The sequence below is a fragment of the Neolewinella aquimaris genome, assembly GCF_014197245.1.
In the GTDB taxonomy this organism is placed as follows: domain Bacteria; phylum Bacteroidota; class Bacteroidia; order Chitinophagales; family Saprospiraceae; genus Neolewinella; species Neolewinella aquimaris.
Window position 1 is genome coordinate 67,548 of the sequence record NZ_JACIFF010000004.1, and the last position, 115,343, is coordinate 182,890.

General features: G+C 59.1%; 80 protein-coding genes, 1 tRNA gene and 1 other RNA gene (1 of these 82 only partly in view). 38 read left to right on the top strand and 44 right to left on the bottom strand.

Annotated features, from left to right (window positions below):
* Window positions 1–403 precede the first annotated feature (403 nt).
* From GGR28_RS08975 to GGR28_RS08985, 3 genes are all read left to right on the top strand, one after another.
* Complete coding sequence (locus GGR28_RS08975; protein ID WP_183495449.1) at window positions 404–1,549, top strand: Gfo/Idh/MocA family protein; 1,146 nt, start codon at window positions 404–406, stop codon at window positions 1,547–1,549.
* Window positions 1,550–1,552: 3 nt separating this feature from the next.
* Window positions 1,553–2,179, top strand: a complete 627-nt coding sequence (locus tag GGR28_RS08980) for a metallophosphoesterase family protein (RefSeq protein ID WP_183495450.1) — start codon at window positions 1,553–1,555, stop codon at window positions 2,177–2,179.
* Between the two features lie 88 nt (window positions 2,180–2,267).
* Window positions 2,268–2,846 carry a Uma2 family endonuclease gene (locus tag GGR28_RS08985; RefSeq protein ID WP_183495451.1) on the top strand — a complete coding sequence of 193 codons (579 nt, stop codon included), beginning with the start codon at window positions 2,268–2,270 and terminating at the stop codon, window positions 2,844–2,846.
* A gap of 6 nt (window positions 2,847–2,852) precedes the next feature.
* Here the strand turns inward: GGR28_RS08985 and GGR28_RS08990 are convergent, their stop codons facing one another.
* Together GGR28_RS08990 and GGR28_RS08995 are read right to left on the bottom strand one after the other, a co-directional pair.
* The gene (locus GGR28_RS08990; protein ID WP_183495452.1) at window positions 2,853–4,211 is read right to left on the bottom strand and encodes a pyridoxal-phosphate dependent enzyme; all 1,359 of its coding nucleotides are present in this window, start codon (window positions 4,209–4,211) and stop codon (window positions 2,853–2,855) included.
* 66 nt (window positions 4,212–4,277) lie between these two features.
* The gene (locus GGR28_RS08995; protein ID WP_183495453.1) at window positions 4,278–5,780 is read right to left on the bottom strand and encodes a hypothetical protein; all 1,503 of its coding nucleotides are present in this window, start codon (window positions 5,778–5,780) and stop codon (window positions 4,278–4,280) included.
* 54 nt (window positions 5,781–5,834) lie between these two features.
* On the opposite strand from GGR28_RS08995, the gene folP reads away from it, so the two are divergent.
* The 3 genes from folP (at window position 5,835) to GGR28_RS09010 (ending at window position 9,533) form a co-directional block, all read left to right on the top strand.
* Window positions 5,835–6,701, top strand: a complete 867-nt coding sequence (gene folP / locus GGR28_RS09000; RefSeq protein WP_246416586.1) for a dihydropteroate synthase — start codon at window positions 5,835–5,837, stop codon at window positions 6,699–6,701.
* A gap of 117 nt (window positions 6,702–6,818) precedes the next feature.
* On the top strand, window positions 6,819–8,000 hold the full coding sequence (locus tag GGR28_RS09005) for a DUF4230 domain-containing protein (RefSeq protein WP_183495454.1): 1,182 nt from the start codon (window positions 6,819–6,821) through the stop codon (window positions 7,998–8,000).
* 789 nt (window positions 8,001–8,789) lie between these two features.
* A complete protein-coding gene (locus GGR28_RS09010) occupies window positions 8,790–9,533 on the top strand; it encodes a phenylalanine 4-monooxygenase (RefSeq protein ID WP_183495455.1) in 744 nt (247 codons plus the stop codon).
* Between the two features lie 92 nt (window positions 9,534–9,625).
* Here the strand turns inward: GGR28_RS09010 and GGR28_RS09015 are convergent.
* Window positions 9,626–9,699, bottom strand: a tRNA-Arg gene (locus tag GGR28_RS09015).
* Between the two features lie 175 nt (window positions 9,700–9,874).
* On the opposite strand from GGR28_RS09015, the gene GGR28_RS09020 reads away from it, so the two are divergent.
* A complete protein-coding gene (locus GGR28_RS09020; RefSeq protein ID WP_183495456.1) occupies window positions 9,875–10,753 on the top strand; it encodes an alpha/beta fold hydrolase in 879 nt (292 codons plus the stop codon).
* On the opposite strand, the gene GGR28_RS09025 is transcribed toward GGR28_RS09020, so the two are convergent.
* Window positions 10,750–12,021 (bottom strand): replication-associated recombination protein A, encoded by a 1,272-nt coding sequence (locus tag GGR28_RS09025; RefSeq protein WP_183495457.1) that lies wholly within the window; start codon window positions 12,019–12,021, stop codon window positions 10,750–10,752. The two genes, GGR28_RS09020 and GGR28_RS09025, sit on opposite strands and share 4 nt — an antisense overlap.
* A gap of 25 nt (window positions 12,022–12,046) precedes the next feature.
* Window positions 12,047–12,526 (bottom strand): GNAT family N-acetyltransferase, encoded by a 480-nt coding sequence (locus tag GGR28_RS09030; protein ID WP_183495458.1) that lies wholly within the window; start codon window positions 12,524–12,526, stop codon window positions 12,047–12,049.
* 132 nt (window positions 12,527–12,658) lie between these two features.
* On the opposite strand from GGR28_RS09030, the gene lpxB reads away from it, so the two are divergent.
* The gene (gene lpxB / locus GGR28_RS09035) at window positions 12,659–13,747 is read left to right on the top strand and encodes a lipid-A-disaccharide synthase (RefSeq protein ID WP_183495459.1); all 1,089 of its coding nucleotides are present in this window, start codon (window positions 12,659–12,661) and stop codon (window positions 13,745–13,747) included.
* On the opposite strand, the gene GGR28_RS19080 is transcribed toward lpxB, so the two are convergent.
* Window positions 13,744–14,160, bottom strand: a complete 417-nt coding sequence (locus GGR28_RS19080) for a YqaE/Pmp3 family membrane protein (RefSeq protein WP_246416588.1) — start codon at window positions 14,158–14,160, stop codon at window positions 13,744–13,746. The genes lpxB and GGR28_RS19080 overlap by 4 nt on opposite strands.
* Window positions 14,161–14,256: 96 nt before the next feature.
* Complete coding sequence (locus tag GGR28_RS09045) at window positions 14,257–15,114, bottom strand: DUF6089 family protein (RefSeq protein WP_183495460.1); 858 nt, start codon at window positions 15,112–15,114, stop codon at window positions 14,257–14,259.
* A 259-nt stretch (window positions 15,115–15,373) separates the two neighbouring features.
* Between GGR28_RS09045 and GGR28_RS09050 the strand changes: the two genes are divergently transcribed.
* The 3 genes from GGR28_RS09050 (at window position 15,374) to GGR28_RS09060 (ending at window position 19,491) form a co-directional block, all read left to right on the top strand.
* Window positions 15,374–17,200, top strand: coding sequence for an ABC transporter ATP-binding protein (locus tag GGR28_RS09050; RefSeq protein ID WP_183495461.1), 1,827 nt, complete (start codon window positions 15,374–15,376; stop codon window positions 17,198–17,200).
* Window positions 17,197–18,213, top strand: a complete 1,017-nt coding sequence (gene murB / locus GGR28_RS09055; protein ID WP_183495462.1) for a UDP-N-acetylmuramate dehydrogenase — start codon at window positions 17,197–17,199, stop codon at window positions 18,211–18,213. Before GGR28_RS09050 ends, murB begins: the two co-directional genes overlap by 4 nt.
* Before the next feature lie 72 nt (window positions 18,214–18,285).
* Complete coding sequence (locus GGR28_RS09060; protein ID WP_183495463.1) at window positions 18,286–19,491, top strand: glycosyltransferase; 1,206 nt, start codon at window positions 18,286–18,288, stop codon at window positions 19,489–19,491.
* Here GGR28_RS09060 and GGR28_RS09065 read toward each other — a convergent pair.
* The 3 genes from GGR28_RS09065 to GGR28_RS09075 all read right to left on the bottom strand — a co-directional run bounded on the left by GGR28_RS09065 (window position 19,391) and on the right by GGR28_RS09075 (window position 22,563).
* Entirely contained in the window at window positions 19,391–20,761 is a 1,371-nt protein-coding gene (locus GGR28_RS09065; RefSeq protein ID WP_183495464.1) for a bifunctional PIG-L family deacetylase/class I SAM-dependent methyltransferase, read from the bottom strand. The two genes, GGR28_RS09060 and GGR28_RS09065, sit on opposite strands and share 101 nt — an antisense overlap.
* Window positions 20,742–21,869 (bottom strand): acyl-CoA dehydrogenase family protein, encoded by a 1,128-nt coding sequence (locus GGR28_RS09070; RefSeq protein WP_183495465.1) that lies wholly within the window; start codon window positions 21,867–21,869, stop codon window positions 20,742–20,744. The genes GGR28_RS09065 and GGR28_RS09070 overlap by 20 nt, the downstream gene beginning before the upstream one ends.
* Before the next feature lie 67 nt (window positions 21,870–21,936).
* Window positions 21,937–22,563 carry a LysE family transporter gene (locus GGR28_RS09075; protein ID WP_183495466.1) on the bottom strand — a complete coding sequence of 209 codons (627 nt, stop codon included), beginning with the start codon at window positions 22,561–22,563 and terminating at the stop codon, window positions 21,937–21,939.
* Between the two features lie 112 nt (window positions 22,564–22,675).
* Here GGR28_RS09075 and GGR28_RS09080 point away from each other — a divergent pair, with 112 nt between their 5' ends.
* The 4 genes from GGR28_RS09080 to GGR28_RS09095 all read left to right on the top strand — a co-directional run bounded on the left by GGR28_RS09080 (window position 22,676) and on the right by GGR28_RS09095 (window position 26,659).
* Window positions 22,676–24,085, top strand: coding sequence for a phosphohexomutase domain-containing protein (locus tag GGR28_RS09080; RefSeq protein ID WP_183495467.1), 1,410 nt, complete (start codon window positions 22,676–22,678; stop codon window positions 24,083–24,085).
* 3 nt (window positions 24,086–24,088) lie between these two features.
* A complete protein-coding gene (locus GGR28_RS09085) occupies window positions 24,089–25,543 on the top strand; it encodes a pyridoxal phosphate-dependent decarboxylase family protein (protein ID WP_183495468.1) in 1,455 nt (484 codons plus the stop codon).
* A gap of 118 nt (window positions 25,544–25,661) precedes the next feature.
* Window positions 25,662–26,312: a phosphatidylserine decarboxylase family protein gene (locus GGR28_RS09090; RefSeq protein ID WP_183495469.1), complete on the top strand. Its 651-nt coding sequence runs from the start codon at window positions 25,662–25,664 to the stop codon at window positions 26,310–26,312.
* 8 nt (window positions 26,313–26,320) lie between these two features.
* Window positions 26,321–26,659, top strand: a complete 339-nt coding sequence (locus tag GGR28_RS09095; RefSeq protein ID WP_183495470.1) for a 2TM domain-containing protein — start codon at window positions 26,321–26,323, stop codon at window positions 26,657–26,659.
* On the opposite strand, the gene GGR28_RS09100 is transcribed toward GGR28_RS09095, so the two are convergent.
* Entirely contained in the window at window positions 26,635–27,843 is a 1,209-nt protein-coding gene (locus GGR28_RS09100; RefSeq protein WP_183495471.1) for a C40 family peptidase, read from the bottom strand. The two genes, GGR28_RS09095 and GGR28_RS09100, sit on opposite strands and share 25 nt — an antisense overlap.
* Before the next feature lie 174 nt (window positions 27,844–28,017).
* Here GGR28_RS09100 and GGR28_RS09105 point away from each other — a divergent pair, with 174 nt between their 5' ends.
* Both GGR28_RS09105 and GGR28_RS09110 read left to right on the top strand, forming a co-directional pair.
* The gene (locus GGR28_RS09105) at window positions 28,018–28,674 is read left to right on the top strand and encodes an RNA recognition motif domain-containing protein (RefSeq protein WP_183495472.1); all 657 of its coding nucleotides are present in this window, start codon (window positions 28,018–28,020) and stop codon (window positions 28,672–28,674) included.
* Between the two features lie 171 nt (window positions 28,675–28,845).
* On the top strand, window positions 28,846–31,950 hold the full coding sequence (locus tag GGR28_RS09110; protein WP_183495473.1) for an alpha-amylase family glycosyl hydrolase: 3,105 nt from the start codon (window positions 28,846–28,848) through the stop codon (window positions 31,948–31,950).
* A gap of 46 nt (window positions 31,951–31,996) precedes the next feature.
* Here the strand turns inward: GGR28_RS09110 and ssrA are convergent.
* The 4 genes from ssrA to hpf all read right to left on the bottom strand — a co-directional run bounded on the left by ssrA (window position 31,997) and on the right by hpf (window position 34,650).
* Window positions 31,997–32,369, bottom strand: a transfer-messenger RNA (tmRNA) gene (gene ssrA / locus GGR28_RS09115).
* Between the two features lie 186 nt (window positions 32,370–32,555).
* A complete protein-coding gene (locus GGR28_RS09120) occupies window positions 32,556–33,182 on the bottom strand; it encodes a fumarylacetoacetate hydrolase family protein (protein WP_183495474.1) in 627 nt (208 codons plus the stop codon).
* A gap of 91 nt (window positions 33,183–33,273) precedes the next feature.
* The gene (locus GGR28_RS09125) at window positions 33,274–34,221 is read right to left on the bottom strand and encodes a phosphoribosylaminoimidazolesuccinocarboxamide synthase (RefSeq protein ID WP_183495475.1); all 948 of its coding nucleotides are present in this window, start codon (window positions 34,219–34,221) and stop codon (window positions 33,274–33,276) included.
* A gap of 132 nt (window positions 34,222–34,353) precedes the next feature.
* Window positions 34,354–34,650: a ribosome hibernation-promoting factor, HPF/YfiA family gene (gene hpf / locus GGR28_RS09130; RefSeq protein ID WP_183495476.1), complete on the bottom strand. Its 297-nt coding sequence runs from the start codon at window positions 34,648–34,650 to the stop codon at window positions 34,354–34,356.
* Between the two features lie 123 nt (window positions 34,651–34,773).
* Here hpf and GGR28_RS09135 point away from each other — a divergent pair, with 123 nt between their 5' ends.
* Window positions 34,774–35,658, top strand: coding sequence for an alpha/beta fold hydrolase (locus GGR28_RS09135; RefSeq protein WP_183495477.1), 885 nt, complete (start codon window positions 34,774–34,776; stop codon window positions 35,656–35,658).
* On the opposite strand, the gene GGR28_RS09140 is transcribed toward GGR28_RS09135, so the two are convergent.
* From GGR28_RS09140 to recQ, 4 genes are read right to left on the bottom strand one after another with little or no spacing between them, the layout of a single operon-like run.
* Window positions 35,633–38,743 (bottom strand): AAA family ATPase, encoded by a 3,111-nt coding sequence (locus GGR28_RS09140; protein ID WP_183495478.1) that lies wholly within the window; start codon window positions 38,741–38,743, stop codon window positions 35,633–35,635. The genes GGR28_RS09135 and GGR28_RS09140 overlap by 26 nt on opposite strands.
* Window positions 38,740–39,996, bottom strand: coding sequence for an exonuclease SbcCD subunit D C-terminal domain-containing protein (locus GGR28_RS09145; protein ID WP_183495479.1), 1,257 nt, complete (start codon window positions 39,994–39,996; stop codon window positions 38,740–38,742). The genes GGR28_RS09140 and GGR28_RS09145 overlap by 4 nt, the downstream gene beginning before the upstream one ends.
* On the bottom strand, window positions 39,996–40,433 hold the full coding sequence (locus tag GGR28_RS09150) for a gamma-glutamylcyclotransferase family protein (RefSeq protein ID WP_183495480.1): 438 nt from the start codon (window positions 40,431–40,433) through the stop codon (window positions 39,996–39,998). The genes GGR28_RS09145 and GGR28_RS09150 overlap by 1 nt, the downstream gene beginning before the upstream one ends.
* Window positions 40,430–42,604: a DNA helicase RecQ gene (gene recQ, locus GGR28_RS09155; RefSeq protein WP_183495481.1), complete on the bottom strand. Its 2,175-nt coding sequence runs from the start codon at window positions 42,602–42,604 to the stop codon at window positions 40,430–40,432. Before recQ ends, GGR28_RS09150 begins: the two co-directional genes overlap by 4 nt.
* Before the next feature lie 182 nt (window positions 42,605–42,786).
* Here recQ and GGR28_RS09160 point away from each other — a divergent pair, with 182 nt between their 5' ends.
* The 3 genes from GGR28_RS09160 to GGR28_RS09170 all read left to right on the top strand — a co-directional run bounded on the left by GGR28_RS09160 (window position 42,787) and on the right by GGR28_RS09170 (window position 46,771).
* Window positions 42,787–43,197, top strand: coding sequence for a hypothetical protein (locus GGR28_RS09160; protein WP_183495482.1), 411 nt, complete (start codon window positions 42,787–42,789; stop codon window positions 43,195–43,197).
* Between the two features lie 71 nt (window positions 43,198–43,268).
* A complete protein-coding gene (locus GGR28_RS09165; RefSeq protein WP_183495483.1) occupies window positions 43,269–44,603 on the top strand; it encodes a M16 family metallopeptidase in 1,335 nt (444 codons plus the stop codon).
* 20 nt (window positions 44,604–44,623) lie between these two features.
* A complete protein-coding gene (locus GGR28_RS09170; protein WP_183495484.1) occupies window positions 44,624–46,771 on the top strand; it encodes a M16 family metallopeptidase in 2,148 nt (715 codons plus the stop codon).
* Window positions 46,772–46,857: 86 nt separating this feature from the next.
* Here GGR28_RS09170 and GGR28_RS09175 read toward each other — a convergent pair whose 3' ends face one another.
* On the bottom strand, window positions 46,858–47,574 hold the full coding sequence (locus tag GGR28_RS09175) for a glycosyltransferase family 2 protein (protein ID WP_183495485.1): 717 nt from the start codon (window positions 47,572–47,574) through the stop codon (window positions 46,858–46,860).
* A gap of 380 nt (window positions 47,575–47,954) precedes the next feature.
* Between GGR28_RS09175 and GGR28_RS09180 the strand changes: the two genes are divergently transcribed.
* From GGR28_RS09180 to GGR28_RS09205, 6 genes are all read left to right on the top strand, one after another.
* Complete coding sequence (locus tag GGR28_RS09180) at window positions 47,955–48,548, top strand: CopD family protein (protein WP_183495486.1); 594 nt, start codon at window positions 47,955–47,957, stop codon at window positions 48,546–48,548.
* A 7-nt stretch (window positions 48,549–48,555) separates the two neighbouring features.
* Entirely contained in the window at window positions 48,556–49,197 is a 642-nt protein-coding gene (locus GGR28_RS09185; RefSeq protein WP_183495487.1) for a response regulator transcription factor, read from the top strand.
* A 16-nt stretch (window positions 49,198–49,213) separates the two neighbouring features.
* Complete coding sequence (locus GGR28_RS09190; RefSeq protein WP_183495488.1) at window positions 49,214–50,218, top strand: sugar phosphate nucleotidyltransferase; 1,005 nt, start codon at window positions 49,214–49,216, stop codon at window positions 50,216–50,218.
* A gap of 9 nt (window positions 50,219–50,227) precedes the next feature.
* Window positions 50,228–51,493 carry a hemolysin family protein gene (locus tag GGR28_RS09195; protein WP_183495489.1) on the top strand — a complete coding sequence of 422 codons (1,266 nt, stop codon included), beginning with the start codon at window positions 50,228–50,230 and terminating at the stop codon, window positions 51,491–51,493.
* 56 nt (window positions 51,494–51,549) lie between these two features.
* Complete coding sequence (locus GGR28_RS09200) at window positions 51,550–52,698, top strand: mechanosensitive ion channel family protein (protein WP_183495490.1); 1,149 nt, start codon at window positions 51,550–51,552, stop codon at window positions 52,696–52,698.
* Between the two features lie 221 nt (window positions 52,699–52,919).
* Window positions 52,920–54,416, top strand: coding sequence for a DASH family cryptochrome (locus GGR28_RS09205; RefSeq protein WP_183495491.1), 1,497 nt, complete (start codon window positions 52,920–52,922; stop codon window positions 54,414–54,416).
* Here the strand turns inward: GGR28_RS09205 and GGR28_RS09210 are convergent.
* The 12 genes from GGR28_RS09210 to GGR28_RS09265 all read right to left on the bottom strand — a co-directional run bounded on the left by GGR28_RS09210 (window position 54,413) and on the right by GGR28_RS09265 (window position 81,210).
* A complete protein-coding gene (locus GGR28_RS09210) occupies window positions 54,413–56,431 on the bottom strand; it encodes a heparinase II/III domain-containing protein (RefSeq protein ID WP_183495492.1) in 2,019 nt (672 codons plus the stop codon). The two genes, GGR28_RS09205 and GGR28_RS09210, sit on opposite strands and share 4 nt — an antisense overlap.
* 28 nt (window positions 56,432–56,459) lie before the next feature.
* Window positions 56,460–57,698, bottom strand: coding sequence for an alginate lyase family protein (locus GGR28_RS09215; RefSeq protein WP_183495493.1), 1,239 nt, complete (start codon window positions 57,696–57,698; stop codon window positions 56,460–56,462).
* Complete coding sequence (locus tag GGR28_RS09220) at window positions 57,698–58,813, bottom strand: glycoside hydrolase family 88/105 protein (protein WP_183495494.1); 1,116 nt, start codon at window positions 58,811–58,813, stop codon at window positions 57,698–57,700. Before GGR28_RS09220 ends, GGR28_RS09215 begins: the two co-directional genes overlap by 1 nt.
* 5 nt (window positions 58,814–58,818) lie before the next feature.
* Window positions 58,819–61,392, bottom strand: coding sequence for a heparinase II/III domain-containing protein (locus GGR28_RS09225; RefSeq protein WP_183495495.1), 2,574 nt, complete (start codon window positions 61,390–61,392; stop codon window positions 58,819–58,821).
* The gene (locus tag GGR28_RS09230) at window positions 61,389–63,638 is read right to left on the bottom strand and encodes a glycoside hydrolase family 3 N-terminal domain-containing protein (protein WP_183495496.1); all 2,250 of its coding nucleotides are present in this window, start codon (window positions 63,636–63,638) and stop codon (window positions 61,389–61,391) included. The genes GGR28_RS09225 and GGR28_RS09230 overlap by 4 nt, the downstream gene beginning before the upstream one ends.
* Window positions 63,635–67,024 carry a glycosyl hydrolase gene (locus GGR28_RS09235; protein ID WP_183495497.1) on the bottom strand — a complete coding sequence of 1,130 codons (3,390 nt, stop codon included), beginning with the start codon at window positions 67,022–67,024 and terminating at the stop codon, window positions 63,635–63,637. The genes GGR28_RS09230 and GGR28_RS09235 overlap by 4 nt, the downstream gene beginning before the upstream one ends.
* 23 nt (window positions 67,025–67,047) lie before the next feature.
* Window positions 67,048–70,605 (bottom strand): sulfatase-like hydrolase/transferase, encoded by a 3,558-nt coding sequence (locus GGR28_RS09240; RefSeq protein WP_183495498.1) that lies wholly within the window; start codon window positions 70,603–70,605, stop codon window positions 67,048–67,050.
* Window positions 70,602–72,227 (bottom strand): sulfatase family protein, encoded by a 1,626-nt coding sequence (locus GGR28_RS09245; RefSeq protein ID WP_183495499.1) that lies wholly within the window; start codon window positions 72,225–72,227, stop codon window positions 70,602–70,604. The genes GGR28_RS09240 and GGR28_RS09245 overlap by 4 nt, the downstream gene beginning before the upstream one ends.
* A 69-nt stretch (window positions 72,228–72,296) precedes the next feature.
* Complete coding sequence (locus tag GGR28_RS09250; protein ID WP_183495500.1) at window positions 72,297–75,830, bottom strand: glycosyl hydrolase; 3,534 nt, start codon at window positions 75,828–75,830, stop codon at window positions 72,297–72,299.
* A 147-nt stretch (window positions 75,831–75,977) separates the two neighbouring features.
* The gene (locus GGR28_RS09255; protein WP_183495501.1) at window positions 75,978–76,619 is read right to left on the bottom strand and encodes a hypothetical protein; all 642 of its coding nucleotides are present in this window, start codon (window positions 76,617–76,619) and stop codon (window positions 75,978–75,980) included.
* 15 nt (window positions 76,620–76,634) lie between these two features.
* Window positions 76,635–78,113, bottom strand: coding sequence for a RagB/SusD family nutrient uptake outer membrane protein (locus tag GGR28_RS09260; protein WP_183495502.1), 1,479 nt, complete (start codon window positions 78,111–78,113; stop codon window positions 76,635–76,637).
* 43 nt (window positions 78,114–78,156) lie between these two features.
* Window positions 78,157–81,210 carry a SusC/RagA family TonB-linked outer membrane protein gene (locus GGR28_RS09265; protein WP_183495503.1) on the bottom strand — a complete coding sequence of 1,018 codons (3,054 nt, stop codon included), beginning with the start codon at window positions 81,208–81,210 and terminating at the stop codon, window positions 78,157–78,159.
* Between the two features lie 494 nt (window positions 81,211–81,704).
* Here GGR28_RS09265 and GGR28_RS09270 point away from each other — a divergent pair, with 494 nt between their 5' ends.
* The 4 genes from GGR28_RS09270 (at window position 81,705) to GGR28_RS09285 (ending at window position 89,976) form a co-directional block, all read left to right on the top strand.
* On the top strand, window positions 81,705–84,194 hold the full coding sequence (locus GGR28_RS09270) for an FtsK/SpoIIIE family DNA translocase (protein WP_183495504.1): 2,490 nt from the start codon (window positions 81,705–81,707) through the stop codon (window positions 84,192–84,194).
* Between the two features lie 429 nt (window positions 84,195–84,623).
* Window positions 84,624–86,843, top strand: a complete 2,220-nt coding sequence (locus tag GGR28_RS09275) for a T9SS type A sorting domain-containing protein (protein WP_183495505.1) — start codon at window positions 84,624–84,626, stop codon at window positions 86,841–86,843.
* A 157-nt stretch (window positions 86,844–87,000) separates the two neighbouring features.
* Window positions 87,001–88,155: a hypothetical protein gene (locus GGR28_RS09280; protein ID WP_183495506.1), complete on the top strand. Its 1,155-nt coding sequence runs from the start codon at window positions 87,001–87,003 to the stop codon at window positions 88,153–88,155.
* A gap of 84 nt (window positions 88,156–88,239) precedes the next feature.
* A complete protein-coding gene (locus GGR28_RS09285; protein WP_183495507.1) occupies window positions 88,240–89,976 on the top strand; it encodes a sulfatase family protein in 1,737 nt (578 codons plus the stop codon).
* A gap of 4 nt (window positions 89,977–89,980) precedes the next feature.
* On the opposite strand, the gene GGR28_RS09290 is transcribed toward GGR28_RS09285, so the two are convergent.
* Window positions 89,981–91,168 carry a M16 family metallopeptidase gene (locus tag GGR28_RS09290; RefSeq protein ID WP_319936719.1) on the bottom strand — a complete coding sequence of 396 codons (1,188 nt, stop codon included), beginning with the start codon at window positions 91,166–91,168 and terminating at the stop codon, window positions 89,981–89,983.
* 227 nt (window positions 91,169–91,395) lie between these two features.
* On the opposite strand from GGR28_RS09290, the gene GGR28_RS09295 reads away from it, so the two are divergent.
* Window positions 91,396–94,680, top strand: a complete 3,285-nt coding sequence (locus GGR28_RS09295) for a S41 family peptidase (protein WP_183495509.1) — start codon at window positions 91,396–91,398, stop codon at window positions 94,678–94,680.
* A 9-nt stretch (window positions 94,681–94,689) separates the two neighbouring features.
* Here GGR28_RS09295 and dnaN read toward each other — a convergent pair whose 3' ends face one another.
* Both dnaN and GGR28_RS09305 read right to left on the bottom strand, forming a co-directional pair.
* On the bottom strand, window positions 94,690–95,808 hold the full coding sequence (gene dnaN / locus GGR28_RS09300; RefSeq protein ID WP_183495510.1) for a DNA polymerase III subunit beta: 1,119 nt from the start codon (window positions 95,806–95,808) through the stop codon (window positions 94,690–94,692).
* Window positions 95,809–96,013: 205 nt separating this feature from the next.
* Window positions 96,014–98,623, bottom strand: coding sequence for a TonB-dependent receptor (locus tag GGR28_RS09305; RefSeq protein ID WP_183495511.1), 2,610 nt, complete (start codon window positions 98,621–98,623; stop codon window positions 96,014–96,016).
* A 75-nt stretch (window positions 98,624–98,698) separates the two neighbouring features.
* Here GGR28_RS09305 and GGR28_RS09310 point away from each other — a divergent pair, with 75 nt between their 5' ends.
* Together GGR28_RS09310 and GGR28_RS09315 are read left to right on the top strand one after the other, a co-directional pair.
* Window positions 98,699–99,643, top strand: a complete 945-nt coding sequence (locus GGR28_RS09310) for a D-2-hydroxyacid dehydrogenase (protein WP_183495512.1) — start codon at window positions 98,699–98,701, stop codon at window positions 99,641–99,643.
* Between the two features lie 55 nt (window positions 99,644–99,698).
* A complete protein-coding gene (locus GGR28_RS09315) occupies window positions 99,699–101,747 on the top strand; it encodes a ComEA family DNA-binding protein (protein WP_183495513.1) in 2,049 nt (682 codons plus the stop codon).
* Between the two features lie 438 nt (window positions 101,748–102,185).
* On the opposite strand, the gene GGR28_RS09320 is transcribed toward GGR28_RS09315, so the two are convergent.
* Window positions 102,186–103,091, bottom strand: a complete 906-nt coding sequence (locus GGR28_RS09320) for a diacylglycerol/lipid kinase family protein (protein ID WP_183495514.1) — start codon at window positions 103,089–103,091, stop codon at window positions 102,186–102,188.
* Window positions 103,092–103,192: 101 nt separating this feature from the next.
* Here GGR28_RS09320 and GGR28_RS09325 point away from each other — a divergent pair, with 101 nt between their 5' ends.
* Both GGR28_RS09325 and GGR28_RS09330 read left to right on the top strand, forming a co-directional pair.
* Window positions 103,193–104,137, top strand: a complete 945-nt coding sequence (locus tag GGR28_RS09325; RefSeq protein ID WP_183495515.1) for an ABC transporter ATP-binding protein — start codon at window positions 103,193–103,195, stop codon at window positions 104,135–104,137.
* A 92-nt stretch (window positions 104,138–104,229) separates the two neighbouring features.
* A complete protein-coding gene (locus GGR28_RS09330) occupies window positions 104,230–105,552 on the top strand; it encodes an ABC transporter permease (protein ID WP_183495516.1) in 1,323 nt (440 codons plus the stop codon).
* On the opposite strand, the gene GGR28_RS09335 is transcribed toward GGR28_RS09330, so the two are convergent.
* From GGR28_RS09335 to rpe, 8 genes are all read right to left on the bottom strand, one after another.
* Window positions 105,536–105,799 (bottom strand): YkoF family thiamine/hydroxymethylpyrimidine-binding protein, encoded by a 264-nt coding sequence (locus GGR28_RS09335; RefSeq protein WP_183495517.1) that lies wholly within the window; start codon window positions 105,797–105,799, stop codon window positions 105,536–105,538. The genes GGR28_RS09330 and GGR28_RS09335 overlap by 17 nt on opposite strands.
* Before the next feature lie 23 nt (window positions 105,800–105,822).
* Window positions 105,823–108,228: a TonB-dependent receptor gene (locus tag GGR28_RS09340; RefSeq protein ID WP_183495518.1), complete on the bottom strand. Its 2,406-nt coding sequence runs from the start codon at window positions 108,226–108,228 to the stop codon at window positions 105,823–105,825.
* A gap of 11 nt (window positions 108,229–108,239) precedes the next feature.
* Complete coding sequence (locus GGR28_RS09345) at window positions 108,240–109,358, bottom strand: DUF4249 family protein (protein WP_183495519.1); 1,119 nt, start codon at window positions 109,356–109,358, stop codon at window positions 108,240–108,242.
* A gap of 15 nt (window positions 109,359–109,373) precedes the next feature.
* Window positions 109,374–110,189: a hypothetical protein gene (locus GGR28_RS09350; protein WP_183495520.1), complete on the bottom strand. Its 816-nt coding sequence runs from the start codon at window positions 110,187–110,189 to the stop codon at window positions 109,374–109,376.
* A gap of 8 nt (window positions 110,190–110,197) precedes the next feature.
* The gene (cysN, locus tag GGR28_RS09355) at window positions 110,198–111,460 is read right to left on the bottom strand and encodes a sulfate adenylyltransferase subunit CysN (RefSeq protein ID WP_183495521.1); all 1,263 of its coding nucleotides are present in this window, start codon (window positions 111,458–111,460) and stop codon (window positions 110,198–110,200) included.
* A 124-nt stretch (window positions 111,461–111,584) separates the two neighbouring features.
* Complete coding sequence (cysD, locus tag GGR28_RS09360; protein ID WP_183495522.1) at window positions 111,585–112,493, bottom strand: sulfate adenylyltransferase subunit CysD; 909 nt, start codon at window positions 112,491–112,493, stop codon at window positions 111,585–111,587.
* Complete coding sequence (gene cysC, locus GGR28_RS09365; protein ID WP_183495523.1) at window positions 112,490–113,074, bottom strand: adenylyl-sulfate kinase; 585 nt, start codon at window positions 113,072–113,074, stop codon at window positions 112,490–112,492. Before cysC ends, cysD begins: the two co-directional genes overlap by 4 nt.
* Window positions 113,075–113,165: 91 nt before the next feature.
* Window positions 113,166–113,843, bottom strand: a complete 678-nt coding sequence (gene rpe / locus GGR28_RS09370; RefSeq protein WP_183495524.1) for a ribulose-phosphate 3-epimerase — start codon at window positions 113,841–113,843, stop codon at window positions 113,166–113,168.
* Between the two features lie 65 nt (window positions 113,844–113,908).
* On the opposite strand from rpe, the gene GGR28_RS09375 reads away from it, so the two are divergent.
* Together GGR28_RS09375 and GGR28_RS09380 are read left to right on the top strand one after the other, a co-directional pair.
* Window positions 113,909–114,934: a DUF2279 domain-containing protein gene (locus tag GGR28_RS09375; RefSeq protein WP_183495525.1), complete on the top strand. Its 1,026-nt coding sequence runs from the start codon at window positions 113,909–113,911 to the stop codon at window positions 114,932–114,934.
* A gap of 49 nt (window positions 114,935–114,983) precedes the next feature.
* On the top strand, window positions 114,984–115,343 hold the beginning of the coding sequence (locus GGR28_RS09380; protein WP_183495526.1) for a DNA/RNA non-specific endonuclease. Its footprint extends 540 nt past the window's final position; only the first 360 of its 900 coding nucleotides appear in the window; the start codon lies at window positions 114,984–114,986; its stop codon lies beyond the right edge, outside the window.

Consider the following 115,343-nt stretch of genomic DNA (forward strand, 5'->3'; position numbering starts at 1 on the left):
TTTTGCCTTCCATCCGTGAAGGAATCCGTGCAAATTCGTGTAATCCGTGGTTGACCCGGTTCGTGGCATCTTGCCGCGGTTGCGATCACAGTACCTCCCCCTTTTGCCTTCCATCCGTGAAGGAATCCGTGCAAATTCGTGTAATCCGTGGTTGACCCGGTTCGTGGCATCTTGCCGCGGTTGCGATCACAGTACCTCGACCTTTTGCCTTCCATCCGTGAAGGAATCCGTGCAAATTCGTGTAATCCGTGGTGGACCTTTTCCGTTGCGCAGCAACCCCTACCGTTTCGGACCAGAGCCCGCTCCCCCTATGCTCCCATACCAAAATACTTCGCACCCGCGCCCCGCCGCCCCCATTTACTATATTGCGGGCCTTTACACACACGACCAACTCACAGCAAGCATGTATAACTCCATTACCGTTGCCGTCGCCGGCGCTGGATTCATCGGACCCGTCCACGTAGAAGGCCTCCGCCGCCTCGGTATTCGCGTAAAGGGCCTCCTGGGTAAGGACCTGGCCGAATCTACCTCCGCCTGCAAGCAACTCAACCTGGAGCACCCCTACGCCACCTTCGAAGACCTGCTGGCCGACGAGGACATTGACGCCGTCCACCTTGCCGTCCCCAACGTGCTGCACTACCCCATGGTGAAGCAGGCCCTGGCCGCCGGCAAGCACGTAATGTGCGAAAAACCCCTGGCCATGACCTCCGAACAGGGCGCCGAGCTGGTCGAACTGGCCCGCAACAGCAACCTCAAGACCGCAGTGAATTACAACCTGCGCTTCTATCCCATTAACCTGGAAGTCCGCGACCGGCTGAAGGACGACAACAACCGCATCTTCGCCGTGACGGGCAGCTACCAGCAGGACTGGCTCCTCTACGATACCGATTACAACTGGCGCGTACTGGCCGATCAGGGCGGGGCACTGCGTGCCGTTTCCGACATTGGAACCCACTGGCTCGACCTGGTCCACTTCCTTACCGGCCTGGAAGCCGAAGCGGTACTGGCCGACCTGACCACCGTGCACCCCCAGCGCAAACGCCCCCTGGGAGAAGTATCCAGCTTCACGAAAGATTCGGAAAAGGAGCAGGCGACGGAATCGATCGACGTGACCACCGACGATTGCGCCAGCATCCTATTCAAATTTAAGGGCGGCGCGCGCGGACAACTGTTTGTCTCCCAGGTCAGTGCCGGCCACAAGAACCAGCTGAAGTACGACATTGCTACTCAGGATGCCGCCTACGAGTGGAACAGCGAACGCCCCAACGAACTCAGCATCGGTAAGCGCGGGGAATGCAATCAGGTACTGATGAAGGACCCCGGACTAATGACCGGCACCGCGGCGCCCTACATCAACTACCCCGGCGGACACAACGAGGGCTTCCCCGACACCTTCAAGCAGTGCTTCCGGTCTTTCTACGATGCCGTACTCGGCGACACCGCTGCCGGCGAAGAACTCTACGCCACCTTCACCGACGGCCACCAGGAACTCATCCTCTGTGATGCCATTCTGAAGAGCAACGAGGAGCAGGGCTGGGTTTACCTCTAGCCTATGCCCCGTTACGCCATCTCCGACATTCACGGCTGTGCACAGACTTTCGGTAGATTGCTGGAACGCATCCAGCTGCAAAAGACCGACGAACTCTTCCTGCTCGGCGACTACATCGATCGGGGGCCCGACAGCGACGGGGTGCTGCGGATGATCTGGAAGTTGGTGCACGAGAAGTATTCCGTCGTCTGCCTGCGCGGCAACCACGAGCAGATGCTGCTCGATGCGCTGCTGTCGGCCAAAACTCCCTGGGATTACCGGCCCCGCCGCCGCGACCGGGAGGACGTGGAGCAGTGGATGTCTGCCCTCCCCTACTACTACGAAACCCCGGGTTACCTGCTCGTGCACGCCGGACTGAACTTCGGCGCACCCGACCCGCTGGCCGACACTGAGGCGATGCTTTGGGCCCGCCACTGGGAGGAAGAAGTCGATGAAGCCTGGCTCGGGGATCGCATCCTGCTATACGGTCACACTCCCGCGACGATGGCGGCGGTAGCCGACAACGTCGCCCACATGCAAGAAACCAAGTACGCCTGTATTGATTCCGGTTGCGCGATGAACGTTCCTGGTATGGGCTACCTCACGGCGGTGAATCTGGATACGGGGGAGGCCGTTTTCGAGGCGCGGTAAGGAGCAAAATACACCTCAGTGAATGCTGCCACTTGGTGCTTATCTAGTAGAGGGCCAGTTCATTAAGGAAATTTGTAAATTACCATACATGAACGCGGAACAACTAAGCTCACGCCAGTATACCCTGGAAGAATACTATCAGTTATTGGCGAAGTCACCCGTCAAGTATGAGTACGCTGACGGTACCATACGCATGATGGCTGGAGCAAAAGCAAGCCACAATCGGATCGTGAAGAACTGTTTTCGTGCATTCGACGGCGCATCATCCGATTGCGAGTTCTTCCTAAGCGATACAGCGGTATCAATTTCTTCCAACAAGATCTATTTTCCCGATTTGAGCGCAGTCTGTGAGGAAACCGTAGAAGCTGAGGAAGGGGGCATCGAGCGAATTACCAATCCAAGCCTCATCATAGAGGTGTTGTCGCAGAACACCGCTCATGTAGATCGTGGGGAAAAATTTCAGTCTTACTGGCAACTCCCGAGCATGCAGGAATACGTTCTTATCGATAGCCAGAGCTACCTGGTTGAAACATACTTTCGCGAAACCTCCGACTTCTGGCGGATTGGCAGCTCCTATAAGTTGGAACAGGACGTAACCGTGCGGACACTTGGCATAACCCTCCCGCTGGCAAATCTGTATGAGGGAGTTTCTCTTGAAATGGAATGATCAGCCCTATATCGCCTGCAGAATATCGTACTGTGCGATCAGGTGCTTGCGCCCGCTGCGATCGGTAGCTACGACTGCCGGATTTTCCTTGGTGATGTGACGGCCCAGCTCGGACAGGGTCAGGTCGGTGCTTACCTCCGGGAATGGGTTGCGCATGATCTCCCGAACGGGACGCTCGGCGTGCTCCATGGGATTGGCCAGCAGGTAATTGAGTACGTCGGTTTCGATGATGGAACCGACCACTTCCTCCCCGTTCATGACGGGCATCTGGCTAAATTCGTGCTCCTTCATGATCCGTAGTGCCTCGCGGACGCTGTCGTCGCGATTCACCCCGGTCAAGGCACCGTTCTTTTTGTTGGTGATCAGGTCTCGGACCCGGAGCTCGCTGTCGAGGAATCCGCGGTCGCGCATCCAGTCGTCGTTGTAGATCTTGCCGATGTAGCGGCTGCCGTGATCGTGAATGACAACGACAACCAGGTCGTCGTGCTTGAGCTTGTCCTTTAGCTGGACCAATCCGGCTACGGCACTGCCGGCGGAATAGCCCAATAGCAAACCTTCTTCACGGGCCAGTCGACGGGCCATCACGGCACCATCTTTGTCGCTTACTTTCTCGAAGAGGTCGATCACCTCGAAGTCGACGTTCTTCGGCAGGATGTCCTCGCCGATGCCCTCGGTGATGTAGGGGTAGATCTCCTTTTCGTCAAACTCGCCGGTCTCGTGGTACTTTTTAAAGACGGATCCGTAGGTATCGATGCCCCACATTTGCACATCGGGGTTCTGCTCCTTCAGATACCTGCCGACGCCGCTGATGGTGCCGCCGGTACCGACGCCGATCACGACATGGGTGACCCGCCCGTCCGTCTGCCGCCAGATCTCCGGGCCGGTGCTCTCGTAGTGGGCCAGGCGGTTGCTGAGGTTGTCGTACTGATTAAACCAGAAGCTATTGGGGATTTCCTGGCTGAGGCGTTCGGCTACGGAATAGTAGCTGCGGGGGTCCTCAGCGGAGACATTAGTCGGGCACACGATCACTTCGGCCCCCATGGCGCGGAGGATGTCGAGTTTTTCCTTGCTCTGCTTGTCGCTGGTGGTGAAGATGCAGCGGTAGCCCCTTACGCAAGCGGCCAGGGCGAGCCCCATGCCGGTGTTGCCGCTGGTGCATTCGATGATGGTGCCGCCGGGCTTCAGGCGGCCGTCGGCTTCCGCATCCTCGACCATCTTAAGGGCCATCCGATCCTTGATCGAGTGGCCGGGATTGAAGGTCTCGACCTTCATGATCACCCGGCAGGGGAGCTCCCTGACGACCTTGTGCAGTTGGACCATGGGGGTATTTCCGATGGTTTCGAGGATATTATTTTTTATTTCCATTATTTTTTATTACAGCCGTCCAACGGGTACACCCCGTCCAACCGGTACACCCCGTCCAACGGGTATTCACCTAATCTCCAATATCTCCACCTCCAACCCCGATTCCCGAATGAAAGTGCGCGCCAAAAAGTTTGCCGCACCCTCGTCCGTCGTCGGCGCATCGATGTACAGTAGGTAGCCCTCCGCAGACAGTTCTACGCAGTCGCCCACCGCTACCGTAACCGCCGATTGGTACAGGCGGTTGAGCTCCAACGCCCATTCCCGCGCCGCGCCGAAGGTATCGTACCGGCCAAAGAGCAAAATGAATACGGGATCGGTAAGCTGGTGCAGCGGCACGCAGTCGTAATCTACCGTCACCTCCCCGTTCGCACCGATGCGGTAGCGCTGCACGCGGCCGATGTCCGTCACTTCGGAGGTGCTCACCAGGGCCTCCTCAGGCACGTTCACGTCGGCATCTCCCGGAGTAGCTGTGCTGTCGGTGGTGCGGCGGTACTCCCCCTCCTCGATTTCTAACGGGGGCGCGGGATCGGCGGGAGATTCCAGAAAATCAAGGTCGGGCTCCGCGTATTTTCTGCCGTCCATCGCCAGGGGGGTGTACCGCGATTGTTGGTACAGGCCGGCAACGAGCAGAAAAAAGGACGGCACCCCCACCGCAAACACCCACCACCCCAGCTTATAGTAGCCGGGCCGCCGCCGCAGTCCACTGGGGAAAAACTTGCGGTACGCCCGCCGCACTCGGGCACGCAGCAGCAGTATTCTCCGTCGGGGTTGGGTGCGGAGTTTCGGTCGTCCGGGACTTGCCGGCACCAGTCCCATCACGGGCTCGTCCGGGGCCAGGGGGTCGAGCACTTCCGGTCCCAGGGCGGGCTGGGTTTCTTCGGCCCGTGCGAGCCACTTCGGTAAGCGCAGACGGTGACCGGCAAACTGATCGATCTGGCTCGGTGCAATGACCGCGCGCACCACCCGATCCGCCTCCACGGCCAGGAGTCCGAAGCCGTACTTCACGCACTGCCGCTCCAGCTCCCGGTAGCGCCGGCGGGTCCGGAATCCCTTTCCGGCAAAGATTTCCACATCGTACGCCACCCACTGCGCATCGGCGTAAAAGTGCTTAAATTGGTCTACGGCGTAGATGTAGCGATACGTCTGCTGCCTCCGCAACACGGCACTTACCGTTGCAAAAATGGCGGCCAGGGTTGCCAAGATCACCAGATAAGCCTGTGGAGATCCGTACCGCTCCCAGACGTTATATCCCGGCACCTGCGCCCCCGCCCAGGCAAGGATGGCGCCGAAGAACAGCGTCAGCGCGAAGCTGTGCGCGCCGATGCGCCAGTAGTTGGTCTGGTAGAGGATCTCGTCCCGGCTGTCGACGCTGGTGGCTTCCACGGTGGCCGTGAAGAAGCTGCGATCGGGTTTTTGGTAGGCGAGCCGGGCATCGATGAGTACGCCCTGGTAGTAGTGCGGTTTGTCCACGATACGGGTGCCGCCGCCGGCGTAGCGGGGACGTAATTTGTAGTGGAAGCGCAGAAAATTGATGGCCAGGCCGCGGATCTGCTGTTCGGTATAGGGCATCGGTTAGCAAAAGTCGCACATATTGCGGTAATTCGCGCATAACTTGCTCCCACTTTGCCCTTCCAACCCTTTTCCCTCAACTGTAATGGTTGCCTGCTTACGGTCGAAAAACCGCTGGTGATGGGCATTCTGAATGCGACCCCCGATAGCTTCTACGCCGGCAGCCGTACCGATGCGCAACAGGTGGGCGGGGCCGCGGGTGCAATGTGGGAAGCGGGAGCAAAGGTTATTGACATCGGCGGCATGTCTTCCCGCCCGGGCGCCGAGCTGATCGGGGTACAGGAAGAGATCGACCGCGTCATTCCCGTCATCCAGGCGGCCCACGAGGCCGCACCGGATGCCGTGATCAGTTGCGATACCATCTACGCGGCCACGGCCCGCGCCGCCGTTGCCGCCGGAGCCGGCATGATCAACGACATCAGCGCCGGCCGCTTCGATCGGGACTTGTTGCCCACGGTGGCCACGCTGAACGTCCCGTACGTACTCATGCACATGCCCACGGACGCAACTCCCGCTACCATGCAGGAGCACACCAAGGAATATGGCGACAAGGTCGTCACCCACGTCTGGGATTTTCTGGCCGAGCGCGTAATTGCGATCCGCCGAATGGGGGTAAACGACATCATCGTTGATCCGGGCTTCGGCTTCGGCAAATCCTTGAAGCAGAACTACGAACTGCTCAGGAACCTCCACGCCTTCCGCCACATCGGGGTGCCCGTGCTGGCCGGCATCAGCCGCAAGGGGATGATCTACAAACCCCTTAAATCGAGTGCGGAGGAAAGTCTGCCCGCCACGACGGCCTTGCACCTCTACGCGTTGCAGCAGGGGGCATCCGTCCTGCGCGCGCATGACGTAAAGGAAGCCGTGCATGCCGTCAAACTATGGCAGTTGCTGGAAGAGGCGCGGGTGCTGGGCGATTAAATGTCGTCGGCCGACCGAGGCACGAGGCTCGTCCGCCGACTACCCGGGGAATGCTGCCCGACCAACAATGCGTCCAACCCCCGTGTTTCCACAAGACTCACCCAGTTCCCCCCCCTCATGGCCCAACCCAACTATCCCGAGAAAAAAGGCATCGGTACCGCGCAAATAATCATCGTGGTAGCCATCCTGGGCATTCTGGGCGTACTGGGGTACAAGGCATTACGGAATACTCCCGGAAGCTTCCTGGCCGGACCGGCGGAGTATGAATTGCAGTACCGCCCGGCGGATTTCAACTACAACATCGATACCGAAACCGCTCTAGCCATTCTCCAAAATCCACGGCGTTACCGTCGCGAATTCGATCAGATGGTCTACGACATCAATACCGACATCCTGCAACACGTCGGCAATCGCATGGGTCTCAACGACAGCCTTCAGCGAGCCGTGATCCAGGAATACGACCGCCAACACCCACAGCTCACCGAGCTGTATTACAACGACTTCATGCGCCTCCGCGACACCAGCGCCGCGGTGTACGAGACCTGGTACGACGAGGGCGGACAAAAAGTGACCGAAATTTTTGAGGAGGTAGCCAGTAATTATACCTGCTTCATGCTCAACAAGGTGCTGGCCGCCGTCATCCGCACCCGCAACGGCAACATCCTGGCGAAGGGGGCCGACGTCCAGAACCCCTGTACCATCGCCATGGGCGAAGCCCTTCGTCCGCTGGTCGCACGCATGCGGGAGCGCGCCGCCATTGATGATTTCAGCCGCAGCAAGGGCCTGTTCCAGGAAAAGGTCGAAACCGTTATTGGAGAACTCGCAACGATCGAGATCCGCGATAAGAAAGGAATCAACAAAAACCTCCAGACCACCATCTGGGGCATGAACGTTTCGGAGACGGACGTAGAGATCACCGCCCTCTCCATCCTCAAAGTAGGCTTCCGCCTCACCGACTACTTCGACCTGCGCCTCGACGAGCAAACCAAAACGATTAACATTACCCTCCCGGAGCCCGTCATTCTCAGCCACGAGGTCCTCCCCAAAGTCGAAAAGCTCGACATCGGTTGGCTGCGGGAAGTCAAGGGCGCCAACATCAACGAAGGCGTGAACGCCCTCCGCGAAAGCTTCCGCGAAGACGCCCTGGAAAGCGATGTCATGTCCCGCGCCAAAACTCAGGCCGTGGACCTCATGAACACCATGTTCGGACCACTCGTCGGCAACATCGGGCCCCAGTACAAGCTGGTCGTCACATTCCGCGAATCTCCAAGCCGGGTCACCCAGGGCACGCTGGGGTGATCGACTCCTCGTCGGCCGACCATAGGTCGTCCGCCGAGTAATGCATGAAAACCCCTGCAATCCGTAGTACCTCCTCTCAGACCAAAGGCCCCTCCACCCACGCAAACCTATACTCGTAGGCCGCGATCATCCGTGAAAATCCGCGTGATCCGTGGTATACATCTCCCACATTGCGCAACAACCAATCTAAATCTCCGACAAAATCCGCGTCTTCCGCGTAATCCGCGGTGCCCCCCCGTTGCACAGCAACCGCCCCCCCTAGCCGTGCAACACCTCTCCCGTTGCGCAGCAACCAATCCTAATCTGCGACATGAATCCGCGCTTAATCTGCGTAATCCGCGGTGCACCCCCTCTCCGTTGCGCAGCAACCACTCCAATCTCGGACTAAAAGCCGCTCGACCTCACCTCTCTCGACGTGCAACGGCCCGACCTTGATCCGTGAAAATCCGCGCAATCCGTGGTGACTCTCCCGCGTTGCGCAGCAACCACTCCCATCTCGGACTAGAAGCCACTCGCCCCCGACTCTCTCGACGTGCAACGCCCCGACCTTGATCCGTGAAAATCCGCGCAATCTGCGGTGCCCCTCCCTCGTTGCGCAGCAACCACCCCCATCTCGAACCGGAGGCTGCTCTACCTCTAATCTGCAAAGAAATCTGCGCCATCTGCGTAATCCGCGGTGACCACTACCCCCTTGCGCAGCAATCAAAAAACACCCCCACCCCATTCAAAACCTTTCCCCTATCTTTACAGTTGCACAGACAACCATTGCCTTAACAAATCGCGCCGATCATGCCCACCACAACGTCCGATTCCCCCGTTCAAAAGTACGACGCTTACACCTCCTCCGATTACCGCATCTGGCGAATGCTCACCCAGCGCCAAATGGAGGCCCTCAAGCCCCGCGCGTGTGCCGAATACCTGCACTGCCTGCGGGAACTTTACCCCATCCTCTCACCGGATCATCCCCCCCGCTTCAGTGATTTAAATCGAGCCCTGCGGGACGCCCACGGTTGGTCGATCGAAGTAGTAAAAGGATTTCTGCCGGTCGATGAGTTTTTCTCCCTGCTCTCCCGCCGCCGCTTCTGCTCCAGTACCTGGTTGCGCCGGGAAGACCAACTCGACTACCTGGAAGAGCCGGACATGTTCCACGACATCTTCGGTCATATTCCGCTATACCTGAACCAAGATTACGCCGACTTCGCCCAAAAACTCGGTGCACTCGGTGTCAAATTCGCCGGCGACGAAGAAAAGATCACCCAGCTGCAGCGCCTCTACTGGTTCACCATCGAATTCGGCGTGATCCGTCAAAACGGTGACCTCAAAGTATACGGTGCCGGCATCTGTAGCAGTCCCCAGGAAACCAAGCACATCTACACCGATAACGCCGTAGTTGTCAAGGATTTCAACCTGGATGAAGTGACGCAACAAACCTTCGTGATCGACAAGGTCCAGATGCTCTACTTTGCCATCGACGACTTCGCCCAACTGTATACCGCAGTGGATGAGTTGGAAGAAAGGTGGGAAGTTCGTTAGTCCTTTGGTCAGTTAGTATTTTAGTGCGTTAGTCGGTATGCCCCTACCGTACTAAAGTACTACCCGACTACAGTACTAATTAACTACCCAAGTGCCCCGTAAAGGATTCGAACCTTTGACCTGAAATTTAGAAGATTCCTGCTCTATCCAACTGAGCTAACGGAGCTTGACGCCGCGAAATTAGGTTAATCCTGCGAAACGGCCAAGCTACGCTACTTCGAAGGACAAAATCATAAAATTGTCTTAAACCTCCCCTATTCCCAATATTATACCGTCACCCGGGACCTCGCACACAACTTGCTGGTAGTATATAGCGTATTCTTAGTACACCCCAACCAATAATGTTACTGAGAAAAAAGAGGTCCTACCTCCTGCTTGCCTTCCTCCTGTTCGTCGCCTACGCCGTTTATCGGCTGGAGCCTTACGTGACGATCCAGATGAACGACGACCAGCTCAGTGCCACCATGAAAAGCGCCCGGCTGGATGCCGAAATCGGCTATCAGGAAGGGACCACCCGCCGACTACGGTACCTCCAGATCGGCCAGGATACTTCCAAACCTCTGCTGGTGTTCATCCACGGTGCACCCTCTTCTAGCGCATGGTGGTTGAGTATGATGCGCGACAGCTCCCTGCGTAGCGAAGCCAACCTACTGGCCATCGACCGCCCCGGTTACGGAGGTAGCGGCCTGGGCATGCCGATGACCTCGGTGCAGGAACAGGCCGAGAACGTAGCCGCCGTGATCCGTTCGCGTCGCCATCCCAATCAGAAGATTGTAGTGCACGGCAGCAGTTACGGTGGTACGGTAAGTGCGCGCCTCGCCATGGATTTTCCGAATTTAGTCGACGGATTGTTGCTGCAGTCGGCAAGCATGGCCCCTACTGAGGAATATACCTTCTGGATCACCCACCCCACCAGTCACTGGGCCCTATCCTGGCTGTTGCCCAGCGGCATCAATACGGCCAACCACGAAAAACTGGCGCACGAAGCGGAATTGCACGATATGGCCAACGAATGGCACAACATCGATGCCAATACCGTTATCCTTCACGGTACCGACGACTGGTTGATCTATCCGCGAAATGCCTACTACGCCTGCGATCGGATCATCAACGCACCGACGCTGGTCCACCACATGGTCAAGGGCAAACAACACGATCTGCTTTACACCGCGCCGAAGCTACTCAAGCACTACCTCCATTTCCTGCTGGCCGAAGCCTAGTACTTATCCCCCCACTGCTTTTTCATCCGCTCACCGATGTTCTTTTCGGTGGGGTTGTTGCTCTGTGGCTTGAAGAAAGCGGTTCCGGAAAGCGCGTCGGGCAGGTATTCCTGGCGGGCGAAGTTGCCGGGATTGTCGTGACTGTAATTGTAGTTTTTGCCGTAATCCAGTTGCTTCATCAGCTTGGTGGGCGCATTGCGCAGGTGCAGTGGAACGGGCAAGGTGCCGGAGTTTCTCACTGCCTGCTGTGCCGCACCGATCGCCTGGTAGCTGCTGTTCGACTTCGGACTCGTGGCCAGGTAAATGGTGGCCTGACTCAGAATGATACGGGCTTCCGGATACCCGACCATCTGGGCAGCCTGGGCGGCGGTAGTCGCCATGAGCAGGGCATTCGGATTGGCCAGTCCAATATCTTCCGAAGCAGCGATCACCAGCCTACGTGCGATAAATTTCAGGTCCTCCCCACCCTCGATCATACGGGCCAGCCAGTACACGGCGCCGTTCGGGTCACTCCCCCGTATACTCTTAATGAGGGCCGACGCAATGTCGTAGTGTTGCTCGCCGGTTTTATCGTAGCGGGTCAGGTTTTCCTGCACGCGGGCGGTAATGTACTCCGTGTCAAGGGTCACCCGCTGACCGTCGGCGGCTTCGTGGGTCACCAGTTCCAGCACGTTGTAGAGCCGACGGCCGTCACCACCGGAATACCGAATCAGGGTATCGTAGTCGTCTACCACTACGTCCATCTTGCTCAGGTACTCGTCCTCGGCCAGCGCCCGGTCTACCATACCGGTTAAGTCGTCGCGCCCGAGCGGTTCCAGCACGTACACCTGGCACCGGGAGAGCAGGGCCGGGATAACTTCGAAGCTGGGGTTTTCGGTCGTGGCGCCAATAAGCGTCACGGTACCCGCCTCTACGGCCCCGAGTAGGCTGTCTTGTTGCGACTTACTGAAGCGGTGGATCTCGTCAATGAACAGGATTGGTGAGGCGGAGGCGAAAAATTTCCCGCGCTTGGCCTTATCGATCGTCTCCCGCACGTCCTTTACGCCACTATTGATGGCCGAAAGCATGTAGAACGGTACTTCCAACTGCGCGGCTACGATACGGGCCAGGGTCGTCTTACCTACACCCGGCGGCCCCCACAGGATAAAGCTCGGCAGCCGGCCCGTTTCGATGGCGCGCCGCAGGACTGCTCCCTTACCGACCAGGTGGGTCTGACCGACGTAGTTATCGAGGGACGTAGGGCGCATTCGTTCGGCTAGGGGCTGCATAGGATCGGGGGCGTTGGGGAACGGATTACAGGTGAAAAATAGAAGCGTGGTAGGCCGGATCGTACAGCATCGCCCGGTGTGGGATGCCGTCTTCATCGTACACATCACCTATGCCTACATACCCCAGGCTTGCGTAAAAGTTCTGCAGGTGCGCCTGAGCGCTGATCTTAATCTCCCGCTCGCCAAAGGCCCGCACCAGCACCTGCCGGGAGTACTCCATCAGCGGCCGGCCCAACCCCGCCCCCCGGGCAAAAGGCGCCGTAAGCACCCGACCGATGCTGGCATAGTCAGCGTACGACACCCCACGATCCAGCACCCGCGTATAGGCCGCCACTCTCCCGTCGACGGTACCAACCACGTGCCAAGCCTCCTGGTCCTTCCCATCCGCATCCAGGTAATAGCAGGTTTGCTCCACCACGAACACCTCCTGCCGCACCGCCAGAATCTCGTACAGAAGGTCATTGCTCAACTCCTCAAACCGGTAAGCATTCCACTCAGGCTGCATATCAAAAAATTTTCCGTGAAGTAACGACGCCCCCAGCCAAACCCACCTCGCTATCTTCGCACTTTACCCTGCACCCGCGACCCCGCCCCCCCTCACTCCCTCAATCCCTCCCCCCCTTTAACCCCTCCCCCCTTGCGCTACTACCTCATCGCCGGCGAAGCCTCCGGAGACCTGCACGGCTCCAAGTTGGTGGAAGCCCTCCGACAACGTGATCCCGACGCCGTAATCCGGGCCTGGGGCGGTGACCTGATGCGTGCCGCCGGAGCCGAAGTGGTCAAACACTACCGTGAGCTGGCCTTTATGGGATTTGTGGAAGTGGTGATGAATTTACGCACCATCCTGGGCAACATCAAGCGGTGTCAGGAGGATATTGAGGCCTTTAATCCCGACCGGCTCGTGCTCATCGACTACCCGGGCTTCAACCTGCGCATCGCGAAGTGGGCCCGCCCCCGCGGCCTGGACGTGACCTACTACATCAGCCCGCAGATCTGGGCGTGGCACACCAGCCGGGTCTACCAGGTGAAGGCAAACGTGGACCGCATGCTGGTGATCCTTCCCTTCGAGCGCGACTTCTACGCCAAATACGGAGTGGAAGCCACCTTCGTCGGCCACCCGTTGCTGGACGTCGTGGCCGAGATAGAGCCGACCGGTGAACGCAAGCACGTTGCCATATTGCCCGGATCACGCCGCCAGGAAATTTCGCGAAGCCTGCCGGTTATGCTCGCCGCGGCAGCTCGGTTGCCGGAACACACCTACGTAGTCGCCGGAGCGCCGGGGCAGGACCGGGAAGTTTACGATGCCCTGATCGCAGCTGCGCCGTGCCCCCCCAAGCTTAAATTCGTAAGCAGCGACACCTACGGCGTGCTCTCCGGTGCGCATTCGGCCATGGTCACCAGCGGCACCGCTACCTTGGAAACGGCCCTGTTTGGTGTGCCGCAGGTGGTTTGCTACCGGGGCAACCCACTGAACTACTGGCTGGCACGCCGACTCGTCGCGAAGCGCATCAAGTACATTTCTTTGGTAAACCTGGTGATGGATGCTCCCGTCGTGCCGGAGCTAATCCAGGCGGACTTCAACGAGACGCTGCTGACCGAAACCCTACAAAAAACAATTGCCGGCCCCGAACGGGACCGGCAACTGAAGGATCTGGAGCGACTGCGGGTCAGACTGGGCGAGGGAGGTGCGGCCAGTCGTGCAGCCACTGCAATCATTGAAAATTAAGCATTGCCGAAGATCACCAGCAGGGCGTAGATCAGTCCCGGCAGGTAGAACAACAGGGTAAGCAGCAGGGCAATCCAGAATTTGGAAGTCAGTTCACCCTCGTAGAGGAGTACTCCGAGGGGTGGCAACAGAATAGTTACCAGTACGAGGAGCAGGGTATTGGTATCTGCGTCGCGGTAATCTTCGAGGGCGTTTTTGACGGCCTTGCGCTGTTCGCGCTTGAGCTGGCGGCGTTCCTTGCCGGACATTTCCTTCAGCGATTCGCGGTATTCGTTGACGGCGTCGAGGGCAGCTGCCTCTGCGGCCGTTTCTGCAGCGGGGGTGGCCGGGGTAGGTACGACGATTGCCGCGTGGGTGCTACCGAACACCATAAAGACCAGCAAGAAAGACAGGGTAAATGTACGTAGGCTCATGCGGGGAGAGTTTTGAAGAAAGTAGGCGAAATTGCCACCTGACCTAACCCGGATTTGCCCCCGAGGTTTATTACCAAGCCTCCCTGATTTTCTTTCCTAGAAGGAGTAACAACCGTTGCCTCCACTACCCCAACCGCCCAGGCGGATACCCAGGGTCAGGTTGATCATGAAGTAGAAATCGTCGGAGTCGCCGCCGCGCCGGTATTCCAGTCCCTCGGGAGCTTCCCCGGGGTCGACCGCCGGGTTGGAGAAGAAGGCTCCCCGGGTGGTGGTATTGTCCAGAACGTCTTGGTAGACCAACCGCCGCCCGGTAACGTCGTCCAGGTAGTCGGTGTTGGTGATCCGTCCACTCACCTCACCTCCGACCACGAACCGGTCGCCGAGTTTGGCACGCACGCCACCGCCCAGGTGGAGGGTGGTGATGGACAGCTCGTAGGGAGCGGGGTCGTACTGCCCGGTCATGATTCCCTGTCCTTCGGTGCGAAGCGGCTGAAGTTCGTAGTAGATGCCGTCGACCTGGGATTCCGGATTGAAGGAAGTACGTCCGATGCCAGCCATGACGTAAGGCGCCACGAAGCGGTCGTCGGGATCACCGAGGTAGAACAGGTCGAACTCGACGGCTACGCTGTACTCCTGAATCTTGGAGCGGAAATTCCGGGTGATCGAGGTACTCGTGCCGTTACCTAAACTGACGTTTGTACTGTTCTCCGCTTCAATGGTACCGAACGCACCGTTGAAGCGCAACCCGATGCGGTTGACCGGCCGGTAGCGCAGGTACACTCCCCCGAAGGTGTTCCAATCGTTGAGGAACTTAATCCCGGGGTCGCTCAGATCGCCGTTGTAGGGCATATCACCGGCCATGGCGCCTATCTCGAAGTAGCTCTGTGCGGTTGCGCTCGTGGAGAAAAGCGTGATAAAGGCCAAAATGAAGCAGGGTAGGGTCAGTCCTTTCATGACATCTGGTTAGGGTTGTTCAAATTAAAAAAGCGACACTCAGCATAAAACTTCTATTTGACGCTAAAATTGTCAACCGTTGCACTCCCGTTTGCCCCGACGGGGAATATTTGTGTGGAAAGACGAAAGAAGAGCAGGCGGCGGACTGGTAGGTAGCTGTTGCCGTGAATCCGATGTTATTACCTCCATTAATCACAGTAAGTTCAAAAAAAGCTCGCAACACGATCTTTTGCTGCTTAAAGCGTTTCCTTTGTCAGTCATGGCAACAAGTACACTTAACCCCGAGGAAGCCAAACCGCGCATCACCAAGGACCGCCTGCGGCGTTCGATGCGCATCTTCGATTACGTCTGGCGGTACCGCTGGCTGTTCTTGTTGAGCTTCGTCATTCTCAGCGTCAGCTCGCTGGTCTTCCTCGTCGTCCTGCAGCTGCCGGGAGAGGCGCTGAACGTCTACAACGGCGACGGCAAGTACGGCCTTACCGTCAACCAGATCTTTCTGCTCCTCACCGTATTGCTCGTCCTCCAGGCCCCACTCAGTTTCTTCCGGGTGCGCATACAGGCTATCGTGAGCGAGCGGGCAATGGCGGCGCTGCGCAAGGACCTGTTCGCCAAAATCCTGCACCTCAGCATCCCCTTCTTCGAACGCAGCCGGGTAGGAGAACTGACGAGCCGCATCACCAACGACATCACGCAAATCCAGGGGGTATTCAGCTTAACGCTGACGGAGTTTGCCCGCCAGATCATCATCCTGCTGGGTGCAACGGTATTTATCCTCTTCACCATGTTCCGGCTGGCGTTGGTGAGCCTGATTATTTTTCCCGTGGTGGTCATCGCGGCGATGTTCTTCGGGCGTTACGTGCGTAAAATGACCAAGGCCCGGCAGGAAAAACTGGCCCAGTCTAACGTGATCGTAGAGGAAACCCTGCAGAGTATTTCCACGGTCAAGGCCTACACGAACGAGGAGTTTGAGCTCGCGCGCTACGCTAAGAGCATCGATGAGTCGGTCGATATTTCCATCCGAACGGCCAATGCGCGCGGCCTGTTTTCCGCCTTCATCGTCACCGTCATGTTCGGAGCCCTTTTCTTCATCATCTACCGAGCCATCCTGCTGGTGCAGGCCGGAGATTTGCCGGTGGGAGACCTTTTTTCCTTCATCGTTTTCACCGCCATTATCGGAGGATCGGTTGCGAGCCTGGGTAATTTTTACAGCGAGATCGTAGCCGCACTGGGTGCGTCCGACCGCGTCATCGATATCCTGGAGAGCGAGGAAAGCGAAGGAACTGGGGCGGGACCGCAGGTGCAGGGCCAAGCCGGTAAAAAAGCAAACGTTCCGGGCACCTTCGCCGGTGCGATCAGCTACGATAACGTAACCTTCTCCTACCCTACCCGATCGGACGTGACCGTACTGAAGGGCATCGACCTCAACGTCGCGCCGGGAGAAAAAGTAGCCCTGGTCGGTGCCAGCGGTAGCGGAAAATCGACGATCGTCAAACTGCTGCTGCGCTTCTATCCCGTCGACGGCGGACGCATCACCATCGACGGCCAGGACATTGAGTCGTTCGACCTGGAAAGCTACCGCGATCAACTGGCGCTCGTGCCCCAGGAAGTCCTGCTGTTCGGCGGCTCCATACGCGAAAACATCACCTACGGCAAGCTGAACGCTACCGACGCCCAGGTACGGGAAGCCGCCCGCCAGGCGAATGCGCTCGACTTTATCGACGCCTTCCCCGAAGGACTGGAGACGGTGGTTGGAGACCGGGGCATCCAGCTCAGCGGCGGACAACGGCAGCGGGTCGCCATCGCCCGGGCCATCCTCAAGGACCCTAAGGTGCTATTGCTTGACGAAGCGACCAGTAGTCTCGATGCCGAGAGCGAACGGGTCGTGCAGGAAGCCCTCGACAACCTGATGCGCGGCCGGACCAGCATCATCATCGCCCACCGCCTGGCAACCATCCGTGATGTAGATCGGATTTACGTCATCGAAAACGGGGCCATCGTAGAATCGGGGACCCACGCCGAATTGAGCACTCGTCCGCACGGGGCCTACTCCGCCCTCGCCCGCCTACAATTCGATCTCGCGGAATGATCAGAAACAACGTACGGCTGGACCGTTTCAACACTTTCGGCCTGCCCGCTACCGCCGAACGCTACCTGCCCCTCCTCCACCCGGATCAACTGACGGGGCCGGAATTTCAACGAGCCCCCGATCTCGTACTCGGCGGCGGCAGCAACCTGCTGCTGATGGAAAAAGTGCCGGGACTTACCGTACACGTACTGATGAGCGGCATCGAATGGTCGGACGGGAAGGGTCGGTTCCGGGTTGCGGCCGGCACGGACTGGAACCAGTTTGTCCGCTATACCCTGGAAATCGGCTTTCCGGGCCTGGAGAACCTGATCCTGATCCCCGGCACCATCGGCGCCTCACCGGTACAAAACATCGGTGCCTACGGTGCGGAAGTGAGCGAATTCATCACGGCGGTGCATGCCTGGGAATACGGAAGCGGGCCGGTGGTACTTTCCCCGGATGACTGCCGGTTCGGTTACCGCGACAGCCGCTTCAAGCACGAACCCGATCGCTTTCTGATCACCGCCGTCGACTTCGATCTGAGCGAGCGACGCCCCCTGAAAATGGAGTACGGTGCGATCACCGGAGAACTAGCGCGGCAGGGCATCACGGATCCCACTCCCGCCGATGTCGCCAATGCGGTCACTAACATCCGACGCAGCAAACTGCCCGACTGGTTTTTTCTGGGCAACAGCGGCAGTTTCTTCAAGAATCCGGTCGTCGACCGCGGTGTGTACGACCGCTTACTGGATGAATTCCCCGATTTGCCGAGCTACCCCATCGACGACCAATCGGTGAAGTTGCCCGCGGGCTGGCTGATCGACCGGGCGGGCTTGCGGGGCAGCGGCACGTCACGGGTAGGCTCCTACGAAAAGCAGGCGCTCGTCCTGGTCAACCGCGGTGGGGCCCGCGGCAGCGACGTACTGTCGTTCAGCCGGAACGTTCAGCGTACCGTTCGCGAGAAATTCGGGGTGGAGCTCGAGCCGGAGGTAAGACAGGTTCCCGCCCAGGTGGCAGCTCAGCTAAGCCTCTAGGCTATATTCCGGGCAGGGGTTTTAAACATTTGGGGCGTTTTCCCGGATTTGAGAAGTAACACTTCCTAAACCGTGCTTGACCCCCTTTCCCCCGTACTCCCTCCCCTGAAGCTGCCGCCGATCCACCCGGCGTGCCGCCTCTCCGTCACCGTGCCGGCCAAGGATGAGGCCGATTTCATTCTGCCGACCCTCCGGGCGCTCCGCTGGCAAGTAGATGAATGCGGTGCCCCCCTCGACCCAGCGTGTTACGAAGTTATCCTGCTCGCTAACAATTGTCGCGATGCGACCGCCAACCTGGCACGTGCGTTCGCCCGCGCGCATCCGGACTTTCGACTGCACGTAGTCGAGCGCCATTTCCGACCGGAAGTCGCCTGCGTCGGCACCGCCCGGCGCATGATGATGGAAGCAGCCGCCGAAAGACTTCCTCCCCACGGCATCATCAGCACCACCGATTCGGATACCCTGGTCGACCGGCACTGGGTAGCCGCCACCCTTCGCGCTTTCGACCGGGGAGCGTATGCGGTCGGCGGCCGCATCACCACACCCCGTTGCCACCGCGGTGCATACCGGAAAATTTACCTCCAGGACGTGACCTATCGCCTGCTCCAGGCACGACTGGAACACATGATCGATCCGCAACCGGACGATCCCGCCCCCCGTCACTTTCAGCAGTACGGACCCAGTATGGCGGTTCGGGTAGATGCGTACCGCGCCTGTGGCGGCATGCCCCCGCTAAAGGCGATCGAAGATGTTGCCCTGGGTTGGGCCCTCGAACGGATCGACGTAAGCTTCGTACACGACCCGGCCGTACGCGTCACTACTTCCGACCGCGCGAGCAGTCGGGTAGACGGAGTGGCCTTCAGTCATGCACTGGACGAATGGGGCAGGATGATTGCGGAGAACCGTAAGCCCGTCGTGCCCGGCTTACAAAACTGCCTCCGCTTATATAAGTGGAAAGTGGCCCTACGCAGGGCATTTTTCGAGCGCCGCTTGGGTGGTTCCCCTGCCCTGTTCTCCCTGGCGAGCTACCTAGATCTATCTCCGGCGAGCCTGGAGGAACGGGTCGCAGCAGCCCCCACATTCGGTGCCCTGTATCAGGATATCAGACAACAACTGGAAGCTACCCACGCCTTTTCGGATACGACCTTCGAGGTGGCCATTCAGGACTTGCGCAAGTTTACCCGTTCGGCGTGCCTTTCCCCCGTCGCCAAACATCGAGTCGGTAGCGTTCCGCCCGGGTACCGTGTACGTGGTGAAAGCCGACAAGGCGCTGCTTGAATGCTTCGTGCACCTCGTCGCCCGTCAGCGGATAATCCGGAACGTAGGGGGTGTAGTGGACGAGGATCAGGTCGCCACCCCGGTTGATCCCCTGCTGGATAAGGTCAATGGAACGGTACAGGTCCTCGTAGCCCCAGTAGTATCCGACTTCGGAGAGGACAACTAGGTCGAAAGAAGCAGTAGGATATTCTTCCGGAATAATCATCTGCCGAAACTCCACCTCCGGCCGGCCGGCCAGGCGGGCACGCGCACGTGCCAGGGGCGCTTCGCTGGTATCTACCGACAGCAGCTTATCGCAGCGGTCGGCCAGCAGCTCGGTGAGCACTCCGATGGAGCAACCGATCTCGAAGCCGGATGGGTAACGATCCCGGGGCAGGGCCGCTATGGTCGCCGCATATTTTCCGTGCTCGTACGCACTGGTCTCAAAGTTCCAGGGGTCGTCGCGGTCGTCGTACACCCGGTCGAAGTATCCGGCACCCAGGCTACGGTGACGCTTGGCGGCCGGCTCGAAGTACACTTCGCTTGTCCCGCGGAAGTGGTCCAGCATATGGTCCTGCAGGACAAATCCGGTTGGATCATCGTCGATGACCTGCCCCAGTTGGGAGGCGTGGGCAAGGACGGCGGCTTCTTTGCGATCCTGCTGTGCGGTCACGTCGAGTCGCCAGGCGATCATCTCCTCGGCCCGGGGCAGGTCGACTACGTTGGTTGCTTCCCACATCCAGATCGGGTATTCGATCCAGCGGGGTTCGGTAGGCAGCTTATCGGCCGCGGCCCGGCAGATGTCCCAGGTGGTGCGGTGATCGGGATGCAGGTCACGCCGCCAGGGCACCACTACGGTGTCGGCCCTCCACTCCGTAAGCCAGTTGGCTACCGTGTTCACCGCAGCGGAAAATCCCTCGTCGTGGCGACCCGGAATGGCCCCGTCGGGAAGTCCCATGAAGTGTACCCGGTCAGCCGGCACTCCCAATTCGTTACACGCGGCGAGGGCTTCTGTTTGCCGGATAGCCGCTCTGCGCTCGCGGGGGAAATTGACGGAATTGGGGTGGGACATGGAGCCGTCGCTGACGAATACCACCCGCACGGCCTGCCCCCGGTCGGCCAGTGTGGCAATCAGCCCTCCGCAACCCAGCGACTCGTCGTCGGGATGGGGCGAGAAAACGACGGTTGAGCTCCACGCCTCAAGGTCCCCGACGGGGTGCACCGGGGTGTTTTCCCGCAAATCGCGTTTTCTTTTCTCGACCAGGGCGGGGTCAGTCGGTAGTGTAGTCATCCAGAATTTGTTGGCCGATCGCCTCCAGGACTGCATCGGGGGCGGGCTGCCGCAGGTACATGTTGAGGTCGGCGTGGAGGCGGGCGAAGGGGTGCGGGTGCAACATTCCCGCGGCTCCCAGGCTTTTCTCGGCGAGTTTCAGGCTTTCGTCGCAGTAGCCGGCAATGGCGGTGCGGGTCATATTGGCGGTGTGCACGATTTGGCCGGGATCGGAAGCGGGATCGTCCGCTACCTGCCCCGCGTGCTTGAGCCACAGCTTGCCGCTTTCCACCGCGATGGCCAGTTGGCCGATGCGGGTGCGCTGGTATCCGTTGCCAGTTCTCCCGGCCGAACGGAGGTGGTCGCGGCACGCATCCAGGATCGCCTCCGCGCCACCGAGCTGGACTGCGGCGAACCGGATGGCTCCTCCGCTGAAGGAGGGTTGGCGGGAGTAATCGTCGGGATCGCCGAGCAGATCGTCGGCAGCGAGGTCGATACCGGTAAATTCGATTTTATGACTCACGCTGTTGCGCATTCCGGTGGGCTTCCAGAATTTTTCGTCTACCGGGGGGCAGTGGTCGTCGAGCGGCACAATGGCCATTTGCCAGCCCCTGTCGTCGCCCGCAGTGGTGTGTAAATTTCCCGTAATCAGGGCGCGGGTGACGTGCACCGAACCGCTGCAGAAGCTCTTCGCTCCGCCGATGGTAATGTGGCCTTCTTTTCCTGGGTAGAGTCGTATTCCGTCGTGCATTTGGGTATTCCACACGCCGAAGAGGTGGCCGTTACGTGCGTCGCGGAACCAGCGCTCCTGTTGGTGGGGGGTAGCGTACAGGCCGATTAGGTGGAGTGCGTTTACGTGTCCTTCGTAGATTCTGCCGACCGACAGGTTACCCTTCCCGATACGCTGCAAGAGCTGAAGTAGCGTGGCGGTGTGGCGGGCGCGCAGGTCCAATGGCTGTCCGGGAAGCGTTACGTACAGGAGGCCGGCGTTGCGCAGTGCGGCGATTTCCCGGTGGGGAAAACCACCGTCGGCGTAGGTGTCAGCGGCCCATTCGGCGAATTGCTCAGTGAGGCGGTCAACCCGCCCAAAGTCGAACGATACGGAGGGGGCGGCGGCGCTGCGGGTCATAATTTATGAAAGCCAAAAGTGCCGCCGGGTGTTTGCTGTACTTTGCGAATATTTCGGCAATTTCCCCTCAGAGCAGGCTCCGCATCCCCTGAATCACGGCCAGGACGACCAACAAGGCTCCGAGGACGAAGTTGATGTTGCGGGTCAGGAAACGGGCCCTCCGGTGCATCCAGTTTGCAAGGCGGGCGTAAGCCCCGAAAATAAGCATGGCACCCGCGCCCGCGCCCGTTGTAAAGCCCGTACGTGCGGCAGCATCCCCGGCCAGGTGACCGTCGGTAAGCAACCACCCGCCGATGGCAAAAAAATAGGGAATGGTGAGGAAGTTCATCAGCGCGAGCACCGCTCCGCGGGCGAAGGGACTCCCCCGGTACGGACGCGATTCGGCAGCCTCCTCGGCCACCTTTGCGCGGTAGCCCTTAAAGAGGAAGAAGGCGGCCAGGACCAGGAAGACGAAGGCCGACCACTGCTTCATGACTACCAGGATGCCGGGATGCGACGTGAAGTAGTTGGCGAAGAAAATGGCCAGTCCGGCCTGCAGCGTAAAGGCCACCGCCATACCGGCCGCGAACTGGTAACCGGCCCGGCGCCCGGCACGCAGGCTTACGCTCACACTGGTCATGTTCAGCATTCCGGGAAATAAGGTTGCCCCGGCGGCAGCGGCGAGGCCGAGCAGAACGGCGGTGAGATAATCCACGCCGCAAAGGTAGGTTCATCGGTAGATTTTGGGGATAATTCACCGTGGCCATTATTGAATGCAAGGTAAATTTGCCACCTTCGCGAGTAACCCATTAAAAACTTCCTCCCTTATGGATCCCATCAAGATCAAATTCGGCACCGACGGCTGGCGCGCAATCATCGCTCAGGAATACACCGTCGATAACGTCAAACGCGTAGCCGAAGGCACCGCCCTGTGGCTCAAGCAGCAGGGAGGAACGCGGGTGGTCATCGGCTACGACTGCCGCTTCGCCGGCGAGCTGTTCACCGAGTCCACCGCCCGGGTACTGGGCAAACACGGCATTACCAGCCTGCTGGCCCCCACCTTCATCTCGACCCCCATGGTAAGCCTGGGCGTAGTGAAGACCGGTGCCGACCTCGGCGTGGTGATCACCGCCAGCCACAATCCACCCTCCTACAACGGCTTTAAACTAAAGTCGAAACTGGGCGGACCGAGCATCCCGGACGACGTCACTGCCGTCGAGAACCTCATCCCCGACGAAGTACCCACCGACCTGCCGACCATAGAAGAACTGCGGGAGCAAGGACTCATCGAGGACCACGACTTCGAGCAGATCTACCTCGATCACGTGTACGCCAACTTCGACATGGACCTGATCCGCAACGCTGACTTCGGTATCGCCTACGATGCCATGTACGGTTCCGGACAGTCGGCCATGATCAAGTTGCTGCCCGAGGCCCGTCACTTGCACTGCGAGTACAACCCCAGCTTCATGGGCCAGGCCCCGGAACCCATCGGCCGTAACCTAACACAGCTCAGCGATGTCATCAAAAAAGACCCCAAGCTGTCCCTCGGTATTGCCAACGACGGCGACGCCGATCGCATCGGGCTGTTCGACGAGAACGGCGACTTCGTAGACAGCCACCACATCCTGCTCCTGCTGCTGATGTACCAGTACGAGTACAAGGGCATCAAGGACGGCGAGGTAATCCTGACCTTCTCCGTTACCGACAAACTCAAGCAGCTGGCCGAGCAGTACGGACTGAAGTACGAAGTGACCAAAATCGGCTTCAAGTACATCGCTGAGATCATGGCCGAACGCGAAGTCATCGTGGGTGGAGAAGAATCCGGCGGACTGGCCGTCAGCGGGCACATCCCCGAGCGCGACGGCATCTGGATCGGACTGATGATCGCCGAATACATGGCCAAAACCGGAAAGTCACTCAACGACCTGATTCAGGACGTGTACGACAAGGTCGGCAGTTTCAATTGCGACCGCGATGACGTCCACGTCGAGAACGACCGCAAGTGGGAGATCGTCAAGCAGGCGGAAGAAAACCCCTTCAAGAAGATCGGCTCCTACACGGTCACCGACGTAAAGCACCTCGATGGCACCAAGTTTTTCCTCGACGGCGACGATCGCTGGCTGATGGTTCGCCCCAGTGGCACCGAGCCCGTGCTGCGGGTGTACGCCCAGGGTGCCGATGCCGCGGAAACCCGCAAGATCATCGATGCCGGTCGTGCAGAAATGAGCATCTAGGCCGTGACCGACTTGCTCGCCCGCGCCTACGATCCGGAGGAGTTTCGGAAACAGGGACACGCCCTCATCGACCGACTGGCCGACTATCTCGGCACGGTAGAATCCTATCCAGCAAACCCTTACGAGACTCCCGATGCGTCGCTTGCGGCCTTCCGCAAGCTGCTCGGGGAACGGGCGGGTGCGGACGAGATATTCGCGGGCGTGATCGACCACAGCGTTCACCTGCATAACCCCCGGTACATGGGGCATCAGGTGGTGCCGCCCGCGCCGCTGGCCGCCCTCGGAGACGTCGCCGCCAGTTTGCTCAATACCGGGATGGCCATCTTCGAGATGGGCCGTGCCGGCACGGCGATGGAGCGGATCGTAATTGAAGAGTTTGCCCGGATGCTCCGGTTGGCCCCTGAGGCAGGCGGATTCCTCACCAGCGGCGGTTCCCTGGCCAACCTTACGGCCCTGCTTGCCGCCCGCTCCCGGCAGTGGCCGGAGGGTGACGTGTGGCAAATGGGGAGTCACGCCATCCGACCCTGCTTGCTGGTCAACGAGCAGGCGCACTACTGTATCGACCGGGCGGTGCGCATCATGGGCTGGGGCGCGGAGGGCATCATTCACGTACCCACCGACCGTGAACTACGGATGCGTACGGAGCTGATCGACGAACTGGTCGTCGACGCGCGTAAGCGGGGGCTTACCCCCATCGCGATTGTGGGCAGTGCCTGCACGACCAGCACGGGAACCTTCGACCATATCGATGCCCTGGCCGATGCCGCCGCCCGCAACAAGCTGTGGTTGCACATCGACGGAGCCCACGGAGCCGCCGTGCGACTCGATCCCGACCGCCAGCACCTCACGGCGGGTCTGGAGCGGGCCGATAGCGTTGCGGTTGACTTTCATAAGATGCTGCTGTCACCGGCCATCACGACCGGCCTGTTCTTCCGGGACGGCACGGATGCCTACCGCACCTTTCAACAGCGAGCGGAATACCTCCTCACGGCGGAAAGCAGCGAAGAAGACTGGTCCAACATCGCCCGGCGCAGCTTCGAGTGCACCAAACGAATGCTCGGTCTACGGACCTTTACACTGCTCAGTGTCTACGGCCCGGAGCTATTCCGCGACTACGTGGTGCGCGTGGGCGAACTGGGTAGGGAACTCGGCCGACAGGTGCGCCGTCACCCGGAGCTGGAACTCTTCATGGAGCCCGACGTGAACATTGTTTGCTTCCGCTTCGGTCACCCTACCCTCTCGGCCACCGCACGGGATGGCCTGAATCAGCTCATCCGTACCACGCTTACCGAGAGTGGGCAGATCTACCTCGTACAGACCCGCATAGATGGAGAAGTGTACCTGCGCTGTACCCTCACCAATGCGTTCACTACGTCCGCTGACCTGAGTGACATGCTTGCCCGCGTGGCCTCGGTCGGGCACGAGCTGCTGCAGTTGCGCGGGAACCTGCGCGAATAAAAGCTGCGGGAACCATCGTGTATAAGAACGAAATAGCGCCGCTTCACGTTACTCCATCACGTTCCATACCAAAGATCGATCTTTACCGATTCTAAACCTCCCCGTCTTGCGCAAACCCATGAAAATACACCCGGAAGGTCGCCGGGTGTTGGCACTGTTGTTCGTCGGTCTCGGCCTCGTCGTAGCACTCGTCTACTGGAAAGCACCGGCCCAGCTCCCCGTAGTGGCCGTGGCCGCCGGACTGTTTTTCCTGACCATCCTGCAGTTTTTCCGCAACCCCACCCGCATGGTGCCCGAGGAAGCCGATCACCTGGTTTACGCCCCGGCGGACGGAAAGGTGGTCGTGATTGAAGAGGCCTACGAACCGGAGTATTTTAAGGCCAAACGGCTGCAAGTAAGTATCTTTATGTCTCCGGTAAATGTACACGTGAACCGAAATCCGGTCAGCGGACTGGTCAAGTATAACAAGTACCATCCCGGAAAATACCTCGTCGCCTGGCACCCCAAGAGCAGCACCGAGAACGAACGGACGACCGTAGTCATCGACACCGGAGAGACCGAAATCCTCATGCGACAGATCGCCGGAGCCCTGGCAAAGCGTATCAAGAACTACCTTGAAGTAGGCCAACAGGTGGTGCAGGGGGAAGACTTCGGCTTCATCAAGTTCGGCAGCCGGGTCGATGTGTTCCTACCCCTCGGGACGCGCCTCAACGTAGAAATCGGCCAGAAAGTGAAGGGCAACAAAACCGTAATCGCCACCCTCGAATGACCTAAACCATGAGCCGCCGCAAACAACGTCAGTACGACCAGAAAAGCCTGCGCGAAAAGAAGATCGATTTTCGCCGTCACTTGCGGACGTACCTGGTCATGTGCGGATTTTTCGTGCTGCTCAACGTCATCACCTACGTCGGAGCCTTCTGGGCCATCTGGCCGATCCTGGGCTGGGGCATTGGCATCACCATGCAAGCCATGAGTTTGTACGGCCCCCTGGCCGATCCCGAGGACGTCCACCCCCGCGAAGAAAATAAGGGCACGCCCCTGGCAGATCCGGATGAACGGATGGAACTGCGGGAACTGGAAACCCGTCGCCCCTACCGGGACGAAGATTTGGTATAAAGTGAGCGAAACGCCTGGTCCACCGGCACCACCCCAGCGGTGTTTTCCGTAAGCCTGCGGGCCCGCAACAGACTGGTACGCCGGTGCTCCGCGTAGTCCGGGTCGCCCTCTCTAAGCGAGTTCTCCGTGATGTAGTCGTTGTCGGCCCCGGCGTGCAGAAACCGCCCATTCTGGAGGTAAAACCCCACGTGAGTAATTCGTTCGCTCCCGTCGGCCCGGTGATTTCCGAAGAAAAGTAAATCTCCCCGTTGCAACTGAGAGAAATTATCGTCCAGGGGCACCTCAATACCCGCGTGAACTTGCTGGCTCGCGTCACGGGGGATCACGTAGCCGTTCAGGTAGTAGGCGGTCTTGGTGAAGCCGCTGCAATCCATGGCCTTCGTGCTCGTTCCGCCCCACAGGTAGGGCTTTCCGACCTGTGCAAAGGCGGTTTCCAGTATGGCGTCGGTAGCTACTTTCACCGGTTTGGAGAGACTTTCGTAGGGTGCCAGGTCCGCAGTGGCCACCCAGCCGTGCCGTCCGTCGGGCAGGTAAACCTCGGTGAACCTACCCCGCTCTTCCCCCGTACGCCGGAGGATGTTCCCAGCCACGATTTCGGAGACGATGCGCCCGCCATCTGGCTCACTCATCACGGCACTCTGGGCGGGTACGCAGGTGCTGAGATCACCGTCAAACCAGGCGGAAATGGCATCCCGATCGAGACGGGTGAGGGCACCTTTTTCCAACCAGGCCAGGTAGCGATCGGGGGTGCGGATGAAGAACCAGCCATCCTGCTGGTCGAGAACCTGCACGGGCGTGCCCATCAGGGCCTGAGAAGTTAGCTCCTGAGAATGACCGGGTTCGGTGCGGATGTTGGCGACCGAAACTCGGACCAGACCGTAAGCATCGTTGGTTTGTCCTGGCGTTAGGAGGGTAATGCTATCGACTACCCCCCGGTCTTCCCGAATGCGGTCGCTCAATAGTCTGTACACTTCGGGTACCGTGGTGTAGCCCCTTAGGATGAGTGAATTGTTGCGGGTGACTGCCTCAATCGCTACTCGATCGGTGCGGCGATCGGGAGCGTAGGTGGTGCGGGTCTCCTCGAGCAGGCGGGTGTATTCCACCTCCTTTGCTGCGTACTCATCACCCGATTTACAGGAAACACATATCAGGAGGATAAAAACAAAGATTTTTGGGTATTGCATTGATTTAGGGGCTATTTTTGCTCGGGTGTACAACATTTGTGCACAGCGTTGTTGTTAATGACGTAGCTTTTCACGGTTCTGGAGTTGGCTTCCGTTTTTAAGATTGGACTTGCATTCTAGCCTTTAGCCTTGCCTTCAACATTACCATTTGTTTTAATCCTTTTCTATTTCATTATGAATTTATTTGTTGCCCGGCTAAGCTGGGATACCGACGAAGATACCCTTCGTAACACCTTCAGCGCCTACGGCGAAGTTGAGTCGGTAAAAATCATCCTTGACCGGGAGACCGGTCGTTCCCGTGGCTTTGGTTTCGTTGAGATGCCTAGCGACGATGAAGCGCAGGCTGCCATAGAAGCGCTTGACCAAACTGACCTTGACGGTCGCACTATCGTTGTCAAAGAAAACGACCGCAAAGGCGGTGGTGGTGGCGGCGGCGGAGGCGGCTATGGCGGCGGAGGCGGCGGCGGTTACCGCGGTGGCGGTGGCGGCGGCGGTTACCGTGGCGGCGGAGGCAGCGGCGGTGGCGGTGGCTACCGTGGCGGCGGAGGCGGCAGCGGCGGAGGCGGCGGCTATGACCGTGGCGGACGCGGCGGCGGCGGAGGCGGCGGCTATGACCGTGGCGGACGCGGCGGCGGCGGAGGCGGCGGTTACGACCGTGGCGGACGCGGCGGCGGCGGAGGCGGCTACGACCGTGGCGGCTACAGTGGCGGCGGCGGAGGCGGCGGCTACGAGCGCAGCGGCTACGATCGCAGCAGCGACGGCGGATCACGCTACGACCGGGGCAACCGGGGCGGCGGATACGACCGCGGCGGTGACCGTGACTTTGAATAGCACTAGTCAGCAAGATTAGCGGATGGGAGCATTCCCTCCACCGATCTTGCCGTTACAGAACTTAGCGACGTAAGATTGATTCCCAGTCTCCGTCGTTAAACCGATAAAGCCTTCCGATCACCCGATCGGAGGGCTTTTCTTATTCTATCTTCGACCGACTAAAATTAGATCATGCCAAGAATTTTACTCTGTACTCTACTCTTTTCTTTTTCCGTGCTCCAGGCCCAGATCGTCACCACCGACCCTGCGGTACCGGTGGCCGGGCAAGCCTTAACCATAACGTACGACGCTACCCAGGGCACGGCCGGACTACGGGATTGCAACTGTGATATATACTTGCACACCGGCGTCATCACGCCGGCCAGCACCCATTCCGGAGACTGGAAATTTGTGAAGACGGAGTGGGGAAAGGCCGAGCCCGACTGGAAACTCACCCCCGTCGCCGGCGAAGCAAACAAGTATACGTACACCTTCACGCCCACGGTGCGTCAGTACTACGGGGTGCCGGAGGAAACTGAAATTCAAAAAATCGCGCTGGTCTTCCGCGATGCTACGGGCGATCGGGAAGGAAAGGCAGCGGGAGGAACCGACATATTTATCGACGTGAGTAGCGGTAGCGCCCTGGACCTAAACTTACTCGGCGACCCCGGCACCGATACCTACGCCCTCGGCAAGCCCCTGCCCATCACCGTCGGCACCACCGCAGATGCTACCATCAGTCTGTTCGACAACGACAGCCTCGTGGCTACGGCCACCGGAACCCAGCTGACGCATGACCTGCGTTTGCTCTCTCCCGGACAGCACACCGTTCGCGTCGAAGCGAAAAGTGGAGACCAGGTGGTAGCGGATTCCTTCAGCGTTGAGGCCGTGCTTGTCCTGGAAATTACCAGTCCGGTCAATTCGCCCGTATCCGCTACGGTAGGCGATCGGTTCACTATTGCAGCCAATTCTTTCATCACCTCCGAGCTGCGAATTACCACGGGCGGGGAGGTCGTCAGCCAGGTCAACGCCTCCGAAATTTCCACCGAAGTGGTTCTTCCGGATGCCGCGGTAACTACCTATACCGTCACAGCTACTTACCAGGGGGAAACCACCCGGGCTGCGGTGACCTTCGTTACCGGACCGCCTGCCATCGCCGCTGTCCCGGAAGGTTTGAGCCCGGGAGCTACCCTGCTGGAGGATGGCGGCGTCAGTTTCCTGTTGCGGGCGCCGGGCAAGACGGACGTATTCATCGTCGGCAACTTCAACAACTGGTCGCCAACCGCCGGCAGCCGCATGAACCGCAGTCCGGATGGCACCTCTTTTTGGTTGACCATCCCGGAAGAAGACCTGCCGTGCCAACCGCTCCTTTGCGACTCCGATCTGCTGTACCAGTACGCCATAGACGATCAGGGGCGTTTTGCCGACCCGTACAGCACCTTAGTGCTCGATCCGCAGAATGATCCCTTCATCACCGATGTGACTTTCGCCGACATTCCGAGCTACCCTACCGATGAGACGGAGGGGATCGTCAGTTGGGTCCGCCTGTTCCCGCCAGATTACGACTGGCAGGTGGATGAGTTCGAGCGGCCCGATCCGGAAAAGATGGTCGTGTACGAACTCCTTGTCCGCGATTTTCTGGCAAGCCACAGTTACCGGGAGCTGACCGATACCCTCGATTACCTCGACCGCCTCGGCATCAACACCATCGAGCTGATGCCCGTAAGCGAGTTCGAAGGAAACATCAGCTGGGGCTACAACGTGAGTTTTCATATGGCCCTGGATAAATACTACGGTACCCCGGAGGATCTCAAGGCTTTCGTAGACGCGGCCCACGCTCGGGGGATCGCCGTGGTGCTCGATGTCGTCTACAACCACGCCTTCGGTCAGAGCCCCCTGATCCGGATGTGGCCCGGTACTCAGCCCTACGAGCCGGGCGCGGACAATCCGTACGCCAACGTCACGGCCCGCCACCCCTTTAATGTCGGCTACGACCTGAACCACGAAAGTACCCTGACCCGGGAATACGTGAAAACCACCCTGGCTTACTGGTTGGAGGAATTCCGGATCGACGGGTTCCGTTTCGACCTTAGCAAGGGTTTCACCCAAAATTTCAGTAACGACGTAGATGTCTGGAACGAGTACGACGCTTCCCGCATCGCGATTCTGAAGGAATACGCCGATCTCGTCTGGTCCGTTAACGACGAAGCCTACGTCATCATGGAGCACCTCGGTGAGAGCCGCGAGGAGAACGAACTGGCCCAGTACGGCAACGGTATGTACTTCTGGTCGGGTTACCAGCCCCACGATGCCTACCTCGAAGCCTCCATGGGGTACAACGAAGGATCGAAGTCAAACTTCAGTGACGTACTAGCAGTCAATCGTGGGTTCGATCAGCGTAGCCTGGTCGCCTACATGGAGAGCCACGACGAGGAACGCATGGTATACAAGAACCGGGAGTTCGGCAACAGCAGCGGAAACTATAGCGTGAAGGATTTGCCGACTGCGCTGGAGCGGGCAGAACTGGCCAGCGCCTTCTTCTATACCCTCCCCGGCCCGAAGATGCTCTGGCAGTTTGGCGAGCTGGGCTACGACTACCCCATCAACTACTGTGCGGACGGCCGGGTAGACAACAGCTGCCGTACCGACCCCAAACCGATCGTCTGGGAGTACCGCGACAATGCTGACCGCCAGGAGGTCTACCACACCATTGCCGATCTGCTCTACCTGCGCAATAACTACGACTACTTTCACGGCAACGTGACCGCCTCCAACTTCAACGGCGCGGTGAAGTACGTCCACCTCGACAGCGACGACGGCCGGGCCGCTATCATCGGCAACTTCGGCGTTACCGGCGCGCAAGTCACCAATGCCGTTCCCACGACCGGTACCTGGTACGATTACTTCAACGGAGAATCCGTCACCTTTTCCGATCTGTCCGCCGGCATCGATCTCGGTCCGGGTGAGTATCGGGTATACCTCTCCCAGGAAGTGGAGCGCAAGGGCGGCCGACTGAGCACGGCCACGAACGACGCCGCCGTTGCCCGCCTGTTCTTCAGCGTCTTCCCCAATCCGACCAGCGGTACCCTGCACACCACCTTCACCCTGGAACGCAGCTCCGAGGTAAACGTGGTCCTAATGGATCTGCTGGGTCGTCCGGTCCATCAACTGTTCAGTGGCGCCCTTTCGGCGGGTGATCACCGGCTCGATACGACGCTGAGCGTCCCTGCGGGCAGTTATTTTCTCCGGATCACCGACGGCAGCACTTCCGCCGTTCGCCCATTGGTTGTCCGGTAAACAAGAATGCCCCGGCTTCCTACTGGAAGTCGGGGCATCTTATACGGGGTGGAGGCGGCGAGAGTCGAACTCGCGTCCAGCGAAAGCGCAAGGCAGCTTTCTACATGCTTATTTACCAATCGAATTTTCGAGCACCGGGTAAGTATGGTAACCCACTCATTCGGTGCCTTAGATCCTTAATCTCGCTCACGACTCAGATCAGGGTCGCGGGCCAGCCCGAGGGGGTGATGATATGCGGCGCGGTGTGTATCAGGCGTCAACCACACGGCACATTTAGACAGCTAAACTGAGTTTAGGCTGCCATAGCATAGCTGGGAGTGCCAACTAAAGAGTCAATCGTTATTTTTTACGGAGTAACCAATCATGCTCCGGCATGCTTACTACAAAGCTTACTTCCCTGTCGATTCCGGTACGCCCCCGTTGGAGCTCAGCGATGGGTATATGCTGACCTTCTCGACGTAAACGCGGAGAGGTATGGGTAAGTTCTCGGTAGAGTGAATTATTGAAATGGTGAATTAGTGAGTTGTTGAATTGGTGAGTTGTCGCACTGACCAAACGCACTAATTCAACAACTCAACAATTCAACAACTCACCAACTCACCCCTTCACTTCACCCTCGTCCGCAGCATTTCCCGTTTTCCTTCCTTCGTCCACAGGTAGCCGACCAACTCATCCTCTACGGCTAGCGAGCCAACGCCTTCGGGAGTGCCGGTGAAGATCAGATCGCCCTTCTGCAGGCGGAAAAATTTGCTCACGTAGCAGATGAGTTCCGTGATCGAAAAGATCATGTTCCGGCTGTGACCGTGTTGGACTTCCTCCCCATTCTTCTCGAGGGAGAATTCGATGTCGTCGGTATCGGGCAGGGCAGCGGGAGCAATGAATTCGGCGGAGAGCGGAGCGGAGTGGTCAAAGGCCTTGGCGATCTCCCAGGGTTGGCCCTTTTCCTTGCATTTTTGCTGGAGGTCACGGGCGGTCAGGTCGAGCCCCAGTCCGATGGAATCGACGTAGTCCAGTGCAAATTGCGGTTGTACGTGCCGTCCGTTCTTGGCAATCTTTACCACCACCTCGACCTCGTAGTGGATGTCTTTGCTAAACTCCGGATAGTAAAACGGCTTACCGTTGGCCAGCACGGCGGAGCCAGGCTTCATGAACACGATGGGCTCGTCGGGGCGGGCGTTGCCGAGCTCGGCGGCGTGGGCGGCGTAGTTGCGGCCGATGCAGATGATTTTCAAGGGGGGAGGGGATTGAGGGATTGAAGGGGTGAAGGGTTGAGGGAAAGAAGGATTGAAGGGGGGAAGGAATGAGGGATTGAGGGGTCGAGGGTTAGGCCGGTTTCCAGCTGGTGGTGGCGAGGTTGTTGGCGATACGGGCTTCGATGTTGGTGGTGTCGGCGGGTGCGAAGGGTTTGCCGGTGATGAGCTCGTAGAGTTCGGTGTAGCGCTGGGTGACGCTGTGGACGAAATCGTCGGGCATGTCGGGCATGGTTTGTCCTTCAAGGCCGCGGAAGTCGTGGGCCATGAGCCATTCGCGGACAAACTCTTTGCTCAGCTGCTTTTGGTGTTCACCGCGCTGCTGCCGTTCGGCGTATCCGTCGGCGTAGAAGTAGCGGCTGGAATCGGGGGTGTGGATCTCGTCGATGAGGTAGACTTCGCCGTCGAGGAGGCCGAACTCGTACTTGGTGTCGACCAGGATGAGGCCCCGCTCGGCGGCCATGGCGGTCCCGCGGGAAAAGAGTCGACGGGTGTACTCTTCTAATTTGGCATATACCTCTGGCGAGACAATGCCCCGCGACAGGATGTCTTCCCGACTGATGTCTTCATCGTGGCCCTCCTCCGCCTTCGTGGCCGGCGTGATGATGGGTTCCGGGAAGGCGTCGGCTTCCTTCATTCCTTCCGGCATGGGTACCCCGCAGAGGGTTCGACGGCCGGCAGCGTATTCGCGCCATCCGTGGCCTACCAGGTAGCCCCGAATTACCATTTCCACGGGGATGGGAGTACAGGCCTTACCGACGGCGACGTTGGGATCGGGATTGCTCTCCAGCCAGTTCGGGCAGATGTCGCGGGTGGCGTGGAGAAAGTGTGCGGCGATCTGATTGAGGATTTGCCCCTTATGCGGGATGGCCCGCGGCAGCACGTGATCGAAGGAGCTGATGCGGTCGCTGGCGACCATCAGCAGCCGATCGCCGCGGCGGTACACGTCGCGCACCTTTCCCCGGTAGAGGTCCGCAGGTGGGTCGAAGGTAAAGTTGGTTTCGCGGAGGGCATCGGACATGGGGAACGGTCTTTGCGGCAATATTACAGGTTTTGGCGGATTGCGTTGCTCCTGCGTTCCCGCCCAACGTAACGAGGGGCTCCGCCGCAAGCGACGGAACCCCTCGGGTGGCTTCGGATAAGGAAGCTATGCTTAGTGGGAGGTTACCTTCTCCTTGTGTTTTTTGATCTGCCGGCGCAGGGCTTCGGTGACTTCGGCGGTGGCGCGTTCGATGCTCTCGTCGGTGTGGGTGGCGAACAAGTCATTGCCGGGGATGGCCAGGCGAATTTCGACGGTGTAGCCGTTGGTGGCACTGCCGTCGTCCTCCTTCACGAACACTTCCGCCCGCTCGATGCGGTCGTAGTACGTTTCGAGTTTGTTCACCTTCTCGTTGATGACGTTTTTGGTCGTCTCGGAAAGCTCGGAGGATTTGTTGATGATAACCTGCATGGATGCTTGGTTTTGGTGATACAAAAGAAGGTAAGCCGGCATTGACCTACCTTGCGGCGGCTTATTACAAGCCCGCCGTGCAGGTCTAACCACCCGGCCGGCAGTTTCGTTCGCCAAATGGCCATGTCAGCACCAAGCCTTTCGTTTACTTCCTACGCCCACCACCGGATCGCCAGCCTCGCTTACCGCAACAGCGCGGCGGATCGCCTGCCCGTGGTGTGGATACACGGACTCACGGCAAGCCTTAATTTCTGGGAAAGCGCGATGTACGACGAGGTCCGCAACCACCGCGAATGGTTCTCCCTCAGCCTGCCGCTTCACCACCCTAGCACCTACGCCGGAAAATTTTCCGCCGACAGCCTGGACGAAACTATTTTTGCCGAACTCGTCGCCCGCCCGATCGCCGAACTTATCCCCAGCAGTAAATTTCACCTCGTAGGCTACTCCCTGGGAGGTTTCGCCTGCCTGAATTACGCGGCCAAGTATCCCGACCGCGTCGCCTCGGTGATCAGCATTGGCGGATTCATGACCGGCCGGGCCCGCGGACTCGAGGGCGTGCTGCAATTTTTTGCGCAGGGACACCTACTCCGCAAGGCGCTTTTCCACACGAGTTGGTGGGTGATGCAACGTCACGTGATCTTCCTGAAGATGGCGACCATGTTTTACGCTCGTAAGTGGAAACAGTTGTTGAGCTACCCGCCGCTCGATCCGACCCTGCGTGATATTTTCCCCGACGTGCGGCGACATTCCATCTCCGGTCAACGGGCCCTGTTTCGCTACCTGCTCGAGATGAATTTGATGGATGAGATCGACGACATTCACCTTCCCGTGCTCGTTGTTGCCGGTGACCGGGATCCGATCATACCGTATGCTCACCAGCGGGAGTACGCCAAACGGCTCGGAAACGCCACCTTCCTTTCCCTGCCGGGGGTTGGCCACGTAGCCTTCGCCGAAGCGCCCCGGGAGTTTGAGGAGGCGATTCTTAATTGGCTAGCTCGATACGACTAAAGCCATCCCCGACCGGCTCCAGCCGGATCTGGCACTGGATACGCTCGCGCAATTGCTGCACGTGACTGATGATGCCGATGGTCTTTCCCTGTGCCTGTAACTGCTCTAGGGTCACCATGGCCTGGTCGAGGGTCTTACTGTCGAGGGTGCCAAAACCTTCGTCGATGAAGAGCGACTGGATGAGTTGCTTCCCCCTTGCCAGGTCCGACAGCCCGAGGGCAAGGGCCAGGCTAATGAGGAAGGTTTCTCCCCCGCTCAGGGTCTCCATCGTGCGCCGGTTGTCGTTCATGTAGTTGTCGACGATCTCCAAATCCAGGTTCTCCTTGCCGCCCGGGGGTGGCGGTGCGTAGATCATTTGGTAGCGGGGGTTGATGGTCTCCAGGTGTCGGTTGCCGACCGCAACCAGGCGTTGCAGGGTAATGCTCTGGGCAAAACTCTGGAATTTTTTTCCGTCCGCCGAGCCGATCAGATCGTTCATCCTGGCCCAGCGGTCGCGTTCCCCCTCCAGGCTTTGCAGTTCGTGCCGGCGGAGGGCAAGTTCCTCGATACGCCGGTCGTCTTCCTTTTGCCGTTGTTCGAGCGCCCCGATGTCCCGCTCCCTTCGGGTCAGCTCCTCCGTCAATCGCTGCCCCTCCTGACGAATACTTTCTTCCGCAGGAAGATCGACCAAGCCCGCTGCGGCAATGCGGTACTCCTCCTCCGCCTGCTCGGCCAGGGCACGCGCCGTTATTCGCTCCTGGTCCGCATGCTGTAGTTGCTGCCGTAGGGCGCTGACTTCGTCGCTGTTCAGTAGCTGCTCCCGTGCCTGTTCCATCGTCAATCCCAGGGGTTTCAGTGCAGCCCCGATGCGGGCGGTCACCTCGCTAAGTTCCTGCCGGCGAGCGATGAGTTGCTCCTCCAGAGCGGCCGTCCGTTCCTGTACTTTGACGGACCGGGTAGTGAGAAGCTGCAGTTCCTCCGTCAGCTGCGTACAGTCGTGTTGCAGGCGGTTGGACCGGTCCTGGTGGTGACGGCGGTACGTACCACTGCTCTCGTGGGGATGCAGGAGGTCGGCAAGCGCCTTCCTTTGAGCTGCGGCATCGGCTTGAATCTGCTGCAACGTAGCCTCTATTTCGGCGATTTGTAGCTGCAATGCACCGTGAGCCTTTTCCTGAGCGGCCAGCTCCGCCCGCTTGATTTGCAACTGCGGCAGCGGGGGGCGTAACCGCCGCAATCTCTGCTGCCGGTCTTTCCCCGATCGCAGTGCCTCCCGGTATTCTTGCTGGCGAAGGGTCAGCGTTTCCCGGCTCATTTCCGGGGCCCGTCCGAGTGCAGCCAACTGCGTTTGCCGCTCGGCCAGTACCCGCGTGCTTCCGTTCCACTCAACGTTGAGGGCGTTTGCTTTTCGGCTGACCGCTAGCAGTTCGTTATCCACCGACAGCCGCTCGTTTTCCAGGCGGGTAATCTTCCGCTGTAGTGCATCGGGACTTTCTTCCGGGCTATCCGCCGCGTGCAGAAACGGGTGGTGTTCAGCGCCGCAGAGCGGACAGGGATCTCCCTCGCGCAATCGCCTGCGGTGCTCCTCAAAACTAGCCTTGAGCTGCGCGTTTTGTTGCTCCTTCTGGGCCAGGTCGACCGCCTGTTCCGCGATTTTAAGCTGCAATTCCAGCGTGGCCTCCCGGGTGCGTACCTGGTCTAGCTGCTCCTGCAACTTGCTTTGCTCCTGCGTTACCGCCGCAATACTTTTTTGCACTTCCAGGTACTTTAGCTGGGTATCCAGCGTGCTCAGTTGCCGGTCGAGCTCGGGCAACTCCTGTTCGAGCGCTTCGAGGGCGGCCGTAACGTTTTCCTCCGACAGTCCGTCGAGCTGCTGTTCCAGCGTACCGATCTCGCTCCGTAACGCTTTTTGCTCCGCTACCATCAGTTGGCGGGAACGCAGGTGCCGCGTAAGTTCGGAAGAGCCGGCTTCTTCCCGTTCCCGTAGGGTGTGCAGGGTGGTTTCCACTGCCTCGGCTTCGATCAATCGTTGCTCCCGTTGCGGCCCTTCGGCCCGAAATTCTTCCAGTTGCCGGTGAGCCTGGTCGCGGCGGGAAGAAGCATTGGTGAGCGCGGCCGCTGCGGTAGTGGCTTCCTGAATAAGTTCCACCCGCCTGGCCGTTAACTCGTTGATTGCCTTGGTGAGTTTCTCTTCCTGGTCGAGGTCCGACCGCAGGGGAGATAAGCGGTCGCTGAGCTCCAATCGGTGGCGTTTGCCAGACAGGGCTGCGTACGCCGCTTCACTCCGCTGACGGTGTAAGGCGGCGGCATCCCGTTGGGCGGCTAATTTATTGGCCGTCTGAAAAGCGTTGAGTTGGACGGTGATGAGGGTCTGCTTATCGCGGACCTGGGTAGCGAGAGACTGCTCCTCACCGAGTTGCACCTCTAGTTCCTGGCGCAACTCCTCCGACAGGGGCATGGTGTGAGCGATTGCTTCGGTCGCCCGATCGAAGGCCTCCCGGGCCAGTTTATGCTTGCGAAAGGCTGCCTCACTGAGTTGGCGGTAGACTTCCGTACCGGTGATTTGCTCCAGAATGGCCGCTTTTTCACCGGTATCCGACTTTAGGAAGCGATCAAAATCTCCCTGAGTGAGCATGACGGACCGGACAAAGCGGTTGTAGGTAAGGCCCGTGAATTCTTCGGTGAGTTGGTCGACCTCCCGCTTCTTCGTGGCCAGTATGTCGTAGACTTGGGTCGTAGCGTTCCACCGACTTAGTTCCCGCTCGCTGGCCTGTAGATCCTTACTGGCCTTCTTGTGCGCACGTCTTCGGCGCCAAACGCTTCTGAATCTTCCGGCGCTGGTTTCGTATTCGACCTCCGCGCGGCACTGACCGGTACCGTGGGTCATGACCGTAGCCACTTCTTTCTTCGCATCCGTGAGCGATTTGGTCCGCTCCGTCTGGCCGTACAGGGCCAGCGTGATGGCGTCGAGGATGGTCGTCTTGCCCGCCCCGGTGGGTCCTACGATGGCGTAGAGGGGGTGGTCGACCAGGGGAGGCTGGGTAAAATCGATCTCATGTTTTCCCTTGAGCGAGTTCAGGTTGAGGATGCTAATACGTAATATTTTCATCGTCCTGATTCGTCGTTCACCCAGTTGCTCAGTTCCAGAAAGTCGCGCCGGAGTGCCGCATCTACCGCGGCTCCGTGGTTTTGCCGACCGCACAATTGCACGAAGACATCCGCAGGATCCAGCTCGTCCAACTGCCGTTGCTCGTCCTGCCTCCGATCTTCCGCGGCATGGGGCGTTAATCGTTCCCGGCTAATGCGGATGAGTTCGATGCACGGATCGGCGCCGGGGTCGGCTTGTGCTTCCTTGATCACCGCCATCAATTTTTCCCGGAGGTTGGGAATAGGCTCATCGGTCAGCACGCGCACTTCGGCCCAGGGGGTGAATAAGGTGGGGTCATAATTGTGTACGGCTTCCCGCAGGCGTCGCTTTACTTCATCGAATTCGTACCGGAGGCGCAGCAGGGGGCGCGTGCTCGGTGCCTGTAGTTTACGGCTGACGACGGGTTCGCCCGCCCGACCGACTTCGACGAGGCGTACGCTGCGGGCGGCCTGGCCCTCTACGAAGGTCAGCGGTACCAGGCTGCCGGCGTAGCGAATGTGCTTTTGTCCTCCGACGCTTTGTGCCCGGTGGATGTGGCCGAGGGCGACGTAGTCGAAGCAGTCTGGAAAGTGACCGGCATCGATGTTGTTTTCGTTGGCCTGGTAGATGTAGCTCTTCTTTTCCTCATCGTCGGCAGCGCCGGCCGCGAAGAGGTGACCGGTAGCCAGTATGGGTACTTCCTTCCCGGAGCGCAAGTCGAGCGCCGCGGCGGCAATCTCCTCGAAGTGGCCGCGAATGCCGTCGCGAAGCGCCTGTTCCCGATCTTCCAAACTTTCCCCGAAGCGAGCGGTACGCAGGTCGCGTTCACGGAGGTAGGGGACCGCGGCAACGATCAGTTCTTCCTCTTTGCACCTGATTCGTACGACCCGCTCCGCGGCGGTAGTATCCGCGGCTCCTACTACGTGTAATTGCAGGGCCCGCATCAGTCCGCGGGGGGCATTGAGCAGGGAGGGGGAGTCGTGGTTGCCCCCGACCACGACGGCGGAGGTACAGCAGGTTTGCTTGAGCCGGGCCAGAAAGTCGTAGTACAGCTCCTTGGCGAGGTTGGAAGGATTGGTAATGTCGAAGATGTCTCCGGCGACAATCAACAGGTCGACCCGTTCCCGCTCGATCGTTTGCAGCAGCCATTCGAGCGCGGCGCGGTGTTCCGCCGTACGGTCGCGGTTGTACAGTCGGTGCCCCAGGTGCCAGTCAGCCGTATGCAGGATACGCATCAGTCGTTGCCGGTAAATTTCTGGTGTTTTGAATTGCCACGGTAGTACGGAAGGTAATCGCCGTTGGGTATTTCGGGCTTACCACCTACTGATTTTCGGTACGCGTAGGTCTGTGCGCGGAACTTCCCTCCGGCGGCCACCCGCACGTCAATTTCCGTGCGTTGGTATTCTTCTCCGGCCCCACCGGAGACTCCTTCGTAGGCATCGAGCAGTTCCCAGGTCTCTTCCGCCCGTTCGGGGCTGATCCGGTAGAGTTCACCCCGGGCGGTACCGGAACCGGTTACGAACGCGGGGTAATCCCCGAGGTCGACCAATTTCCCCCCGGTGGTTGCCTTTCCTACGAGGGCGGCACGACGACGGAGGAACTTGCTCATACTCGATGGGATGTCGCTGCGCAGGGTTCCGTAGACGAACAGGTATTCGGGATGGTCGCTCATGAGGCGGTACTTAGGGGGTGGCGGGTACGGTAGGCTTCGACCAGTTCGAGGTGATAATTTTTTACCACACCGTCCCGGTGGTGCTCGGCAATGTACGCCAGGATGGCCTTTGACCCCGCTTTCCCGGATACGGCGCGGTTGGCTTCGTCGACCCAGTCGATCGTCTGCCCCGGCAGCAGGTCTTCGATCTCCAGGTCGTGCCCCTCCTGGTAAGCCCTGGCCAGGTGGCCGTAGGTGGTCGAAAGCTTTAGCCCCCGTTCCCGGGCAATGTCGCGTACGGTCGCCCCCTTGATGTACTGCCGGTAAGTAAGGAGGTGGGCGGGCAGATCGGACTTCGGTTGCTGGTCTGCCGCCGGCGTCGACTCCGTTTCTTCCTCGCTAAAGGCCTTAATCGCCTGGATGAAGTGGGCGCCGAAGCGGGCCAGCTTTACCTCCCCTACCCCACCGATGCGGGACATTGCCAAATCGTTCGTCGGCGCGGCGGCGGCCATCTCTTCGAGCGTCTTGTCGGAAAAAATGAGGTACGGAGGGATGGCGGCTTCCCGGGCCAGTTGCCGGCGCACCTCGCGCAGGGCCTCGAAGAGGGAACCGCGACTGCGGGGAGCGGAGGCCCTCTTGGCAGTCTTGTCCTGCTCCAGCTTCTTACGGTCCCGGATGATCTCGAATTTCACCAGCTCCACCGTTTCGCCTTCGTAAAGTACCCGGCGGGCGGCGGGAGCAAGCCGAAGCTTGTTGTAGTCTTCGTGCGCGACGTAGAGGTATCCCAGGCTGATGAGCTGGCCGAAGTACTGCGTCCAATCGTAGGTGGACATATCGCGGCCGGCACCGTAGGTCTTTACCCGATCGTACCCGTTCTTGATAATGTCCTGGCGGGATGACCCCCTGAGTACATCGATGGCCGTCGTGACGCCTACCGATTGCCGCAGGCGGGCCACGGCGCTGAGTGCCTTCTGGGCGATCACCGTGCCGTCGAACCGCTTGGGCGGATTGGCGCAGACGTCGCAGTTCCCACAGTCGTCGCTGTGGTCCTCGCTGAAGTAGTTGAGCAGGATGCGGCGGCGACAGGCCAGGCTTTCGGCGTACTCCTTCATCCGGTCCAGTTTAGCCAGCTGGATCTCGGCGTTGCCGCTGCCGGAAATCATGTCCTTTAGCGTGGTGTAATCGTTGTAGGAATAGAACAGCAGGGTATCCGACTTGGTACCGTCCCGGCCCGCACGTCCGATCTCCTGGTAGTAGTTTTCCAGGTTCTTCGGCATGGTGTAGTGAATGACCCAGCGCACGTTGCTCTTATCGATGCCCATGCCGAAGGCGATCGTAGCGCAGACGATCAAGGTCTTGTCGTTGATGAAGTCCGACTGCACCTTCCCCCGGCGGTCGGCGCTCAGGCCGGCGTGGTAGGCTTCGGCGTTGTATCCGCTTTCCCGCAGCTTTTCGGCCAGCTGCTCGGTTTGCTTGCGGCTCAGGCAGTAAACGATCCCGGCCTGTGCGGGGCGGTCGCGAATGAAGCGGATGATCTGCTCCCGGCGCTTTTGTCCGGGGCGTACTTCCAGGCTTAGGTTCGGCCGGTTGAAGGAGGCAATGAACTGCTTCGCTTCCGGGATGCCCAGTTGCTCGCCCATGTCCTTCCGGGTGAGGCGGTCGGCCGTGGCGGTGAGGGCCAGTACCGGCACCTCCGGGAAGGCGGTTTTGAGCTGCCGCAGCATGGTGTATTCCGGACGAAAGTCATGCCCCCAGGCCGAAATGCAGTGGGCCTCGTCGATGGCGAACAGGCACACGCGCCGGCGCTTAAGGAAGGCAAAGAAGCCGGGCGAGAGCAGCTTTTCCGGGCTAACGTACAGCAGGTGTAGCTCCCCGCCTTCGTACGCTTGTTCCACTTTATGGCTTTCCCCTCCCCGCTGGCTGCTGTTGAGGTAAGCCGCCCGGATGCCTACGGCGCGAAGGCCGTCGACCTGGTCCTTCATGAGGGAGATCAGCGGACTGACGACCACTACCGTCCCCGGCATCGTGACGGCGGGAATCTGGAAACACATCGACTTGCCGCCACCGGTGGGCATGAGAACGATCCCGTCGCGCCCGGCATAAACGTGTTCGACAATGTCCAGCTGTTGCGGACGGAAGTCGTCGTAGCCAAAGTATTTTTTAAGGGCCGAGCGAGCCAGTTCTGCAGTCATTTTCCTCTAATTCACGTGGCGGAGTACCCGCAAATATTACAAATTGTTTTAGCAAAACCAAGCTTGTTTGATCTTTCGCACCTCCGGACCTACCTGCCGCGAGCAGGAAAAGGCAACTGCGTTCGACAAAATCCCCTCTTTCCTTTGTCGCCTCGTCCGGACACTATAATTTTAGGGCTGACATGGCCAACCGCTTCTGGAACCGACAAATCAACCGCCTGGAACGAGCGGGCAACGATGATTTTCTTCTCATTCTGACGGGGGGAGCGGGCGCGTATGCCACCCACGAGCTGCACCATCTGCTGCGGCGTCTGCGCATCGAATCCATGCGGCTACGTGAATTGCGCCGCACCATCTTCCGCCTGGGCGTATGCATCCCGGCTATGCTCTTTGCGGCCTGTGCGGCCGGTCTACTGGGTTGGTATCCACTGGTGTACGGCACGCTCGCGGCCCTGGCCTTTCTGGCGGTGGTCCTCATTTGTGCAACTCTTTACGTAAGCGGTCGCTTCAGTTGTCACGACCGGGGCAAGCGGCTCCGGTGCATCATCCAGCAAGAGCTGGAACGTCGTCGGAAGGACGTAGGCGCGTTGTAGGAATCCGCAAAATCCTAGGTTACAGCAAACGATGTTTTGTTTTTATCGTTTACCGAAAAAAACAACACCCTATGCACTCACTGAAACGGCGGTTCTTGTTCCCGCTATTACTGATTGGCTTTTCGGTTGTCGCTACGGCTCAGTCGGCGTCCATCGAATTCGAAAAGTACACCCTCGACAATGGCTTGAAGGTTATCCTGCACCAGGATAATACCACTCCCATCGTTGCCGTATCCATCATGTATGAGGTGGGTGGCAAGGACAGTTTCGAGGGGCGTACCGGTTTTGCGCACTTCTTCGAGCACCTCCTCTTCGAGGGCAGCGAAAACATCAAGCGGGGGGAGATCGATGATTACGTCCAGTCCGCGGGCGGGGCACTCAACGCCAACACCAGCAACGACCGCACTTACTACTACGAGATCCTGCCCAGCAACCAACTGGCCCTGGGCCTGTGGATCGAGAGCGAACGGCTGCTGCACGCCAAGGTGCAATCCGTAGGCGTCGAAACGCAGCGGGAGGTCGTCAAGGAAGAGCGCCGCCAGCGGTACGACAACCAGCCCTACGGCACCATCACCCTTGAGCTCTACCAGCGTGCCTTTAAGGAGCACCCCTACAAGGATCCAAATATTGGCTATATGGAGGACCTTAATAATGCCGAGGAAGCCGACTTCCAGCGGTTTTACAAGACGTACTACGTGCCCAATAATGCTATCCTGAGCATTGCCGGCGATATCGACATCGAGGAGACCAAGGAGCTGATCGATAAGTACTTTTCCGGCATCCCCCGCGGCCCCGAACCACCCCGGGTGGATATCGTAGAGAAACCCCTCGGCGGTGAAGTGCGGGATACGGTGTACGACCAGGTGCCCCTCGCCGCGCTGATCATCGGGTACCGCACCGTAGCGCGCTCGCATCCTGATTATTATGCCATCAGCATGATGAACCAGGTACTAAGTCAGGGACAGAGCAGTCGCCTCAACAAGGTGTTGGTAGACGAGAAGGAGCTGGCCGTACAGGCGGGAAGCTTCCCCGCCTCGAGTCAGGATCCCGGGTTGGCTATCGCCTTTGCCATTACCCGACCGGGCACGACCGACCTTCGGCCGGTGGAAAACGCCTTCAATGAGGAGGTCGGTAAGCTGCAGAACGAACTGATCAGCGACCGTGAATTCCAGAAACTGCGCAACCAGATCGAAGCGGACGCCATCGCCGGCTACGGCAGCGTTGCCGGAATCGCCGAGAGTCTGGCCGACAACGAAATGTTTCTCGATGATGCCAACCTGATCAACACCGAGACCCAGCGATTTATGGACGTAACCAAGGAGGATATTCGCCGCGTAGCCCGGGAGTACTATACCCCCCAGAACCGCATCGTACTGTACTGGCTTCCCGAACCTAGCAGCAAATAGAACCCCCTAAAAAAACAACCATGCAACGTATATCAACCACGCTCGCGGCGCTGCTGCTTGCCCTGTTTTTCACGGGTTACAGCCACACCGCCCTTGCTTTTTCCGGCAATTTCCAGGCACCCGCGGCCCCGCCCCCTGCCGCCGATACAATTAAGCCGCAGGACGCCTTTCGGGCCAAAGCACCGGAACCCGGTCCGGCCCCGGAGATTCGTCTCGGTGACTTTGACGATTTCACTCTCGACAACGGACTACAGGTGGTCGTGGTGGAAAACCATAAACTGCCCCGCGTGAGTTACCAGCTGTACGTGGACGTGCCCCCACACCTGGAGGGCGATCACGCCGGTGCCCAACAGGTACTGGGAGACATGCTGCGCCGGGCCACCGCGGACAAGACCAAGGAGGAGATCGATGAATCCATCGACTTCATCGGTGCCTCACTCAGTACAAGCGGCTCGGGTGCGTATGCCTCCACCATAAGTAAGTACAAAGAGGAAGTGATCGGATTGCTCGCCGAAGTGGTGCTGAAGGCGCGCTTCCCCGAAGAAGAATTCAAGAAAGTAAAGGAGGAAACCAAGGCGGCGCTGGCGCAGCAACTGACCACTCCCGACGCCATCGCCGGGCGGGTCACCCAGGCCGTGACCTACGGACTCAATCACCCCTACGGCGAGCAAATGACCGAGGAGTCGCTGGCGAATATCGACCTCGAAGTGGTGAAGTCGGTGTACGATACTTACTTCGTTCCGAACCGCAGCTACCTGGTGATGGTGGGCGACATCACGCCCGACGAGGCGCGGGAACTGGCCAGTACGCACTTCAGCGACTGGGAGCGGAAGGAAGTGGCCGTCCCCAAATTTCCGACACCCCAGCGCCCGGAGGGGGTAAAGGTGAGCTTTGTTCCCCGCGCCGGAGCCGTGCAATCGAACGTTATCATCTCCCAGCCCATTGAGCTCGAACCAGGGACCAAGGAGGCCATTCGTGCCAACCTGCTGAATATCGTACTGGGTAGTGGATTTAACGGACGCTTATTTGCCAATCTACGTGAGGATAAAGGATATACGTACGGCGCTTATTCCAGCACCAGCGACGATCGCATCGTGGGCAACTTCCGGGCTTACGCGAACGTACGCAACGAGGTGACCGATTCGGCCGTAACCCAATTTTTGTACGAACTGGAGCAAATCGCCACGAAGCCCATGACGGAGAAGGAACTGGCGGACGCCAAAATGCAAATTGCCGGCTCCTTCGGGCGTGCCCTGGAAAGTCCCCAGCGCATTGCGTCCTTCGCCCTCAACACCGCACGCTACAAGCTGGACCGCGATTTTTACCCCAACTACCTTAAAGTGGTAGAGAACTCCAGCGTCAACGACATCAGCGAAGTGGCCCGCGACATCATCGACCCAAACCGAACCCACATCATCGTAGTCGGTGACAAGGCGATTGCGGACAAGCTCGCCCAGTTTGCCACCAGCGGAAAAGTAGATTACTACGATGTGAACGGGGTGCCGGTAGATATGGAAGAGATGGATACGCCTAGCGACCTAAGCCCGGAGGACGTGATCAACGGTTATTTCGAAGCCATCGGCGGCAAAGAGGCCGCCATGGGCCTCCGCAACGTAAGCATAACGATGGCGGGAGACGTGCAGGGACAGACCATCAACCAGTCCGTCATCACCACCAACGACAAACGGATGAGTACGCAAATGAGCATGATGGGAATGACCATGGCCGAAGAGCGATACAACCAGGGCAAAGCCATGATGATGCAGCAGGGACAGAAAATGCCCCTCCCTGATGAGGCGGTCACCGCGATGGGCCAACAGGCCGTTATCTTCCAGGAAAGCGAATACCTGAACGCCCTGGATAAAGTATCCATCGAAGGAAGCGAGATGGTAGACGGCAACAAGGCCATTGTACTCGCCATTGAGACACCCGCCGGTACGGTACGGGAGTACTACGACGCCGAGACCATGCTGAAGGTACAGACCGTCCGCCAGCAGGGCCCGCAAACCGTGACCCAGAAGTACGGCGACTACCAGGCTACCGAAGGGGTGATGTTCCCCCATAGCTTCACGCTCGAAGGCATGGCCCCCTTCCCCATCGAGCTGCAGGTAACGGAGCTGACGGTGAATACGGAACTCGATCCGGCCCTGTTCGAGATAGAGGAGTAAGTGAAGGAGTGAAGGAGTGAAGGATTGAATGGGTGGATAGTACCGGTCCCCCCTTCAATCCTTCATCCCTTCACTCCTTCACCAACCTACACCCCATACTTCACAATACACCAGATGGCCCTCACTCCATCGCGCCAGCCAATCTTTTTACCCTCTTCGTAGGTGCGGCCGTAGTAGCTGATGCCGACTTCGTAGATGCGGACGTTGGGGATGCGACTGATTTTGGCGGTCACTTCGGGCTCGAAGCCGAACCGTTGTTCCTGGAGGGAGAGGGACTGGACCATGTCAGTACGGAACAGCTTATAGCAGGTTTCCATATCCGTTAGGTTCAGGTTATTGAAGGCATTGCTGAGGGTGGTGAGGAAGCGGTTACCGATCGTGTGCCAGAAGAACAGGATGCGGTGGGGCTTGCTCCCCTGGAAGCGGCTGCCGTAGACCACATCCGCAAAACCGTCGAGGACGGGTTGTAGCAATTCATTGTATTCCCTGGGGTCGTATTCCAGATCGGCGTCCTGTATGATGAGGTACTCGCCGGTGGCCCGTGCGATTCCGGTGTGCAGGGCGGCACCCTTTCCGCGGTTTACGGGATGGGCGTAGTACTGGATATCGAAACCGCGATGCTGCTCACGATAGCGCTGGATGGCGCCTTCGGTGTCGTCGGTAGAACAATCGTTGACAACGATGACCTCCTTGTTGATGCCACCGGACAGATCGACCTTCCTGACGCGGTCAAGGATAAGGTGAATGGTCCGTGCCTCATTGTAAGCGGGAATTACAATGGACAGCTTAGCAAAACGTGTCATCGAGTGTGGTTTACCGCCGGCTAAGGTAACCTGTCACCGGCAAAACCATCTTTTAGGAATACAGCAGCGCTATGAGCAACAGAATAACAAATAGCCTACCGCAAATCTGATCGAATTTCATATCAATGGGTGTATACGAGAATGCATCTCACGAGTGTGTCGCGCAAAATTAGCGCATTTCGGCCCAGCACAGCCCCATTTCCCTTTAATCTTAGATTAATTCGGTGTCAAGTTCGCGATATTCACCATTACTGGGGAGGGCGGGAACGCAGGTGCCGGGTGAATGGCAACAGCAGTAGCCATTGGTTTCCTGGCCAATACAACCGGGGGCCGTACGACATGTTGAGTGGTAGTTCTACTCAACCGACCGTCTACTTTCTATGAACATTATTCTCTTCGCTAAGGCACTGCACGTGGTGGGCTTCATCAGTTGGTTCGCGGGGCTGTTCTTTCTCGGCCGGTTGCTCGTAAACCACGCCGAAACGGATCGGGTAGCCGCGGCCGGCTTGCCCGATAGTGCGCTACGGGCGCAGATCCTACGGGAGGAATATACCGGAATGGAGAACCGGGTGTACCGCATTATTGCCAATCCGGCCATGATGATAACGTGGACGGGCGGCCTGCTCATGGTCGTGCTTAACCCGGCGTACTTCGTCAGTGGCACTACCGGCTGGCTCACCGTGAAGCTATCGTTAGTCGTTTTGCTGGTGGTCTACCACGTGTACACAAAGGCTAAGATCATGCTGCCGATGCAGGCAGGTGAACGCCCGCTCTCCGCCTGGAAACTGAGGCTGTGGAACGAGGTACCCACCTTCTTTTTAGTGAGCATTGTATTCACCGTTACTTTCGGCAAGGTGGGTGAATTAAGTTATCTTTATCTTGGGATTGGTGTATTACTGTTCTGCCTGTTAGTCTACCGGGGGGCGGTGGCCTATCGCGACCGCCAGCGGGGGGCGGAGCTACTCGAAAAATAAACTTTTTATGATCCATTTGGGAATTATTGAGGATGAGCCCATCATGCTGGCCAGCATCGAAGAGTGCTTTGAAGGAAACCGCGACGTGGCCATCGTACACGCGGCAACCAGCGTAGAGGACTTCTTAAGCCGGGTACCCTCCAGCAGCCCCCTCAACACGCTGCTGCTCGATATTATGCTTCCGGGCATGAACGGTATTGCCGGCATTCCTCGCTTACTGGAGCGGTGGCCCGAGATGGACATCATCATGCTCACCAACAGCGACGAAAGCGACAACATCTTCCGGGCGCTTCAGGCGGGTGCCGTCGGTTACATTTCCAAGCGCAGGGTCAATCCTACCATCATCCGCGACGCCGTGCATACGGTCAACCGCGGTGGCAGTTACATGAGTCCGAGCATCGCGCGCCAGGTCGTGGCCTTTCACAACCAGCAGCGCAAGAAGAGCAGTGTCTCCGCGGCCGATCAACTGACCACTCGCCAGCTGGATATCGTCCAGGGTCTGGTGGACAACCTCAGTTACCGTGAAATCGGTGAACGCCTCGACATCAGCATTGAAACCGTCCGTGACCACATCAAGAACATTTACCGGAAGCTACAGGTCAATTCGAAGATGGAAGTGGTGCATAAAAAGCTGAAGGGAGAGATATAGATACTACCTTGCCTCCATGAAAGCCATCATCCCCGTTGCCGGGGCGGGCATGCGTCTGCGACCCCTGACCTACACCCAGCCAAAGCCGCTCATTCCGGTGGCCGGCAAACCCATTCTCAGCTTCATCGTCGATCAGTTGATCGAGTTGGGCGTAACGGACTTCGTTTTCATCATCGGCTACCTTGGCGAGAAAATTCGGGAATACGTCGAACGGGTTTACCCCCAGTTGAACACGGTGTTCGTCAACCAGGAGGAGCGGATGGGTTCGGCCCACGCCATCTGGCTGGCCCGCGACCACTACGCCGATGCGGGCGAGATCATCATCTTTTTTGGCGACGCCATCATCGATGCCGACCTGAGCGAGTTCATCGAATCGGACGTGTCCTGCCTGGGCGTGAAAACGGTGGAGGACCCGCGGCAATTCGGGGTAGTGGAACAGGATCGGGAGGGCAACATTCGGGGCCTGGTCGAAAAACCGGTAATCCCTAAGTCGAACCTGGCGATGGTCGGTTGCTATAAGATCCGCGAAGTACACCTCTTCATCGAGGCCTGTGCACACAACCTGGACCACAAAATCCGCAGCATCGGCGAATACCCCCTCACCGACGCGCTGGCCAGGATGCTGGAATGGGGAGTGGAACTACGGGCCATACGAGTCGATAATTGGTTTGACTGCGGCCGCCGGGAGGTGCTCCTGCAAACCAATGCGATATTCCTCGACCGCCCGGGCTTTGCCACCGACGATCCCCCACCCTACGACAACGCGATCATCATTCACCCGGTCCACATCGGCAACGACTGCGACATCAGCAACTCTATCGTAGGGCCCCACGTTACGATTGGGGCGAACACGAAAATGGTGAATGCCATCGTTTCCGACTCCATTATCGGCGATTACGCCCGCATTTATGACATCGTCCTGCGCAAATCGGTAGTGGGCAACGATGCAAGCATCGGCGGCATGCGCCACAGCCTGAACATCGGCGACAACACGGAGATTGACTTCGGTGGAGAACCGTAAATTAACCCCATGAGCCTGGCGTTTGCCATCATTACCTGTCTCCTGCTGTCCGCCCTCTTTAGTGGTTCGGAGATCGCCTACGTATCGGCCAACAAGCTGCGGGTCGAGCTTAAGAAGAAGCGCAACAACACCCGGAGCCGCATCCTCACGCGGTGGTTCGAGCGGCCGGCCCAGTTTCTGAGCACCATGCTGGTGGGCAACAACATCGCCCTGGTTGCCTTCACCTCGCTCATGACCGTCCCCCTGACCCTGCTGGTCAATACCTACCTCGGCATCGATACGGAGATCGTGGTCCTACTCCTCAACACCCTGGTGATCACCATCATCGTACTGATCTTCGGAGAGTACGTTCCCAAAACGGTATTCCGGATGTATTCCGACAACGCCCTCTACTTTTGGGCCCTGCCCCTGCGGTTTTTGCAGGCCCTGCTGTGGCTACCCAGCGTAGTGATGACCACCACCAGCGACTGGCTCCTGCGCCTGTTCTTCAAACGGCCCAGCGAGGAGCTCGATACCGTGCTCACCCGCCTGGACCTCGAAAATTTCATTAACCGCAGCCAGACTTCCGAAGAGCAGGAAGCGGCCATCGACACCAAACTCTTCGGCAACGCCCTGAACCTGGGCGACGTGCGCCTACGCGACTGTATGGTGCCGCGTACCGAGATCGAAAGCATCGACGTCTCCGCCACGGTCGACGAGCTGGAGCAAAAGTTCATCGATACCCACCTGAGCCGCCTCATCATTGTCGACGGTGATATGGACAATGTGCTCGGCTACGTCCACCACCAACAACTGCTGGAGTTCCCCGAGACCATCCGTCAGTGCATCCTCGAACTCACCTTCATTCCGGAGGTAGCTCGCGTGGCGGACATTCTCGACCGGGCCGTAAAGGACCAGCTCAGCATCGCGTGCGTCGTTGACGAGTTCGGCGGCATTGCGGGAGTCGTGACCATGGAGGACTTACTGGAAGAGATTTTCGGTGAGATCGAGGACGAATACGACGAAGACGATTACGTAGAGGTAGACGAAGGCAACGGCTACTACAAGTTTAGCGGTCGCCTGGAAATCAGCTACCTGAACGAAAAGTACGCGCTGGGCCTACCCGAGGGGGAGTACCAGACGCTGTCCGGCTTCATCGTCACCACCGCCGAGCGGGTGCCCGAACAGGATGAGAGCCTGGAACTGGAGGGCTTCAACTTCCGGATGCTGGAGGTAAGCAACACCAGAATCGAGGTCGTCCACCTCCACGTCCTCCCAAAAGAGGAAACGGACTAAGCGAACCCACCGGGCCCTTACCCGTTACCCGATTTTGATGTAGCCTCTATTCGCGTATGAACCAATTTACGGACTTAATCGCCGGCACCCCACTGTACGTCCAGATGGCGGCCCTCTTCGGTGCCTCCCTCCTTATCTCCGCCGTCATTACGCTCATCCTGTTCGGAATCATCCGCCGGGCGGCGCGCCGGACCGAGAGCTATACCCTGGAAGCGATCTGCAAGACCGGCCGGAATGATTTCTACTGGGTCCTGTCCTTTATCCTGATCGTACTTTCCTGGACCGGTCTGCAACAGATGACCTCCGACGGAGTAGCCGAAAACCCCTGGTACCTGATGCCCGGGATCCGGATCGCCCGCACCATCCTGTATATTTTTGGCGCCATCCTGCTGGTCCGGGTGGTCAACGTAGCCGCCGATACGGTACGGCACCGGTACAGTATCGACAACAGCAACAACCTGCAGGAGCGCAAGATCCTTACCCAGCTTCAGTACATTCAGCGGATCGTAGGGATCGTAATTTTTATCGTCACGGTAGCCTTTATTTTACTGCAATTCGAAGCGGTGCGCAGCATCGGCACCGGTTTGCTTACCTCGGCCGGCGTCGGTGGTATCATCATCGGTTTCGCGGCGCAAAAATCAATCGCCAACCTGCTGGCGGGCTTCCAGATCGCCTTCACCCAGCCCATTCGTATCGACGATGCCCTGATCGTAGACGGAGAGTTCGGACGGGTGGAAGAGATCACCCTCACCTACGTCACCCTGAAGCTGTGGGACCAGCGCCGGCTGATCGTGCCCCTCAATAACTTCATCGATAACTCCTTCCAGAACTGGACCAGGAGCACCACCCAGTTGATCGGCAGCGTATTCATGTACGTCGACTACACCTTCCCGGTAGCCAAACTGCGGGAGGAAGCCCAACGCTTCGTCGAAACCCAGGAGCTGTGGGATAAGCAGGTCTTCGGAGTCGCCGTCACCGATAACAACGCTGACGTGATGACCATCCGCATTCTCGCCAGCGCGGCGGATTCGGGGCAGACCTTCAACCTCCGCTGCGCGATCCGCGAACACCTCATCGGCTGGATTCAGCAGACCTATCCCGAGCACCTGCCGAAGACCCGTCTGGAAATGAGCCCCGCGGAGCCGACCCACGAATCCACGCCCTCCGCGGAGGAGCTGCCCGTGCAGGAAGGCGAACGGAGTTAATCCGGCTACCCTCGCACGAAATCCAACGTGACGTACCTCGTTTGGGCGGGCACGCGGGTGCAGACCGCCTGACGGGTCCGCTTTTTCCGGATCTACCCGGCTCCTGCGCACCCGCCCCCCGGCAATTATCAGCTGCTTGTAAAGCCGGCAAATGAGCCCTCTGGTTCCGCAACCATCCCCACCCCCTGGGGTTAGTTTAACAGCAATAAATACGACGGAAAATGAGTAAGCGAGCGGCGATTGTATGGTTCAGAAGAGACCTGCGGCTCCACGACAACGAAGCCCTGACGGACGCCATGAAGCACGGCGACGAGGTGTTGCCGGTGTACATCATCGACCCCCGCGACTGGCAGGGTACCCTGCCGCTGACCGGCCTGTCTAAGATCGGTCCCCACCGCGCCCGCTTCATTCTGGAAAGCATGGCCAACCTGCGCCAGAACCTGCGTGCACGGGGCAGTGACCTGATCGTTCGCGTCGGCCACCCGGAGGACATCCTGCCGGAGCTTTCCAAACAGTGCCAGGGAAGTTGGGTATTCTGCAATCGCGAGCGGACCTCCGAAGAACTGCGCGTGCAGAACGCCGTGGAGCAAAACCTATGGGCGATCGGCCGGGAAGTCTACTACTCGCGGGGTAAGCTGCTCTACTACACCTCTGATCTCCCCTTCCCCATTACCCAGACCCCGGATGGTTTTACCCAATTCCGCAAGGAGACCGAGCGGCTGACGCCCGTGCGTGACCCCCTGCCGACGCCCGGCACCATCCCGATGGTGAGGGGAGCCGGCATTGAGGCGGGCGAGATTCCCGAACTGGCGGACTTGGGCATCATGCCGCCGCCCAGCGACGAACGTGCGGCCATCACGTGGCACGGTGGGGAAGACGCCGGTTTTGATCGCCTGGCGTACTATCTCTTCGACAGTCACGCGATCGCTACCTATAAGGAAACCCGCAATGGGCTGATCGGCAGCGACTTCAGCACCAAGTTCTCCGCCTGGCTGGCCCAGGGTTGCCTCAGTCCGAAACGGATCTACGCCGAGATCAGGGCCTACGAGGCCAAGAACGGCGCGAACGAAAGCACCTACTGGGTGATCTACGAATTGCTGTGGCGCGATTTCTTCCGTCTGATGGGCAAGAAGCACGGCGACCGCATCTTCCACAAACACGGCTTTTCGGAGAACACCGATCATCCGGAGTGGAAAAAGGATACCGCCCTGCTGCAACGCTGGATCGACGGACAGACGGGCACCCCCTTCATCGACGCCAATATGCGCGAGATCGCCCGCACCGGTTTCATGAGCAACCGCGGACGACAAAACGTAGCCAGCTACCTCGTCAAGGATCTCAACATCGACTGGCGAATGGGCGCCGAATACTTCGAGCACATCCTGATCGACTACGACGTCACCAGCAACTGGTGCAACTGGAACTACGTCGCCGGCGTAGGTACCGATCCGCGGGAGAACCGCTACTTCAACATTCTGAGCCAGGCCGAGCGCTACGATCCGGAGGGAGCCTACGTCAAACTATGGTGTCCCGAACTGGAAGGCCTGCCCCCGGAGTCCGTACATCAGCCGGATACACTGGGTGACGCGGAGCAGTCGGACTTCGGTCTGCGCATCGGCGTCAATTACCCCAAGGCCCTCGTGCCGAGCGAACGGTGGAAGGCCAGGTCCGAATCCAGCGGACGGCGCGGTCGGGGCCGACGGTCCGCGCACACCTAGCGGGACGTGGTCCGCGTAAGCCGTACGTTTTCCGGAGTGACCACCAGGGTATCTTGCCGTCCGTTGCTGAACGAAAGGCGGACCTCCAGGCGGTCGGCGTTCCCTGCAGTAGCGACTCGGGGCGGCGTGGTGCCGTTTTCACGTGCGGTGAGCAGGGTGACGAAGTGAGGATTTACCGCCGAGGTTTTGATGCTTAGTTCCCTAAAGTGCTTAGCTAGCCGACGGTCGCTATCGCTAATGTTTTTTACCCCGGGCAGGTAGGCGTCGCTTAAGTCGCTTTCCCGGACGGTCCCCTGAGTTTTCGGCCACAGTACGTCGACGTCACACAGGGCTCCACGCCTTGCTCCGACGATTCGGGCGCCGGGTTTTTCCGGCAGTATCTCTAGTGTATTACTGGTATCCGTGTGCAGTAGCCAGGTGTATTCATTTACTGACTTATCCTCCGTTTGGAGGTCATCCACAATCAACAGATACGGCTGTTCGCCAGGTACGTAGAGCAGTTGCCGCTGCGCTTGACTGAGGACGAACGAGCTTGAATCGCGCTCGAAAGCCTCCCGTGCGTCACCCTTCACGTACACGGCGCTATCGCGTTCCTCGTACTCGAGGATTCGCCCCCTGCCGTACCCACGGATCTGGCCGATCCCGTTCACCAGAACGGTGTTGTGGGAACGGGTATTCCAGGGAAAGCGTCCCGGGTCGATGGCGAACTCCTCCCCCAGTGCACTGAAGGTGAAGGCGTTCTCGTCGGAGTGATTGTGGGCGTGGTGGTAATCAACGCCGGAGGTAAAGGACACCTGCGTGCCGAGGGAATCGCCCCAGCCGTCACGCATGAACACCCGCCCGCTGGAAAAATGGTGCGACCGGGCGTTGGGCATACGGGGCTCCAAACCGGCATCGCCCCACAGCAGAACGAAGGGAAGCGACAGGCCATCCCCGATGGAGGGACGGTTGTCTCCGCGGTGGCTCGGTCGTCCGCCGCCGTAAAAACCACCCCCGGCCTCTCCCTCGATCTGCAACCACGCCCACAGGGCTTCCCGCAGCCGGTACCGGCTAATGAGGTACATCAGGCCCGCGGAACTGCCCAGCGTCGTAGGGTTATCGTTCATGGCAATGACTTCCTTCCCCCAGGGCAGCATCTTCCACACCATCTGGTCGGGGATCAGGGGCATCGCGGGCTGTTCGCCCACCAAGTCCTCTCCGGTAGCCCGTTGTAAGGCGACGGCGTAGGGTACCACGCCCAGTAATCCGTAGTTAGTGTAGTCCACCCCCTCGGTGCCGTACCCCGTGCTGTCGACGAAGCGGTTTACGTAGGCGCGGATGCGGTCCGTCGCCTTTTCCTGCCACTGCGGTTTGTCGCCCACCGCCAGGGCGCAGAGTCCCAGGGCACCGTAGTGGACGGCGGTATGATTCTGAGACTCGACCGCCGGATCGGCCCGCGACCAGACGCCACGGTAATCGTAGAGGAGGGTCGCTACTTTTTCTAACTCCTCTCGCACGATATTTCGCTCTCGCTCGTCCATGTGGGGGTACAACAGGTCGTAGCCGATGGCGTACCCGCGGGCCGCGTCGCCGTGCTGCAGGTGACTGAACCATTCCTCCGGCTCACTGGCTTCCGCGGCGGCGACCATGACCTCAATGGCCTTGTCAAAATAGCGGTGGTCGCCACTCAGGTAGCCCGCTACGCCAAGGGTGCCTACCCGTTTCTCCAAAATCCTACCCAAGATGCCCGACTTTTTCCAGTCGCCACCCCCACCGAAGGCGTAGCCCGGAAAATCATCGGCCCGGTAGGCGTATGGCTCGGGCGGGTACGCCAGTTGTTCGTCGGCCTGCGCGATAAGGATTTCGTAGGCCTCCCGCATCCATTCGCTGCTGGCAATGTTTTCCTTAATGGCGGGAAGCTCAGCGACGGTAAAGAACAGCGACGGGTGCTCCTGGGCGCTGAGCTGCGTTCCGAGCAGGAGGAACACTATGGCGGTGAGCCGGCGATCTAAACGTAGTGAACTAAGGGGTTTCATATTTCTGGTGGGGTAGTTCAAATTGGGATTATCGGGGGGCAGTTTCGCAGGCGTAGATCAGCCGGTCAAGGTCGGGAGCCGGGGACGACGGGCGGGGCACCGCACAGAACTCTTTGTCTCCGAACAGGCTACCCGCCTCCGCGAACAACTCCCGGGTGCCGTATAAAGCTGTTGCCAGATCGCCTAACTGTGGCTGCGTCCACTCCACTTCCCCCCTCGCGTAGGGCTCGAGGTAAGCATAGGCTTTCGGTATGCTTCCGCCGCGCGGGGAAGAGTAGTTCCACAGGTCGACGCCCACGGTGCCCGCTAGGTAAGCCAGCGTGGTGAAGGCCCGTAGGTTCATCGTGCTGTACGATAGGGATTTGGTACGGGCCAGTTCGTGGGGCTGGGCACCGTCGGGCTCGATCTGGGTGTCGATGCGGCGCTTTACCGTCTCCGCCACCCGTCCGGCTTCCTTCGTCTGACCAAGGTGGATGAGCATGGAAAGGACCTGCGCGTCGTACCAAGTACCGTGATTGTTCTCCCTTTCCTTCTCCTCGACACCTAGTTTGCTGGTTTGTAGCCAGTGGAGATAGGCGGCCAACCATTCGTCCGTGCCGGCCTTTACTTCCGGGTCGAGTCCGGCCAGATCCAGCACTTCCAGACTGGTCACCATTCCGACCACGTCGGTCAGCTCGATGATGCCGAAGCAGCGACCGCTGTTTCTGCCGGGGATGCCCTGGGCGTACTCGAGGTGGGGGTTCATCTTCGTTTTCGGATCGATGAGGAAAGCCCGGATCAGGGTTTCAGCCCGCCGGCGGTAGACGTCCTTATCGGTAAAGTAAGCGGCGTAGGCCAGGGCCGAGACGCCCCGCGCAAAGGCATTCTGCTGACTTTTGTCGGAGCGTTCGCCCTGCGTGAGGGGATTGACCTCCCCGTCCCGGCGGATCCACGGCAGTCCGTCGGGCTGGTCCGGATCGGGCCACCAGTACGGTCCCAAACTGATGTAGTCGTTGGGGTTCCCGCTGGGCGGCAAGACTTCCTTGTGCACGATGGTGTAGATCTCTCCGTTCAGCTCTTCATCGGCCCGACGGAGGGTCGCTTCCAACGCGGCGGTAGTGACCGGCTCCCCCTTCCGGTATGCCTCCTTGATCGCTACCAATCGGTCACCCGGATAGTTGGTCAGCGTAACTTCCGTTTTTACTACAGCAGACGTTCGGGGCGGCGGAGCGCAGGAGCAGGCCAATACCGAAGCGAGCAATAGCGGCAGGTATGCAGTTTTCCACATCACTGCTTTAACTTGAGCACTTCGCTGCCGGCCAGGAGAAAAGCTCCGGTTCCGAAGTTTTGCCAGCTGTCGGCGCTTGCCGGTTGGGGGTCGGCGCCAATGTCCTGTACCCAGCCGACCTTGCCGCTGGCCTGTTGAGCTTCGGTAAGCCCCTTCCAGGCCTTCGTTACTACCGGTAGGTACTCCCCGCGGTCGAGGATGCCGTTGTTGATGCCCCAGGCCAGGGCGAAGGTGTAAAACCCACTGCCGCTCACCTCGCCGTGATCGAAGGACTCGGGCGAGAGCAGGCTGGTGCGCCACAGTCCGTCCTCCGGTTGGATCGCCTTGACCTTTGCGGCCATTTCGCGGTACAGGTCGAGAAAGAAGGGACGGTGTTCGTAATCCGCGGGCAGCTCATCGAGGATGAGGGCCAGTCCGCCCATCACCCAACCGTTGCCGCGCGACCAGAATATCTTCTTCCCGTTGGCCTCCTTGCGGTCATCGGTAGATCCCGTCCACAGGTAGCGGCCGTCGCGGGCGAAGAGGTGCTCGTCCTGGTCGTACAGCATATCGTAGGTCTCCCGGTAGTAGGTGTACATGGTATCCAGCAGGGCATCCCGATCACTATCGGGATAGCGCGTAGCGTATTCGGCGATGACCGGAGGGGCCATAAACAGGGCGTCGCACCACCACCAGAGGATCGTCTTCTCGTCGTTGCGGGTGCCGGCCCGCCACTCGTGGGGTGCATTGAGGTGGGCGTCCAGGAAGGCTTCCGTGGGTTCCAGGTCGACCACGTTCGGTTGTTTTTCGTCGAGGTAGAGGTAGGCGTAGGAGATGGCCACGTCGTCGGCGTGGTACGTTCTTTCGTAGGTCTGCCACGCGTTGCGCTCGCCCATGTCCTTCAGGGCCTGCAAAAAGACGGCGTTGTCGGTAGCGTCGTGGGCCCGCGCTACGCCGGTATAGTATGCGCCGTTCGTCCAGTCGGTGGGGGCCTTGGCCTGGATCGGGTTGGCTTCCTGCCACTTCAGGGCGGCCACCATTTTGTTCTCGATTGCGTCCGGCTTCAATTCGGGTACGGAGCGACAGCTCACGAGGAGGGTAAGTAAGAGTCCGGTTATAATTATACTGATTCGCATGGGATCTACTTTTTCGGTTTGTAAGCAGTGGTGGTACCACCGTGTTTAAATTGTAAGGGGTAATGGGAGGTAATGACGGGTTCTGCCCCGCTCAGGTCAACGTAAGCCGCGCCGGTGGCCCCGTCCGCGAAGGTGAGTGTCGAAGTTTGGTAGGACAGCTCCTGCCCTTCGCCTACGTAGAGGCCGAGCAGCCGTCCGTCCCGATCTGTATCAAGCAGGGCAAACCTTCCCCGAAAACCAATGGCGTAGTCGGCGTTGACGTAGCGCGCGTTTGTATCGTCGAGGGCCAGAATGTACTGTCTTCGATAATCCGCTTCGGGACCGGTACTTACTTCGATACCGCAGCACGTCTCCCCGATCCGCTGCACGGAGAGCGCGGATGGAGCCTGACCCTCGCCGGGTTCAAGGACGGCGACGAAGGGGTCGTCCCATGCTTCTCCCTGCTTACGGACCACCAGGGTCGGGGTCGGCAGTTTGTCATAGGGAGCGGGGCTTTCGGTGGATGGGGGGGCCATTGCCGAAGTGTACGACCGGTCCTCCCCGCCCGGCAGGTGTACGCGCATGCGGACGGATTCAGTGTGTAAAGACTTAGCTTCGAAAGTGGCCGCTACGTTGTCGGAGTATTCGGCGGCGGTCCTCACCTTATCGAAGAAGTGCCATCCCGGATCGCGGAAGGAGCGATTGCTCTTGTAGAACTTGTGAGCGGAAGCGGCAAAACGGTTCGGATCTTTCTTAGTACGAAGGTCCGCGCCGGTGGTGCCGTCGCTCAGGCGAAGGTCATCTCCGATATTGTGGTAGATGTAGTCGTGGTACTGTTCCGGCGATTCGGTTCGCGACCGGTAGACATCCACGTAGTACCCGGTGGTGTCCGTAGTGCGAACGATCGCCATTGTGCGTTGCTGACGGGCGGGGTCGCCGGAGCCGCGATTATCCTGAAAGCTGCTCGTACTGAAGGCGTACCGATCCGTCAGGGCAGCCATCTTAGGCGCGGGCTCTGCCGCCTCCCGCTGGACGGTCTCAATACCCAGATTTACCCAGCCGCCATCGCCCTGGGAGGCACCGTTCACGACTACCGTATTGTGGCTGGCGAATAGGCGGTAGTAGTTCTCGTGGATGTCGGTGCGGTACTGCGAGCGGCCCGACTTGGCCCCGAGCACCTCCCCCTTTCCGTACACTTCCATGTTCATGCCGCTGGCGTGACCGTGCACGAAGCCCGCCCCGCCCACGAAGTACATGAAAGCATCCCGGGGGTCACCGGTCGCGCTTAGGTTGCGTTGTAGGGTGATGCCCGCGAAGGGCAGCTCGTCGGTTACGGGCAGTGGGTAGTTTCCGACGGGGGCATCTACTTCCGGCTCGTACCACAGCATAGTAAGTGGCTCGCGGTAAACGCTGGCACCGAAGTCCCGCTCGGGAAGCTGGAATCTCCGGTAACCGGCTTCCTCCTTTTCGTAGGCCAACAGTGCACCGACTTCTTCCCGCAGGCCAAGGTTCTCAGACAAACCAGCGAGGTGGAAGGCCATCTCCAGTCCGTCCCGCAGCGGGTGGTAGGGGCGGTGGCCGTCGCCGAAGAGGATGGTCTGCTTTCCATCGGGGTAGGTAAAGTAGCGGGCCTGCGGCAGGGCGGCCACGAAGGCGGGATAACGATTTAAAAATTGACTGCTTGGATCGTAATGCTTGAGTACCGTTAGGATGTACGTCAGGTTCTGGCTCACATGCTGGGCGTACCCGAAGCTTTCCGGCCAGGTGCCCCCGTAGTTCTCGTAGAGTTCGGCAATCTTCGGAAACGCATCCTGGTGATCCGTGCTGGTTTCCGTGACGTACTTCAGCCATTCGGCCCGTTCGGCCGGATCGTCGAGGGCCAGGGTATTGTGCAGCAAGCTGGGCATTTCGAGGATGGGCCAGTTGCAGTTGATGATGCCCTGTTCGACGGCCAGTTTAGCGTAGGTGCGAAAGACGTGTTGCGCGCCCTCCCGGTTGAACATCGCGGCTGAGCCGGTGCCCAGGTCAAAAACGGTTCCGTTCTCCACCAGATAGTCGTGGATGAAGTCGTAGATGATGGGCAATTGTGCCCCAATCTCGCGGGCCTCGCGCAGGTGGTCCTCGGAGTAGATCCACCCTGCGTTGTGGTGGTCGATGCCAGGAGTCAGTGGCAAGAGCCCCCCTACAAAGGTGTGTAGAACATCGGCGGCGTAGCGGGCGTACTTTTCTTCCCGGGTGAGCCAGTACAGCATGGCGCAGTCGATGCCCGTGTGGAGATAGTGCTGCATTACATCCTGCTCCTCGTTATCCTTCCCCTGAAAGGAAAGGTAGGTTTTCAGTGGTGGTATTGCTCCGGGTGTCCGGGCGTTGAGGTCAAAAGGCAGTGCAAGTAGGTAGGCGGCGGGGTCCGCGGCGTGCCGTGCGAGATCACCGGCTACCCGTTGCTGAAAGCTTTCGTAGTAGGCGCCTACCTGGGGGTATTCCTGAATGCGTTGCAGGATCTCCGTCCGCTCGTCCGCTCGTACCCAGATCATGGGTCGCTGGGCCCAACCCACGAGGGGCAGGAAGAAAAGCAAAAGAGTAGCGAGTCTGTAATTCATTCCGCCCGTAGTTTGAAATTAGTGGTTACGTACTGCGTGGAAGAAGTACCGACGCGCACCTCGTAATCGCCGCTTTCCAGCCCCCGCTTCCCGTCCAGCCGGGTAAACTCCAGCATCTCCGGCGTGATGTTGAAGGTCACCCTCCGGGCTTCTCCGGGTTCGAGGGCGATTTTTTGAAAGCCCTTTAATTCCATATCCGGCCGGGTGACCGAACCGATGAGGTCCTTGAGGTACAGTTGCACGACCTCCTTGCCGGCCCGGTCGCCGGTGTTGGTCACCCGTACCGACACGGTGAGCTGACCGTCGGCGGTCATTGTGGAATCCGACACCCGCAGGTCGTCGTAGGCGAAGGTGGTGTAACTCAGACCGTGTCCAAAGGGATACAGCGGCCCGTTCTCCGTAAACAGGTAGCCCTTCTTATTATTGATCTCCTTACCGCTGTAGTGAAACGGCAGTTGGCCGATGGAGCGGGGAACGGTAACCGGCAATTTTCCGGAAGGATTGATCTCCCCGAAGATGGCCCGGGCCAGCGATTCGTCGCGGAATTCGCTCAGGTCCCAGCCGTCAAGGATGGCGTCGGCCCGCTCGGCAATCGTGTTAATGGAAAGCGTCCGACGGTGCAGCAGGGCTACGATGACCGGCTTGCCAAGTTCTTTAACTCTTCGGACCAGTTCGTCCTGCGGCCCGAGTGGGTCGATCGATTCGCGGTCGCCCAGTGCCCCGTTGAAGAAGCCCTCCTTGGCGGTGTATTCATCACCACCTAGAAAGAGGACCACGACGTCCGCTTCCTTCGCTTGCTCCACCAATCGGTCTACCCCGTCGGCCGTATCGTCGTTGAGCTGCGGGATGCTCCGGTTGCCGTCGGTCAGCTCGAAACCCCGGTCGCTGATGAAGCTTAGGCCCTCCCCCGCTACGGCACGGAAGGAGGCTTCCGTGTTTTCGCGTACCAGTGGTCCTAGCAGGGCTATCCGCTGGCCAGACCGCCGCAGCGGCAACGTACCGCCCACATTTTTGAGCAGGATGATGGACTCCGCATCCGATTCCCGGGCCAGTTGGAGCGAAGATTCCGCCCGTACCCCGGCCTCGGTTTCCGCCACGTCGACGTAGGGGTCGTCAAAGAGGCCAAGAATAAATTTCGTGCGCAGCACGTGACCGGCCGCCCGATCAATGTCTTCGATTAAAGTGGAATCTCGGCCCACCATTGCGGGCAGCAGCGCATAGGCATCGTCGGCATAAAGATCGACGTCCATGCCGGCCTGTAGTGCCATGCGCGCGGCGGCTTCCGGTGTTTCGGCTACCTTCATAAAGTAGTGCAGCCGGCCGATGTCGTTGGCGTCGGAGACCGTATAGCCTGCGAAGCCCCACTGCTCGCGCAGCACCTCGGTCAACAACCAGGGATTGGCGTGACTGGCCACCCCGTTGAGGTCGCCGTGACTGGCCATGATGCCCAGGGTTCTGGCCTCCTTCACGGCGGCTTTGAAGGGCGGAAAAATCTCGTCGGCCAGGGTACGTTCGCTGATCTCGATGGCGGCAAAATTGGTCCCGCCCAGCACCTGCCCGTAACCCGCGAAGTGTTTCGCCACGGCCCCGATGTGGGTACCGTTTCCGAGGCCGTCGTAATCGCCCTGTACACCGGTGATCGCGCTGACCACCATCCGGGTAACCAGATAGGTATCCTCCCCGAAAGCTTCGCTCATGCGGCCGAAGCGGGGGTCGCGCACCAGGTCGGCCTCGGGTGAGTGGCACATGTGCATGCCCCGTAACCGGGCTTCGCGGCCCACTACGTCCCACTGCCGCTGCACGAGTTCCGGATTAAAGGAAGCGGCCGAGGTGATCGGTCGACCGAAAACGGTAGACCCCGCCGCATCGACGCCATTGTAGCTTTCGGTCACGAAGAGGGCCGGAATGCCCAGCCGGTTGTGCTCGATGATGTACCGCTGCAGGGCGTTGTTCACCTGCGCGGCGGCCACGGGACTCAGGTGCTCCCCCGGGTTCTTAATGCCGGCGATGCCGTGTTCCAGACGCGCCTTTACGTTTTCGCTCAGGGTCAATCTCCCCGATACATCCCCCTCCACCCCCTGGTTGGCGTGGAAGATGCGCATCTGGGCCACCTTTTCCGCTACCGTCATACGGGCCAGCAAGTCGTCGACGCGCTCGTCGATGGGCAGGTCAGAATTTTGGTAGGCGGGCGTCTGGGCCAGCAGGCTGCCACCGAGCGCCAGGATCAGTAAAGTCAGTAGTTTCATTTTTCGTTGGATTGGGGTAAAATCGCCACGTCCCGCGCGAAAACCAGGCGGACGGGGCCCAGCAAACCGGAAGGCTCCAGGGGATCGTCGGCATCGTAAAACTGGCCGGTGGTGAAAGTGGTCCGCTCCCCCGCGGGCCGGGGCTCATTGCTCCGAAACCACTCGGGCATCTTGGAGGTAGGTCGCTGTCCTTCCAGGGCGTAGCCGCCGTCGTTCGCCGGAAAACGTTCGTCGCCGATGAGTCGGTTGGTCCAGAGGTTCGTGACCGCAATGTTCAGTCGATTGTCGCCGGCGACCAGGTGATCCGTCACGTCAACTAGGAAGGGGGGCATCCAACTTACGCCGAGTGAGTGACCATTGAGGGTGACTTCCGCTACGTTTCGCACCTCTCCTAGATCGAGCATTACTCGGCCGTCCGGACGCAGGTGCGCTTCCGGCACCGTGACGGTTTTCGTGTAGGTAGCCGTACCGGAGTAGTAGCGAACAGCCTCGTACGGGTGGTCCTTCCAGTCCGTCAGTTCTTCGAAAGAAACTTGCTCACCGTAGCCGTCTTCCTCCCGAAATTTCACTTCCCAGCTTCCCGTGATCCCACGCGGATGTGGGAGATCGGCAACCTTAGTCTCCACGATACTTCCATCGGACAAGGGGTGGCGGTAGGTACCGTTCCGATCCAGGGTCACCCGGAGATCGTTTTCCTCGGTCATCCGGTAGCGCAGTTGTTCCAGGGCGGGGTCGCGGGTGCCGGGCTGTACGGTCAAAGCAGACGAACTTGGCTCACGGAACACGACAAACACCGACTCCCCGGCCAGAAGAGGCAGGCTCATTTCGGTAATTCCCCGCTCCTGCGTGTACCGCCCCAGGCGTTGCGTGCTGCCGTCCAGCGGGTTCCAGCGTTCGGGGATTCGGTCGCCGACCCGGAAGGTAGCCGTGAAACTGGTGGCCGTGCTGTCGGGATTAAAGAAAAAGTAGATGTCCTCTCGTTCCGTGCGGCGATGGGTGTAGTGGATGTCGTCACGCCCGGCAAAGGTGGCATCGGGCACATCCTGTACCCAGTCGTCAAACGGTCGCAGTAAGGGGGTCAGAGACTCTGCCAGGCGGGAAAACTCGGTTCGCGCGGGGGGTGAGTGGGCATGTCTTAGCAGGTCCGTGGGTACGGTTCCGTAGACCGGCACGCCCGCCGAAGCGATAGAATAGATGCGGCGGAGACTCTCCAGCGTGAGCCTGTCACTGTTTTTGAGGGCGAGCATGCGGTACTCCGTGCCCTCGGGCAGACGCAGTTTACCGTCGCTGATGGTGATCCGGTGCAGGAGTACGTCGGCATTGACGCAGTCGTAGTTGAGACTAAGCGGGATAGCGGGTTCGAAGTCCGTCCGCTTAAAGGTCGAACTCGGGGCCGCATCACCCACGAACACCAGCAGGTCGCTTACCGGCACCCCCTGCCGCAGCAGGTACGATCCGCGGGCGATGTAGCGGAACCAGTCGGCCCCGGCATTTTCCCACCAGGTCTGGGTGCGGTCGAAGTGGAAGCCCCAGCGGTTCATGGTCAGTCCGGGCTCCACGTGAGTGTTCGACTGGTGCACGAAGCGGTGAAACATGAACTCGTTGATGCCCATGCTCCAGCCCAGGTCGCCGGAGGTCTTGGCCATGGCGGGATTGCCCTTCCAGTTGATCTCGGGAGTGGAGGTGAAGGATTCGGCCGAGATCACGGGCTTGCCGTAGATGTGAGCCGCGGAGACGGCCGAGGCTACCATGGTGATGGGCCGGTTCATCCAGAATTCCCCCATGGGGATGTCGGCTTTCCCCCCTACGTCGAGGTCGTTGAGCGGACCGAAGCCGTAGGGCTCGATGTAACTTTTGAGGCCGTCCGCGGCACAGAGCTCGCCGAAGTAGCCGAAGTAATTCTCGGTCATGAGGTCCGAAATCTGCCGGCGGTAATCACCCAGCACCGCCTCCGTCGTTTCTGCATCGCCGACAAAGCGGCCGGCGAGTAGCGGTAAATACTCCAGCAGATCGTAGCCGAAGCGTTTCCGGAAGCCGTCGGTAAATCCGTCGGTCCAGTTCTGACCGCCCATCTCGTAGCTGTCGATCTCGATGTACTGTAGGGCGTTGGGAGCGACGGACTTGGTCTCGTCGATTACTTCCCGCACGAAATTGTCGTAATGCACCCTAAAGGCCGGCCGACTGAGCTTGTCGACCTCCAGTCCCCTACCCTCCTCCGAGGCGGGACTGTTGACTGCCCCGGTGGAGGTGTAGCCGAAGCGCATTACGGTCCAGTCGCCGGGTGGCAAGTTAGTGGTGAGCCGTCCGTCGGCGCGCAAGTCGGCCGACAGATCAATGATGTCGGCAGGTCGGACGATCTGATCCGGTGTGGGATTGCCAATGGGACCGAGATCGGTATCCTCCGTGCGTGCGATGGCGGTGCGCCCAAGGGGATTGTCGTAGTAATAGTTGCCCGTTAATTCTACTTCCCGGAGGGTCACTTCCCGATTGAACTGCAACCGGAAATGCCGTGAAGTGACCGGCGCGAAGTGATCGTTCAGCGCCCATTCTCCCTTGCCGGTGCGGACTTTGTACAGTTCCCGGACGGAAGTAAAGTGCACGCCGTCATCGCTAGTCTGTAGTTCGGCGGTGGTGTGGCGATCGGTGAATACGGCACGTACCGAGCGGATGCTTTTGGGGCTGACGTAGGTGAAGCCGATCCAGGGGTTCTGATCGTCCCGTACCGCCGCCTTCGACTCCGCATCGATGCGGTGATCGGTAATCAGGTCTAAGTCCAGACTAGGATCGGAGGCGGTCACCATAGCGGGATTTTGCCGGTCGTCGATTTCCGCAGCAAGGGCCGGATAGGCAATCACGGCGATGTCGCGGTAGAATCCTTCACGCATGGTAGGCTGGGCGAGTTGAAGATCTAGCTGTCCGCCCGACACCACCGTATCGCGGTGCACGACCATCTTCATCGACAGCTCGGGAGTGACCCACGGTCCGCCACTCGACGACCATCCGTCGCAGTTGTGGACACCGAAACTGAGGCTCAGTCTTTCCGCTTCGGCGGCAGCGTGAACGAGCATGTCGTGGTGTTCCGGCGAGTCGTACACCACGTCGCCGAGCGGAATGCCCTGGGTCACATTGAACAGCAGCAGGCCTCCGATGCCCACCGCGGCCATACTTTCAAGGTCCTTGGTAATGCCCGCCTTCGACATGTTGCCGCTCATGACGTGGTACCAGGTACGGGGCTTCGATTCATTGGGGGGGCTAATGAAGTTTTGCTCCAGTTCGTCCGAGGGGTTCGGTATAGGTTGCCCTACCTCCCTCATTGCAGTGGTTGCGCACCCCCAGAGAAGGAGCAGGCAGACGGCACGGAATAAGTATCGGGAGAAGTTGGTCATAAGAACGGAGTTAGAGAACTGGCCTAAAACGAGTTAATTCGCACCTCGATCCGGTTCTCCCCCGGCTCCAGCCGCAGGGTCGGAAAGGCGGGATTTACGGCCTTTCCGTTGAGGGTGAGTGCCTGATTTTCCTGAAGGTCGAGGGAGAACTCAGCGACCATATTCGCGGGCAGGGTGATGGTGTAGTTCTGGGCGCGGGGATTGAGGTTCTCGTACACTCCCTCGATCTTCCCCCGCAGGGTAGGTACGGTGATGGACGATTCCTTCAGGCTCCCCATCTGCGGATGGATCGAAGCTATGCCGTAGCCCGGTGTCCCGGGCTGTATACCCCACATCTGGCGCGGGATGATGTTGGCCGGCACGGCACCCCAGGCGTGGTTGAGGTCGAGGTTGGGCTTATACTTAACGTCCCAGGCCTCCATGGTCATGGTGGAGCCGGAGCGGATCATGTTGTACCAGCTGCGGTCGGAGGTGGAGGTAAGCAGCTCCAGGGCGTAGTCGGCCATTCCTGCCTTGTACAGTGCCTCCATCAAGTACTGGGCCCCGTAAACACTGGCGGCCATGCCCCGGCTTTTGATGTACTCCCCTACCGATTGCACGTACGGCTCCGGGACCATACCGAAGGCCAGCGGAAACATATTGGCGTGTACCGAGGCATGGTCCGTTCCCTCCCCATCGACGTAGATACCCCGTTCCTTATCAAACAACTTTTCGTTGACGGCCCGGAGCGCCTGCATGGCCAGCACTTCGAATTCGACTTGCTCCTCGTGTTTGTTGATTGCTCCTGCGAACTCCGCCATGATCTTCAAATTGCGGTAGAAAAGGGCGTTGATGACGGTGTTGTTGGGCATGAAGACGAAGCCGTCGCGTTCCCCCTCGGCGGTAGCCAATTTCCAGCCGGTGTCCTTCTGGGCGGGTGGCCAGTCGACGATGTCGCGCAGGGTTTCGTCCCGGTCGCCAAAGCCGAGTTTGCGCATGTATTCCGGCGTGATGCGGGTGGAGCTGATCAGGTGATCTTCCCCCAGTAGCCCGATGAGGGTCTTGTACTTTAGCTCATCGTAGTACCGCTCGATCAGTTCCGTATTGCCGGTGTACATGTAGTCGGCGTGGAACATCAGCGCCACGTGCTGCTGCCACTCGGTGGGCCAGGTGGGATGCTCCATAAAGTACTCGATGGTGCGGCGGGCAATGGCGTACTCCCGGTCGGTCGTATAGTGGCTCAGCTGATTGAGGTAAGCATCCGCCTCGTAAGGAATGCGCTCCCGGTCCCCGTCGACGTACAGCCCGGCGAAGGTCGTCGCCCTAATGGTGTACTTACACAAGTCCCACACCTGGTTGAGAATCGTGTCACTACTCGAAAACGAACTCTGATCGTCCTCCCAGTACCCATGATAAACGAGCTGAGTAACACCCCTCAATCCCTCACCCCTCAATCCTTCACCCCTCAATCCTTCCCCCTTCACTCCCTCAATTTCAGCGTACCGAAAAGGCAGCAGCACCGGGAACGAATCCGGCAACTGCACCGCCATGTCCTTGGTGTTGCGCTCGTCCGGCACGAGGGGCAGGATGTAAGTGTGGGTACCCTTTTTCACGGGCAACTCGACTTCCTGGTAACGGATGGTGCCCCCCGGCTCGGGATCGATGGTGCCGTCGTCGCGTAGCAGCTCCCCTACCCTTACGGTCAGCGTGTGGGGTCGCCGTGCAGTGTAGGAGACTTCCATATTGGCAAAGGCATCCTTGCCGAAGTCGATGAAGAGTCCGTTGTCCGTCGGCCGCATTTCCACCGGTTCGACCCGGGCGATCTGGTAGCGGTTTTCGGTGGTCAGGTAGCCCATTCCCTTCTCCCCGGCCGGTCCGGCAAATTGCTGGGCGGCGGAGTAGGCGGTGAGGCGGTTGACGTCGTCCCAGATGCGCACCTTCCAGAAGTAGGTCTTGCCCGGCTCCAGTTCCGGCCCGTCGTACTCGACACCTACCGAGGTGTTAGTCGCTACACGGCGGCTGTCCCAAACATCGCCCACGTTGTTGTCGATCATTTCCCGACTTCCGGCCACGAGAATTTGGTAGGCGCCCTGCAGGGCCGAGCCCTCCGGCACTTCCCAGGCGAATTCCGGTCGGGGGTCGCGCAGGGGAAGCCCCTCCGGCTGGCGCAGGTACTCCACCGAAAGGCCCGTGGGTGGGGCGGAATAATCGTCGCCGTACCGCTCGATCAGCTCGTCGCACTTGCGGCGGAATTCGAGCAGTTTTTTCCGGTATTCGGCCTCTTTTGCCAAATTTTTCGTCTCGGCCGGGTCATCGGCCAGGTGGTAGAGTTCCTCGTCGCGCTTGTCGTTGAGGTAGCGGAAGTACTTCCAGTCTTTGGTCCGCACGCCCTCGCTGGGCGGGATCTCGTCGAATTCCCAGAGGTGTTCGATCAGAATGGTGTCGCGTAGCCCGTCATTCGTTGCGCCGGCCACGATCGGGAGCAGACTTTTTCCCTGGTAAGTGGCGGGTTCGGCAAGTCCGGCCAGGTCGATTATGGTGGCCGGCACGTCGATGTTCAGGGCCAGGGCCTCGCTGTCGTGGTGCTGCGGTACCCGGGGGTCGTAAACGATCAGGGGTACGCGCACGGAGTTGTCGTACATCAGCCACTTGCCGGCCAGTTGTCGTTCGCCGAGGAAGTAGCCGTTGTCGCCCATCACGATGATCACGGTGTTTTTGTCGAGTCCCTTTTCGGCGAGTTTCTTGCGCAGTTTCCCGATTTCCAGGTCGATGCCGGCGATCATGCGGTAGTAGCCCTTCACGCTATGTTGGTACTTTTCGGGGGTGTCGTAGCGCCAGGTCCACCGCAGGCGGTTGAAGCCGTCACGTACGGACTGCGGCAGGGCATCAAAGTAGCTTTGGTCGGCGAGCGCGGGAGCAGGGACGTCCCCGTTGCGCAATAAGCCATCCGTTTCCTCCTGCCAGAAATACTGATCCTCCGCACTGTCGTGGGCGTGGGGGGCGCTGAAGCTGAGGCTCAGGCAGAAGGGTTGGTCCGTGTCTGCGTTGCGGTCCACGAAATCCAGGGCTTGCTGACCGGTGTAGCGGGTGAGGTGGACGGTGTCGCCGTCCAGGGTTTTGTAGTAGTAGCCGCGGCGGTCGTCGTAGGCGTGGTTGCGGTCGTAGGTATCGTACTCGTCAAACATGCGCTCCTCCCCGTCGTAGCGGATGCCGTACTTGCCGTAGAACCCCGTACGGTAGCCCGCCCGCCGCAGTACAGCCGGGTAGGCGTCCACCATGTACTCCTCGCGGATGTTGCCGGTCTGGAAGTTAAAGCGGTGGGTACGCTCGTATAGGCCGGAGAGGATCGAGGCGCGGCTCGCCGCGCAGATCGGAGTGGTCACCGCGGCCTGGGAGAAGTAGGTACCCTGCTCGGCCAGCCGGTCCATCTCCGGCGTAGTGGCCAGGGGGTTTCCGACGTAGCCGATGGCGTCGTAGCGCTGGTCGTCGGTGAGGATAAATATGATGTTGGGCCGCTCGGTCTGCTGGGCCGCGAGGTGGCCGGCGAGGAGGAACAGTATGGTTCCGACCAGATACTGAATGGGGGTGCGCTTAGTCGTCATTTGATGATTTTATGGCTCGGTTCGCTCTCTTTCCAGCCCAGGCGGATGGCCCTTGCTTCGAGCTCGGTGCCGCCGGGCAGGTCGATGGGTTCAAAATACAGTCTCCAGTTCTCGTCCGCGGACAATCGGTAGGCAATGGATGCTCCTTCAGTTGCGCTTTCCATGCGCACCCGATTTCCGTCCACGTGAATGGTCGGTGAAGCAGTCACCGATTGCGCTCCCGCAGGTGGCCAAAGCCGGCGGATCAGCTCGCTTTCGGGCAATTGGCCCAGATCGCCGTAGGTGCTCAGGAAATCGGCGTGGGCATTCCGCAGTTCCGTCAATTTACCGAAGTGCGCGGGGTCTCCTGCGATATTCCTGATCTGGTCGGGATCGGTTTGGGTATCGTAGAGTTCCTCCAGGGACTTGGACGTTGCCCAGAACTGCCACTGTTCCGGACCCAATGCTCCGTCTTCCTTGAGCCGTAGGATTTCCTGCATCATGGCCGCCCGGTCGCGGTAGGGAATGTATCCGAGGTAAGGCAGCTCGGGGCGGTAGTTGCGTACGTACTGGTAGCGCTCGTCCCGTACCGCCCGAATGGTTTCCGGTGCCGGATCCATGCGATCGCGGAATAGGTAGACGTAGTCCCTGGGTGCCGCTTGCTTCCCCCCGGCGAATACCTGTCCTTCCATGTAGGCGGGAGCATCGAGTTCGGCGAGGGAAAGTACCGTCGGGGCAAAATCGACGAAGGAGACCAACGCTTCATTCACCGTTCCGGCGCCCGCCCCGTCCGGCCAGCGGATCAGCAACGGCACACGGGTACCCGAGTCGTACACCCACCGCTTGGCCCGGGGTAGGCCGTCGCCGTGGTCGCCAAAGAAAAAGATGATGGTGGAATCAAGCAGCCCGTCCTCCTCCAACTGATCGAGGATCTCCCCCACCCAGGTGTCAAGGGCGTGGATGTTGTCGTAGTGGCGGGCGATATCCTGCCGCACCGTTTCGGTATCGGGGTAATACGGCGGTACGGTAACGTCGGCGGGGTCCGTAAACCGGGGGTGTACCTGTTTGAAGGTGCGGCTTTCGTGGGTGTGTTCGCCATTGAAGACGGCGAAGAAGGGCTGGCTGCGGTCCGGCCGGTTGCGCCAGTGGGCGGTTTTGGAGCTTTCGTCCCAGGCCGTAATCGGTGGGCGGAATTGGTAGTCGGTCTTGCTGTTGTTGGTGCAGTAATAGCCCGCCGCCCGCAGGTACTCGGTGAAGCACTTTACGCCGGCGGGTGGGGTAGCCTCGTAGACCGGGATGTTGAGCAGGGCGGTGTCCGTGATGCTGGCCAGGGCGCTGGTGCGCCTCCAGGTGCGCATGGGCCCCGCCCCGGTGCTGGTCGGATACATCCCCGTAATGAGGGTATGGCGGGCGGGCGCACAGACGCCGTAGGTAGCAAAGGCCCGTTCGTAGCGCACGCCCCCGGCGGCCAGGCGGTCCAGGTTCGGAGTGCGGGCTACGCGGTCGCCGTAGGCACCGAGTCGGGGGCTCAGGTCCTCGGCCGTGATCCAGAGGATATTGTACCTGTCCTGGGCGGATGATGGTCCGCACGTCAGGATAAATAGGGCCAAGTACATCCAGGGGTAGATCAGACTTCGTTTCATGAATACAATTTAGGCTACTACGCTTATGGTCGGGGTATACGGGCTGCCAGTCTTCAGGGACCGGCAATGTCAGTCCAGTACGACCCGCCGGTAAATATTCACTTTCACCGGCCCCAGCAATCCGGACGGTTTGAGTTCGGAATCTTCGTGATAGTGGAGATAGGACGCTAACGTGGTGCGGCGGCCAGGGCGGGCGGCGGGCGTGGTAAGCCAGCCGGGCCATTCCTCGATCATGTTCTTATTCATGGTATAGTCCGCCGGCAGGCGGGCATCGCCGATCAAGCGGTTGGGCCAGAGATTGGTCACGTTGACGGCTAACGAGTTTTTGCCCGATTGGAGGTAGCCGTCCAGCTTGATTCTGAAGGGAGGTTTCCACAACACCCCTACCTCCTGTCCATTCAGGATCACCTCGGCAATGACCTGCACGCTTCCGAGGTCCAGTTCCAGGGAATAGTCGGGACTTACCACATTCGGGGGCGCTTCAAAACTCGTCGAATAGCTCGCCGTCCCGGAGAAGTAGCGCAGGATGGAGTCCTGGGCGGTACTCCAGGAAGTAAGCCGCTGCAGCGTTTGGTGATGGGTGTCTTGGGCTATCTGGGAGTAGGATAATTCCCAGGAGTCAGGCAGCGCGAGTGGATTGGGTACCGACCCGACGATAAGCTCGTTGCTGATCCCGTTTCCTCTTTCGTACGTAAGCTGCAGTGGATAAGGAGTCAGCAGAATATCTTCCTTCCCCTTGCGCACCGTTTTATGGAAAGGCTTCTCATCCGAGAGTTTCAGTACCCCCCCCGCCGGAACGACGACCTTGCGGACTTCCCCGGCGGTGCTATAAGTAATTCGCAACTCAGGACTCCTACCCTCAGCTTCCCTTCCCTCCAGTAGCCGGTCATCCACAGCTATATCAAAAGCACCGGATGCCAGCTTCCTTCCGATAGCCGAAGAAACATCGTGGACCGGAAACTGACCCGGCACCCCCCTGGTCTCCGGAAGAAACTTTCCAAAGACCGCTTTTCGGATCACCAGTTCCCCCTTCCCACCGGGATCAATATTTACCGAATCCCGTTCCATCTCCGAGAGCCGATACAGGCTGTCGCCTATCGTGTATTCGATACGGAATTCCTTTGTGTAGCCCATGGCGGGATCGCAATCGCAAAAGTGCCGGGTCGCCCTTATATTCAGCTCATTATCGACCACGGCATCAGCCACCTTGTCGGTGACGTCCACGAGTCCTTCCTGTAAGAAGGTCCCGTATTCAGCGGACAAGATTTCCAACTGGGGGAGTTTCTCTGCGGCGGCAGGCTGGGCGACGGCAGAAAGACGCGTGATGTGGTCGTCTTCCACCACACTTCTGAATACAACGAAAATAGCCTGTTCGGATTCAAGTACGACGGGTACGGTCGTCGTGCCGTCGGGGTTTTCGTTCCATACGGCCGGCTGCATTATCTCCCCCGTCTGCGCGTCCCAGATCTCCGGCGTTTTATTTGTCACCCTGAAGCGGCAACTTACCGACTTACTCTGCCGCTTGTCATTGGCAACAAAGTAGATATGGGCTGCCTCGGTTTTGCGGTGGATGAAAGTGAGGCCGTCATTATCCTCACCCTCTACCGTAAAATCAGGCGGCCCACCGTGGCCATTAAGGAAATCCACGATAGAAATATCCTGCACGGCCCTGGTCGCCCACAACTTATCGGCAATGCTACGAACTCTTTTGTCACACGCCGGATAGCCCGACAGGCTGGGAGACTTTAGTGGCTTCGGACCGATAATCTTTGCTCCCCGTCCGGAGAGTTCCGCCAGTTTCTGCACGGTTTCCGGTCGCATCCACTCCTGCTCCGGCAACACCAGCACCCGGTAACTGCCCCCGGCGGGGGTGACGATATTCCCATTCTCTACCCGCAGGTCGTAGAGATTATTCACGCCGAGCAGATCGTAATCAAAGCCCATTTGCTTCACTTCGGGCATCAGCAGGGCATCGTTCGGTGACGACTCACCGGTGAACACGAGCACGTCCGCCACGGCTTTTCCCCGTTGCAGTAGGAACTGCGATCGCCCGATATAATCCATGTACGCCTTCCCCTGTTCCCACCAGGTATTCAGGCGGTTAAATTCCGTACCGTGGTAGCTCAGGGCCAGACCCGGTGCGACGTTCCACGGTTGGTGGACGTAGGAGTGAAAAATGAAGCGCGTGATCCCCTGCGCCCAGGCCTTGTCGCCGATCGTCTTCAGGACCGCGGGGTGTTCGTCCCATCCGCCGATACCGGTAAAGGACTCCGCGCCCACGATAGAGTTTCCCTTCAGGTGAGCTATCGACGATACAAACTTCGGCGAATCGAAGAAGGGGTAACCGCCGGTCCAGAATTCACACATGACGATGTCTCCGGTAGCCCCCACCTGCATATTGTCGAAAGGTCCCCAGTAGGGCTCTACGGAAAAGGTCAACCCGTACTGATGACAAAGCTCACTGAACCGGGCATAGTAATTCTCCGCAATCAGATCGCCAATCGTCCGCCGGAAATCCCACAGAAAGCGTTCGGAGACCTCCCCACTCCCAACGTAGTAACCCGCCAGGGTAGGCAGGTAAGTCAGACAATCATAACCGCGCAAGCGCTTGAATTCGGCCTCGAATCCACTCGTCCAGTTCGTAGCGCCAACCTCGTAACTATCGATCAGGCAGCTTTTAACTGTCCGCCCGATGTAGTCGCTGAGGGCGTCAATAATGGGTTGGACACCTCCCTCCCAGTGACGTTCGACCGCCTTTTTACTCATCTTGTCGCACTCCAACCCCTGTCCCCCCCTCACCGCGGGACGGTTCATCGTGCCGGTGGGCGTATGCCCCAGCCTCAGCACGATCCATTCGCCGGGGGGCACGTTCCAGTCCAGCACGCCCGCATCGGTAAAGTGCGCCCGTAGGTCGATGATCTCGTTTCTGTCGATAATCGCCGCTTTGGCAATATCCTTGGTTTCCGGCAGCACGTGATTCCGGATCCGGTCTCCCAGCATCTTGTAGTCCAACCCTTTGATTGTCACGTCGCCCTCCGGCTTCGGAAAGGCCAGGACAGCCACGTCCCGGTAGAAATCCATTCTAGTTTCCGGCATCGGCAAGGGGGCGGAAAATTGTTGATCGCCCTGCACCGTTATTTCGCTGTGCACCAGGGTCTGCATGGCATGCTCGGCGTCGATCCACGGACCTCCACTAGACGACCATCCCGCGCTATTATGAAAGGAGAGTTCCAGGTCGAGACGGGCGGCTTCCGATGCGGCAAACTGAAGCAATGCAGTCCACGCTTCACTGAGGTATTCCACCCCCCCGAACGGGAGTCCAAGGTCGACATTGAATATCTGGGCTTCCTGAATACCGACGCGCTTCATTGCCTCCAGATCTGCGCGAATCCCCTCTCGGCTGATGTTTCCATTCAACCAGTGCCACCAGGTTCGCGCCCTTGCCTCCGCCGGAGGGGCGGCAAAATGGTCTTCGAGAAAGGTCTCAGTTCCGTGGGTTGCGGTATGCTCCCCAGTAGACCCCTGTTCGTTCCTCTGGGCAAACAGCTCAGCACTGTGCACAAGGAAAAACAGAACACAGGTAAGTCTAACGAACAGCTTCATATTCTCTTGATGATGGTGATGTCGAGCAGTCTATCCGCTGCCGTTTGGAGCAGGTCCGGTCGTACGTACCCGCCCCCCGGGTCAGTCAATCTGTGCTACCGTTGCAGTCCCCTACAGGAGCGGAGGAGTCCGTAGGCGCAGGCTCACTCAGTACCTTGCGTTGCGGTAGCTATCGGTGACCAGGTGCGCTACCCCATTGGTAAAAATGTAGTTGTGCTCGTTGATGCGCCCGCCCTTTTTGGTTCCCTGGAGATCGTCGGAGCGATTTACGCTGAGGCGGAAACGGTCGTCGCGGTTAATCGAAATTATTCCATCGTCACCCGGGATCAGGGTCTGGAAAAAGTAATCCTGATACAGGACTTCCAGTGGGTCGAAACCGTTTTCAATGTACGCCTCAATGATGTGGTAGCGCAGTACGTACCGCAGGCGCTCGATCTGGGTGTCGTCCAGGGAGTCCATGGAGGTACTGGTCGACCCGGAGATCTGTTGTAGGATCTCCCCTCCGTCGGTAAAGGCCCGGTCCTTCAGGAGCAGGTAGGTGCGCATATCTGCGTTCGTGGAGTATTCCGCCTCCAGTCCCGTAAGGGTGATGGCCGTGTCGAGGTAGTTGAATTCATCTCCGGGATCCAGGCGGATGAAGTCGAGGGCCGTCATGTCGAAGGTGACCTGGGGGGCAATGTCGGGTTCGAACTTGAACCTCTCCTGGCGCTGGAGGTCGCAACCGGAAAGAAAGAAGATGGCGCACAGCAGGAGGAATCCGCTTCCGTTGGTGTAATTAATGGTTGTCATGATGGTTGGGATTCTTTAGTTGACGTAGCCGGGGTTCTGCTGCAAATTGGGATTGTCGATCAGGTGCTTCTCGTAGATGGGGAAGACCAGCTGATCCTGGGGAATATTGGCAATGGTATCGAGCGCCTGCATCACCTTGTCGGTGGCCCGCAGGTCCCACCAGCGATCACCCTCGGAAAACAACTCCAGCTGCCGCTCGTCGAGGATCAGGTCCTCGAGGCTTTCCACGTCGGGGTAGTCGGCACCGTCGACCAGGGGCAACTGCCGTGCCGTACGGACTTCATTGATCAGTTCAATCGCTACTTCCGGATTGCCGAGCCGGTTCTCGGCCAGCGCCTTCAACAGCAGTACGCCGGCGTAGCGGTAGACGGGGATGTTGGTGGCGTCGTCGTTGGGGCTGAAGTTGAGTTTCGTGTACTTCGCGGAGCGAGCCTCGCCAATGGATCGTCCTTCCTCCCGGCTCTCAAAGTAGCGCCAGTCGCCGAATAGCGTGTTACCGAACTCATCGGTTTCCTGCGGATCGAAGTCGGGATACTTGGCGTACCAGCCGACGGAATCGATGGGAAACTTCTCGATCCACTTGCGTTCCAGCGTCGGGGAGATGAAAAAACTGGGGATGCCGGCGAAGAAGAGCTCGTAATTGCCCGAGGCCCGGTTGCCGTCCTCCAGGATGTCGTAGCGGATGGAGAAGATTAGTTCGGGGCCCTCCTGGAACGTTCCCAGGTTCAGGTCGTTCAGGAACAGCCTGCTCCACGATTCCCGATCGGTGACCAGCTCGTAGTCGTCGAGGGCGATGAGCTTATCGAGGGCCTCCTTCGCCTTGGCGTAGTCCTTCAGGTGGGTGTACACATCGGCCTGGAAGGCGTAGGTAGCCGCTTTGGTGAATCGGAACTCGTTGCCCGAGCCAGTGATCAGGCGCTCGGCTTCGAGCATGTCCGGGATCACGATCTCGTTCAGGATGGTGGTGCCGTCGGTAGCCGGACGATTGAGGTCCTGATCGAGGTTCGTGACGGCTTCGGTGTAGAGCGGTACGCCGCCCCACACCCGTACGGCGTCGAAATAAGCGTAGGCTCGCAGGGCGTGGGCCTGGCCGAGTAGTCCGGGGGTATAGTTGGGGATGGTCGGTATCTTCTCGATGGCCAGGTTTGCCCGGCCGATCATTTGATACAGGTCGTTCCAGCGGAGGGTGGACTCGTTAGATTGCGTTAGCCGGTTGGAGACCAATTCCTCGTAGTCGACGGTGACGCGATCGCTGGCGATGAAGTTGTCGGAGCGGAATTCTCCCCATAGGTAGTGCTTGACCCGGTAGGTCTCCTGCATGGCGTCGTAGATGGCTGCCACGCCGGATTCGGCATCGCCGTTATTTTTCCAGAACTGGGCATCGGAAGTCTGACTGACGGGTTGCTCGTCGATCACGTCGTCGCAGGAAGCGGCCAGGACCAGAAGCAGCACCGACAGCAGATAGAAAGGCTGAATCGATTGATTGAATCGCATGATTGAATTTCTTTAAGTTGGAAGGGAGGTCGGTGGAATCAGACTACAGGCGCACCTTGATGCCGAAGATGTATTCGGTTCGGTTGGGGTAGCGCAGGTTATCGATGCCGGGCTGCAGTGCGCTGCCCCGGGAACCGAGTTCGGGGTTGTACCCTTCGTAATTGGTCCAGGTGATGGGATTATTTACCGACAGGTTGACCGATACGCCACTGAGCCAGTTCAGCCGGTTGACGATATTGGTGGGTAGTTCATAGGTCAGGCGTACGTTGCGTAGCTTGATGAAATCGGCGTCGGACAGGTAGTAAGAGTCGACGCCGATCCGGTTCTGTGACCGGCGACGGTCCAGGCTGGGGTACTCCACCACATCGCCTTGCTCCAGCCAGGCACCTTCGATCCGGTCGGGATGTGGCGTAGCGCCGAAGGAAGTGGCGGTATTGCGCCGATCGTCGTAGTTGCGGTAGATGTCGTTGCCGAAATTGTAGTCGAACAGGAAGGAGAAGCTGAGACTCCTGTAAGTAAATTCGTTAAAGAATCCGCCGAAGTACTTCGGCAGGCCGTTGCCGATCACGGAGCGGTCGTTGGTATTGTCTATATTGAAGTCACCGTTCAGGTCGTCCCAGATCACGTCACCACCGCCGAGGGTCCGGCCGGCCGCCCGGAGCTGATTGACCTCCCCGGTATAGGTCTGTCCGTTGAGCGTATAGTTGGTAAACGCACCATCGGCGTCGAAGACCGGAGTTAGGAGTGTCCCGTCATCGGTGAAGGCGTTCGACTCATCGTAGGCGAAAACACCAAGGTTGGTGAAGCCGTAGATGTTGCCGAGTGACTCACCCACCTCGATCTTGAAGGGGCCGGACTCGAAACCGTCGGGGTCCGCGAGCGAGAGCACCTTGTTCTTATTGGTCGCAATATTGAAGCTGGTGTACCAGCGGAAATCACCGAGTTTGAGGGGGGTACCGCCGATGGTCAGTTCTACGCCCTTGTTCTCCACCGAGCCCACGTTCTTCTGTACGATACTGAAGCCGGTCTCCTCGGGCAACGGCACTTCGTAAAGCAGGTCGTCGGTCGTCTTGGTGTAGAAGTCGAGGGTGGTCGTAAACCGACCCTCCAGTAGTTCGAGGTCAAGACCGAAGTTGGTTTGTTCGGTGCTTTCCCAACCGAGATCGGGATTGGACAACTGGGTCGGGGCCACGCCGTTCACGCCGTTATAAATGAAGCCCGGGCTGTAAAGCAGCTGGGAATCGTAGTCGCCGATCCGCTCGTTGCCCGTGATGGCGTAGGCGGCCCGCAACTTCAGGTCGGATACGACTCCCCGAATGCCCTCCATAAACGGCTCGGCACTGATGCGCCAGCCCACCGAGGCGGAGGGAAAGTTGCCGTACTTGCGGTTGTCACCGAAGCGGGAGGACCCGTCGCGACGGAGGGTACCGGCCAGCAGGTACTTTCCGCGGTAGTTATAGGACATTCGTCCGAAGTAGGAAAGGAGGGCGTGACGATTCTGGAGGGTTCGCGTAGCCGAAGTGTTGAGCTCGGCAACATTATTGAAGGTCTGGATGAGGTCGGAGGCGAAACTTACCGCCCGAATTTCCGAAAACTCGTTGTTCCACCGCTGCGTCTGCATTCCCGCGAGCAACGATAGGTTGTGGTTGCCGAACTTCTTCTTGTAGGTCAGGTAATTCTCCTGCTGGAGGTCGTAGTCTAGGATCTGTTGCTCCCTGCCGGTGGCTGGGTTGCCCTGGCGCTGGGTGATCGTCGGTTCGAAGATGTTCCGCTTCCGCTGCCGGTAGTTGACGCCCAGGGTAGACCGAAAGGCAAGCTCGGGCAGGAGTTTCAATTCGACGTAGCTGAACAGCGTAGACCGGAAATTGCGGTCGTCGTTCACGGTTTCGAGCGCCTCGGCCAGGGGGTTCTGGCGGCCGAACACCTCGGGAAACAGCTCCCCGTTGCCGTCGCGCACCGGGAGGTAGGCCGGACGCTCGGAAAGCTGACGGAAGACCGTATTTTCGTTCAGGCCGCCCTGCTTTTCGTAAGAAGCGTTGATCCGGGTACCGGCCGAAATAAAGGTGTTGAAATCGAAGTCCACCTTGAGGCTGGTATTGATCCGGCTGTAATCGCTGTTGAGGATGATGCCGTCCTCGCTGAGGTAACCGGTATTCCAGTAGAACCGACTGTTCTCGCCGCCCCCGCTGACCGACAGCCCGGTTTGGTTGCGGACGCCGGTACGGATCAACAAGTCCTGAATGTCCACCTCCTGCTGAAAGCGCGCACTGAGGGAATCCGTGTCCGTCCCGCTGCCGACGCCACCGCTGCGCTGCTGTTCGAAGAGCACCCGCTGGCGGGTATTGGAGACGGGGATCAGGCTGCTCACCTGACTCACCCCCGTCGAGTGATTGATCTCCAGGTTGGTTTTCCCCTGCGTTCCCTGCTTCGTGGTGATGATAACTACACCGTTGGCCGACTTGGAGCCGTAGATGGCGGCCGAAGCACCGTCCTTGAGTACCTCGATCGAGGCAATGTCGTTCGGGTTGAGGTTGTCGATGTTTTCCAGTTGCTGGCCGTCCACTACGTACAGCGGATCCACCCCGCCACCGAGGGTCGAGGTACCGCGAATCCGGATTTCGGACCCCGAACCGGGCCCCCCGTTGGAGGAAATCTGCACGCCGGAGAGCCGTCCCTGGATGGCGTCGAAGGCATTGACGGGCGTGGTCTGGGTGATGGCTTCTTCGTCCACGGAGGCGATGGACCCGAGTACGTCGCGTTTGCGCTCCGTGCCGTACCCAATCACCACAATCTCGTCAAGCAATTCAGCATTGGTGCCGAGCACAACGTCGATGACGGTGAGCGCCCCGACTTCCACCTCCTGGGTGGCAAAGCCGGTGTATGAAAATTGGACAGTCTTACTCCCCTCTATCAGGTTAAGTTGGTAGTTGCCGTCGAGGTCGGTCACGGTACCGTTGTTGGTACCCAACTGCACGACACTGACGCCGATGAGGGGCTCATTTTCTTCGGAAGTGACCGTTCCCCGAATACTGCCATGGGCACCGGCAGTTCCAACCAGGCAGCAGAATGCCAGGAGCATTGTGATTTTTTTTAACATGATCGAGTATACTAGTTAGTAAAAGGCTGCAAACGGCTGAAGCTTCCCCAGCGGAGAAGTACCGGCTACACTTCCAAATTACATAGGGTAACCAGGCGACCCTATCCTGTACTGTCCTGTTTGACGAACCCACGGAGAATCAATCCCGTACACGAATTTTTCCTAACCGTGTCAGTATGACGCAGTTGCGTTTTCCGATAGCTCCCCTGCAGCTCATCAAAATTTCTGATTTTTTTTAGCCGCAACCGCAAATTTTGTTCGGGCGGGGCCGCAGGTGCAATGAATAATCGCTGAGCAAAGCACCCCATGGGACAGTACCACCCGGCCGGACCTGCTCGTCCAACTGCTGCAGAAGGCCGGCAAGCGCCTCATCGGGCAAGCATACCGGCGCAATGGTCACCAAAACAGGTTCCGGGATAACTTCCGGCAGCTGACCTTCGTTCCCCTCATTTATCGTAATTTCGCCGCCCGGCCCCACAAGCCCATCTTACTGCATGGCCAAAACGAAAAAAAAGAGCGGACAACTCGGTCTCCGGATGGGATTGAGCGACGAGCGTATACCGAAGCTGTTCGGTCTGCTGCTGATCTTCATCGCCATCTACCTCACGGTCGCTTTCGTCTCTTACCTCTTTACCTGGAAGATCGACCAGGACCGCGTGCTGCGTTTCAGCTGGAAATTGCTGAGTGAGGACGCCGCTTCGGTAGACAACTGGCTCGGTCGCCTCGGAGCCTTCCTCTCCAACTTCTTTATTTACTTCTGCTTCGGGCTGCCCAGTTTCATCCTAGTTTACTTCATCGGCAGACTGGGCCTGAACCGACTGCGCCGTGCACCCATCCGGCCCATGGCCAACCTTTTTGTGAAGCTGATGCTGTTTACCATCGGCGCGGCGGTGTTACTGAGCTTCGCCTTCGGCAGCCTTACGGACTTCCCCCTCGGCGGCGGCGTGGGAGACTACCTGGTTTCTCACCTAAGTGGTGTACTGGGTGGTTTCGGCGTGATCCTGCTGCTGCTTTTGTTACTGGGGCTGTACCTCATCTTCGAGGCACGTATCGATTTCAACGGATCGCCCCTGCAGATCAGGAACGACGTGGTCGATCACTTTTCGGAGATGCTGCGCTTTCGGGGTAAGCCACGTCCGTCTGCTTCTTCGGTTCGCACCGCACCTGCGGCCCCGCCCGAGTCTAAGCTTTCCGCCGGCGCTTCGCGACCGGAGGGAGGCCCCACCCGCGTACTGGCTCCCGGAGACCGCAGCGACTTCGAGATCGAAGGCCCGCGTACCCTGTCCGAACAGGGCGTCGAGCAAGTGCGCGGCGACCAAATGGAAATGCCCCTGGAATCGGTCGGCGATCTCACCCTCGTCAGTCACGACCCCCTCGCGGTAGGCAAGGACAACCTGACCGTTGCCGACGGCGACGAGGGTATCGACACCAGCCTGGCCGTCACCGAAGAAAACCAGAACCACACCGAGCCCTACGACCCTACGCTGGACCTGCCGAGCTACGAAAGCCCCCACCTGCAACTGCTGGTAGAATTCGATGGCGGCAAGCAGGAAGTGGACCGCGCCGAACTGGAAGCCAATAAGGACCAGATCATCGAGACGCTGCTCAACTATAAGATCGAGATCACTAAGATCCGGGCTACGATCGGACCGACCGTCACGCTGTACGAGATCGTACCGGCCCCCGGCGTGCGCATCTCCAAGATCAAGAACCTGGAGGACGACATTGCCCTCTCGCTGGCCGCGCTCGGCATTCGCATCATCGCGCCGATTCCCGGCCGTGGCACCATCGGTATCGAGGTACCCAACAAGAACCCCCAGATGGTGAGTATGCGGGAGGTGCTGGAGAGCGAGAAATTCCGCAACGCCAAGATGGATTTACCCCTGGCGCTCGGCAAGACCATTAAGAACGAGGTGCTGATCGCCGACCTGGCCAAGATGCCCCACCTGCTGGTAGCCGGTGCGACGGGACAGGGTAAGTCGGTCGGTATTAACTCGATCATCATGTCGCTGCTCTACAAGAAGCACCCCTCACAGGTGAAGCTGGTGATGATCGATCCGAAAAAAGTAGAACTTTTCCCCTACGCCAAGCTGGAGAGCCACTTTCTGGCCTTCCTGCCCGGGCAGACCGAGCCGATCACGACGGAAACCACCAAGGTCATCCACATCCTGAACTCGCTGTGCATCGAGATGGACCAGCGCTACGACCTGCTCAAGAAAGCGGCGGCGCGGAACATCAAGGAGTACAACGAAAAATTTGTGGCGCGGCGGCTGAATCCGGAGAAGGGACACAAATTCCTTCCCTTCATCGTGCTCATCATCGACGAGTTTGCCGACCTGATCATGACGGCGGGTAAGGAAGTTGAAATGCCGATTGCCCGCCTGGCCCAGCTGTCGCGTGCCGTGGGAATCCACCTGGTCATTGCTACCCAGCGCCCCTCGGTAAATATTATTACCGGGGTGATCAAGGCTAACTTCCCGGCCCGGATCGCCTATAAGGTGACGGCCAAGGTCGACTCGCGTACCATCCTCGATGCCGGTGGTGCCGATCAGCTCATCGGCCGCGGGGATATGCTGCTGAGTAACGGGGGCGACGTGGTGCGCCTGCAGGGTGCTTTCGTGGACACTCCGGAGGTGGAGGAAGTAATCAACTTCATCGGTAACCAGCGTGGATACGTAGAGCCCTACCTCCTCCCTGAATACAACACCGACGAAGAGATGGCCGGATCGGGTGCCCTGAGCTACGCCGACCTCGACGACATGTTTGAAGATGCCGCCCGTCTCATCATTACCCAGCAGCACGGCTCCACCAGCATGGTACAGCGTCGCCTGAAGCTCGGTTACAACCGCGCCGGCCGCATCATGGACCAGATGGAGCAGCTCGGCATCGTGGGGCCCGCACAGGGCTCGAAGCCGCGGGAGGTACTCGTATACGACGAAATGGAGCTTACGCGCTTCATCGACGACCTGCGCAATCGGGGATAACGATAATTAAGTTCGAACTTTTATTGTAGTTACTTGGTTGTATATACAATACAAAGTACTTTTGTAGTACTTGATTGAATCACTCGCTCTTGCGATGATCCGTTTTACTTTTCAGACACGACACATGAACAATTTATCAAGCACCATTTATATGGTGTCCCGTGCCAATTGGCACCTCCCCTCCCCTTCTCCCCCGATACCCAATACTGAGCGCTCAGCTTAGTACGCCTCGTTTTGCGGTCCTAGTTTACGTCATTACCGGCTCCCGGCTAGGGGGTTGATGCTGCGCGTAACTGCCGGGATCCAGGCAACCCTCATTATTATTTTGTAGACACTATTTCCCCGTCACGCTATTGCGTGCGGTTAAAGACACTTGAACAGATGACACACTTTTATTCCTCTGCCCTTTTGGGCAAGGCCGCCACATGTATGGCCACCCTCTCCTTCTTATTCTTCACCTCTATCCCCGCGGCTGCCTTCTCGCCCGGTTGTGGAAGTGGTGCCCCCATCACCTACTTACAGGATGATAGCGACGGCGACGGTCTCGTCGTAATGGAGGCGGAAAATCCGACTTCCAGCGCTGGATCTACGTATCCCGATCACGGTTCCGACGTAGCCTGGTGGGAGTACTCCACCAATTCCGCCAGCAACGGAGCGTACGTAAAGGTTCCTACCAGCGTCCAACTCGCTGACGGTCAGCCACCGAAGGGCGCGCAACTGACCTACGAAATTGAGTTCGTAAAGACCGGCACCCACTATATAAACCTGCGCTACTGGGCGGCAAACTCGAACGACAATTCGGTCTATATCGCGATCGACGGCGTCGTATTTCAGGATGCGTGGAACCTTACCGCCGGCAACGACAGCTGGGCCTGGGAACGCGCGCCCTCCGGCTTTACTGTTTCTTCCCCGGGCGTACATACCGTCACGATCTACCATCGCGAGGACGGTCTGTACTTAGACAAGGCGGTGATTTCTTCCACCAGCGACTTTACCGTAGCGGATTTTGGTCCGGAAGTGACCGAATACGGAACAAGTACCGCAAAGGCAACCAACGACCGCGTCGGGTACAAAGAAGACAACCGTACCGGTAAGGGCATCATCGTCATCGAAGCGGAAGCACCGACCAATAACGTAGCCGGACGGGCGGATTTTGAGTGCCGACAGTGGATAGAAGTGGTCGATACCACCGCCAGTGGTGGAACGTACATGACTACTGACGATCAGACCACTCACGCTACGCCCGACAAAATGTGGTCCGCCCCCCGCCTCGACTTTGAAATAGAAGTGACGGAGATAGCCACTCATTACATCCACATTCGTCACCGGGGCGGCAGCACCAGCAACAAATTCTACCTGGCCGTTAACCATCACTTCGTGGATAAGTGGAAGATCGCCAATTCTTCGCCCCAATGGAGTTGGGAGAGCCCGCAACAGGGGTACAGTGTCACTGCTGCCGGCACCTTTCTCCTGAGCATCATTATGCGGGACGACAACACCCCTATCGATAAGATCATCATCACCACCGACCGGAATTACACCCCCAGCACCAAAGGACAGCACACTACCGAAGTAGTGCCACCAAACATGGTATTCCAGCAAACGGGAGTATCCAACGTAGTCGAACTGTCGCTGGAGAAACCCTCCCGTAACCTGGCCGGCATCGGAGAGTACGAAGCACTTCGGTGGACAAATACCGCCGACGCCACGGCCATCGGGGAACGTTACGCGATCGTCCCGAACGGCAACAGTGGTGAGATCACGGCCAACAACGCAAAGTCCGCCAACGCTCCTGTGCTCGAGTTCAATATCGACTTCGTGCGAACGGGTACCCACTACATCTCCACCCGCCACCGTGCCCCCGACAATGCAAACAACTCCTACACCATGGCCCTAGACGGGGTGTTGGTAGCCGAGCAAGAAATCTTCCCGCTCAGCCCCAACGAATGGGTATACCAGGACGACCTTCCGACCATCAACATCACCACGCCGGGCATACACACCTTTAGTGTATACATGCGGGAAGATGGCACCCCCCTCGACCATATCGTCATCAGCAGCAGCCCGGCATTCAATGCCCAAACCATGCCCATCGAGTTGCTCAGCTTCACCGGCCAGGCCGCCGCGGACCACAACGCGCTGGAGTGGTCCAGCATCTACGAAGACAATACCGCTACTCACCTGGTGCAACGTAGTGAAACCGGTCACGACGGCTGGCAGACCCTGGGCCGCGTTGCCGCCGCCGGCAACAGCAATACCCGGATCGATTATTCCTTCGAGGACCGGCAGGCACCGAGCCTGGCCTACTACCGTATCGTAACGGTAGACCTGGACGAAAGCGAGTCAATCAGCAGCATGGTATCGATCGTTCGGAATACTACCCGGCGCCAGATGGCCACGGTGTCCGTTTACCCCAATCCCGCCACCGAATACGCTAACCTGAGCTTCGAACACCCGACCGGTGGTGACATCGAACTGCGCATCGCTACCCTGTCCGGGCGCACGGTTGCCACCAAGCGCTCGGTCGCCGCGGCCGGCACGAACCGGGAAACGATTATGCTCGATCGTTTACCCGCGGGTACCTACGTCATCACCGGATCGCTTGGCGGAGGAGTCACGATCGCCGAGCGCCTGGTGGTTCAACACTAAAGACTGTCTACATTCTCCTTATCGCGAAGCCCGCCGAATCATCGATTCGTGCGGGCTTCTGTTTGGGTGAAAGTGGCGGGAGTAACGGGGCATACTACCTCCCCGTAAAGTCCGTTAATTAGTTGAATTCGTTGTCCAGTTAAGTCTCTCTCACAAAATGGTTTCTCTCTTTACCCGTGCGTACTTCCGCACCCGGCGCTGGTGTGCCGTCCTAAGTATCGCGTTGACCTGCGTCGCTCAGGTAGCAGCTCAGGCCGACCCAAGCAACGTTTATACTCAGGATGCGGGACCGGACAAACTGGTTTCTATTCCGCTGGAGCATCCTACGCGAAAAATTGCCACCGAGATCGGAAGCATCTTCTACAATTGGATCGAAGCCAGCGATGCAACCGCCCAGGATGGGGCATACACCAGCGTTCCCAACAACGACCTTCCCATTTTGCCGGCTATCCTGGGTGAATCTCCAACGGTTGAGTACGACGTCAATTTTGTGAGCACCGGAATACATTACCTCTACTTCCGCCACCGCTCCCCGAACGGCAATGACAACTCCCTACACGTCTTTTTCGACGACGTACTCGTGGAGACGCACGAGTTTACCGTTAACCCCGAGAACGTTTGGGAAATCGAAGCGCTTACCGCCACGATCAACATCGCCTCGACCGGCCTACACACCGTCCAGATCCTTATGCGCGAGGACGGCACTTCGATCGATCACCTTACGATAAGCGATAACGTTGACCTGTTTGCGGCAAGCCTGCCCCTTGACCTACTGTCTTTCCAAGGAAAGGCCAATTCCTCGACCAACCTTCTCCGCTGGACCACCGCCCACGAGGAGAATACGGACCGCTTTGTCGTCCAGCGATTTATTAACCATAAATGGGCTACCGTAGGAGTAAAAAAGGCCCTCAACAAGGGCGATCGGTTGATTACCTACGAATGGGAAGATCCGCATCCCGACCCGACGTCGCTGTACCGCCTGCAGAATTACGATCTGGACGGAAGCTTCACCCTCAGCAATACCATCGTCGTAAACGCCGATATATCGGCAAACAGAGCGAATGTACTTCTCTATCCCAACCCGGCCCGCGAGCGCGTATCGGTACGGCTCGGCGAGCACGCCATGCAGTCGGTCGTCCTCATCCTGAGCAACACCGCCGGCCAGCGGGTCCTGGAACGACAGTACGAAGCGCGAGCCGATCTTCACGACATCGATCTGGGCCTGGAGGGACTGGTACCGGGAACTTACCTGGTGGGAGGCATGGTGGATGGGAAACGGCTGTCCCCCCAGAAACTTCTGGTGCGCAAGTAGGGGGCACAACGACCGGAAGAAGTAGCATGACGCGGTTATATTTGTGGGCATACCCCGCATCAATCATCCGCTTACCAATACCCTATGCTTTTCCGTTGGCTCCGCTCCTGCGGCCCCGCCCTGCTGCTGGCGCTCGTTTCCTGCCAAACTACTGACGAACGGCCGGAAACTCCTACCCCCGGGGTACAACCGAACGTGCTGTGGATCGTATGCGAGGATATGAGCCCCCTGCTGGCGGCATTCGGAGATTCAACCATACAAACGCCGAACCTGAGTCGCCTGGCTGCCCGCGGCGTCCGCTTCCCGAACACCTTTAGCGTGGCGGGTGTGTGTGCCCCGAGTCGTTTTGCCATCGCTACGGGCGTATACCCCATCAGCGGCGGAGGTCACCACATGCGGACGCAGAACGGCGTGAGACAACTCAGGGCCCTCGGCCTGCCGGGCGAATACGGCGCTCCGGTAGATACGAGCGTCAAAATGATGTCCCAGGTGCTCCGGGAAAACGGCTATTTCACCACCAATAACGCCAAGACCGACTACCAGTTCCAAGCCCCGAAGACCGCCTGGGACGAGCAGGGGTGGCAGGCCCACTGGAGACACCGCCCGCCGGGCAAACCCTTCTTCTCCATCTTCAACCTGGAAATCACCCACGAGAGTCAGGTGTGGTCGACCCGCCGCGGCACACTGCGCTTCCGGGAGGGCTTCGAGACGGATACCTTCCCCATGGAAGACTACCGCACTGGTTACAGCGAGGACGAACGGCCGGCCATTCAGTTGCCCGACGATCTACCGGTTCCCCTCCCCCCCTACCTGGCCGATACCGAGCTTACCCGCACGGACGTTCGCCGGGTCTACGATAACATTCGGATCATGGACGAGCAGGTTGGTTTTCTGCTCGACCAGCTGGAACAGGACGGGCTCACGGACTCCACCATCATCTTTTTCTACAGCGATCACGGCGGACCGTTGCCCCGCCAGAAGCGGTTGCTCTACGATAGCGGCCTGCGCGTACCCATGATCGTCGCCTGGCCCGACAACCGGCGGGCGGGGGAGATTGATTCTACGCTATTCAGCTTTGTCGATTTTGCGCCGTCAGTCGAGAGCATGGTGGGTATAGCACCCGCCGAATACCTGCAGGGGCAGGCCAACTTCGGTGAATACCGGGTTCCCGAACGCGACTACATCTTCGCGGCCAGCGACCGGCTCGACGAGCACTACGACCGCATCCGCGCCGCCCGCGATCACCGCTTTAAGTACCTGCGCAATTACTATCCCGAGCGTGGCTACTACCTGCCCCTGGTGTACCGGGAGCAGATGGCCTCGATGCAGGAACTGCTCCGCCTGCGCGACGAGGGCCGCCTTACCGACGCCCAGGCCGAGTGGTTCCGCAACCGTAAGCCGACCGAAGAACTGTTCGACACCCGGAACGACCCCCACGAGCTGACCAACCTGGCGGGCAGGCCCGAATACGCGGATAAACTTACGGAGCTCCGGGCGGCAATGGACGCATGGCTGGACCGCGTAGGTGACCGGGGAGCCGTACCGGAAGTGGAGATGGTCCAGGAGTTCTGGAACGGCAGCGACGAGATGCCCCTCACCGGTCGGCCGCAACTGCGGCGCGATAGCCTGGGCCGTTTCATTTTAGAGAGTAAAACGCCCGGAGCGCAGATCGCCTACCGCATTCTACCCGAAGACCAGGGCATCGAAGGGTGGCGGGTGTATACCGGGCCTTTCACCTTCAATACCGACGGTGGAGATACCCTGCGGGCGGTGGCCCAGCGGATCGGATACCGGGAGAGTGGACTGAGCGAGGGCTGGTAAGTACCTACTGAGTAGCCCCTCCGACAATTACTTCCCAGTCGAGTTCGGGACGCAGGTACTGCTGAGCAAGGGTACGAACCTCCTCCGCAGAGATGCCCCGAATGGTTTCGTCGAGCCGCAGGAGGTGGGAGGCCGCATCGTACTCCTTGATGATGGCCGAGCGGTAGCGGCCGCTGATGGCCAGTGGTCCGTCTAGGTCCATTACGAGTCCACCGATCAGGTAAGCCCGGACCATATCGAGCTCCGCGGGGGGGACGAGGTCCTGGCGGAGTTTGTCCATTTCGACCCCTATCTCCCGGCGAACCTCACCGACATTCTCATTGGCCACGTCGGCCGCGATACCGAAGGTGCCGTCGAAGCGGTAAGTATCCAGGTCGGTATCGATGCCGTAGGTGTAGCCTTTTTCTTCCCGGATGTTGCGCATCAGGCGACTGCCGTAGTACCCTCCTAGAATGGTTTCGAGTACGCAAAGCCCCGCGTAGTCGGGATCCGTAATGCGGAAGCCCCGGCGGCCACGGCGGATCATCGATTGTTGCGCGCGGGGGCGGTGGTGCTGAATGAGGCGGGGCGGGGAGGGTCGGACCGAATAGTCCGGATCGGCAGCTCGCGTACCGGAGGGCAATTGTCCGAAAGAAACTTCCAGTAGGTCCTCGACTTCCTTACTAAGTTTTCCAACAACACGCAGGGTGGCGTTGGCGGCACCGTAGTACTGCCGGTGGTGGTCTCTGACCAGATCCAGGGTGAGGGCGTCGTAGTCTTCCCGATTTCCACCGTAGCCGTAGGGATTATCGGCGCCGAAGGCGGCTTCCGAGAGCAATCGGTAGGCCAGGGTATCGGGGTCCTGCAGGTCCTCCCGCAGCTGTTGACGACTGCGCTTGAGGTAGCGCTTCAGATCACGGGGGGTGAACGTAGGCTCGGCGATCACCTCGGCCATCACGGGCAACAGGCGGGGGGCATGGCGGAGAATAGTGGCTACCGACAGGTTGGCCGTGTCCATATCTTCGGGAGTTACCAGCGCGGTGCCGTACTGCTCGAAGTAGGTTTCCAGTTCGGCGGCCCGGTAGTTTTTGCTTCCCTCGGTGAGCAGGGCGTTCGTGGCACCGGCGACCAGCCGTTGGGATTCGTAGGGACGTCCGGCCCGCCAGATCATTTCGACCGACAGGATCGGGGCTTGCTCCACGTGGATGGCCACTACGCGCAATCCATTACCTAATGTCCAGCAGCTCGCGGGCGGCAGGGCCGGCACCCGGGGTGGAAAAATGGGGGGGGCGTGTCGGTTACGAATGGGTGGGGCGGGTTGGTCAGCTCTTTGCAAACCGCCCAGAAGGCGAGTAGTTTATGCGGGGACGCAGGAGCAAGGTGAATGCGGGGAGCCATCCTGTCCGGACTACCTATCTTCATCGCTTTAATTTACTTGCCATGCTCCTGCGTTCCCGCCTGATTTTTCTTCTATTGCTTTGCTGTTCCTTTGCCCTGGCCACCCAGGGCACTCGGCTGCTCCGACAGCCCGACATAAACGGCGAACGCATCACCTTTACCTACGGTGCGGATGTCTGGACCGCCGGCCGGGACGGTGGAAACGTGCGTCGGATCACGAGCACTCCGGCGGTGGAATCAAACCCCCACTTCAGCCCAGACGGCCGGTGGCTGGCCTTTACCTCGTCGAGAAATGCGGGCGACAACGTTTTCGTGGTTCCCGTAGAGGGGGGCATTCCCACCCAGCTTACCTGGCATCCCAGCGATGCGCGGGTCCGGGGGTGGACAACGGACGGGCAGCGAATCCTGTTTGCCTCCACGCGGGAAACCGCCCCCGTACCCTTCAACCGGCTCTGGACGGTAGCCCTTGCCGGTGGCCCCGCCGCCCTCGTCAATCATCAGTGGGGCTACGATGGAAGCTATTCGTCCGACGGTACCCGACTGGCTCTGGACCGGATGAGTCGCTGGGACAGCGAGTGGAGAAACTACCGGGGAGGGCAAAACACCCCGCTCGTGGTGCTCGACCTGGAAACTCAGGAGGAGACGCTCATCCCCAACGAAAAAACCACCGATACCCACCCCACCTGGGTCGGGGACGAGATCTACTTCCTCTCCGATCGCGACTGGACAATGAACGTCTGGGCCTACCGTATTGCCGACGGCAATCTTCGGCAGGTTACCAACTTGGCGGGTTCCGACATCAAGTGGCTGGCCGGGGGGCAGAACGGACTAATCGTCGAGCGCGAAGGCTTGCTGCACCTGCTCGACCCGCAGTCCGGAACCCTGCGCCAACTTACCGTGGAAGTAAACGGCGATTTCCCCTGGGCCGAGGCGGGATGGGAGGATGTGAGCAAGCAGGCCGCCTCCGTGTCCCTCTCCCCTACCGGTAAGCGGGCGCTGATGGAAGCGCGGGGGGAAATCTTTACCGTGCCGACGGACAAGGGCAATTCCCGTAACCTCACGCGCAGTTCCTCCGTGGCCGACCGCGCGCCGATTTGGTCGCCGAAGGGTGATCAAATTGCCTGGTTCTCCGACGGCGACGGTGAGCAGTACCGACTATACCTGGCGGACCAGGACGGCCTCGGCGAACCGACGATCGTTCCCATCGGCGAATCTAAAATGGCGTGGAACCCGGCCTGGTCACCCGACGGAAAGTCCATCGCCTTCGTAGACGACGACGTGCGCATCCGCGTCATCGATCTTGCCACCAAACGCATTCGGACCGTCGACACCGGCGGTATGAACATCGACCGCGGCCGTACCGAGCCCGCCTGGTCGCCCGATTCCCGCTACCTGGCCTACATCAAATCGGGCAGCAACCGCTTCCGGCAGATCATGGTGTGGGATAGTGAGGACGAACAGGTGCACCCCCTCACCGATAATTTCGCCGACTCGTTCGCCCCAACCTGGGACAGGGACGGAAAGCACCTGTATCTCCTGGCGAGCACCGACCTGGCCCTCGGGGCCGGCTGGGCCAACACAAGCTCCATGCAGGCCGACCCCGAATACAAGGCGTACGTAATCGTACTACCCGCCGACCTCGATTCCCCTTTCCTTCCCGAAAGCGATGAGGAGATGACCCAGGACACCTCCGCTACGCCCCCCGCAAGTGCTTCGGAAGCAACCAACGGGGAAGCGATGTCCGACACCGCAAAGGACGACGAGAAGGATGGGCCGCCTGCGGTTCGCATCGATTTCGACCGCGTTAACCGGCGCACCGTCGCGCTTCCGGTTTCCGGTGCGAACTACGCCGGTATTGCTGCGGGTCCGGCCGGCACTCTCTTTCTGGCCGAACGGGACCCCACCGGCCGCGCAACTACCCTGCAAAAATTTACCCTGGAAAAACGGGAGGCCAAAGAATTCGCTACGGGAGTCACGAATTTTGCCGTTTCGGCCGACGGTAAAAAGATCCTCTTTCGCACCGGCGAAACGTGGACACTGGCCGGCACGGACGCCGCTGACGGCAAATCCGGCGAGGGCATAAAGCCTCAGCTTAGCATGAAACTCGATCGCCTGGCCGAATGGAAACAGATCTTCGAGGAGGCCTGGCGCTACGAGCGTGATTACTTCTACGATCCGGAGTTGCACGGCCGCGACTGGGACGACGTTTACACCCGTTACGCCCCACTCGTCCCCTACATTCGCCACCGTGACGATCTCAGTTACCTCCTCGACCAGCTAGGCGGCGAACTATCCGTGGGGCACAGCTTTGTTTTTGGCGGCGACCTTCCCGAAACCGACAAGTCGCGGGTCGGGCTGCTGGGTGCCGACCTTCGGCAGGACCGTGGTCGCTGGCAGATCGCCCGCATCTACACTACCGAGAGCTGGAATCCCAACCTTTCCAGCCCCCTCGACCGACCGGGGCTCACGGTTCGCACCGGCACTTACCTTGTGGGCATCAACGGTCGGGAGCTCACCGCGCAGGACGATCCTTACGCCCTCCTCGATGGTACTGTGGGCAGACAGACCGTGCTTCACCTTAACGACGCTCCCGATTTCAGGGGCAGCCGGGAAGAGATCGTGGAGCCGATCGCCAGTGAAAATGCGCTGCGCCAGCGCGCCTGGGTAGAAGACAATCGCCGGAAGGTCGATTCGCTGTCCGGCGGTCGACTGGCCTACGTGTGGGTCCCCAACACCGGCGGTGCCGGCTTCGTGAACTTTAACCGCTACTACTTTGCCCAGCAGGACAAGCAGGGAGCGGTTATTGACGAACGCTTCAACGGCGGGGGCCTACTCGACGACTACATGGTAGACCTCATGACCCGTACGGTGAGGGCCGCCATCACCAATGAGGTACCCGGCGGTATCCCCTTCCAGTTACCCGCCGGCATCCTCGGCCCGAAGGCCCTGCTCATTAATGAGCGTGCAGGTTCCGGCGGTGACTACTTCCCCTGGGCGTTCAGGCAGCAGGAGGTCGGTCCGCTTATCGGTGCCACCACCTGGGGCGGACTGGTCAAGTCTTCCGTGCACTACGGCTTCGTCGATGGTGGTGCGATGACGGCCCCCGACAACGCGGTGTTTGATCCGGTCAGGGAGGAATTCATTGGAGAGAATACGGGTATCGCCCCGGATATCTTCGTTCGGCAAGATGCCAAGGCCCTGAGCGAGGGACGCGATCCTCAGCTCGAGCGAGCGGTAGAGGAAGTACTGAACATGCTGGATGAACGGGAGCCGCTGGAGGTGGTAAATCCACGCTATCCTACGCCAGCTACCGGCAACAAGCGTTGAGTGAGTCGGCTAGTTGCTCAGCATTACCGGCATCACCAGCATCATGATGTCTTCGCCACCATCCTGCTCCGTCGGCACCAAAATGCCGGCGCGGGTTGCGGTAGACATTTCCAGACGCACCTCTTCGCCTTCCAGTACGCCGAGCATCTCTACCAGAAATTTCGCGTTGAAGCCGATCTGGAGGGGGGTACCGTCGTAGGAGCAACTGAGTTGTTCGGTGGCTTCGTTGCTGAAGTCGAGGTCCTGGGCACTAACGGTGAGGCTGCCGTCGGCAATGTTCAGGATCACCTGGTTGGTGGTCTTGTTGGCGTAGATGACGATCCGCTTCAGGCTGTTCTGAAAATCGGCGCGGTTGACGAGGAGAACGTTGGGGTTGTCGACGGGGATGACGGCGTTGTAGTCCGGGTAGCGCGCATCGATGAGGCGGCAGGCGATCTTGGTGTCGCCGTACTCAAAAAAGGCATTTGCCTTGTCGAAGCTGATGCTCACCGTAACGTCGGAATGGGGCAGCGCACCCTTTAGCAGGTTCAGGGCCTTCTTGGGGATAATGAAGCTGCTCGTGATTTCTCCGTTCAGGTCGCTGAGGCTGTACTTGACCAGTTTGTGGGCATCGGTAGCGACCATGGTCAGCTTCGAAAAATCGACCTGGAAGAAGACGCCGGTCATGGCGGGCCGCAGTTCGTCGGTGGAGGTGGCGAACAGGGTTTTATTGATTCCCTCCAGCAAGCTCATGGCCGTGACGCTGATCTCATCGGCTTCGCTCGGGGTAGGAATATTGGGGTAGTCGCCACCGGGCTCACCGGCCAGCTTGTACTTACCGTAGGCACTGGTGATGGAGATGCCGTAGTTGTCCTCGTTGATGTCGAAGGTGATGGGTTGCTGAGGAAGGGCCTTCAGGGTATCGATGAGGATGCGGGCGGGTACGGCTACTTGTCCGTCGCCGTCGGCATTAACTTCCAGGCTCGTTACTACGCTGGTTTCCAAGTCCGTGGCCGCAATGTGCAGCGTCTTCCCCTCGATGGTAAACAGAAAATCTTCCAGAATCGGCAGCACCGGATTCGAAGCGATTGCTCCACCCGCAAGCTGTAATTTCTTCTGCAGGTCGGAACTGGAAACGGAGAACTTCATAGGGGTCGTGGCTTTGGGCAAACTTACCTGAAAGGATTTACAATTGACAATTTAAGTGCCAGAATTTAAAATTTGCCGCGTCCTCGTCGGCTGACGCTACGTCGTCCGCCGAGTTGAGGCGGTAAATGTTAATGGTGAATCTTCCTAAGCTGTAGTCGGCGGACGAGCCTCGTGCCTCGGTCGGCCGACGACTTTACTCGGTCGACTAACTTCCGGGTCTCCACCGCAGCCCCGCAACTCCCCATACGCCGTACTGGGTCTTGGATGTAAGCAGGGAGCCATCCTCATCGGGTTTGCCGATGTAGCGCTCGGCGCGATGATCAGTGACATTATTGAGGCGCAGGTAGGCGGAAATGCCCCGGAAGAGTTCATAATCCGCAGCCAGATCGAGGCTGATGATGGCGTTGATCCAGATGGGCTCGCCGTCCTGTAGCAGATCGAGGGTGGAACTGCGGTAGTTGCCGGCGATCACGAGATTGAGGCGTTGCTTGGGGTTGCTGTACACCACGCTGAGGTTGGCCGACCGGCGGGGTGCCTGGGCCAGGGTGGCATCCTCGGCGTCCTGATCCTGGAGCCTGTAGTTGTTGAAGTTGAGGTTGCCGTTGAGGTTCAGGTAGCGCCAGCCCGGGTTGAGAAAGGCCAGGTTCTGGTAGAATCCCACTTCCAGGCCCAGTAAGCGCGCATCGGACGTATTCATCAGCGAATAACCGAGAGAGGGCTGGTCTTCCACGAAGGTGAATTCAGCCGTCCGGATCGTAGGATCCTCCAAGAATTTGGCGTAGGCGCTGACGCTGATCAGTCCGTCGTTGCGCCCGTAGCGCTCGTAGGTCAGGTCAAAATTCCGGCTGTAGGTAGGATCCACGTCCGGATTACCAATGGAGAAGACATCGAGCCGCGACTGCCGCCGTTCCGCGAAGGACTCGGTAGGTACCAGGGTGGAGTATGGTACCCGGGCAATGGCTTCGTAGTAGGAGAATCGCAACTGGCGATCGCGACGGATCCGGTAAGTAAAGTTGAGGCTGGGGAACAGGTTGCTGTATGAGGTACTGTCCGCTCGTCCGTCCCGCAATAGGGTATAATCCAGGTTGGTGAACTCGTAGCGGAGGCCAACGGAACTGGTAAGCTTCGCCGTCCAGTTTGCGACATACATCAGGTAGCCCGCGGCAATTTTCTCGGAGGCGTAGTAGTTCGGTCCCGCGTCCAGGTCGGGGCGTATGACCAGGGGACCCTCGGCGTCCAGATCGGCAAACTCGCCCGGAGCCACCTCCTGCCCGGGACGACCGACCACGCGGGTATAAAATTCACGGTACGTCCGCTCCTTGATCCGGTAACGGGCACCGGCACGGAGGAAACTCGTGCGACCGTTGCCGATGTACTTGGTAAAGTTGATGCCTCCGATAGCGATGTCTTCCTCCAGATCCAGGTTCTGCTGTTCGGTCGACCGGCGGGGGACTTGTGTTTCGAAGCGCGTGTCGGTCGGGACCAGGGCCAGAAACTCAGCGTCGGTTACATCGCGGGTTGGGCCGAAGACGAGACTATTGTAGGACCGTTGTCGGTCAATGAGTCGTTCGGCAGTGCTGGCAAAGCTGAGGGCGTAGTCGACGAGGAGATTCTTAAAGTTGTTCTCTACCTCCAGAGCGACCATGTTGAGGCGACGTTCTTCCCGCCACTTGCTGGTAATGCGATTTTCCAGTGGTGCGCGAGTCCGGAAGAAGTTAACCTCCCGGGCCATGACGTCGTCGTCGTTGGCGCTGTAATTGTAGCTCAGACGCAATCGGTTGTAAATACTCGGGCGGAGCTCAACGGCACCGATGACGCCGCGCTTGGTGGAGATGCGATCGGTATCGATGGGCCTCACCCGACTGACCTGGGTGCCGGTCACGCCGTTATCTCCGTAGTCGTACCGCTGGGTCCGGTTGCCGCGGGCGTGGCGGAAGTAGCTGCCGGCGAGGAGTCCGTACATGGTCTCATCGCTTAGTTCCGAATTAAGCACTGCGGCGGCCTGGGTGATACCGGATTGTTGTCCCGGTATCTGGTCGAAGCCGAAATTGCTGCCCAAACCGCCCTGTAGCAGTACCTCAAACCGGTCCTCCGGTTGCCGGATCCGAAAATCAACGGTACCCCCGATGGCGTCGGCATCGAGATCAGCGCTACGTGCCTTGATGACCCGGACCTCGTCGACCAGGTTAGATTGGATGATATCGAGGCTTCCGGCGCGGTCGGCTTCGGGCTGTACGGTCGGCAAACGCTGCCCGTTTAGTGATATGGCGGTGTACTGCTCGGGCAAGCCCCTTACCTGTACCATATCTCCCTCGCCGCGGTTGCGGGTGATGGTTACGCCGGGCATGCGCTGTACGGTTTCCGCCAGGGTGATGTCGGGGTACTTGTTGAACAGCTCGGAATGGATGATCGTCTGCACCGCAATGGCCGACTGCTGCACCCGCAACGCCTGGGCCTGACCGGACGCGCGGCGACCGTACACGATCACTTCGCCCGTACTGACAAAATTTTCGCTCATCACGATGTCGAGCTCAAACTCCCGGTCGGTGACCGATATCTGGAGAATGGTATCGAAGTTCTCGTATCCGATGTAAGAAGCCAGGATTCGGATGCGGCCGGGGGGCACCGAGAGGGAATAGTGTCCATCGTCATCGCTCACGTCGCCGATCACCGATCCGACGACCTGGACGGAACAACCGATGAGGGTATCCCCGCTTTCGGTAAGTACCGTCCCCACGATTTCCGCTTCCTGGGTGAAGAGGGGACCTGAACACAACGCGATGAAAAAGGAAAATAGCAGTGGTTGGTAACGCATAACGGTTAAAGCGACCCGGGGGATTGGTTTGTTTACGGCTGACTTTTATAATTTACCCGGCATAAACCCAAGTGTATGTCAGCCGCCCCAAAAATAGTATTTCTCGATGCCGCCTCCGTAGACAAACTGCCCACCTACGATAAATTCAACGAACTGGGGGAGTTCACGTCCTACGCCCGCACGGCATCCGCCGAATTCATGGAGCACGCCACCGGGGCCCAGGTGCTGATCACGAACAAAATCGAACTTACCGCCGAGCGCATCGAGCAGTTGCCCGACCTCCGACTGATCTGCGTAGCGGCCACCGGCACCAACAACGTCGATAAGGACGCCGCAAAGGCCCGCAACATCCCCGTTCGCAACGTATCCGGCTACAGCACCGATTCCGTTGCCCAACTCACCATGACCGCCCTTTTCGCCGTAGCGATGGACCTGATCTACCTCAACCGCGCGGTGTACGAGGGGCATTACGGTAAGGCCAAGGACTTCACCTTCTGGCGCCACCCCTTTTACGAGCTTGGAGGGGCCCGCTTCGGCATCATCGGTATGGGTACGATCGGACGGCGGGTCGCGGAACTGGCCACCGCCTACGGAGCAAAGGTCGTTTACTACAGCAGCCGCGGCCACGATCACGATGTTCCTTACCCCAGGGCAGAACTGGACGAGCTGCTTGAAACCTGCGAGGTCATCAGCATCCACTGTGCCCTCACCGACGATACCCGTAATCTGCTGGGCTACGCGGAACTGAAAAAAATGAAACCGTCTGCTTACCTGGTCAATATGGCCCGCGGCGGCATCGTCGACGAGGCAGCCCTGGTACGCGCGCTCAACGAAGACCGGATTGCCGGAGCCGCCATCGACGTGTTCACCGAAGAGCCGCTCCCCGACGACCACGTCTACCTCACCGTCCGCGACCAACACCGGCTCCTGCTCACTCCCCACGTCGCCTGGGCCAGCGTGGAAGCCCGTACCCGCCTGATCGAGGGGATAATGGACAATATTCGGCAGGGGTGGGAGTAAATTTCCAATGTCAAATTTTCAATTTCCAATCTTAAATTTTCAATTTTAAATTTCCGTGCGGCAGCTAGCTTCACCCGGATTTTTCTTGCTCCTGCGCGCCGCCGCCCTGTTGTGGTTGCTTATGAGTGGTAGCCTGTTTGGTCAGACGGAAACCGAGCAGCTGATCGAGGACATCGTTGCTCAGGAGGCCGAGGACGGGGGTGAGTTTACCTTCAACGAGGCGTTTGGCCTGCTGGAGGCCTACCGGGAGCGACCGCTGGACCTTAACCGCGCGACCACGGAGGAACTCAGCGCCACTTACCTGCTTTCTTCCATTCAGATCGACCAGTTGCTCGCATACCGCGAAAAGATGGATGGCCTGATCAGCATTTACGAGCTACAGAGCATCCCGGGACTCGATCTGGAGACCATCCGCCGTATGCTGCCCTTCGTGCGGGTTGGGAACGGACTCGATGACGTGAGCGTCTCCCTTACACGGATGCTCCGCGAGGCTGACCGGGAGGTATATTTCCGCAGCGGCCGCAAGCTGGAAACCGCGCGTGGATACGAAGGGCCTGACCCCAAATACGCGGGTGGCCCCTGGCGCAACTACCTTAAGTACCGGCAGCGCTACGGCAACCAACTGAGCGTAGGGATCGTGGCGGAAAAAGACCCGGGAGAATCCCTGCGGCGGGGCTTCGACTTTTATAGTGCCCACTTCTTCCTGCGCAACCTCAACCGACGGGTGAGGGCCGTAGCACTGGGCGACTTTACGGTAAGTTTCGGGCAGGGATTGATCCTCTACACCGGTTTCGGCTTCGGCAAAAGCAGCCTGACGACCACCGTAGCGCGCGGCTCCCCTACCCTACAGCCGTACGCGAGCGTGAACGAGTTCAGTTTTATGCGCGGCGCGGGAGTGACCCTGAATCTGACCGACAAAATCGAAGCGACCGTATTCGCCAGTCGGCGCGGGCGCACGGCTAACCTGAGTCCCGATTCGGCAAGCGTGAGTTCCCTGAATCTAAGTGGCTATCACCGGACGGAAAATGAAGTGGCCGACCGCAACTCAATCCGTCAGTATAGCTACGGCGGCAGTGTCCGCTTGCGCCCCCTCCCCCGGCTTCGGCTCGGACTTAACTACCTCGGCGAACACCTGAGCAAGCCGCTGCTGCCCCGGCCACAGCCGTATAATCTGTATTACTTTACGGGCACCGACCTGCACAACCTTAGCCTCGACTACCGCTACCGCCTGCGCAACTTTTCCTTCTTTGGCGAGGTCGCGGGTGCAGTGCGTGCCGGAAAAGCAATGCTTCACGGCATCAACATCGGGCTCGATCGGCGAGCGGATATCGTGGTGGTGTACCGAAAGTACGACCGGGACTACCGGGCGCTCAGCGCCCGCCCCTTCGGCGAGGCGAATGGCGGACGCAACGAGGAAGGTATTTACCTGGGTCTTGAGCTGCGCCCCGCGCCCCGCTGGCGACTCAACGCCTACTACGATCTCTGGCGCCACGACTGGCTACGGTTTAATATCGACGGGCCGAGCACGGGACGGGAATACCGGCTGCGCGCGACGTACACCCTCAAACGCAAATTGGACGCTTACCTGGAGGTGCGTAGCGAGACCAAGGGACAGGGTGCTGCCGGCGGCCCGGATGCCAGGCTGGATTACGTTGTGGACCGTACGCGATTCCAGGCCCGGCTGCATACGGGATACAAACTCACCAGCGCACTGGAATGGCGCAGCCGCCTTGACCTTGGGTACACCGAAGATCCGGCGAGGGGTCGACAGCGTGGCGTTATGCTATACCAGGACCTTCACTACCGCCCGCTCGGTCCCTTCAGTTTCTCGGCCCGGGTAGCCGTTTTCGATACGGACGGCTACGACGTTCGATTCTACGAATACGAAAACGGGCTGACGTACAACGCCTTCGTACTGCCCTACTACAATGAGGGGGCACGGAGCTACGTATTGCTTAGGTATAAGGGAATTCGGCGGCTTACCCTGGAGGCCCGGGTTTCTCAGACGCGATACTTCGACGGGCGCACCTTCGGTAGTGGATGGGAGGCCACCGGTAAAACGCACCGGACGGAGGTAGCCGGTCAGGTGATCTGGCGGTGGTAGCGATGTTCGGGGGCAAGTACTAAAGCCCGGCGACTAGGTCAGTAACATACAAGGCGGGATGGAAACAATTCAGTGTGTTCATAGTGCTTAAAATGCAATACCGACCGGATGCGATTCCGGCGATACCTAACGATCCCGCCAGGCAACCTGCCGCCGGGCGAATCTTGGAGCGGTCACCGTCAGTAGCCGACGATTGTGCTACAATCCATATAGTACGTGTTCCAAAGATAGGCAGATCAGCATATGTACAAATCACCAATACTAATGAATTGACCCCCTCCCAAAGTAGCCTTACGCCCGATAATTTATGGCCAACTTACGTAATGAAAGGGCGTCCCCACGTATCGGAAAATTCTAGAATACGGCCCGCATCTCTGGTGTTTGCGGGATGCTGTAAGTGGGGTCACCGGCAGTTACGGGCGGCGGATTACAGACAACCTAAGCGGGCCATCCGCACACTACCCGCAGCCGCTGCTCGATCAGTTCCGCACGGACCGGTCCGGTACCGAGGAACTCGCCGTCCGCTTCCAGACCGGTGGGTCCGGTGACGGTAACTTCCCTGGCGTGGGTGGTAGTAACCCCTTCCATCTCGCCGATGGTAGGAGTGAAGAGGCGCCAACTGTTACGGATAATGCGATTTACGGGTGTATTCACGGCATACGTCAGTGCCAAAATATCGGCCGTCGGGTCGGCCTGGGGGACGGGTTGCATTCCACCGCCGTTGTACCGGCCAATGCCCAGGTTGATGGTGTGAAAGCGGCCTTCGATGGTATGGCTGTCGTACTTCAACGCTAATTTTGGGGGTTGAAAGCCCGGCAGGTAGGCGGCCGTGAGGAGGGGATAGAGCAGGCGGTGCTTCCAGTCGAGGTTTGCCGAACGTCGGACCACCTCCGCGTCGTAGGCCAGGCCGGCTACGTTGATGAAGTATTGCACCTGCGCGCCCGCCCCGAAGGTGAGCTTGCCGATGCGGTGATTGATGGTTTTCCCCTTCTGGTATACCTGCATCCAACGGATCAGGTGGCGGGGCACCCGCAGCGTTCGGCACCAGTCGTTCCCGGAACCGAGGGGAAGCGGGGCGTAGGTGATGCGGTCGGTATGATTTTGGTGAACGAGTGCGTTGATGATGTCGTGGTGGGTACCGTCGCCGCCAACGCCCACGAGTCGTTCGTGACCTGCGGTCACTGCCGCGGCAGTCAGTTCGGCCAGGGATTGCCGCTCATTGCTAACGGCAAAACTTATTCGGCCGAATCGTTTTTGCAGTACGGGCAGGGCATACTTCCACCAGCGCAGCGCCCGTCCGCCGGCGGCGGCAGGGTTCACGATGAAGTGCGGGTCGGTGGGCATAACACAATGATACGTCTATCGCTAGCTCTCTTTGGTCCGTATCTTTAAGCCATCCCCGGCTTTTTGTTAATCTTAGCCGCCGACTCACTACTATACCACTCATGATTTTAACCGCAGATACCACCGCCGCCGCCATTTCCACCGCTCCGGTCATCGAGGTACGCAACGTAAGTAAGGCTTACGGAGAAAAGATCGCCGTGGATGATGTGACCTTCGCCATGCCCCCCGACGCCATCCTCGGCCTCCTCGGTCCCAACGGCGCCGGCAAGACCAGCCTGATCCGGATGATCACGACCATCACGGTCCCCGACAGCGGCGAAATCCTCTTCCAGGGTACTCACCTCAACGGCTACCATCCCACCCAAATCGGCTACCTGCCGGAGGAGCGTGGGCTGTACAAACAGATGTACGTAGGGGAACAACTGCTTTACCTGGCCCAGCTAAAGGGCCTCAGCGCCGCCGAAGCAGAATCCCGCGCCCGCGACTGGCTCGGCAAGTTCGAGCTCGAAGGACAGTGGAAGAAAAAGGTCGACGAACTGAGCAAAGGCATGCAGCAACAGGTGCAGTTCATCGCTACCGTCATCCACGATCCCAAGCTATTGATCCTCGATGAGCCGTTCAGCGGTCTCGATCCCGTCAATGCCAACCGAATGCGGGCCGAGATCTTACGCCTCCACGCTTCCGGTACCGCGGTGATCTTCAGCACCCACCGGATGGAGCAGGTGGAAGAATTGTGCGAGTACATCGTACTGATCGATCACGGCCGCAACATCCTACAGGGAAAAGTGAGCGACATTCGCCGTCAATTTGTCGAAAACCGCTACCGCCTTGCCTACCACGGTGAAGCACTGCCCGCTGCCCTCGGCGAACGCTACGAACTGCTCAACCCCACGGTTTCCACCGTCGACATCCAACTCAAGCCCGGCGAAGACGGCAACGATCTCCTGCGCACCCTGCTCGCCCTCGACATCCGAATCCAGGGATTTCAGGAGCTCCTGCCCAGCCTTAATGAGATCTTTATTAAACGCGTAAGTGTAGTCGATTAGTAGTACGGTAGTACTGTAGTCAGGTAGTACGGTAGTAACTGACTATCGTACTACCTGACTACAGTACTACCGTACTAAAAAACCCTCCCCCCATGTCCAACCTCTGGCTCGTTGTCCGCCGTGAATACGTCACCCGCGTTCGCCGGCGCTCCTTTATCCTGGCTACGCTGCTTACCCCCATCGGGCTTGCCTTGTTTGTGGTGATCGCCAATGCGGTATTCAGTTATTCCAATGATGATGTGCAGCGCATTGCGGTGATCGATGACGCTAACTTGTTCAAGGGTTCGATTCCGGATGAGAACGGCCTTTACTTTAAGTTCGTCGACCAACCGCTGGAAGACCTGCGGGAGGATGCGGGCGAAGACCGTGATTATGCCGGCATCCTGGTTATTCCTAAGGTCACCAATCCGCGCAGCCGGAACTACCGTGTGCAGTTACTGAGCGACGAAACCCTGAGCATTGATGCCCAGTCGCGCATCCGGAACCGAGTCGAGGATGCCCTGCGGGAATACAAGATCGAGGCGCTCAACATCGATCAGGCCACCCTGGCCAGCCTCGACACCGACGTAAAGATCACGGTAAGGAGCCTGACCACCACGGCGGACGGAGAGAGCGACGACCGCAGCATGGCCTCGGCCATCGGTGCCGGCATCGGCTCGGTGATGGGCTTTCTGATGTACATCTCGGTCTTCGTGTACGGCATGATGGTAATGCGCTCGGTGATGGAGGAAAAGACCAACCGTATCGTAGAAGTTGTAATCTCCTCGGTCCGCCCCTTCACCCTGCTGCTGGGCAAGATCATCGGCGTGGGCGCGGTGGGCCTTACCCAGGTCGTTGCGTGGATGATCATGATTCCGGGAATGCTTTTTCTGGTCGGAATTTTCTTCGGGCTGGATGCCGATCCCGGTCAGATGCCAAATTCCCCCGATATGAACCCGGAAGAAATGCAGTCGATGGTCGAGAAGCTCACCGGCGGACTTGCCGACCTGAACTGGTGGATCATCCTGCCCTGCTTCATCCTGTACTTCCTCGGCGGCTACTTCATGTACGCGGCCCTTTTTGCGGCGGTCGGTTCGGCCATGGGCGACGATATGGGCGAGAGTCAGTCGCTCACCATCCCCATTACAATCCCGGTCATTCTGGCCTTTTACATCATGATGGCGGCCATCCAGAATCCCAATTCGAGCCTGGCGGTCTGGTCGTCGATCTTCCCGCTCTTCGCGCCCATCGTGATGCCGGCAAGACTGGCCTTCGATCCGCCGCTGTGGCAGGTGCTGGCCAGCCTGGTTTCCGTGTTCTTGTTTGCGGCAGCCATGGTCTGGATGGCCTCGCGCATCTACCGGATCGGCATCCTCAACTACGGCAAAAAGTCTACCCTCCGCGATATGGGCCGCTGGATCACCGCCAAGTATTAGCGGGTTCTACGTCCACGTTCAGCAGCTTGATCACGAAGGAACACTTGGTGGGATCGGCCAGCGTCGGCTCCATCGCAGCTGTAATCGCGGCCATGACGTCGGCGTATTCTCCCCTCACCTGGGTGCTGAGATTATTGGTTCCAACCTTCACCGTTTCGAAGGTATTCAGCCGTTCGATAAACGCGATGATGGGTGCTTCGTAGTCGGCGGAGAGGGGGTACAGGGAAACGTCCAGGCTAACGATCATAGGGCGGGGCCGCAGGTGCAGGCTTAATTGGGTAAGAGCGTAAATTTATAGGCAAGCGACAAAATCGGCGCCCCGAAAATAGACAGCCGGTACGCCGCAAACGGACTTCCTCCGAAAATGCCCAGGGCAGGTGTGCCGGCATTCCGAGGTTGGAAGTAAATGTTGTAGACGTTGTCGCGGCCGTACACATTATAGACCGTGAAGACCCAGTCGCCCGTCCACTTCCGTTTCTCCCGCCGAAAATTATGGATCGTCCAGCTGAAATCCAGGCGGTGATAGACGGGAAGGCGATCGTTGTTTCTTTCCAGGAAGAGGGGTACGGGAGTATCGCGAATCGTGACGAAGCCGTTGGGCACGGTATAGGGCCGGTTGCTCTGCACGACGAGGTTGAAGCCGAGTTCGTGAGTTCTCCCCTCATCGAGGGTGAGGTTGGCGGTGAAGGTATGCGGCTGGTCGAAGTAGCCGGGGTACCAGGCGCCCCGGTTGATGCTCGTACTAAAATCGCCTCCCGTGACCCGGTTTTCTACCCGGGCGTAGGTGTAGTTGACTTCTCCGGTCAGACGCCCCGTCAGGTGCCGTGCGGCGACCTCGAGTCCGTAAGCCCTTCCCCTGCCCCGGATCAGGTCGGTTTCCACCGTCGGATTGAGAAAAAAATCGGCACCCGGCCGGTACTCCAGCAGATCGTCGATCGCGCGGTAGTAGCCCTCCAACTGAAAGGAGTAAGCGCCGCTGGCGGTCAGGTGACTGATGCCGGCGGAGTATAGATCCGCGCGTTGGGGACCAACATTCGGGTCGCTTACCTTCCACCGGCTGGTGGGCACCGGAGTGGTGGAATTGTAAATGTTGTGCATGTACTGCCGCGAACGGGCGTAGCTCAGTTTAAACCTACTGCTCTCGGAGATACGTAAACTGAGGCCCGCCCTGGGCTCGAGCCCACCGTAATCTACTATCTTCTCACCCTTCCCGACGGATATGGTTTCGATGAGACTGCCAACCGTGACGGGTCGATCGGCTGCGTAGCGGCGCAGTTCACCGGGCCCGAGTTGCCGGTACAGGACGGCGCGGACTCCCCCGCTTAGGGTGAGGCGATCCGATAGCCGCCATTCGTCTTCGAAGAAGAGGGAAGCCTCGACGACTTGTTCCGGAGTAAGGGAAACGGGGCGCACAGAGCTACTTCCCCCCGGGTCCAGTACGCCCGGTTGCAGGGTGAAGCGGTCGATCTGTATGCCTCCCAGCACATCGTGGTGGTCCGGGGTGAAGGTGAGCAGCGACTTGAGGGTCGTGTAGTCGATACCCGACCTGAAGCCGACGACCGGACCGGCGGGTTGCGGAAAGCGCAGTTCCGGATCGAAATTGGCCCGGTAAGCACCCACCTTCAGCGAAAATCGGTCGTTCATCAGGTGCAGCCACTCCAGGCCACCGTTGAGCGTGAGGTAAGCGTACTGGTTGGAGGTAGCGGAGATCCCGGAGAAGCTGTTGAGCAGCCCGATCTCGTAAAAGTCCTGACTGTAAAATCCGCTTAGGGTCAGGAAGTTTTTGTCCCCCGCCCGGTACCGAAGTTTCAGCGTGGCATCGGCGAAGCGGCTTTTGGTATCCTTCAGCCGTTTGATGACCGGAAACACGAAGTCGCTGTAACTGCCACGGGCTGCGAGCAGCAGGGCCAACTTACCCGCCTTGTCCAATGGTGTCTCGATACTTAGATTGCTGGAAACAACGCCGATGCCCCCCCGGATTTCCGTACGCTCGGGGGAGGGTGTTTTAGAAGTTACGTCGAGTACCGCAGCCACCCGGCCTCCGAAGCGCGCCGGAATGTTACCCCGGTACAGGTCTACTCCCCCGACGGCATCGGGAGTAAAGACGGTGAAGAGACCGAACAGGTGGGTAGGCGTAAACACCGGGGCTCCGTCGTACAGCAGCAGGTTCTGGTCGATGGTGCCCCCCCTCACGCTGATGCCGTTGCTGGCCTCGCCGGCGGAGGTCACTCCGGGCAGTAGTTGCAGCGAACGGAGTACGTCGCGCTCCCCCAGTACGGTGGGCAAGGATTGCAACTGCTCCGCCGAAAGCCGCTCGACGCCCATGCGGGCCCGCACCAGTTCGGACCTTAGGTCGCGATCGGTGACCGTGACCGTTTGCAGCTGCTCTGCGGTGGTCTCCAGTCGCAGGGTGGCCTCAATATTTTGGCGCAGTAAAATCTCCTGTTCGAAGGGGGCGTAGCCCGTGTAACTGGCCCGCAGAATGTAGCTCCCCCGGGGGGCGCGGAGGGTAATGTTTCCGGCCTCGTCGGTCTGTCCGCTGGTGCCCCCGGGGTGTAGTTGTACGCTCACGAAGGGGAGGGGGGCATCGTCGGCCACGTCCACTACCGTGAGCTGAACTAGGTAAGTCTGTGACATCAGCCCGGCGGACAACAAAAGGAGCAGGAAGACCTTCATACGGGCATTGATTATTCGGGCCAGCCCCTTGGTTTTTCCGGAGTCTTCCCGTCTCCGCTGCAGTAAGCGCGCGGAGGAATAAAGGCACCGACACTGGGTTCCGGTCGGATCTGCCGGTCGGCCGGAAGTGGGGTACCGGTCGTTTCGCTACGGGTAATGAACCGACGCATGCTTGAAACACCGGCGGTGCCGACGTATCCGAGCACCTGTACTCCCTCCGGGTCGGCATTGCGCACGTTTCCGTCGAGGGTTGCGGGGATGGTGGCATTGAGACCGCTACTACCCGTGAGCAGGTCGGAAATAACCTTCCCGTAGGCGTATGCTTCCTGTGTGATGGTGTACTGGACGGCCTCAACAAGCAGTCCGCCGTAGTCGATAAATTCAATCTGACCGATAGGGCGATCCACTACCGCTTGTCCGGCAAAAAACTCGTCCTGCCCGTACTGAAATTCGTTGCCGACGGTCTGGCGGTAGCACCCCCCGAGCGCGTCGCAGTAGTAATCGTACCGTTGCACGTAGCGGGAACCACTGCCTACCTCTCGGCACGATCCTTCCCGCCAGACCTGTCCGCCGTAGCAGGAGGCGCACACATCGATTTTTTCCCAGTAGGCATAGTCCCACTGATAATAGTCCGTACGGTCGGCGGGGTCCTGAAAGTCGACCAGCAGCTTGAAGGCGGGAATGAAGCGCTCGCGGCCAACATCGTAGCTCGCTTCCTGATCGAAAACAATCTCGAAATCCGTAAGGGCCACCGGTGGCGGTACGGTCTCGGGGTCGGAATAGATACTGGTGCCGTCCGCCGTATTTACTTCCAGGAACCACGCTTCTCCCGTACGCCCGGCAAAGTCAGCCGGTGGTTGGTATTTGCCCGCTACGCTATCCACCAATTGCCACTGCACCCGCGCCCCCGCCCCGTTTACCGCTACGACGTCCGCATCGGGTACGCTCTCGAACTCCAGTTGCAGGCTGCCGAAGTCGGACCGGCGAACGTTCACCTCGCTGCTGCCCTCCACGTCGGCGATCTTGCCCTCAACCAGGTAAAAGGACGCTTCGATCTGGAACCGGGGCTCCGTCGGTTCGGTACAGCCGACGAGCAACAGAAACAACAGGAAAATAAGGGAGGCCCGCATACGGGTAAAGTACCGCTACTGAACGAATCCGGCAACCCGGATGAAGTCTGGCGCCTGGTTCAATCCATCGGCGACGCTGCTGCTGTCACCGCTCAGATCGATCGTGCCGAGCAGTAGGCTCAGGTCGGATTGCAGGTCGAGCCGGATATCGAACCCACGCGCCGGCGGAATCTCCTGGCCAAAGCTCAACTCGAACGGCACGCTTCCGTAGGAGCTTACCGACAGCGTATCCGTCGCCGGGGGGAGGGTGTATTCGAGACGCGACTGCACGTAGCCCCGGCCGTCGCGGTAGTTGAGGCGGCCCGGTTGGGTGCGCAGGGCATCACCGGAGGGGGCGCTGGCGGGAATTACATTACGGAACCGGTCGGGCAGACCATATGATCCACTGAGGGCGATGAGCGGACTTACTCCGGCGCGTAAGGCACCTACCGTGGTGGTCGTGATCGAGGAGGCGGTGGCCAGCAGGTAATTGCCGTTGAGGGTTACGTCGGTGGTGTCTCCGTTTACTATCTCCAGGAGGTCGACGGATCGGGACGGGTCGGCGAGATCCACCGTGCTCGACTCCAGCCGTAGGTCGCCCAGGTAGTAACGAAACCGGACGATTCGAAATTCATTGTTGGCCCCGTCGCGGTAAGTTTTCCCCACGACGATGGTAGAATCCCCCCACACCGTCAAGTTGCGTATCGCAAGTTCCGGAAAGCTGCAGCAATCGGAGCAGGCTAGGTCGGCGATGAAGGCGTAGTTGTCGGCATCCGGATCCAGGCAACCGGTACTTTCCTCGTAGCAGCCGAAGAGAATCAGGGATAGGCCGCAGACCAGAAGAGTACGCATAACCGAATTTAGATGATCATACCGGCCGCAACCGTTTCATTCGTCTGCTCATCCACCAGAATAATGGAGCCGGTGATGCGATTTTTGCGGTAGGGGTCCGTGAGCAGGGGGGCCGTGGTACGCAGCAGTACCCGGCAAATGTCGTTCATTTTGACCTCTTTATTCTCCTCATCCCGGTGCAGGGAGTTGATGTCGAGGCGGTAACGAACGTCCTTGATGATGCAGCGGGCCTCCTGCGTTGTATGCATGATGGCATACTTACCGCGGGGCTGGAGTGGGCGCTCGTTGAACCAGCAGAGCATTACCTCGATATCCTGGCTTACGTCGGGTTGGTTGTTGTCGCGCACGATCATGTCGCCGCGGCTAATGTCGATATCGTCTTCGAGCAGTAGGGTAACGGACATGGGGGGGAAGGCCTCTTCGATTTCGCCGTCGTAGCTGTCGATCTTGGCGATGGTGCTCGTAAATCCACTGGGAAGCACGGTGACCTTATCGCCCTTTTTGAACACTCCACCCGCAATTCGTCCGGCGTAGCCGCGGTAGTCGTGGTAGTCGTCGTTGTAGGGGCGAATGACCGTCTGAACGGGAAGCCGGCAGTCAATAAAATTGTTGTCGCTGCCGATGTGGACGTTCTCCAGGGAGTACAACAGGGTAGACCCACCGTACCAATCCATGTTGGTGCTGCGCTCCACGACATTATCTCCGAGCAGGGCGGACATGGGAATAAAGTCAACGTCCTTTACGTCCAGCCGGTGACTGAATCCGCTAAAGTCTTCCTTGATCCGGTTGTAGGTTTCCTCACTAAAATCTACCAGGTCCATCTTATTGATGCACACGATCAGGTGGGGGATCTGCAGCAGGGAAGCGATAAAGGCGTGCCGGCGGGTCTGTTCCACTACGCCGTGGCGGGCATCTACCAGGATCAGGGCTACATTCGCGGTGGAAGCTCCCGTCACCATATTGCGGGTGTACTGGATGTGCCCCGGGGTGTCGGCGATGATGAATTTTCGCTTCGGGGTGGCGAAATAGCGGTAGGCGACATCGATGGTAATTCCCTGTTCGCGTTCAGCCTTGAGTCCGTCGGTAAGCAGGGCCAGGTTGACCCCTTCCTCGCCGCGTTTGGCGCTGGTCTGGGAAATGGCTTCGTACTGGTCCTCAAAGATTGATTTGGAGTCGTACAGCAGCCGTCCGATGAGCGTTGACTTGCCATCGTCGACGGAGCCGGCGGTAGTGAAGCGGAGAAGCTCGGTGTGCTCTAGGGAATTTACCATGTACAATTTACAATTTACAATTTACAATTTGCGCCTCTGCTCGCTGCGCTCGTGACGGCCGCTCCTTCAGCGGAATAATCAGGACGGCTAACGGTGACCGGCAAACATAGTACGTCTAGTACATCTAGAAATACCCCTGTTTCTTGCGGTCCTCCATGGCGGTTTCGCTGCGCTTATCGTCGGCACGTCCGCCACGCTCGGTTTGCCGGGCCACGCTTACTTCGGCGATGATGTCTTCCAGGGTGGAGGCGTTGGATTCCCACACGCCGGTACAGGTGATGTCGCCGATGGTGCGGCAGCGGACGGTCATTTCGACCAGTTCTTCCTCCGGGCGGCGGGGGATGAACTCGGATTCGGCGAGCAGCATGCCGTCGCGCTTGAATACCTTCCGCTTGTGGGCGTAGTAGAGGTTGGGCAGTTCGACTTCTTCCACGGCCAGGTACTGCCACACGTCCAGTTCCGTCCAGTTGGAGATCGGAAAGACACGGAAGTGCTCGCCGTAGCGCTTACGTCCGTTGAAGAGGTTCCATAGCTCCGGCCGTTGATTTTTCGGGTCCCACTGCCCGAATTCGTCGCGGTGACTGAAGAAACGTTCCTTGGCGCGGGCCTTTTCTTCGTCGCGGCGACCTCCGCCGAGGGCGGCGTCGTACTTGCCCTTCTCCAGGGAGTCGAGGAGCACGGCCGTTTGCAGGTAATTGCGGGTGGCGTTATAGCCGGTTTCTTCGCGTACCAAGCCTTTATCGATGGCTTCCTGTACCGATCCGACAATCAGTTTAGCGCCGGTGCGTTCGACGAGTTTGTCGCGGTAATCGAGCGTTTCCTGGAAGTTGTGGCCGGTATCGACGTGGAGCAGGGTAAAGGGGATCTTAGCGGGGTAGAATGCTTTGACGGCCAGGTGCACCATCAGGATCGAGTCCTTTCCCCCACTAAAGAGCAGCACGGGATTCTCAAACTGGGCGGCGACTTCGCGCAACACAAAAATGCTTTCGGATTCGAGTTCGCGCAGGTGATTAAGCTGATAATTAGCTGTCATAGAGGAAGAGATTCAATTAATATGTCCGCAGCCTGGTCGATGGTCAATTCCGCTGTTTTCAAATCCAGAAAGGGATGTTCGGGAGCCTCGTAGGGGCTATCGATGCCGGTAAAGTTCTTCAGTTCGCCCGCGCGCGCCTTCGCGTAAAGGCCCTTCACGTCGCGGCGCTCACATATTTCGAGCGGGGTATTAACGTAGACCTCAAAAAAGTCTTCGGCACCGATAATGGCCTGTACCGCAGCGCGCAGCTCCCGGGTAGGACTAACAAAAGAGCAAATGACGAGGCAGCCGGTCTGTACAAAGAGCTTGGCTACTTCCGCGACCCGGCGGGTGTTCTCGACACGATCCTCCAGGCTGAAGCCCAGGTTGGCATTAAGCCCGTGGCGGACGTTGTCGCCATCCAGTACCTGAGCAAATATCCCTCGCTCGAAGAGTTTTCGCTCAGCGGCGGCGGCAATGGTGCTTTTTCCGCTACCGGAAAGTCCCGTCATCCACACCACCCCACCCCGGTGTCCGTTGGCGGCTTCGCGCTCGTTGCGTTGAACGAGACGGTCATGAATGGGGTGAATATTTTCGGCCATGGGGTCAACTGAGCCGCAAAGATAAGTAATCCGGCTGCTTTAAGCAGCCGAATCCCCTGGATTTAAGCATGATGGAAAGGTCATACTTCCCCTATACGTAGGCTACGGGATTGGCATCAATGGCCTTGAGCTGACTGATCACCGCTGCCGGATCATCGGCTCCGAACACGGCGCTGCCGGCCACCAGGACGCGCGCACCCGCCTCCAGAACCTTCTGGGCGTTCTGCAGTCCGATACCACCGTCCACTTCGATGACCGCCCGTGAGTTATGTACGGTGATCAGGTCACGGGTCTGCCGCAACTTGGGGATGCTCTGGTAGATGAACTTCTGTCCGCCAAAGCCCGGGTTCACCGTCATGATGAGTACGGTGTCCAGGTCCTCGATGACGTTTTCCAGGTGGCTGACCGGGGTGTGGGGATTGAGGGCAACGCCGGCCTTAGCTCCGGATTCCTTGATCTGCTGGACCACCCGGTGGAGGTGGGTGCAGGCCTCGGCGTGTACGGTAATTCCGTTGGCACCGGCCCGCGCAAAGCTTTCGATGTACCGCCCGGGGTCTTCGATCATGAGGTGGACATCGACGTACTTCTCCGCCCCCTGCGCGATCTGCTCGATGATGAACTGCCCGAACGATATATTGGGTACAAAGCGGCCGTCCATCACGTCGAGGTGAAACCAATCGGCTTCGCTGGTATTCACCAGGTCGATGGCGCGGTCGAGGTGACGGAAATCGGCGGCAAGCAGGGAGGGAGCGACGAGGTGGGAGGACATAGGGTACATTGTAGGGGTTACGCTAAATTAATGCGTCACGGCGTTAAGGGCTTAACCCTAAATGTATGCATCTAACTTTACGCATTCTGCTTCTCGTTCTTTTCACTGCTCCCGCGTTCCCCGCCCTGACGGCACAAACGGGAAGTAAGCCCCGGTATGACTACACCCGGCTGGACCCTCTAGAATACACGGCCGAACCAGGATGGCTGAAACCGGCGGAAAACTTCAATAAATCGCGATTCTACACTTCCGCGGGCATCGGGGCGGGTGCTTACCTCGGTTTCGGCGTGGGGCTTTACTCTATTTGGTATAAGGGGTACGAGTTGGAGGGTTTTCATACCTTCAACGACTGGCCGGAGTGGGAACAAATGGACAAGGCGGGCCACGCCTTTACGGCCTACTTCTTCAGCCGTAGTGCCTTTGCCGGACTGCGGTGGTCGGGAGTAAGACGACCGGTGGCGCGCTATACGGCGCTCGGCGTAGCCAACCTCCTGCAGGCCACCATCGAGACCATGGACGGCTTTAGTTCCAACTGGGGTTTCAGCCTCAGCGATATGGGAGCTAACCTGGCCGGCAGCCTCGTCTTTACCGCCCAGGACATCCTGTGGGAAGAGCAGCGTATCCTGATCAAGGTATCGAACGACTTTCGGCCGCCCCCGGACATCGAGATCACTAACAGCAGAGAGGGCGTGACCTCCAACCTCGGCTACATTGTCCGGGAGCGGTTCGGCGACAGCCCCTTCGAGCGATTTTTGAAGGACTACAACGCCCAGACCATCTGGCTTTCCGTAAACCCGGCTTCCTTCCTGCCCAATAGCCCTCTGCCGCAGTGGCTCAACTTGGCGGTCGGCTACGGCGCGGAGAACGTCTACGGAGCGTACGGGAACTCCTGGCGGGAGAACGGGGTCGGTTTTAGCTACGCCCCCCAGCGCTACCGGCAGTGGTACCTCAGCCCGGACCTTTACCTCAGCCGCATTCCGACGAAGAAGCGCTGGGTACGCCTCACGCTGGGCATTCTCGATTTCATCAAAGTTCCCGCGCCGGCACTGGAGTACAGCAAGGGGAAGTTTAGGGGGCGCTGGTTGATGTAAAGGTCAATAAAAGTTTGATATTCTAAATTTTACATTGACCTTACGGCCTATGGCCAAATTACGCAGGAACCACGCGGCGAGGGGCGGCGCGGCAGCGGGCGGAACCATCGTAAAGGTGGGCATCTTCGCCGCGATTCTCGGCGGACTCGTGTGGGGCTTTCGCGAATGGGACGGGGCGGGGACGCAGGAGCAGGGACGGGTGGAATACGCCGGAGAAGCTTACTACCTCCCGTCGGGCACCAACGGCCAGATCGTCGACCACGGCGGTTTCGTGCTTTCCTACCACGAAGACTGGGAGCAGGCGGAATGGGTTGCCTACATCCTCACCCGCGACCACCTGCAGCACGAGTGGAGCGAGCGGCAGGACCGCTTCCGCGAAGACCCGGAGGTAAGAACCGGCTCCGCGAGC

Coding starts and splice junctions, on each gene's coding strand:
- GGR28_RS09180 (WP_183495486.1), top strand. CDS start 47,955: ATGAACATTATTCTCTTCGCTAAGGCACTGCACGTGGTGGGCTTCATC.
- GGR28_RS09375 (WP_183495525.1), top strand. CDS start 113,909: ATGCATCTAACTTTACGCATTCTGCTTCTCGTTCTTTTCACTGCTCCC.
- GGR28_RS09070 (WP_183495465.1), bottom strand. CDS start 21,869: ATGACCCGCAGCGCCGCCGCCCCCTCCGTATCGTTCGACTTTGGGCGG.
- murB (WP_183495462.1), top strand. CDS start 17,197: ATGATCAGAAACAACGTACGGCTGGACCGTTTCAACACTTTCGGCCTG.
- GGR28_RS09265 (WP_183495503.1), bottom strand. CDS start 81,210: ATGTTAAAAAAAATCACAATGCTCCTGGCATTCTGCTGCCTGGTTGGA.
- GGR28_RS08995 (WP_183495453.1), bottom strand. CDS start 5,780: ATGCCCTATACCGAACAGCAGATCCGCGGCCTGGCCATCAATTTTCTG.
- GGR28_RS08985 (WP_183495451.1), top strand. CDS start 2,268: ATGAACGCGGAACAACTAAGCTCACGCCAGTATACCCTGGAAGAATAC.
- GGR28_RS09185 (WP_183495487.1), top strand. CDS start 48,556: ATGATCCATTTGGGAATTATTGAGGATGAGCCCATCATGCTGGCCAGC.
- GGR28_RS09270 (WP_183495504.1), top strand. CDS start 81,705: ATGGCCAAAACGAAAAAAAAGAGCGGACAACTCGGTCTCCGGATGGGA.
- GGR28_RS09175 (WP_183495485.1), bottom strand. CDS start 47,574: ATGACACGTTTTGCTAAGCTGTCCATTGTAATTCCCGCTTACAATGAG.
- hpf (WP_183495476.1), bottom strand. CDS start 34,650: ATGCAGGTTATCATCAACAAATCCTCCGAGCTTTCCGAGACGACCAAA.
- GGR28_RS09310 (WP_183495512.1), top strand. CDS start 98,699: ATGTCAGCCGCCCCAAAAATAGTATTTCTCGATGCCGCCTCCGTAGAC.
- GGR28_RS09250 (WP_183495500.1), bottom strand. CDS start 75,830: ATGAAGCTGTTCGTTAGACTTACCTGTGTTCTGTTTTTCCTTGTGCAC.
- GGR28_RS09005 (WP_183495454.1), top strand. CDS start 6,819: ATGGCCCAACCCAACTATCCCGAGAAAAAAGGCATCGGTACCGCGCAA.
- GGR28_RS09150 (WP_183495480.1), bottom strand. CDS start 40,433: ATGAGCGACCATCCCGAATACCTGTTCGTCTACGGAACCCTGCGCAGC.
- GGR28_RS09170 (WP_183495484.1), top strand. CDS start 44,624: ATGCAACGTATATCAACCACGCTCGCGGCGCTGCTGCTTGCCCTGTTT.
- GGR28_RS09215 (WP_183495493.1), bottom strand. CDS start 57,698: ATGTGGAAAACTGCATACCTGCCGCTATTGCTCGCTTCGGTATTGGCC.
- GGR28_RS08975 (WP_183495449.1), top strand. CDS start 404: ATGTATAACTCCATTACCGTTGCCGTCGCCGGCGCTGGATTCATCGGA.
- GGR28_RS09090 (WP_183495469.1), top strand. CDS start 25,662: ATGAAAATACACCCGGAAGGTCGCCGGGTGTTGGCACTGTTGTTCGTC.
- GGR28_RS09260 (WP_183495502.1), bottom strand. CDS start 78,113: ATGCGATTCAATCAATCGATTCAGCCTTTCTATCTGCTGTCGGTGCTG.
- rpe (WP_183495524.1), bottom strand. CDS start 113,843: ATGTCCTCCCACCTCGTCGCTCCCTCCCTGCTTGCCGCCGATTTCCGT.
- GGR28_RS09050 (WP_183495461.1), top strand. CDS start 15,374: ATGGCAACAAGTACACTTAACCCCGAGGAAGCCAAACCGCGCATCACC.
- GGR28_RS09140 (WP_183495478.1), bottom strand. CDS start 38,743: ATGAAAATATTACGTATTAGCATCCTCAACCTGAACTCGCTCAAGGGA.
- GGR28_RS09110 (WP_183495473.1), top strand. CDS start 28,846: ATGCCAAGAATTTTACTCTGTACTCTACTCTTTTCTTTTTCCGTGCTC.
- GGR28_RS09305 (WP_183495511.1), bottom strand. CDS start 98,623: ATGCGTTACCAACCACTGCTATTTTCCTTTTTCATCGCGTTGTGTTCA.
- GGR28_RS09095 (WP_183495470.1), top strand. CDS start 26,321: ATGAGCCGCCGCAAACAACGTCAGTACGACCAGAAAAGCCTGCGCGAA.
- GGR28_RS09020 (WP_183495456.1), top strand. CDS start 9,875: ATGTTACTGAGAAAAAAGAGGTCCTACCTCCTGCTTGCCTTCCTCCTG.
- cysD (WP_183495522.1), bottom strand. CDS start 112,493: ATGACAGCTAATTATCAGCTTAATCACCTGCGCGAACTCGAATCCGAA.
- GGR28_RS09280 (WP_183495506.1), top strand. CDS start 87,001: ATGGTTTCTCTCTTTACCCGTGCGTACTTCCGCACCCGGCGCTGGTGT.
- GGR28_RS09105 (WP_183495472.1), top strand. CDS start 28,018: ATGAATTTATTTGTTGCCCGGCTAAGCTGGGATACCGACGAAGATACC.
- GGR28_RS09335 (WP_183495517.1), bottom strand. CDS start 105,799: ATGATCGTTAGCCTGGACGTTTCCCTGTACCCCCTCTCCGCCGACTAC.
- GGR28_RS19080 (WP_246416588.1), bottom strand. CDS start 14,160: ATGAGCCTACGTACATTTACCCTGTCTTTCTTGCTGGTCTTTATGGTG.
- GGR28_RS09345 (WP_183495519.1), bottom strand. CDS start 109,358: ATGCGGGCCTCCCTTATTTTCCTGTTGTTTCTGTTGCTCGTCGGCTGT.
- GGR28_RS09145 (WP_183495479.1), bottom strand. CDS start 39,996: ATGCGTATCCTGCATACGGCTGACTGGCACCTGGGGCACCGACTGTAC.
- GGR28_RS09285 (WP_183495507.1), top strand. CDS start 88,240: ATGCTTTTCCGTTGGCTCCGCTCCTGCGGCCCCGCCCTGCTGCTGGCG.
- GGR28_RS09350 (WP_183495520.1), bottom strand. CDS start 110,189: ATGCGTACTCTTCTGGTCTGCGGCCTATCCCTGATTCTCTTCGGCTGC.
- GGR28_RS09100 (WP_183495471.1), bottom strand. CDS start 27,843: ATGCAATACCCAAAAATCTTTGTTTTTATCCTCCTGATATGTGTTTCC.
- GGR28_RS09325 (WP_183495515.1), top strand. CDS start 103,193: ATGATTTTAACCGCAGATACCACCGCCGCCGCCATTTCCACCGCTCCG.
- GGR28_RS09030 (WP_183495458.1), bottom strand. CDS start 12,526: ATGCAGCCTGAGTGGAATGCTTACCGGTTTGAGGAGTTGAGCAATGAC.
- GGR28_RS09240 (WP_183495498.1), bottom strand. CDS start 70,605: ATGACGACTAAGCGCACCCCCATTCAGTATCTGGTCGGAACCATACTG.
- GGR28_RS09220 (WP_183495494.1), bottom strand. CDS start 58,813: ATGCGAATCAGTATAATTATAACCGGACTCTTACTTACCCTCCTCGTG.
- GGR28_RS09010 (WP_183495455.1), top strand. CDS start 8,790: ATGCCCACCACAACGTCCGATTCCCCCGTTCAAAAGTACGACGCTTAC.
- GGR28_RS09065 (WP_183495464.1), bottom strand. CDS start 20,761: ATGACTACACTACCGACTGACCCCGCCCTGGTCGAGAAAAGAAAACGC.
- GGR28_RS09295 (WP_183495509.1), top strand. CDS start 91,396: ATGCTCCTGCGTTCCCGCCTGATTTTTCTTCTATTGCTTTGCTGTTCC.
- GGR28_RS09125 (WP_183495475.1), bottom strand. CDS start 34,221: ATGTCCGATGCCCTCCGCGAAACCAACTTTACCTTCGACCCACCTGCG.
- GGR28_RS09225 (WP_183495495.1), bottom strand. CDS start 61,392: ATGAATTACAGACTCGCTACTCTTTTGCTTTTCTTCCTGCCCCTCGTG.
- cysN (WP_183495521.1), bottom strand. CDS start 111,460: ATGGTAAATTCCCTAGAGCACACCGAGCTTCTCCGCTTCACTACCGCC.
- GGR28_RS09230 (WP_183495496.1), bottom strand. CDS start 63,638: ATGAAACTACTGACTTTACTGATCCTGGCGCTCGGTGGCAGCCTGCTG.
- GGR28_RS09190 (WP_183495488.1), top strand. CDS start 49,214: ATGAAAGCCATCATCCCCGTTGCCGGGGCGGGCATGCGTCTGCGACCC.
- GGR28_RS09275 (WP_183495505.1), top strand. CDS start 84,624: ATGGCCACCCTCTCCTTCTTATTCTTCACCTCTATCCCCGCGGCTGCC.
- GGR28_RS09205 (WP_183495491.1), top strand. CDS start 52,920: ATGAGTAAGCGAGCGGCGATTGTATGGTTCAGAAGAGACCTGCGGCTC.
- GGR28_RS09245 (WP_183495499.1), bottom strand. CDS start 72,227: ATGAAACGAAGTCTGATCTACCCCTGGATGTACTTGGCCCTATTTATC.
- GGR28_RS09200 (WP_183495490.1), top strand. CDS start 51,550: ATGAACCAATTTACGGACTTAATCGCCGGCACCCCACTGTACGTCCAG.
- GGR28_RS09320 (WP_183495514.1), bottom strand. CDS start 103,091: ATGCCCACCGACCCGCACTTCATCGTGAACCCTGCCGCCGCCGGCGGA.
- cysC (WP_183495523.1), bottom strand. CDS start 113,074: ATGGCCGAAAATATTCACCCCATTCATGACCGTCTCGTTCAACGCAAC.
- GGR28_RS08980 (WP_183495450.1), top strand. CDS start 1,553: ATGCCCCGTTACGCCATCTCCGACATTCACGGCTGTGCACAGACTTTC.
- GGR28_RS09255 (WP_183495501.1), bottom strand. CDS start 76,619: ATGACAACCATTAATTACACCAACGGAAGCGGATTCCTCCTGCTGTGC.
- GGR28_RS09330 (WP_183495516.1), top strand. CDS start 104,230: ATGTCCAACCTCTGGCTCGTTGTCCGCCGTGAATACGTCACCCGCGTT.
- GGR28_RS09165 (WP_183495483.1), top strand. CDS start 43,269: ATGCACTCACTGAAACGGCGGTTCTTGTTCCCGCTATTACTGATTGGC.
- GGR28_RS09135 (WP_183495477.1), top strand. CDS start 34,774: ATGTCAGCACCAAGCCTTTCGTTTACTTCCTACGCCCACCACCGGATC.
- GGR28_RS09210 (WP_183495492.1), bottom strand. CDS start 56,431: ATGAAACCCCTTAGTTCACTACGTTTAGATCGCCGGCTCACCGCCATA.
- GGR28_RS08990 (WP_183495452.1), bottom strand. CDS start 4,211: ATGGAAATAAAAAATAATATCCTCGAAACCATCGGAAATACCCCCATG.
- GGR28_RS09045 (WP_183495460.1), bottom strand. CDS start 15,114: ATGAAAGGACTGACCCTACCCTGCTTCATTTTGGCCTTTATCACGCTT.
- GGR28_RS09025 (WP_183495457.1), bottom strand. CDS start 12,021: ATGCAGCCCCTAGCCGAACGAATGCGCCCTACGTCCCTCGATAACTAC.
- GGR28_RS09235 (WP_183495497.1), bottom strand. CDS start 67,024: ATGACCAACTTCTCCCGATACTTATTCCGTGCCGTCTGCCTGCTCCTT.
- GGR28_RS09080 (WP_183495467.1), top strand. CDS start 22,676: ATGGATCCCATCAAGATCAAATTCGGCACCGACGGCTGGCGCGCAATC.
- GGR28_RS09160 (WP_183495482.1), top strand. CDS start 42,787: ATGGCCAACCGCTTCTGGAACCGACAAATCAACCGCCTGGAACGAGCG.
- GGR28_RS09340 (WP_183495518.1), bottom strand. CDS start 108,228: ATGAAGGTCTTCCTGCTCCTTTTGTTGTCCGCCGGGCTGATGTCACAG.
- GGR28_RS09195 (WP_183495489.1), top strand. CDS start 50,228: ATGAGCCTGGCGTTTGCCATCATTACCTGTCTCCTGCTGTCCGCCCTC.
- dnaN (WP_183495510.1), bottom strand. CDS start 95,808: ATGAAGTTCTCCGTTTCCAGTTCCGACCTGCAGAAGAAATTACAGCTT.
- recQ (WP_183495481.1), bottom strand. CDS start 42,604: ATGACTGCAGAACTGGCTCGCTCGGCCCTTAAAAAATACTTTGGCTAC.